The 112,516-nt window shown below is 54.7% G+C and carries 117 protein-coding genes, 2 pseudogenes and 1 other annotated feature; of the genes and pseudogenes, 100 read left to right on the top strand and 19 right to left on the bottom strand.

Translation table 11 applies throughout. From position 1 onward, the window contains the following. From KIB08_RS03640 to KIB08_RS03625, 4 genes are all read left to right on the top strand, one after another. The coding region (locus KIB08_RS03640) for a YadA C-terminal domain-containing protein (RefSeq protein ID WP_303989750.1) at window positions 1-650 on the top strand (650 nt) is incomplete at its 5' end. 282 nt (window positions 651-932) lie between these two features. Next, window positions 933-2,123, top strand: coding sequence for an MFS transporter (locus KIB08_RS03635; protein WP_303989747.1), 1,191 nt, complete (start codon window positions 933-935; stop codon window positions 2,121-2,123). A 42-nt stretch (window positions 2,124-2,165) separates the two neighbouring features. Further along, window positions 2,166-2,621: a DIP1984 family protein gene (locus KIB08_RS03630; RefSeq protein ID WP_303989745.1), complete on the top strand. Its 456-nt coding sequence runs from the start codon at window positions 2,166-2,168 to the stop codon at window positions 2,619-2,621. Between the two features lie 92 nt (window positions 2,622-2,713). Next, complete coding sequence (locus KIB08_RS03625; RefSeq protein ID WP_303989742.1) at window positions 2,714-2,866, top strand: hypothetical protein; 153 nt, start codon at window positions 2,714-2,716, stop codon at window positions 2,864-2,866. A gap of 33 nt (window positions 2,867-2,899) precedes the next feature. Here the strand turns inward: KIB08_RS03625 and KIB08_RS03620 are convergent, their stop codons facing one another. Both KIB08_RS03620 and KIB08_RS03615 read right to left on the bottom strand, forming a co-directional pair. Continuing rightward, window positions 2,900-3,247, bottom strand: a complete 348-nt coding sequence (locus tag KIB08_RS03620; protein WP_303989740.1) for a hypothetical protein — start codon at window positions 3,245-3,247, stop codon at window positions 2,900-2,902. Window position 3,248: 1 nt separating this feature from the next. After that, entirely contained in the window at window positions 3,249-4,151 is a 903-nt protein-coding gene (locus tag KIB08_RS03615; RefSeq protein WP_303989738.1) for a LysR family transcriptional regulator, read from the bottom strand. 187 nt (window positions 4,152-4,338) lie between these two features. On the opposite strand from KIB08_RS03615, the gene nifJ reads away from it, so the two are divergent. Next, window positions 4,339-8,007: a pyruvate:ferredoxin (flavodoxin) oxidoreductase gene (nifJ, locus tag KIB08_RS03610; RefSeq protein WP_303989735.1), complete on the top strand. Its 3,669-nt coding sequence runs from the start codon at window positions 4,339-4,341 to the stop codon at window positions 8,005-8,007. Window positions 8,008-8,106: 99 nt separating this feature from the next. Next, window positions 8,107-9,210, top strand: a complete 1,104-nt coding sequence (locus KIB08_RS03605) for a glycosyltransferase family 9 protein (RefSeq protein ID WP_303989733.1) — start codon at window positions 8,107-8,109, stop codon at window positions 9,208-9,210. Window positions 9,211-9,232: 22 nt separating this feature from the next. On the opposite strand, the gene KIB08_RS03600 is transcribed toward KIB08_RS03605, so the two are convergent. Next, window positions 9,233-10,405, bottom strand: a complete 1,173-nt coding sequence (locus tag KIB08_RS03600) for a glycosyltransferase family 9 protein (RefSeq protein ID WP_303989730.1) — start codon at window positions 10,403-10,405, stop codon at window positions 9,233-9,235. Window positions 10,406-10,488: 83 nt separating this feature from the next. Continuing rightward, a pseudogene (locus KIB08_RS03595) lies at window positions 10,489-11,773 on the bottom strand (DEAD/DEAH box helicase). Between the two features lie 223 nt (window positions 11,774-11,996). Here KIB08_RS03595 and KIB08_RS03590 point away from each other — a divergent pair. The 10 genes from KIB08_RS03590 (at window position 11,997) to glmM (ending at window position 20,646) form a co-directional block, all read left to right on the top strand. Beyond that, the gene (locus tag KIB08_RS03590) at window positions 11,997-12,854 is read left to right on the top strand and encodes a hypothetical protein (RefSeq protein WP_303989729.1); all 858 of its coding nucleotides are present in this window, start codon (window positions 11,997-11,999) and stop codon (window positions 12,852-12,854) included. 143 nt (window positions 12,855-12,997) lie between these two features. Continuing rightward, window positions 12,998-14,827: a glutamine--fructose-6-phosphate transaminase (isomerizing) gene (glmS, locus tag KIB08_RS03585; protein WP_303989727.1), complete on the top strand. Its 1,830-nt coding sequence runs from the start codon at window positions 12,998-13,000 to the stop codon at window positions 14,825-14,827. Between the two features lie 23 nt (window positions 14,828-14,850). Continuing rightward, window positions 14,851-15,834: a tryptophan--tRNA ligase gene (trpS, locus tag KIB08_RS03580; protein ID WP_303989724.1), complete on the top strand. Its 984-nt coding sequence runs from the start codon at window positions 14,851-14,853 to the stop codon at window positions 15,832-15,834. Between the two features lie 211 nt (window positions 15,835-16,045). Beyond that, entirely contained in the window at window positions 16,046-16,570 is a 525-nt protein-coding gene (locus tag KIB08_RS03575; RefSeq protein ID WP_303989721.1) for an N-acetylmuramoyl-L-alanine amidase family protein, read from the top strand. A 50-nt stretch (window positions 16,571-16,620) separates the two neighbouring features. Next, window positions 16,621-16,845, top strand: a complete 225-nt coding sequence (locus KIB08_RS03570) for a DUF1659 domain-containing protein (RefSeq protein WP_303989719.1) — start codon at window positions 16,621-16,623, stop codon at window positions 16,843-16,845. Between the two features lie 20 nt (window positions 16,846-16,865). After that, the gene (locus KIB08_RS03565) at window positions 16,866-17,072 is read left to right on the top strand and encodes a DUF2922 domain-containing protein (protein ID WP_303989715.1); all 207 of its coding nucleotides are present in this window, start codon (window positions 16,866-16,868) and stop codon (window positions 17,070-17,072) included. Between the two features lie 95 nt (window positions 17,073-17,167). Further along, window positions 17,168-17,461, top strand: a complete 294-nt coding sequence (locus tag KIB08_RS03560) for a GIY-YIG nuclease family protein (protein WP_303989713.1) — start codon at window positions 17,168-17,170, stop codon at window positions 17,459-17,461. Between the two features lie 58 nt (window positions 17,462-17,519). Further along, window positions 17,520-18,344 carry a diadenylate cyclase CdaA gene (gene cdaA, locus KIB08_RS03555; protein ID WP_303989710.1) on the top strand — a complete coding sequence of 275 codons (825 nt, stop codon included), beginning with the start codon at window positions 17,520-17,522 and terminating at the stop codon, window positions 18,342-18,344. Continuing rightward, window positions 18,341-19,261, top strand: coding sequence for a CdaR family protein (locus KIB08_RS03550; RefSeq protein ID WP_303989707.1), 921 nt, complete (start codon window positions 18,341-18,343; stop codon window positions 19,259-19,261). Before cdaA ends, KIB08_RS03550 begins: the two co-directional genes overlap by 4 nt. Window positions 19,262-19,284: 23 nt before the next feature. Continuing rightward, window positions 19,285-20,646, top strand: coding sequence for a phosphoglucosamine mutase (gene glmM / locus KIB08_RS03545; protein ID WP_303989705.1), 1,362 nt, complete (start codon window positions 19,285-19,287; stop codon window positions 20,644-20,646). 49 nt (window positions 20,647-20,695) lie between these two features. Here the strand turns inward: glmM and KIB08_RS03540 are convergent, their stop codons facing one another. After that, window positions 20,696-22,054 carry a PFL family protein gene (locus KIB08_RS03540; RefSeq protein WP_303989701.1) on the bottom strand — a complete coding sequence of 453 codons (1,359 nt, stop codon included), beginning with the start codon at window positions 22,052-22,054 and terminating at the stop codon, window positions 20,696-20,698. Between the two features lie 8 nt (window positions 22,055-22,062). Next, entirely contained in the window at window positions 22,063-22,335 is a 273-nt protein-coding gene (locus KIB08_RS03535; protein ID WP_303989698.1) for an ACT domain-containing protein, read from the bottom strand. 141 nt (window positions 22,336-22,476) lie between these two features. On the opposite strand from KIB08_RS03535, the gene KIB08_RS03530 reads away from it, so the two are divergent. From KIB08_RS03530 to KIB08_RS03520, 3 genes are read left to right on the top strand one after another with little or no spacing between them, the layout of a single operon-like run. Further along, window positions 22,477-23,238, top strand: a complete 762-nt coding sequence (locus tag KIB08_RS03530) for an exodeoxyribonuclease III (RefSeq protein ID WP_303989695.1) — start codon at window positions 22,477-22,479, stop codon at window positions 23,236-23,238. A gap of 17 nt (window positions 23,239-23,255) precedes the next feature. Further along, window positions 23,256-24,869: an ArnT family glycosyltransferase gene (locus KIB08_RS03525; RefSeq protein WP_303989693.1), complete on the top strand. Its 1,614-nt coding sequence runs from the start codon at window positions 23,256-23,258 to the stop codon at window positions 24,867-24,869. Continuing rightward, complete coding sequence (locus KIB08_RS03520) at window positions 24,869-25,558, top strand: uracil-DNA glycosylase (protein WP_303989690.1); 690 nt, start codon at window positions 24,869-24,871, stop codon at window positions 25,556-25,558. Before KIB08_RS03525 ends, KIB08_RS03520 begins: the two co-directional genes overlap by 1 nt. Window positions 25,559-25,567: 9 nt before the next feature. On the opposite strand, the gene larE is transcribed toward KIB08_RS03520, so the two are convergent. Together larE and KIB08_RS03510 are read right to left on the bottom strand one after the other, a co-directional pair. Continuing rightward, the gene (gene larE / locus KIB08_RS03515) at window positions 25,568-26,395 is read right to left on the bottom strand and encodes an ATP-dependent sacrificial sulfur transferase LarE (RefSeq protein ID WP_303989687.1); all 828 of its coding nucleotides are present in this window, start codon (window positions 26,393-26,395) and stop codon (window positions 25,568-25,570) included. Continuing rightward, window positions 26,370-27,524, bottom strand: coding sequence for a RuBisCO large subunit C-terminal-like domain-containing protein (locus KIB08_RS03510; protein WP_303989684.1), 1,155 nt, complete (start codon window positions 27,522-27,524; stop codon window positions 26,370-26,372). Before KIB08_RS03510 ends, larE begins: the two co-directional genes overlap by 26 nt. 104 nt (window positions 27,525-27,628) lie before the next feature. Here KIB08_RS03510 and tpx point away from each other — a divergent pair, with 104 nt between their 5' ends. From tpx to KIB08_RS03470, 8 genes are all read left to right on the top strand, one after another. Next, window positions 27,629-28,135, top strand: a complete 507-nt coding sequence (gene tpx, locus KIB08_RS03505) for a thiol peroxidase (protein ID WP_303989682.1) — start codon at window positions 27,629-27,631, stop codon at window positions 28,133-28,135. Between the two features lie 116 nt (window positions 28,136-28,251). Continuing rightward, window positions 28,252-29,418: a pyridoxal phosphate-dependent aminotransferase gene (locus tag KIB08_RS03500; protein WP_303989679.1), complete on the top strand. Its 1,167-nt coding sequence runs from the start codon at window positions 28,252-28,254 to the stop codon at window positions 29,416-29,418. Between the two features lie 111 nt (window positions 29,419-29,529). Next, window positions 29,530-30,534, top strand: a complete 1,005-nt coding sequence (locus tag KIB08_RS03495; RefSeq protein WP_303989675.1) for an MBL fold metallo-hydrolase — start codon at window positions 29,530-29,532, stop codon at window positions 30,532-30,534. After that, a complete protein-coding gene (locus KIB08_RS03490; RefSeq protein ID WP_303989672.1) occupies window positions 30,489-31,586 on the top strand; it encodes a S1C family serine protease in 1,098 nt (365 codons plus the stop codon). The genes KIB08_RS03495 and KIB08_RS03490 overlap by 46 nt, the downstream gene beginning before the upstream one ends. Continuing rightward, complete coding sequence (locus KIB08_RS03485; RefSeq protein ID WP_303989669.1) at window positions 31,586-32,065, top strand: 23S rRNA (pseudouridine(1915)-N(3))-methyltransferase RlmH; 480 nt, start codon at window positions 31,586-31,588, stop codon at window positions 32,063-32,065. The genes KIB08_RS03490 and KIB08_RS03485 overlap by 1 nt, the downstream gene beginning before the upstream one ends. An 11-nt stretch (window positions 32,066-32,076) precedes the next feature. Continuing rightward, window positions 32,077-33,318: a hypothetical protein gene (locus KIB08_RS03480; RefSeq protein WP_303989668.1), complete on the top strand. Its 1,242-nt coding sequence runs from the start codon at window positions 32,077-32,079 to the stop codon at window positions 33,316-33,318. 12 nt (window positions 33,319-33,330) lie between these two features. Beyond that, the gene (locus KIB08_RS03475) at window positions 33,331-34,212 is read left to right on the top strand and encodes a site-2 protease family protein (RefSeq protein ID WP_303989665.1); all 882 of its coding nucleotides are present in this window, start codon (window positions 33,331-33,333) and stop codon (window positions 34,210-34,212) included. A gap of 51 nt (window positions 34,213-34,263) precedes the next feature. Next, window positions 34,264-34,731 carry a CBS domain-containing protein gene (locus KIB08_RS03470; RefSeq protein WP_303989662.1) on the top strand — a complete coding sequence of 156 codons (468 nt, stop codon included), beginning with the start codon at window positions 34,264-34,266 and terminating at the stop codon, window positions 34,729-34,731. A gap of 73 nt (window positions 34,732-34,804) precedes the next feature. Here the strand turns inward: KIB08_RS03470 and KIB08_RS03465 are convergent, their stop codons facing one another. Continuing rightward, on the bottom strand, window positions 34,805-35,518 hold the full coding sequence (locus KIB08_RS03465; protein WP_303989660.1) for a DJ-1 family glyoxalase III: 714 nt from the start codon (window positions 35,516-35,518) through the stop codon (window positions 34,805-34,807). Window positions 35,519-35,639: 121 nt separating this feature from the next. Between KIB08_RS03465 and KIB08_RS03460 the strand changes: the two genes are divergently transcribed. The 10 genes from KIB08_RS03460 (at window position 35,640) to KIB08_RS03415 (ending at window position 42,576) form a co-directional block, all read left to right on the top strand. After that, on the top strand, window positions 35,640-36,245 hold the full coding sequence (locus tag KIB08_RS03460; protein ID WP_303989657.1) for a cyclodeaminase/cyclohydrolase family protein: 606 nt from the start codon (window positions 35,640-35,642) through the stop codon (window positions 36,243-36,245). 91 nt (window positions 36,246-36,336) lie between these two features. After that, window positions 36,337-36,783 (top strand): OmpH family outer membrane protein, encoded by a 447-nt coding sequence (locus KIB08_RS03455; protein ID WP_303989654.1) that lies wholly within the window; start codon window positions 36,337-36,339, stop codon window positions 36,781-36,783. A 228-nt stretch (window positions 36,784-37,011) separates the two neighbouring features. After that, window positions 37,012-37,845 (top strand): pur operon repressor, encoded by an 834-nt coding sequence (purR, locus tag KIB08_RS03450; RefSeq protein ID WP_303989651.1) that lies wholly within the window; start codon window positions 37,012-37,014, stop codon window positions 37,843-37,845. Continuing rightward, window positions 37,838-39,208: a bifunctional UDP-N-acetylglucosamine diphosphorylase/glucosamine-1-phosphate N-acetyltransferase GlmU gene (gene glmU, locus KIB08_RS03445; RefSeq protein ID WP_303989648.1), complete on the top strand. Its 1,371-nt coding sequence runs from the start codon at window positions 37,838-37,840 to the stop codon at window positions 39,206-39,208. Before purR ends, glmU begins: the two co-directional genes overlap by 8 nt. 13 nt (window positions 39,209-39,221) lie before the next feature. Then, window positions 39,222-40,175: a ribose-phosphate diphosphokinase gene (locus KIB08_RS03440; protein WP_303989644.1), complete on the top strand. Its 954-nt coding sequence runs from the start codon at window positions 39,222-39,224 to the stop codon at window positions 40,173-40,175. A gap of 9 nt (window positions 40,176-40,184) precedes the next feature. Next, a complete protein-coding gene (gene pth, locus KIB08_RS03435) occupies window positions 40,185-40,760 on the top strand; it encodes an aminoacyl-tRNA hydrolase (protein WP_303989641.1) in 576 nt (191 codons plus the stop codon). A gap of 84 nt (window positions 40,761-40,844) precedes the next feature. Continuing rightward, window positions 40,845-41,042 carry a hypothetical protein gene (locus tag KIB08_RS03430; protein ID WP_075939527.1) on the top strand — a complete coding sequence of 66 codons (198 nt, stop codon included), beginning with the start codon at window positions 40,845-40,847 and terminating at the stop codon, window positions 41,040-41,042. 57 nt (window positions 41,043-41,099) lie between these two features. Continuing rightward, window positions 41,100-41,564 (top strand): NUDIX hydrolase, encoded by a 465-nt coding sequence (locus tag KIB08_RS03425; protein WP_303989635.1) that lies wholly within the window; start codon window positions 41,100-41,102, stop codon window positions 41,562-41,564. Beyond that, window positions 41,561-41,902, top strand: a complete 342-nt coding sequence (locus KIB08_RS03420; protein ID WP_303989632.1) for an arsenate reductase family protein — start codon at window positions 41,561-41,563, stop codon at window positions 41,900-41,902. The genes KIB08_RS03425 and KIB08_RS03420 overlap by 4 nt, the downstream gene beginning before the upstream one ends. Then, window positions 41,899-42,576, top strand: coding sequence for a dTMP kinase (locus tag KIB08_RS03415; protein ID WP_303989630.1), 678 nt, complete (start codon window positions 41,899-41,901; stop codon window positions 42,574-42,576). The genes KIB08_RS03420 and KIB08_RS03415 overlap by 4 nt, the downstream gene beginning before the upstream one ends. A 43-nt stretch (window positions 42,577-42,619) precedes the next feature. Here the strand turns inward: KIB08_RS03415 and KIB08_RS03410 are convergent, their stop codons facing one another. Continuing rightward, window positions 42,620-43,612, bottom strand: coding sequence for a YitT family protein (locus tag KIB08_RS03410; protein WP_303989626.1), 993 nt, complete (start codon window positions 43,610-43,612; stop codon window positions 42,620-42,622). 188 nt (window positions 43,613-43,800) lie between these two features. Here KIB08_RS03410 and ispE point away from each other — a divergent pair, with 188 nt between their 5' ends. The 6 genes from ispE to KIB08_RS03380 all read left to right on the top strand — a co-directional run bounded on the left by ispE (window position 43,801) and on the right by KIB08_RS03380 (window position 48,034). Continuing rightward, window positions 43,801-44,655, top strand: coding sequence for a 4-(cytidine 5'-diphospho)-2-C-methyl-D-erythritol kinase (ispE, locus tag KIB08_RS03405; RefSeq protein WP_303989624.1), 855 nt, complete (start codon window positions 43,801-43,803; stop codon window positions 44,653-44,655). Continuing rightward, window positions 44,652-45,386: a GntR family transcriptional regulator gene (locus KIB08_RS03400; RefSeq protein ID WP_303989621.1), complete on the top strand. Its 735-nt coding sequence runs from the start codon at window positions 44,652-44,654 to the stop codon at window positions 45,384-45,386. The genes ispE and KIB08_RS03400 overlap by 4 nt, the downstream gene beginning before the upstream one ends. Beyond that, a complete protein-coding gene (locus KIB08_RS03395; protein ID WP_303989619.1) occupies window positions 45,383-45,880 on the top strand; it encodes an 8-oxo-dGTP diphosphatase in 498 nt (165 codons plus the stop codon). The genes KIB08_RS03400 and KIB08_RS03395 overlap by 4 nt, the downstream gene beginning before the upstream one ends. After that, the gene (locus tag KIB08_RS03390; protein WP_303989616.1) at window positions 45,864-46,661 is read left to right on the top strand and encodes an A/G-specific adenine glycosylase; all 798 of its coding nucleotides are present in this window, start codon (window positions 45,864-45,866) and stop codon (window positions 46,659-46,661) included. The genes KIB08_RS03395 and KIB08_RS03390 overlap by 17 nt, the downstream gene beginning before the upstream one ends. After that, window positions 46,613-46,894: an NUDIX domain-containing protein gene (locus tag KIB08_RS03385; RefSeq protein ID WP_303989613.1), complete on the top strand. Its 282-nt coding sequence runs from the start codon at window positions 46,613-46,615 to the stop codon at window positions 46,892-46,894. Before KIB08_RS03390 ends, KIB08_RS03385 begins: the two co-directional genes overlap by 49 nt. A gap of 99 nt (window positions 46,895-46,993) precedes the next feature. Next, window positions 46,994-48,034 (top strand): metallophosphoesterase, encoded by a 1,041-nt coding sequence (locus KIB08_RS03380; protein ID WP_303989611.1) that lies wholly within the window; start codon window positions 46,994-46,996, stop codon window positions 48,032-48,034. Between the two features lie 33 nt (window positions 48,035-48,067). Here the strand turns inward: KIB08_RS03380 and KIB08_RS03375 are convergent, their stop codons facing one another. Next, on the bottom strand, window positions 48,068-48,457 hold the full coding sequence (locus KIB08_RS03375) for a thioesterase family protein (RefSeq protein ID WP_303989609.1): 390 nt from the start codon (window positions 48,455-48,457) through the stop codon (window positions 48,068-48,070). A gap of 179 nt (window positions 48,458-48,636) precedes the next feature. On the opposite strand from KIB08_RS03375, the gene thrC reads away from it, so the two are divergent. Beyond that, window positions 48,637-50,142 carry a threonine synthase gene (gene thrC, locus KIB08_RS03370; protein WP_303989606.1) on the top strand — a complete coding sequence of 502 codons (1,506 nt, stop codon included), beginning with the start codon at window positions 48,637-48,639 and terminating at the stop codon, window positions 50,140-50,142. Continuing rightward, window positions 50,132-50,890: a TVP38/TMEM64 family protein gene (locus tag KIB08_RS03365; protein ID WP_303989604.1), complete on the top strand. Its 759-nt coding sequence runs from the start codon at window positions 50,132-50,134 to the stop codon at window positions 50,888-50,890. The genes thrC and KIB08_RS03365 overlap by 11 nt, the downstream gene beginning before the upstream one ends. A gap of 46 nt (window positions 50,891-50,936) precedes the next feature. Here KIB08_RS03365 and KIB08_RS03360 read toward each other — a convergent pair whose 3' ends face one another. Then, window positions 50,937-51,914 (bottom strand): diaminopimelate dehydrogenase, encoded by a 978-nt coding sequence (locus tag KIB08_RS03360; RefSeq protein WP_303989601.1) that lies wholly within the window; start codon window positions 51,912-51,914, stop codon window positions 50,937-50,939. Between the two features lie 130 nt (window positions 51,915-52,044). Between KIB08_RS03360 and KIB08_RS03355 the strand changes: the two genes are divergently transcribed. Beyond that, window positions 52,045-53,736 (top strand): ATP-dependent nuclease, encoded by a 1,692-nt coding sequence (locus KIB08_RS03355; protein ID WP_303989598.1) that lies wholly within the window; start codon window positions 52,045-52,047, stop codon window positions 53,734-53,736. Between the two features lie 43 nt (window positions 53,737-53,779). On the opposite strand, the gene KIB08_RS03350 is transcribed toward KIB08_RS03355, so the two are convergent. Then, window positions 53,780-54,673 carry a fumarylacetoacetate hydrolase family protein gene (locus KIB08_RS03350; RefSeq protein ID WP_303989596.1) on the bottom strand — a complete coding sequence of 298 codons (894 nt, stop codon included), beginning with the start codon at window positions 54,671-54,673 and terminating at the stop codon, window positions 53,780-53,782. A 123-nt stretch (window positions 54,674-54,796) separates the two neighbouring features. On the opposite strand from KIB08_RS03350, the gene KIB08_RS03345 reads away from it, so the two are divergent. The 11 genes from KIB08_RS03345 to surE all read left to right on the top strand — a co-directional run bounded on the left by KIB08_RS03345 (window position 54,797) and on the right by surE (window position 64,215). Beyond that, entirely contained in the window at window positions 54,797-56,497 is a 1,701-nt protein-coding gene (locus KIB08_RS03345; protein WP_303989593.1) for a glutamine--tRNA ligase/YqeY domain fusion protein, read from the top strand. A gap of 13 nt (window positions 56,498-56,510) precedes the next feature. Further along, entirely contained in the window at window positions 56,511-57,275 is a 765-nt protein-coding gene (locus tag KIB08_RS03340) for a hypothetical protein (protein WP_303989591.1), read from the top strand. Between the two features lie 83 nt (window positions 57,276-57,358). After that, the gene (locus KIB08_RS03335) at window positions 57,359-57,787 is read left to right on the top strand and encodes a flavodoxin (RefSeq protein WP_303989589.1); all 429 of its coding nucleotides are present in this window, start codon (window positions 57,359-57,361) and stop codon (window positions 57,785-57,787) included. A gap of 46 nt (window positions 57,788-57,833) precedes the next feature. Beyond that, window positions 57,834-58,259 (top strand): flavodoxin, encoded by a 426-nt coding sequence (locus KIB08_RS03330; protein WP_303989587.1) that lies wholly within the window; start codon window positions 57,834-57,836, stop codon window positions 58,257-58,259. A gap of 169 nt (window positions 58,260-58,428) precedes the next feature. Beyond that, a complete protein-coding gene (locus KIB08_RS03325) occupies window positions 58,429-58,617 on the top strand; it encodes a 2-hydroxymuconate tautomerase (RefSeq protein WP_303989584.1) in 189 nt (62 codons plus the stop codon). A gap of 17 nt (window positions 58,618-58,634) precedes the next feature. Continuing rightward, window positions 58,635-60,092, top strand: a complete 1,458-nt coding sequence (gene guaB, locus KIB08_RS03320; protein WP_303989581.1) for an IMP dehydrogenase — start codon at window positions 58,635-58,637, stop codon at window positions 60,090-60,092. A 10-nt stretch (window positions 60,093-60,102) separates the two neighbouring features. Continuing rightward, complete coding sequence (locus KIB08_RS03315; RefSeq protein WP_303989578.1) at window positions 60,103-60,843, top strand: WecB/TagA/CpsF family glycosyltransferase; 741 nt, start codon at window positions 60,103-60,105, stop codon at window positions 60,841-60,843. Continuing rightward, complete coding sequence (locus tag KIB08_RS03310; RefSeq protein ID WP_303989755.1) at window positions 60,843-61,487, top strand: phosphatidylserine decarboxylase family protein; 645 nt, start codon at window positions 60,843-60,845, stop codon at window positions 61,485-61,487. The genes KIB08_RS03315 and KIB08_RS03310 overlap by 1 nt, the downstream gene beginning before the upstream one ends. Continuing rightward, complete coding sequence (pssA, locus tag KIB08_RS03305; RefSeq protein WP_303989575.1) at window positions 61,480-62,172, top strand: CDP-diacylglycerol--serine O-phosphatidyltransferase; 693 nt, start codon at window positions 61,480-61,482, stop codon at window positions 62,170-62,172. The genes KIB08_RS03310 and pssA overlap by 8 nt, the downstream gene beginning before the upstream one ends. A gap of 1 nt (window position 62,173) precedes the next feature. Beyond that, the gene (locus KIB08_RS03300) at window positions 62,174-63,436 is read left to right on the top strand and encodes a glycosyltransferase family 2 protein (protein WP_303989572.1); all 1,263 of its coding nucleotides are present in this window, start codon (window positions 62,174-62,176) and stop codon (window positions 63,434-63,436) included. Next, window positions 63,436-64,215 (top strand): 5'/3'-nucleotidase SurE, encoded by a 780-nt coding sequence (surE, locus tag KIB08_RS03295; protein ID WP_303989569.1) that lies wholly within the window; start codon window positions 63,436-63,438, stop codon window positions 64,213-64,215. The genes KIB08_RS03300 and surE overlap by 1 nt, the downstream gene beginning before the upstream one ends. 36 nt (window positions 64,216-64,251) lie before the next feature. On the opposite strand, the gene KIB08_RS03290 is transcribed toward surE, so the two are convergent. Further along, window positions 64,252-65,388, bottom strand: a complete 1,137-nt coding sequence (locus KIB08_RS03290) for an amidohydrolase (RefSeq protein WP_303989566.1) — start codon at window positions 65,386-65,388, stop codon at window positions 64,252-64,254. Between the two features lie 200 nt (window positions 65,389-65,588). Here KIB08_RS03290 and KIB08_RS03285 point away from each other — a divergent pair, with 200 nt between their 5' ends. Continuing rightward, window positions 65,589-66,320 carry a nucleoside recognition domain-containing protein gene (locus KIB08_RS03285; protein ID WP_303989563.1) on the top strand — a complete coding sequence of 244 codons (732 nt, stop codon included), beginning with the start codon at window positions 65,589-65,591 and terminating at the stop codon, window positions 66,318-66,320. Further along, window positions 66,313-66,780, top strand: coding sequence for a YjiG family protein (locus KIB08_RS03280; protein WP_303989560.1), 468 nt, complete (start codon window positions 66,313-66,315; stop codon window positions 66,778-66,780). Before KIB08_RS03285 ends, KIB08_RS03280 begins: the two co-directional genes overlap by 8 nt. 44 nt (window positions 66,781-66,824) lie before the next feature. Here the strand turns inward: KIB08_RS03280 and KIB08_RS03275 are convergent, their stop codons facing one another. From KIB08_RS03275 to KIB08_RS03265, 3 genes are read right to left on the bottom strand one after another with little or no spacing between them, the layout of a single operon-like run. Continuing rightward, entirely contained in the window at window positions 66,825-67,544 is a 720-nt protein-coding gene (locus KIB08_RS03275) for a cysteine hydrolase family protein (RefSeq protein ID WP_303989557.1), read from the bottom strand. A 42-nt stretch (window positions 67,545-67,586) separates the two neighbouring features. Continuing rightward, entirely contained in the window at window positions 67,587-68,408 is an 822-nt protein-coding gene (locus KIB08_RS03270; RefSeq protein WP_303989555.1) for an alpha/beta fold hydrolase, read from the bottom strand. A 15-nt stretch (window positions 68,409-68,423) separates the two neighbouring features. After that, entirely contained in the window at window positions 68,424-69,476 is a 1,053-nt protein-coding gene (locus KIB08_RS03265) for an ABC transporter substrate-binding protein (RefSeq protein ID WP_303989552.1), read from the bottom strand. A gap of 513 nt (window positions 69,477-69,989) precedes the next feature. Here KIB08_RS03265 and KIB08_RS03260 point away from each other — a divergent pair. The 14 genes from KIB08_RS03260 to rsmA all read left to right on the top strand — a co-directional run bounded on the left by KIB08_RS03260 (window position 69,990) and on the right by rsmA (window position 86,710). Next, window positions 69,990-71,540, top strand: coding sequence for an S-layer homology domain-containing protein (locus KIB08_RS03260; protein WP_303989550.1), 1,551 nt, complete (start codon window positions 69,990-69,992; stop codon window positions 71,538-71,540). A gap of 171 nt (window positions 71,541-71,711) precedes the next feature. Next, window positions 71,712-72,536: a Cof-type HAD-IIB family hydrolase gene (locus tag KIB08_RS03255; protein WP_303989547.1), complete on the top strand. Its 825-nt coding sequence runs from the start codon at window positions 71,712-71,714 to the stop codon at window positions 72,534-72,536. Next, window positions 72,526-73,428: an RNase adapter RapZ gene (gene rapZ / locus KIB08_RS03250; RefSeq protein ID WP_303989544.1), complete on the top strand. Its 903-nt coding sequence runs from the start codon at window positions 72,526-72,528 to the stop codon at window positions 73,426-73,428. Before KIB08_RS03255 ends, rapZ begins: the two co-directional genes overlap by 11 nt. Window positions 73,429-73,431: 3 nt before the next feature. Then, window positions 73,432-74,772 carry a gluconeogenesis factor YvcK family protein gene (locus KIB08_RS03245; protein ID WP_303989541.1) on the top strand — a complete coding sequence of 447 codons (1,341 nt, stop codon included), beginning with the start codon at window positions 73,432-73,434 and terminating at the stop codon, window positions 74,770-74,772. 20 nt (window positions 74,773-74,792) lie between these two features. After that, window positions 74,793-75,737, top strand: coding sequence for a DNA-binding protein WhiA (gene whiA, locus KIB08_RS03240; protein WP_303989538.1), 945 nt, complete (start codon window positions 74,793-74,795; stop codon window positions 75,735-75,737). After that, entirely contained in the window at window positions 75,734-76,852 is a 1,119-nt protein-coding gene (locus KIB08_RS03235; protein ID WP_303989537.1) for a hypothetical protein, read from the top strand. Before whiA ends, KIB08_RS03235 begins: the two co-directional genes overlap by 4 nt. A 172-nt stretch (window positions 76,853-77,024) precedes the next feature. After that, window positions 77,025-77,984: an aspartate carbamoyltransferase catalytic subunit gene (locus tag KIB08_RS03230; protein ID WP_303989535.1), complete on the top strand. Its 960-nt coding sequence runs from the start codon at window positions 77,025-77,027 to the stop codon at window positions 77,982-77,984. Beyond that, window positions 77,968-79,257 carry a dihydroorotase gene (locus KIB08_RS03225; protein ID WP_303989752.1) on the top strand — a complete coding sequence of 430 codons (1,290 nt, stop codon included), beginning with the start codon at window positions 77,968-77,970 and terminating at the stop codon, window positions 79,255-79,257. The genes KIB08_RS03230 and KIB08_RS03225 overlap by 17 nt, the downstream gene beginning before the upstream one ends. Further along, window positions 79,254-80,318: a glutamine-hydrolyzing carbamoyl-phosphate synthase small subunit gene (gene carA / locus KIB08_RS03220; RefSeq protein WP_303989532.1), complete on the top strand. Its 1,065-nt coding sequence runs from the start codon at window positions 79,254-79,256 to the stop codon at window positions 80,316-80,318. The genes KIB08_RS03225 and carA overlap by 4 nt, the downstream gene beginning before the upstream one ends. Beyond that, window positions 80,315-83,533, top strand: coding sequence for a carbamoyl-phosphate synthase large subunit (carB, locus tag KIB08_RS03215; protein WP_303989530.1), 3,219 nt, complete (start codon window positions 80,315-80,317; stop codon window positions 83,531-83,533). Before carA ends, carB begins: the two co-directional genes overlap by 4 nt. Continuing rightward, entirely contained in the window at window positions 83,520-84,278 is a 759-nt protein-coding gene (locus KIB08_RS03210) for a dihydroorotate dehydrogenase electron transfer subunit (protein ID WP_303989528.1), read from the top strand. The genes carB and KIB08_RS03210 overlap by 14 nt, the downstream gene beginning before the upstream one ends. Beyond that, entirely contained in the window at window positions 84,275-85,201 is a 927-nt protein-coding gene (locus KIB08_RS03205; protein ID WP_303989525.1) for a dihydroorotate dehydrogenase, read from the top strand. Before KIB08_RS03210 ends, KIB08_RS03205 begins: the two co-directional genes overlap by 4 nt. A 113-nt stretch (window positions 85,202-85,314) precedes the next feature. Then, window positions 85,315-85,863 carry a ribonuclease M5 gene (gene rnmV / locus KIB08_RS03200; protein WP_303989522.1) on the top strand — a complete coding sequence of 183 codons (549 nt, stop codon included), beginning with the start codon at window positions 85,315-85,317 and terminating at the stop codon, window positions 85,861-85,863. After that, window positions 85,853-86,710, top strand: a complete 858-nt coding sequence (gene rsmA, locus KIB08_RS03195) for a 16S rRNA (adenine(1518)-N(6)/adenine(1519)-N(6))-dimethyltransferase RsmA (protein ID WP_303989519.1) — start codon at window positions 85,853-85,855, stop codon at window positions 86,708-86,710. Before rnmV ends, rsmA begins: the two co-directional genes overlap by 11 nt. Here the strand turns inward: rsmA and KIB08_RS03190 are convergent. Continuing rightward, entirely contained in the window at window positions 86,686-87,255 is a 570-nt protein-coding gene (locus tag KIB08_RS03190) for an SGNH/GDSL hydrolase family protein (RefSeq protein ID WP_273259587.1), read from the bottom strand. The genes rsmA and KIB08_RS03190 overlap by 25 nt on opposite strands. Window positions 87,256-87,559: 304 nt before the next feature. On the opposite strand from KIB08_RS03190, the gene fsa reads away from it, so the two are divergent. The 12 genes and pseudogenes from fsa to KIB08_RS03130 all read left to right on the top strand — a co-directional run bounded on the left by fsa (window position 87,560) and on the right by KIB08_RS03130 (window position 100,443). Further along, entirely contained in the window at window positions 87,560-88,213 is a 654-nt protein-coding gene (gene fsa / locus KIB08_RS03185) for a fructose-6-phosphate aldolase (protein ID WP_303989514.1), read from the top strand. A gap of 12 nt (window positions 88,214-88,225) precedes the next feature. After that, window positions 88,226-89,188 (top strand): class II fructose-bisphosphatase, encoded by a 963-nt coding sequence (glpX, locus tag KIB08_RS03180; protein WP_303989510.1) that lies wholly within the window; start codon window positions 88,226-88,228, stop codon window positions 89,186-89,188. A 142-nt stretch (window positions 89,189-89,330) separates the two neighbouring features. Then, window positions 89,331-89,903 (top strand): HD domain-containing protein, encoded by a 573-nt coding sequence (locus KIB08_RS03175; protein ID WP_303989507.1) that lies wholly within the window; start codon window positions 89,331-89,333, stop codon window positions 89,901-89,903. Between the two features lie 384 nt (window positions 89,904-90,287). Beyond that, window positions 90,288-91,364 (top strand): annotated as a pseudogene (gene serC / locus KIB08_RS03170) (3-phosphoserine/phosphohydroxythreonine transaminase). Between the two features lie 74 nt (window positions 91,365-91,438). Beyond that, window positions 91,439-92,074 (top strand): alpha-ribazole phosphatase, encoded by a 636-nt coding sequence (cobC, locus tag KIB08_RS03165; RefSeq protein WP_303989505.1) that lies wholly within the window; start codon window positions 91,439-91,441, stop codon window positions 92,072-92,074. Window positions 92,075-92,132: 58 nt separating this feature from the next. Further along, window positions 92,133-93,422 carry a serine--tRNA ligase gene (gene serS, locus KIB08_RS03160; protein WP_303989502.1) on the top strand — a complete coding sequence of 430 codons (1,290 nt, stop codon included), beginning with the start codon at window positions 92,133-92,135 and terminating at the stop codon, window positions 93,420-93,422. Between the two features lie 138 nt (window positions 93,423-93,560). Further along, window positions 93,561-95,003, top strand: coding sequence for a trigger factor (tig, locus tag KIB08_RS03155; protein ID WP_303989500.1), 1,443 nt, complete (start codon window positions 93,561-93,563; stop codon window positions 95,001-95,003). A 41-nt stretch (window positions 95,004-95,044) separates the two neighbouring features. Then, the gene (gene clpP / locus KIB08_RS03150) at window positions 95,045-95,653 is read left to right on the top strand and encodes an ATP-dependent Clp endopeptidase proteolytic subunit ClpP (RefSeq protein WP_303989497.1); all 609 of its coding nucleotides are present in this window, start codon (window positions 95,045-95,047) and stop codon (window positions 95,651-95,653) included. A 9-nt stretch (window positions 95,654-95,662) separates the two neighbouring features. Then, window positions 95,663-96,904, top strand: coding sequence for an ATP-dependent Clp protease ATP-binding subunit ClpX (gene clpX, locus KIB08_RS03145; RefSeq protein WP_303989494.1), 1,242 nt, complete (start codon window positions 95,663-95,665; stop codon window positions 96,902-96,904). Window positions 96,905-96,960: 56 nt separating this feature from the next. Beyond that, entirely contained in the window at window positions 96,961-99,312 is a 2,352-nt protein-coding gene (lon, locus tag KIB08_RS03140; protein ID WP_303989492.1) for an endopeptidase La, read from the top strand. 2 nt (window positions 99,313-99,314) lie between these two features. After that, window positions 99,315-99,977, top strand: coding sequence for a ribosome biogenesis GTP-binding protein YihA/YsxC (yihA, locus tag KIB08_RS03135; RefSeq protein WP_303989489.1), 663 nt, complete (start codon window positions 99,315-99,317; stop codon window positions 99,975-99,977). Next, window positions 99,970-100,443 (top strand): hypothetical protein, encoded by a 474-nt coding sequence (locus KIB08_RS03130; RefSeq protein WP_303989486.1) that lies wholly within the window; start codon window positions 99,970-99,972, stop codon window positions 100,441-100,443. Before yihA ends, KIB08_RS03130 begins: the two co-directional genes overlap by 8 nt. A gap of 47 nt (window positions 100,444-100,490) precedes the next feature. On the opposite strand, the gene KIB08_RS03125 is transcribed toward KIB08_RS03130, so the two are convergent. Continuing rightward, window positions 100,491-101,426: a hypothetical protein gene (locus KIB08_RS03125; protein WP_159822946.1), complete on the bottom strand. Its 936-nt coding sequence runs from the start codon at window positions 101,424-101,426 to the stop codon at window positions 100,491-100,493. A gap of 169 nt (window positions 101,427-101,595) precedes the next feature. Between KIB08_RS03125 and KIB08_RS03120 the strand changes: the two genes are divergently transcribed. The 15 genes from KIB08_RS03120 to KIB08_RS03050 form a co-directional block, all read left to right on the top strand. Continuing rightward, a complete protein-coding gene (locus KIB08_RS03120; RefSeq protein ID WP_303989480.1) occupies window positions 101,596-102,105 on the top strand; it encodes a flavodoxin family protein in 510 nt (169 codons plus the stop codon). A 45-nt stretch (window positions 102,106-102,150) separates the two neighbouring features. After that, window positions 102,151-103,131, top strand: a complete 981-nt coding sequence (locus KIB08_RS03115; RefSeq protein ID WP_303989478.1) for an ABC transporter substrate-binding protein — start codon at window positions 102,151-102,153, stop codon at window positions 103,129-103,131. Window positions 103,132-103,254: 123 nt separating this feature from the next. Beyond that, on the top strand, window positions 103,255-104,742 hold the full coding sequence (locus KIB08_RS03110; protein ID WP_303989475.1) for a DUF1538 domain-containing protein: 1,488 nt from the start codon (window positions 103,255-103,257) through the stop codon (window positions 104,740-104,742). Then, window positions 104,712-105,398, top strand: coding sequence for a P-II family nitrogen regulator (locus KIB08_RS03105; protein WP_303989473.1), 687 nt, complete (start codon window positions 104,712-104,714; stop codon window positions 105,396-105,398). The genes KIB08_RS03110 and KIB08_RS03105 overlap by 31 nt, the downstream gene beginning before the upstream one ends. A gap of 51 nt (window positions 105,399-105,449) precedes the next feature. After that, window positions 105,450-105,519: a sequence feature (ribosomal protein L21 leader region), on the top strand. Between the two features lie 11 nt (window positions 105,520-105,530). After that, window positions 105,531-105,845: a 50S ribosomal protein L21 gene (gene rplU, locus KIB08_RS03100; RefSeq protein ID WP_303989470.1), complete on the top strand. Its 315-nt coding sequence runs from the start codon at window positions 105,531-105,533 to the stop codon at window positions 105,843-105,845. A gap of 3 nt (window positions 105,846-105,848) precedes the next feature. Continuing rightward, on the top strand, window positions 105,849-106,166 hold the full coding sequence (locus KIB08_RS03095; RefSeq protein ID WP_303989468.1) for a ribosomal-processing cysteine protease Prp: 318 nt from the start codon (window positions 105,849-105,851) through the stop codon (window positions 106,164-106,166). Between the two features lie 4 nt (window positions 106,167-106,170). Then, window positions 106,171-106,455 carry a 50S ribosomal protein L27 gene (gene rpmA, locus KIB08_RS03090; RefSeq protein WP_024048627.1) on the top strand — a complete coding sequence of 95 codons (285 nt, stop codon included), beginning with the start codon at window positions 106,171-106,173 and terminating at the stop codon, window positions 106,453-106,455. A gap of 166 nt (window positions 106,456-106,621) precedes the next feature. Then, window positions 106,622-108,055 carry a sodium/proline symporter PutP gene (gene putP / locus KIB08_RS03085; RefSeq protein ID WP_438362034.1) on the top strand — a complete coding sequence of 478 codons (1,434 nt, stop codon included), beginning with the start codon at window positions 106,622-106,624 and terminating at the stop codon, window positions 108,053-108,055. A gap of 52 nt (window positions 108,056-108,107) precedes the next feature. Next, entirely contained in the window at window positions 108,108-108,512 is a 405-nt protein-coding gene (locus KIB08_RS03080; RefSeq protein ID WP_303989459.1) for a C-GCAxxG-C-C family (seleno)protein, read from the top strand. Further along, on the top strand, window positions 108,479-108,667 hold the full coding sequence (locus KIB08_RS03075) for a hypothetical protein (protein ID WP_303989457.1): 189 nt from the start codon (window positions 108,479-108,481) through the stop codon (window positions 108,665-108,667). The genes KIB08_RS03080 and KIB08_RS03075 overlap by 34 nt, the downstream gene beginning before the upstream one ends. A 251-nt stretch (window positions 108,668-108,918) precedes the next feature. Then, window positions 108,919-109,167, top strand: coding sequence for a L7Ae/L30e/S12e/Gadd45 family ribosomal protein (locus tag KIB08_RS03070; RefSeq protein WP_303989455.1), 249 nt, complete (start codon window positions 108,919-108,921; stop codon window positions 109,165-109,167). An 85-nt stretch (window positions 109,168-109,252) separates the two neighbouring features. Beyond that, window positions 109,253-109,627 carry a 30S ribosomal protein S12 gene (gene rpsL / locus KIB08_RS03065; protein ID WP_303989453.1) on the top strand — a complete coding sequence of 125 codons (375 nt, stop codon included), beginning with the start codon at window positions 109,253-109,255 and terminating at the stop codon, window positions 109,625-109,627. Between the two features lie 37 nt (window positions 109,628-109,664). Continuing rightward, complete coding sequence (gene rpsG / locus KIB08_RS03060; protein ID WP_303989450.1) at window positions 109,665-110,135, top strand: 30S ribosomal protein S7; 471 nt, start codon at window positions 109,665-109,667, stop codon at window positions 110,133-110,135. A gap of 18 nt (window positions 110,136-110,153) precedes the next feature. Beyond that, window positions 110,154-112,238 carry an elongation factor G gene (fusA, locus tag KIB08_RS03055; protein WP_303989447.1) on the top strand — a complete coding sequence of 695 codons (2,085 nt, stop codon included), beginning with the start codon at window positions 110,154-110,156 and terminating at the stop codon, window positions 112,236-112,238. A gap of 26 nt (window positions 112,239-112,264) precedes the next feature. After that, window positions 112,265-112,516 (top strand): GTP-binding protein (locus KIB08_RS03050; RefSeq protein WP_303989444.1); only part of this gene is annotated, 252 nt, incomplete at its 3' end.

The raw sequence follows: 112,516 nt of genomic DNA, 5'->3' as shown, positions 1-112,516 counted from the left end.
GAATAGATAAGTTGGTTACAGATTCCGCAGTGGCTGAAGACGGAGCATATGTCAAGAAAGACAAGAAGGTCGGTGAAAATCTGACCGCCTTGGACAAGGAAATAGATAAGTTGGGTACAGATTCCGCAGTGGCTGAAGACGGAGCATATGTCAAGAAAGATAAGAAAGTCGGTGAAAATCTGACCGCTTTGGACAAACAGGTTCAAGCCAATGCAGGGGAAATCGGTGCCTTAACCAACGGCATGGGAGAATTGGACAGCCGCGTAAATAAAGTAGGCGCAGGTTCGGCTGCTCTTGCCGCACTCCATCCGCTTGATTTCGATCCGGATAATAAGTGGAACTTTGCGGCCGGTTACGGTCACTACAAAGGAGCCGATGCCGTGGCTATCGGCGCATTCTATCGTCCGGATGAAAACAAAATGTTCAGCATCGGCGGTTCGTTCGGCGGTGGAGAAGACATGATCAATGCCGGTGTTTCCATCAAAGTCGGTGAGGGAAACTCTCCTTATGCGGGCGTTTCCAAAGCGCAACTGGCACAGTGTATCAGCCAGCAGGATGAAATCATCCAACGGCAGGATGCAGAATTAGCAGCACAGAAAGCACAGATTCGTGAAATTCTGGAACAGTTGGCAGCTATGAAAAAAGCATAAATGAAGGAATAAAAAACCACCCGTGAGGGTGGTTTTTTTATGGATATTTGCTCCTGTGTTTTTTTATGCAATAGAACCAAAGGAATACGCAGAAAGGTAATGCCTTCCATTTGGCGAGGGTGCGGCGGCGCGAGTTTTGAGGGCGTGTGCATTTGATAGTATGGAGCTTGTATTTTATAGCGAAAAAAGCGGCCACGCCGCTTTTTTTGTGCGCGAAGCTTCTGCGCTTGACATTCGCGCGCGAAAAACGTATAAAAAAGTAAAACTGAAGCAGGTGAGAAGATGAAAGAGAGATATGTGTGGTTGATTTCCGCCGGCTACGCGTTTACGGATTTGAGTCAGGGCGCGCTGCCGGCGTTGTTGCCGTTTTTGATTGTCGCGCATGATTTGAGCTACGCGGCGGCGGCCGGACTGGTGTTCGCGGCGAATTTTTTGTCGTCGATTTTGCAGCCGCTGTTCGGTTGGGTGTCGGATAAATATTCATGGCACTGGATGATGCCCGCGGGCGTGTTGCTTTCCGGCGGCGCGATGGCGCTGATCGGCGTGTTGGATTCGTATTGGTGGATCTTTTTCGCGGTGGCGTTGAGCGGCGTGGGCGTGTCGGCGTTTCACCCGGAAGCGGCGCGCTTGGCGAATTACGCGGCGGGCGAACGGAAAGGCCGCGGGATCAGTATTTTTTCGGTCGGCGGTAATGTCGGTTTCGCGCTCGGCCCGGTGATCGCAACGACCTCGGTATTAACCTTCGGTTTGCCGGGCACGTTGGTGATGGCGGTGTTGGGCGTTTTGATGTCGTTGGGCTTGTGGCGCGAGCAAGGGACGTTTCGCATGCTGGCGGCGTTGCCGGCGCATCGCGGCGCGGAGCAGGAGGAAGTGCACGACGATTGGCCTTCCTTCGGCAAGTTGACGCTGGGCATTTTCGCGCGCGCCGTGATGTTTTTCGGTTTGAATACGTTTTTGCCTTTGTACTTTTTGCATGTGTTAGGCGAATCGGAGGCGCTGAGCTCGGCGACGCTGACGATTTTCTTCGCCGCGGGCGCGGTGGCGACATTGGTCGGCGGGCAAATGGGCGATCGCTACGGTCATTTGAAAGTCATTCGCTGGGGATTTTTAGGTTTTGTGCCGATTTTATTTATCTTTTTGCAAATCACTTCGACGCCGCTCGCGCTGGCGATGCTGGTGCCGGTCGCGTTCTTTCTCTTCGCACCGTACAGTCTGATGGTGCTTTTGGGGCAGAAATATTTGCCGCGGCAGATCGGTTTCGCGGCGGGCGTGACGCTCGGTTTGGGCACGACGATCGGCGGTATTATCGTGCCGCTTTTGGGGATGCTGGCGGATCGTTACGGGATTATGCCGGCGCTGTACGTGATCGCGGCGGTCGGCGTCATGGCGGCGCTGATCGTGCGTTGGTTGCCGGATCCCGCAGCGCGGCAGCGAATATTGCGCGCGCGCAAAAGTGACGCGACGACGCGGTGAATGGTATAATAAGAAAAAGACGTTACGAAGGAAGGAGCTATTATGAAACTTGCCGAAGCGCTGATTACGCGCAAGGAAATGTATCGCAAATTGAGTTTGCTCGCGGAGCGGATTCAAAAAAATATTATTGTTCAGGAAGGTGACGAACCGGTCGAAGATCCGAACGGATTGATGCCGGAGTTGGAGCGGCTTTCGCAAGAGGTTACCGAGTTGGTGCAAAGGATCAACGCGACCAACGCGTCGACGCGTTTGGAAAACGGCATGACGATCGCACAGGCGTTGGCGAAGCGCGATGAACTGATTCGCTTGGCGGGATTTTTCCGCTCGTTCGCCGATACGGGCCGCGAAGGTCAGGTGGAACGCTATTCCAAATCGGAAATCAAACGCGTGTGCACGATTGATGTCGCCGCGACGGAACATAAGGCGGACACGCTCGCGAAAGAAGCCAGAGAATTGGATATGGCGATCCAAGCGCTGAACTGGCAAGTCGAGTTATAATTTTTTCGGTAATTGTCGAAAGGCGAGTTCAACCCCCTAAGCAGCCGGAACCCGCCGGTTATTTCAAAGTGACGGGACTTCATGATGCTTACATGAGTAAAGTAACAACTTACGTTGACTACCGACGAACTGATTTCGACAATGGGTGGGAACGGGGTGACCGCCGCGCGACGCGCGGCGGTCTTTTATTATGCGCGAAAAGCATCGCCCGCACCGCGCCTGCCGGCCGCGCGGAACATTTATAATTTCGCCCACGAAAAAAGCTCCCTTGCGGGAGCTTATTTTATTTGTTCATCAATATCCCAACGGTTGGTGGTGGTCCGCCAATCGAGATCCGCCTGATCGACTTGCAGTTGATACACTTTGCCATCCAGCGTGCGCAAGTGTTCGGTGTGATCGTTGACGATGAATTCCAAATTGGTCAGGCGCGCGGGCGTGGAGCCCGGTCCTGTCTGCGACAGCTCATTGACGCGCGCGGTGAGCGCTTCGATGCGTTCGTTTTGGATGCTCACGATGTAGCCGAGCACCAGCGCCAACAGCACGAGCCAAGTGACGGGTCGGCGCAGCCACGGGCTTACTTGGTGTCGCCAAAGCTGCAGGCGATGACGGAATGAGTACGTAGTCATTTTATTTCAGAGACGATTTAACGGCGATCTTTTGAATGTGATCCTGCGCGAATTCGAGCCACAATTTCGCGGCGTGCGAGAGGTAGTGGCCTTTGCGCCAGATGACGTAAAGACGATGAATGATCGGCCGACCGGCGAGCACGTGTACGGAAACGTTGGGATTATTATGCGGGCAGAGACGTTTCGGCAAAAGCGCGATGCCCAAGCCGGTGCTGACGGTCTGAATCATGAGCTCGCGCTGACTGGTTTCAAATACGATTTTCGGGATAAAGTCCGCGGCTTTGCACTTCGCGATGATTTCGTCATGCAAGTTGAAGTCGTCGCGATAGAGAACGAAACCGTCGCCGGCGAGATCGGCGAGCGGGATCTCATTCGCGTCCGCGAGCGGATGATCTTTCGGCAACAGCACGCATACCGGATCTTCCAAAAGAAAGAAGGACTCGTAATCTTTTTTCGGTTCAGTGCAAATAATGCCGAGGTCGGTCAATCCTTCCTGCACGGCGATTTCCACTTTTTTGGAGCCGTATTCGTAAAGCTCGATATCGATTTGCGGGTACATGCGTTTGAACGCGCCCAAAAGATGCGCGAATACCTGCGCGTCAGTAATCGGCGGCAAGCCGATATGAATGGAGCCCTGCTCGAGCTTAAATTCGTTTTCAAAGTCGTTTTTCAAATGTTCGAAAATAAAGACGCTGCGTTTGGCATGGTTCAAAAAAATCGCTCCGGCGTCCGTCAACTCGACCGCTTTGGCGTTGCGCAAAAAGAGCACGACGCCGAGCTCTTCTTCCAGCGCTTTGATGGTGCGGCTGATGGCCGATTGCGAAATATGCAGATGCCGCGCGGCTTTGCTGAAGCTTTTCCGATGCGCGACTTCCGTAAAATATTTTAAGTGATGAAAATCCATGCTTGCCTCCTGCGGTTGTTGGTTTGGGTAGAATCGTCTATAATTCAGTCAACAATGGGATCGGAACAAAACGCGCCATGTTCCAAATCGCAAAATTAACTATATGTATGCGTTTTACTCATATTATGACTTAATCTTACACTGTTTCTTACCTGTTTGCAAGATGAGCGGAAAACAGAAGGGTGGCATGGACATGAACTGGAAAACAATGGACGGCAACACGGCGGCGGCGCACGTTTCGTATTACTTTACGGAAGTCGCGGGGATTTACCCGATCACGCCGAGTTCGCCGATGGCGGAGCTGGTCGATGATTGGGCGGCGAACGGGCGGAAAAATATGTTCGGTCGGCCGGTGAAAGTGGTCGAGATGCAGTCGGAAGGCGGCGCGGCGGGCATGGTGCACGGCTCTTTGCAGGCGGGCGCGCTGACGACGACATACACGGCTTCGCAGGGCCTTTTGCTGATGATTCCGAATCTGTATAAAATGGCGGGCGAATTGTTGCCGGCCGTACTGCACGTGGCGGCGCGGTCGCTCGCGGCGCACAGTTTGAGTATTTTCGGCGATCATCAGGACGTGATGGCGGCGCGGGCGACCGGTTGCGCGATGCTTTGCGAAGAGGGCGTGCAGGAAGTCATGGACCTGTCGGCGGTCGCGCATTTATCCGCGCTGGAGGGCAGTCTGCCGTTCATCAATTTCTTTGACGGTTTCCGCACCAGTCATGAAATCCAAAAAATTCAAGTGCTCGATGAGGAAGTGCTGGCGGGCCTGGTCAATCAGGAAGCACTCGCCGCGTTTCGGGCGCGGGCGTTGAGCCCGGATCGACCGGTGACGCGCGGCACGGCGCAAAATCCGGATATTTACTTCCAAAATCGCGAAGCGTCCAACCGCTACTACCAGGCGATTCCGGAAATCGTCGAGAAATACATGGGCAAGATCAATGAAATCACGGGCCGTGATTATCAACTTTTCAATTACTACGGCGCGCCCGACGCGGAACGTGTCGTGATCGGCATGGGCTCGGTCTGCGATGTCGCTAAAGAGGCGGCGGATATGCTCAATGCGCGCGGCGAAAAAGTGGGCGTGGTCACGGTGCATCTCTACCGTCCGTTTTCGATCAAGCATTTACTGGCGGCGATTCCCGCGTCAGTCAAAAAAATCGCGGTGCTGGATCGCACCAAAGAGCCGGGCGCGTTCGGTGAGCCGCTGTTTTTGGACGTGGCGGCGGCGGTCGCGCACGCGGGTCGCGCGATCCGCGTAGTCGGCGGTCGGTACGGCTTGAGCTCCAAAGACGTACTGCCGGAAGATATTCTGGCGGCGTACCGCAATTTGACGAAAGACGAACCGAAACACGGTTTCACGCTCGGCATCATCGATGACGTGACGGAACTTTCGCTCGCGCGCGTCGCGGTCGAACAGGCGCGGGAAACGGAGCATATCGCCTGCAAATTCTGGGGCTTCGGCTCGGACGGCACGGTCGGCGCGAACAAGAGCGCGATCAAAATCATCGGCGACAACACGGACATGTTCGCACAAGCGTATTTCGCGTACGATTCCAAAAAATCCGGCGGCGTGACGATTTCCCATTTACGTTTCGGCAACACGCCCTTGCGTAAACCGTACCTCATTCGCAACGCGTCGTTTATCGCCTGTCACCGGCAGGCGTATGTCTATGAATACGATTTACTGCGCGGTTTGAAAGAGGGAGGCACCTTCCTTTTGAACTGCACCTGGACGCCGGAAGAAATCGAGGCGAAACTGCCGGCGCTCTTGAAACGCAAACTCGCCAAGCAACACGCGAAATTTTATATCATGGACGCGGCGACGATCGCGCGCGAGATCGGTTTGGGCGGCCGCATCAACATGCTGATGCAGGCGGCGTTCTTCGCGCTGACGAAAGTCATTCCGGTGGAGGACGCGGTCCGTCATCTGAAAGATTCCGTCGTCAAAAGTTACGGTCACAAAGGCGACGATATCGTCGCGATGAACTTTGAAGCGATTGACCGCGGCGTCGCCGCGTCGATCGAAATTCCCGTGCCCGACGCATGGCGGCACGCCGTGGAGGACACGCCCGCGCAAGCCGCCGCGAAACAACAGCGGCCGCGCTTTATCTGCGAGGTTTGCGACGTGATGAATCGTCAGGCAGGCGATGACTTGCCGGTGTCGACCTTCATTGATCGCGCCGACGGCACGTTCCCGGTCGGCACGAGCCAATACGAAAAACGCGCGACCGCCACGATGGTGCCGGAGTGGATTCCGGAACGTTGCATCCAATGCAACCAGTGCGCGTTCGTTTGTCCGCACGCGACGATTCGTCCGATTTTAACCACCGAAGAAGAGGCGGAAGCGGCTCCGGAAGGCTTCATCGTGCGCGACGCGGTCGGCGCCAACGGCATGAAGTTCCGCATCGTCATCTCGCAGGAAGACTGCTACGGTTGCGGCAACTGCGTCGACGTCTGCCCCGCCAAGGGCAAAGCGCTCGTCATGAAACCGATCGAAGAAGAAATCGACAAACAACCCTTGTGGGATTACGCGATGAGCCTGCCGCAAAAACCGAATCCGATGAAAAAGGAAACGGTCAAAGGCAGTCAGTTCGAGCCGACGTATTTTGAATTTTCCGGTGCCTGCTCGGGTTGCGGCGAAACACCGTACATTAAACTCGTCACGCAACTCTTCGGGGATCGCATGCTGATCGCGAACGCCACCGGCTGTTCCAGCATTTACGGCGCCAGCGCGCCGTCGATGCCGTACACGACGAACCAAGACGGCAACGGTCCGGCGTGGGCGAACTCGCTCTTTGAGGACAACGCGGAATTCGGTCTCGGCATGTTCGCCGGCAACGACACCATCCGTGAACGTCTGCGCACGATCGTGGATGATTTCTGTCCGGCGATCAACGATCCGGAACTGTGCGCAGCGCTCGAAGACTGGAGCGCCCATTACATGGAAAGCGAAGGCACGCGCGAACGGGCCGACCGCGTCATCGCGCTCTTGGACGCGCGGGACGACGCCAACCCCTATGTGCAAAAATTGCGCTCGTATCGCGACTTTTTCCTCAAACGTTCGCAATGGATTTTCGGCGGCGACGGCTGGGCCTATGACATCGGCTTCGGCGGTTTGGATCACGTGCTCGCGTCGGGCAATGACGTGAATGTGCTCGTGCTCGATACGGAAGTCTACTCCAACACCGGCGGTCAGTCGTCGAAAGCGACGCCGACGGCGGCCATCGCCAAATTCTCCGCGGGCGGCAAAACATCGCGGAAAAAAGATCTCGGCATGATGGCGATGAGCTACGGTTACATTTACGTGGCGCAAATCGCGATGGGCGCGAACCGCAATCAAGCGTTGAAAGCGATCGCGGAGGCGGAAGCCTACCCCGGACCGTCATTGATCATCGCGTACTCGCCCTGTATCGCGCACGGCTTGAAAGCCGGCATGGGCATGACGCAGGAAGAATCGCGGCGCGCGGTCGCGTGCGGCTACTGGTGCAACTACCGTTTCGACCCGAGCCGGATCAAAAAGGGATTGAACCCGATGCAGATCGATTCGCGCGAACCGACCGAAAGCTTCCGCGACTTCCTGATGGGCGAAGTGCGTTTCTCGGCGCTGGAAAAACTTTTCCCGGAAAAAGCGCAGGAACTCTTCGCGAAAACCGAACTCGACGCGCGGATTCGTCGGCGCAGTTATTTGCGCTTGAAAGAATCTTGGGCGACCAACCTCGAAGAGGAAAAAGAGAAACTCGCGGACGCCGTGCAGCAGACGCACAAGCCGACGGATGAAATTCAATACGAGGTGGAAAAAAACATTTCCGCTAAAGAACGCGCGGAAAAAGTCAAAGCCGCCATGGAACAAATCTGATGTACAACAAAAAAGACCGCCGCGGCGGTCTTTTTTGGCGCGTTAATCCACATGGTATAATAAGTAAAATCAAGAAATCAGAGGACTTGGGACAACATTATGGATCAGACAGGCATTCAAAATAAAATTAAAAACGCGCGTCAGGCGCTCGTTCTTTTGCCGATGGCGTTGGGTGATTTTACCTATTGGCAGTTGGTTTTGCGCGCGTTCGCCGAACAGTATCCGCAGTTGCAGATGGACTTGATGCCGGACGAGTATTTTATTAATACGCGTTTTCATAGGGGGGCCGGCGCGCTCGTCAATCCGATCATCTGCGATTGGGCGGCGCAAACGGACATTTTCCATGATGTATACGCGGATCTCTATACGGGAGATTCGGAGGCGGCGTTGGCGCGGGCGAAAAAAGTCGGTTATGACGTCGTCTTCGTCATGTCGAGCCGCGGCCGCTTGCTCGTCGCGGAGGCGGCGCGCGCGTTATTCCCACAAGCGGCGATTGTCTCATGGTCGTTGCGCGAACGCTGGTTTAAGTTCGGCGCGGATCGGCGACGGTTTGAAAAAGCCGTCGATTTTATCGTGCCGGAAAATCCGCAACGATTCAAAAAAATTATTCAAAATTACAATTACTTTTTCCAAACGGCGGCGCGGATGCCGACGTACGATTGGGCGGAGCGGGCGGCGCTGACCGTGCCGGCGGAAGCGCTGGAACGCGCGCGACGTTGGCGCGAGGAACGAGGCATCGCGGAAACGGCGCCGCTTTACTTCATTAACCCGTTCGCGAAAAACAAAAAACGCACGTGGCCGTTGCCGAAAGTGGCGGCGCTGATCCGCGCGCTCAGCGAGCGACCGGAATTTCAACAGGCGGTCTTTCTGATCAACGGTTTACCGAGCGATCAGGACGCCATTGCGGCGATGATTCGCGACGAGCAGTTGCCTCGCGCTTACGGCTTCACGGCGGACCAAGGTTTTTGGGATTTGCCGGCGATGCTTGCGCACAGTCATCTGATCATTTCCGTGGAAACGGCGATCATGCATATCGCGTCATTATTGCACCGCCCGCAAATTATTCTGATGCGGTTGAAAAATCCGGAATGGGTACCGGTCAATGAAAAGGAACTCCGCATTATTTGGAATCGCAAACGGCGTCACCATATCAAAGACATCGAAGTCGCGGAAGTAATCGAAAAAATTATAAATGAGCAATAAAAAATCCCCGTACGGGGATTTTTTATTGCGGCCGGGTGACTTCCGCCGCGGCTTGGTTCAGCAAGGCGGCGAGCTCTTTGCGTTTGGTCGCGTTGAAAGTCGTATACAGCATTTTCGGCGTAAACTTGCCGTGCTTTCTGCGTTCCTGTCGCTTGTAGAGACTGTAGCGCCAGCGCCGTAAGGTGCGCATGATGACACTTCCGGAACGAATATATTCTTTCGCTTCGTTCATGACAAAATGGTAATGCGGTTGCTTGAGCGATCCCCAACGTTGCCAGCAGTGGTTGGGTTCGCAGCCGAAAACGCCGACGACGGGCGTGCCTTGCGTCCACGCCAAATGGAAAGTGCCGGTGGACGGTCCGAGGAAAAGGTCGCAACGCTGAATGACGGCGGCCGCATGGAAAATCGAGCGATGGTTGGCGAAAATCGTCACCGGTTTTTGCAGACGGTCATTGATCGCTTGGCAAAAAGCGTATTCATCAAAGGGCAAATGCGTATCCACTAAAATATCACGCGGCGCCTGCTTCGGACGATAGCAACCGAGCAAAATCGTCCAGTCGGGATGGGCGTCTTGAAAGTCCTGCAACACCTCCGCCCATGCTTCGATCGGTAAGGTCATGCCGGAACCGCCCATGGCGGGACTGACGAAAAGAACGGGCGAGGTAACGGCTTCACGCGCCCAAAATTCCGCTGCCGTCGCTTTTTCCTCCGCCGTCAGCGGAATGGTGAAGTCGTCCGTGCGCGCGTTATGGTAACGCTCCGCATCGACATGCTCCAAGATCTCCAACGTGTATTCCGCTTCATGTTGCATTTTGTCTAAGTTATTATAATGAAAGCGATTTTGGACAAAGCCTTGCGGATATACGTCTTGGTTGTGCTGCGAGTTGCGCTGAATTCCCATCTTGTACGGGATGTCAAGTTCCAGAATAAGCTCGGACGCCGGACGAAAATCGTGGAGCGAAATCAACATGTCGTAATGGCGTTCGTTTAATAATTTTACAAGCTCGTCATGCGAATACTCATCGGCGCAAAGAATCTCATCGACCGAGTGAATACGTTCGATAATCGGGCGAGTGTACGTGTTGGCAAGCGCCGTGATTTCCGCGTCGGGATACATGCGCCGGAGGGTGCGAAACGACGGCACGGTCATCAAGGTATCGCCGATTTTATCCATGCGGATGGCAAGAATTTTCATATATGCTCCTTACGATATAAAGAAAATATTATGTTTACAGTATTATACCACGCAAAAAAGACCGTCGAGTGACGGTCTTTTTGTTATCGAGAGGAACGTTTGCCGCGCGACGCGCCGCGTTTGCGTTCGTTTTTCGGCGCGGCTTTACGGCGTTGGCGAAGGTTGCCGCCGGCATGTTGCTGCTTGTGTTCTTTGTCCTTGGTCGGTTTGTATTGACCGGGCAGGACTACTTTGCGACGAGCGGCGCGCGGTTTCTTGACCTTGACGTTGCCGTCGTGATCGTATTTGACCAGCGGCTGCTCGATGCGCGCTTCAATGCGACGCAGTTTGCCGATGTCGCGCGAGGTGACGTAGCTGACGGCCATGCCGGTGGCGCCGGCGCGACCGGTGCGGCCGATGCGATGAATGTAGTAGTCGGTATCGCCGGGGATATCGTAGTTGAATACATGGGTGACGCCTTCCACGTCAATGCCGCGCGCGGCGATATCGGACGCGACGAGGTAGGCGATGCGGCCTTTGGCGAATTCGCGCAGAATACGGTTGCGCGCGCTTTGGGGCAGGTTGCCGTGCAATTCTTCGACGGATAAATGCGCCGCCAAGAGTTCGCGCGTCAGTTCCGCGGCGCGATCTTTCGTGTTGCAAAAGATCACGGCTAAAAACGGATTCATTTCACGCAAATGACGGATCAGAAGATCCGTTTTTTCTTCTTCTTTGACCATGTAGACACGCTGTTCAATCGTGTCCAAGACGAGGCGTCCCGCGCCGGCGGCGAGTTGTGCCGGTTTTTGCATGGCGGTTTTGGCGAGGTTGCGAATTTCTTTCGGCAAGGTGGCGGAAAAGAGCAGCAGTTGCCGCGAGCGCGCCGATGGTGCGAACGTCTTGCAGAAAGCCCATGGCGAGCATCTGATCGGCTTCGTCCAAAACGATTTGCCGGACCGAAATCAAGGTCAGGGCGTCACGGCGGTAATGGTCGAGAATACGTCCGGGCGTGCCGATGACGAGTTGCGGACGGCGTTTGAGTTTGGCGAGTTGGTTTTCGAGCGTTTGGCCGCCGGTGATGGAGACCATGTCGACGCCGACCGCGTCGGCGAGCGGCCGCGCGACGGCGGCGATTTGCCGCGCAAGTTCGCGCGTCGGGGTGATGATCAGCGCCTGTTCCTTGGCTTCGTCCGGTCGAATGCGTTGCAAAATGGGCAACAAAAAGGCGAGCGTTTTGCCCGTGCCGGTACGGCTTTGGGCGAGTATGTCGAGACCTTTGAATACGGTCGGGATCGCTTGCACTTGAATTTCCGTCGGGGTCGTGATGCCGCGCTTGGTCAATACGTCGGCGAGTTCGGGTGTCACTCCCAAACCGGTAAATGTGGGCATAATTTTCTCCTTCTAAGTCGTCGGGGACGACAATACCATTTCATAACGATGAATTTACTTTTATTATAGCATGCGGCGCCGCCGTTTCGCCCGCGCGTTCGCGGTCGTTCGGCGAAAACGAGAGCGCTTGACAGCGTACGGGAGAAACGTTCTCAGAGAGGTATCATTTTCTTGTCATTGTTTATTAGAAACAAGATAGTATAATGCACGCAAAGGAGTTATGATGAAACGCAACTGGCTGATCCGTACAACTTGGTTCTGGCTGTTGGCGAGTGTTCCCTCGCTGGCGGTATATCTTTGGGATCCCCAAGCGACGGGGTACTTCTTTTTGGTGTTCGCGTTTTGCGGCTGGTTCGGTCCGCTCGCTATTGATCTGGTCGGACGACCGGCGGAGCGTTTGCGGCACGCGGCCGTTTACACGTTGTGGTGGATTTGCCAAATGGCTTTTGTAGCGGGCGCGATGATGGCGGCGGAGGAAATCATCATTGATGTCGCAAGCGTCGCGGAAACGCTCGGCAAAGCGGGGCTTCTCGCGCTGCTGCAGTTCGCGTTGGTGCTGGTGGCGGAAGTGCTGACGCAGTTGGTGCTGGCGGGCTATCAAAAGTTGCGCGGCTTCGCGCGTGATTACGCCGCCTGCGCTTTTTTCCTTGCCTGGATTCCCAATCTGTTGCCGCCGGCGTATTTCGGCGGGTTTGAAATGTTCCATTACTACCGCGCGGCGGAGCCGTATACGATGACCGTGTTGCTCGGTTTTTTGGCGCTCATCGCCTGGATGCGCATGGGCGAGATTCTGCTGGCGGCGTTCGTTTTTCCGGCGGTCTTTTTCGTCGGCCAAGCGGGGGAACGGACACGGCGCGCGTTGCTGGCGATGGTCGGCACAGTCGTCTACCTGGGTTTGCGTTGGCTGGCCGATTACTGGCTGCTGGTGCAATCATCGGAAATGATTCCGTGGGATACCGTTTTCTACGGGTATGCGGCGACCGCGGTTGTCGATTTTATCATCGTCGCCATGGCGGTCGCGATCGTGCGTTGCGTGCTTTATTACCAAACCAAAGAGACGGGGGATTATCGCTCCGCCTGAAACATTTCACCGACTCGGCTTCGCGCGCGCGAAGCCCTTTTTATTTGCCCTTGTAAGTTTTTTAGTATACAATACATAGATGAATATTTGTCCCCCGCGGCGGGGATTATATAATAGATTAGGATACAGAAGGAGGCACATTTATGTGCGGTATTGTCGGCTATGTGGGATTTCAGGATGCGGCGTCGTTTTTAATTGACGGTTTGCGTAAATTGGAATACCGCGGCTATGATTCGGCGGGGATCGCCTGCTATGAAAACGGGAAGATTGAGATTCGCAAAAAAGTAGGCGGCATCGCCAACTTGGAGTCCTACCTCGAATCGCATCCCGTTCACGGGCAGATCGGTATCGGCCATACGCGCTGGGCGACGCACGGACGTCCGTCGGATGTCAACGCGCATCCGCACGGCGATGCGGAAAATCGTTTTGTCGTCGTGCACAACGGCATTATTGAAAATTTCATGGAATTGAAACGCGACCTCATCGCCAAAGGGCATGTCTTCGTTTCCGAAACGGATACGGAAGTCATCGCGCATTTGCTGGCGGATTTACATGACGGCGATTTTTTGTCGACCGTGCAAAAAATGTTGGACGTGGTTGACGGCTCCTATTCGTTGGCGGTGATGGACCGCGACGAACCGGACAAGCTGATCTGCACCAAAAAGGATAATCCGCTGATCGTCGGGCTCGGCGACGGCGAAAATTTCATCGCGTCGGATATTCCCGCGATCATCAATGCGACGCGCGATATTTACATCTTAAATGACGGCGAAATCGCTACCGTGACGGCGGACAGCGTGCGCGTGATCGATCGGGAAGGGCGTCCGATCGATAAAAAAGTGCACCATGTGGACTGGTCGGCGGAAGCGGCGGAAAAAGGCGGCTACGAACATTTCATGTTGAAAGAAATCAACGAGCAGCCTAAAGCGATCCGCGACACCATGGCGATGCATATTCATAAAGAAGATCAGTCGGTGTATTTTGATGAACTCGGCTGGACGAAAGACGACCTGCAACAGGTCAATAAGATTTTAATTACGGCCTGCGGCACCGCGTACCACGCGGGACTCGTAGCGAAATATTATATCGAACAGATCGCCCGCATTCCGGTCGAAGTGGATATCGCGTCGGAATACCGGTATCGCGATCCGTTGACGGATGAAAACACGTTCTGCATCGTGATCAGCCAATCGGGCGAAACGAGCGATACGCTGGCGGCGCTGAAAGAAGCGAAACGCCGCGGCGCGAAGAGTCTCGCCGTGACCAATACGGTAGGTTCGTCGATCGCGCGCGAAGCGGACGCGGTGGTGTATACGGTCGCCGGTCCGGAAATTTCGGTCGCGTCCACCAAAGCGTACACGACGCAGCTGGTGGCGTTGCTGTTGCTCGCGGTGTATTTCGGACGGATCAACGAAAATCTGTCCCGCGAGGAAGAAAAAGCGATTGTTTCCGCGCTCATCGACGCGCCGGAAAAATGCCACGAAATTTTTGAAAATACGGAAATGATCAAGACGTTCGCCAAACATTACGGTTTCGCGGAAGACGTGTTCTTCATCGGCCGTTCGATCGACTACGCGGTCGCGATGGAAGGCGCGCTCAAGCTCAAAGAGATCTCCTACATTCACGCGGAGGCCTATGCCGGCGGCGAACTCAAGCACGGCACGTTGGCGCTGGTCGTGCAGGGCACGCCGATCATCGCGATCGTGACGCAGGATCATGTACGGGAAAAAATGTTCAGCAATATCCAGGAGGTCAGCGCGCGCGAAGCCATCGTGATCGGCATCGGTTATGACGACGACGCCGAACTCGATCATTTCGTGAAACACGCGATTCGCATTCCGCGCACGCATCGTTTCATCGCGCCGATTTTATCCGTGATACCGTTGCAGTTGTTGGCGTACTACGCGGCCATTACGCGCGGCACGAATGTCGATAAACCGCGCAACCTCGCGAAATCCGTTACCGTCGAATAAGGCAAGCGACAGAAAGGAACGTTATGGATACTATTTTTTCGGGCATTCAGCCCAGCGGTAATCTTACGCTCGGGAACTATCTCGGCGCGTTGAAAAATTTTATTCCTTTTCAGGACACGCATGAATGCTACTATTGCGTTGTCAATCAGCACGCGATCACGGCGCCGCAGGACCCTAAACTGCTGCACGAGCGCACCAACCAGTTGGCGGCCTTGTACCTGGCGGCGGGGATTGATCCCCATAAAGCGACGCTGTTCGTTCAGTCGGAAGTGCCGGAACACGCGCTTTTGGGCTGGATGATGATTACCTTGGCCTATGTCGGCGAGATGGAACGCATGACGCAGTATAAAGACAAGGCGAAAAAACAGGGCGAATCCATTCCGTTCGGTTTGATGGCGTATCCCGCGCTCATGGTGGCGGATATTTTGCTGTACCAGGCGAAACTCGTGCCGGTCGGCGAAGATCAGCGCCAGCACATGGAACTCACGCGCACGATGGCGGAACGCTTTAATCAACGCTACGGCGAAGTGTTCACCATACCGGAAATGTTTACGCCGAAAGGCGGCGCACGCGTCATGAGCTTGCAGGAACCGACGTCGAAAATGAGCAAATCGGACGCCAATCAGACGGCGACGATCTATCTTTTGGACGATGACGACGCGATCGCGCGCAAAATCAAACGGGCGCAGACGGACAGTGAAAACTCGATCCGTTACGATCGGGAAAATAAACCGGGCGTGTCCAATTTGCTTTCCATTCACGCGGCAATTTCGGGTAAATCCTTTGCTGAACTCGAAACGCATTACGCGGGTCAAGGCTACGGCACGTTGAAAAAAGACGTGGCGGACCTCGTCGTCGGCGAGTTGCGGCCGTTGCGCGAACGCTATGAAGAGCTTTCGGGCAGTCCCGAACTCGACGCGATTTTGACGGCGGGCGCGGAAAAAGCGCATGCCAAAGCGCGGGAAACCTACGAAAAAGCCATTCAGGCGATGGGTCTCTATCGCTGATGACTATGAAAAAAAGACGCTGCGGCGTCTTTTTTTGTGCGCGAAAAAATTTCACATCGGGCGTTGCGTTTTCGCGTTGGCCGCAATGTAGTAGGTGAGCGCGGGAGAAAGGAGGTCCGATGACAAGACAGGAATGGTATCGCTGGTTGATCTGGTTATTGAGTGAAATTTTACGTCGTTTGTATGCCGAAGCGCATACGGAAAGCGAGTCATGAGTTTTTGGTGGTTGAACCCGGGGCATGCCTTGCACGGCGTGCCCGATCCGGGGGCCGTCGCCGCTGACGGCACGCGGGAAGCCGACGTCGTGGCGGTAGTCGCGGCGGCGATCGCGGCGGGTTTACGCGCGCGGGGAGAACAAGTCACCGTGCGGCAGGATGACGATCTTGCCGCAGTGATTGCGGCCGCCAACGCGGCGGGGGCGAATCGTTTTCTCTCCCTTCACGCCAATGCCGCCGCGACGCCGGAGGCGCACGGCGCGGAAGTTTTTATCCACCCGCAGGCCGCCGCGCCGACGCGATTTTGGGCGGAGCGCATAGTTCGCCGCGGCAGTGAGCGCGGTCGTTATTTTCGCCATGACGATACGCTGTACCGCACCGCCGATTTCGCGGTGTTGCGTGAAACGGTCATGCCCGCGGTGTTGGTGGAAACCGGTTTTCTGACGAACGATGTCGAGCGCGTCTGGTTGAAAACCGACGCGGCCGCCTGGTGGACGGACGTTATTTTGGCAAGTTATTGAGCAATCCTCCCGCGCGTTATTTCTTATTTTTTTAAAACGAGGTGAAACGAATGGCATTACAAAAGGAAACGGTAGCACGGCGCCTGGCCCTGCGCGTGCAGTACACGGATGATAAGGGCGCGGAAAAATTTCGCAACTTGTCCTTCGCGCATGTCGCGCAGGACGCTACGGACGAACATATTTACGCCGCCGGCAAAGCGCTGGCGGGATTGCAAGCCAAGCCGCTCGATCGTGTCGCTAAAATCGAAACGATCGTTTACACGGACGGCGAATAAGGTAACGAAGGAGGACATTCATGAAGACATTGCAAATGATTTTCACGGCGGGAAGTACGACCGGAACGCTCAGTCTGCGTGAGCCGAAAGACGGCTTGACGCTGGCCGCGGTACAGGCGGTCGCGCAAAAAATCGCGGCCGACGGCGTATTCGCCGACGCGAACGGAAAGTATTCGGAATTTGTGAAAGCGCAAATGATCGAACGCACGGTGACCGAACTCGCGTAACGGCCGCATCCAAAGGACATGCTTACGGGCATGTCCTTTTTTCTATACATTTAAATAGGCATTTGATATGATACAGTACGAAAAGGAGTGACAACGTGACGGAATATCAGACCTACATCGTTCGCTGCGCCGACGGCACATTGTATACGGGCATCGCGCGCGACGTCACCAAGCGCCTTGCCGTGCATAACGCGGGCGACGGCGCGAAGTATACCCGCGCCCGCCGACCGGTCGTTTTGGTGTGGCAAAGCGATGTGACGGATGAACGCACCGCGCGGCGCACGGAATGGTACATTAAGCGATTATCCCGCCGCGAAAAAGACGCGCTGATCGACGGAAATGCGCGCGTGCGGGCGAAAATTGACGCGTGGTTGGCGGCGCGCCCGTAAGCGGAAGCGGACCGGTCGCGTGGTATAATAGAAAGAAAATATAAGAACGGAGTGAACCATGTTACTACAGTTACAAGCGCTGCTTTCCACGATGCGGATCCTCGATATCGTCGATATCCTCGTGGTAGCGGTGATCCTTTACCAGTTGTACTATTTGATCCGCGATACCCGCGCCGTTTCCCTCTTAAAAGGGTTGGTGGTGCTCGGCGCGTTTACGATCATCAGCAACTGGATGGATCTGCACGTCGTGAATTGGTTGTTGGAAAAGTCGATGACGGTACTCATCGTCGCGTTGCCGATCGTGTTCCAGCCGGAATTGCGCAAAGCGCTCGAACGGCTCGGCCGCGGTCGCTTCATCAGCCGTTCCTCCATCGTCGATGATGAAGAACGGATGCGCGTGATCGATGAAGTGGTGCTCGCCTGCGAACGGATGAGCGAAAAGAAAATCGGCGCGCTGATCGCCTTCGAACGGGCGGTGCGTCTGGCGGAATACGGCGACACGGGCATCTACTTGGACGCGGTCGTGAGCGAAGAGTTGTTGGGCAATATTTTTATTCCCAATACGCCTTTGCATGACGGCGCCATTTTAATTCGGGAAAATCGCGTGGTCGCGGCGGGGTGCCTGCTGCCGCTGACGCAGGATCAAAATTTATCGAGCGCGCTCGGCACGCGGCATCGCGCCGGCATCGGCCTGACGGAGCAGGGCGACGCGCTGGTCGTGATCGTCAGTGAAGAAACGGGAGCGATTTCCTACGCGTACGGCGGTCATATTTATCGCCATTTGGACGGCGACAATCTGCGCAACATGTTGCGCAACTACCTCCTCAAAGGAAACGATAACCGATTGCGTTTGGGCGAATTCTTTAACTGGAGGAAATCATGAGAAAATGGCTGGGCGGCAACTGGACGGCGAAGCTTATCTGCTTTTTCGTGGCGGTGTTTCTCTGGGTGTTTATCATGAACGACCAGAACCCGCTTGTCGAAAGCAGCTATGAACTGCCGGTCGAAGTGACGCATTTGGACGATTCATTGGTGGCGCTGGACGCGCCGCAGAGCGTGCATGTCAAATTGCGCATGCAAAGAAACACAATGTTGCAGCTGCGCGAATCCGATATGAAAGCCGTGCTGGACATGATCCAAGCGGATGTCGGGAAAAATGAAAATATGACCTTGCAACTGGTACTGCCGCCGGGCGCGGAAGTGATCGAGCAAAAACCGTTGCGTTTCACGGTCAATGTGGATGAAGTGGCCTCGCGGACTATTCCGGTGACGGCGAAGGTAACCGACGATCCGGCCGGCGATCACGGCGGCGCGGTGACGGCGATCACCCCGAATGTAGTGACGATCACCGGTCCGTCGAGCCGGGTGTCCCAAGTGAAAACCGCGCAGACGGAGATTCACACCGCGGGACGCAAAACCGATTTCGATATCGTGGCGGCGGTCACGCTGTATGACGCGGAGGGCAATAAAGTGAACGGCGTCACCTTCGCGCCGGAAAATGTGCTCGTCAAAATAAAAATCAATCCGCTGCGGGTCGAGAAAACCTTGCCTTTAGCGGTACAGACAAGCGGCTCGCCGGCGTACGGTTGGCGGGTGGACGCGATTGAAATCATGCCGCGGGAAGTGACGCTCGCGGGTGAAAAATCGCAGTTGGACGCGCTTTCCGCCTGGCAGTTGCCGGCGGTTTCGGTGAGCGGCGAGGCCGGAGAGGTCATTCGGCAGGTGGAAATTCCCGTGCCGAGCAACGGCGCGGCGACACCGGAAACGGCAACGGTACGAATCGTATTAAAAGCGGAATAAAGGGAAAACAGTAGGAGGATTTTATGGCACGATTGTTTGGCACGGACGGTGTGCGCGGCGTTGTCAATGACACATTGACACCGGAACTCGCGTTTCATTTGGGACGCGCGGCGGCGGTGTTTTTCGTACAGGGCGATGACACGGCGGCGCGCCCGCGTTTTCTGATCGGTTTCGATACCCGCATCTCGGGCACGATGCTCGCCGCGGCGTTGGCGGCGGGCGTTTGCTCGGCGGGCGGCGACGTCGATATTGTCGGCGTGATTCCGACACCGGGGGTCGCGTACCTGACGCGCACCGGCGATTACACGGCGGGCGTGGTGATTTCCGCTTCGCACAACCCGTATCCCGATAACGGCATCAAGTTTTTTGACCGGTTCGGCTTTAAGTTGCCGGACGCGGCGGAAGCTGAAATTGAAGCTATGCTGCGCGGCGACGCGCTTGATGAAAGCGCGCGACCGACGGCGGACGCGGTCGGCCGCATTCAGCTGATTCCGGAGGCGGTGCAACGCTATACGGACTATATCGCGGCTACGGCGCCCTGCCGTTTGGACGGCTTGAAAATCGTCGTCGACGCGGCGCACGGCGCGGCTTCCGATGTGACGCCGGCCGTCTTGTGTGAACTCGGCGCAGAAGTCATCACCATCGCGTCCGAACCGAACGGTACTAATATCAACGCGGGCGTCGGCTCGACGCATCCGGAACGTTTGCGCGAACGGGTGCTCGCCGAAGGAGCGAACGCGGGCGTCGCGAATGACGGCGATTCGGATCGTTGCCTTTTGATCGATGAAACCGGCGCGGTGCTGGACGGCGACCATATATTACTTTTAGCGGCGCAGCAGCTGAAATCGCAAAATAAGCTGAAAAATGACACGGTCGTCGCGACGGTCATGAGCAATATCGGTTTCAAAAAAGCGCTCGAAAAGATGGGTTTAAAGGCCGTTTTCACATCGGTCGGAGACCGGTACGTGCTGGAAGAAATGCGCGCTCATGATTATGTGCTCGGCGGCGAACAGTCGGGCCATGTCATTTTCCTCGACTACAATACGACCGGCGACGGCGTACTGACGGCGGTGCAGACCTTGGCGATCATGAAGCAGAGCGGCCGCAAACTTTCGGAATTGGCGCAACTGATGACCACGTATCCGCAAATTTTACGCAATGTGCGCGTGTATGATAAAGAGTCGTGGCGGGAGAATCCGTTCATCATGGCGGCGATCGGCGCGGCGGAAGAAGAACTCGGCGAAAACGGCCGCGTTTTGGTGCGGGCGTCCGGTACCGAACCGTTGCTGCGCGTGATGGCGGAAGGACCGGATCACGATCAACTCGAACGCATCGTAACGGATATCTGCGCGACCGTTCAGCGTGAAATCGGCGTGGAAGAATAATTTTTACAATAAAAAAGAAGCCCGCGGGCTTCTTTTTTTGATGCGTGATTTAATTCGTGAGACTGCGCACCGGCGCGGGAATACGGCCGCCGCGAGCGATGAACTCCGACGCGTCGAAACGATTGACAGCAATGACGGGCGCGTATCCTAACAGGCCGCCGAATTCGACCAGGTCGCCGACTTTTTTGCCGGGCACCGGAATCAAACGGGTGGCGGTGGTTTTGTTATTGATCATGCCGATCGCCGCTTCATCCGCCAAAATCGCGGCGAGCGTCGCGGCCGAGGTGTCGCCGGGGACGGCGATCATATCAAGACCGACCGAGCAGACGCAGGTCATCGCTTCCAATTTTTCCAGCGTCAAGGAGCCGCGTTCGACCGCTTCGATCATGCCGAGGTCTTCGCTGACGGGAATGAACGCGCCGGAGAGGCCTCCGACACGACTGGCGGCCATCATGCCGCCTTTTTTCACGGCGTCGTTTAAGAGCGCGAGCGCGGCCGTCGTGCCCGGCGCGCCACAGCTTTCGAGACCCATTTCTTCCAAGATTTTGGCGACGCTGTCACCGATTTCACTGGTCGGCGCAAGCGACAGATCGATGATGCCGAACGGCGCGCGCAAACGCTCCGCCGCTACCTGCGCGACGAGCTGACCGACGCGAGTGACCATGAACGCCGTTTCTTTGATCGTTTCCGCGACGACATCAAACGATTCGCCGCGCACTTCTTCAAGCGCCCGTTTGACAACGCCCGGACCGGAGACGCCGACGTGAACGGCGAGATCGCCTTGCGTTACGCCGTGGAACGCGCCCGCCATGAACGGATTGTCTTCGACCGGATTGCAGAACGCGACGAGTTTGGCGCAACCTAAAGCGCCATTGTCGGCGGTCAAAGCGGCCGTTTTTTTGATGATTTCGCCGATTTGTCGAACGGCATCCATATTAATGCCCGATTTCGTCGAGCCGATGCCGATGGAGGAGCAGACGCGATCGGTGGTCGCCAGCGCTTCCGGAACGGAATCGAGTAAAATTTGATCGCCGCGCGTGATGCCGTTTTGCACCAGCGCGGAAAAGCCGCCGATAAAATCGATGCCGCACGTTTTCGCGGCACGGTCCAAGGCCTGCGCGACCGGCACATAACCGGTCAGGTCGCTCGCCTCCGCGATGAGCGAAATCGGTGTGACGGCGACGCGCTTGTTGATGATCGGCACGCCGTATTCACGGGAAATCGCCTCCGCGGTCGGCACGAGATTTTCCGCGACGCGACAAATGTGATCGTAGATTTTTTGGCACATTGTTTCGCCGTTACGGTCGATGCAGCCGCGCAGGGAAACGCCGAGCGTGACGGTGCGCACGTCCAGACGATTTTCCTCAAACATGCGGCGAGTGGCTAAAATATCTTCAATATCCAGCATAGAACCTCCTACACGCGGTGCATTTTATAAAACACATCGGCGAGTTGCGCGCGAATATCCAGCCCCATATTTTCACCGAGATCCGCGAACTGTTTTTGTAAGGTTTGCATATCCAGTTCCGCATCCGTCATGTCGCCCATCAGCACCATGTTGAAGAAACCGTCTAAAATAGTTTGATTGATCGACAACACATTGATCTTTTGTTCGGCGAGCACTTTGGTGACTGCCGCGATGATGCCGACGCGATCCACGCCGAGCACCGTTATCACTACCCGTTTCATCACAGTCCTCCTCATAAATTTTTGTTTATTATAGCACAGTGCGAGAGGTATCTGAGCGATGATATGTAAAATAAACGGTTTGTGTTTTGACAAACGCGCGGTGAGTTTCATACAATGGAACGGACAGTAAAGGAGGATTTCATGCATTACGTATCTTGGAATGTAAACGGTTTACGCGCGGCTGTGCGTAAAGGTTTTATGGAACGATTCGATGAATTCGCCGCGGACGCGGTTTGTCTGCAGGAAACGAAAATGCAGGCGCACCAAATGGAGTTGGATTTGCCGGGCTACTATCAGTTTTGGAACAGCGCCGTCAAAAAAGGTTACAGCGGCACCGCCATTTTCACGAAACATGAACCGCTACATGTATCGTACGGGATCGCGATCGAAGAGCATGATCAGGAGGGGCGCGTGATTACGCTCGAATATCCGGATCATTACCTCGTCACCTGCTATACGCCGAACAGTCAGCGGGAGCTCGCGCGGCTCGACTACCGCATGACGTGGGAAGATGCGTTCCGCGCGTATTTGTTGGAGTTGAATGAGGAGAAGCCGGTCGTGTTGTGCGGCGATTTGAATGTGGCGCATAAGGAAATCGACTTGAAAAATCCGAAGACGAATCGTCGCAACGCCGGTTTCACCGATGAAGAACGCGATATGATGACGAAGTTGCTGGATGCCGGTTTTACCGATTCGTTCCGTTACCTGTATCCGGACGCGGTGGACGCGTACACGTGGTGGAGTTATTTCGCGAAATCGCGCGAACGCAATGTCGGGTGGAGAATTGATTATTTCCTGGTGTCGGATCGTCTGGCGCCGAAGATTCAGGAAGCGCGGATTTATCCCGAAGTCATGGGCAGCGACCACTGCCCGGTGGATATCGTGTTGGATTTGGGTCGTTGAGCGGAGCGCTGACTTTGATGAATGGATCATTATGGCGCAAGTACGGCGGCCTGTTTCTGCTGGCGCTGATCACGTTGTGCGCGTTTAATTGGAATTTGCCGGTGACGGATCCGGTGGAGTCCAACTACGCTCTGACGGCGAAAGAAATGGTGTTGGCGGGGAATTGGATATCGCCGCAGATTTACGGTCATTACTGGTTTGATAAACCGATTTTCGCGTATTGGCTGCTGGAAATTTCCTACGCGCTGTTCGGGTTCGGCGATTTCGCGTCGCGTTTGCCCGGCGCGGTCATGGGGGCGGCGACGGTCGTGATGACGGGCGTTTTGGGTGAATGTTTTTGGCGACGCAAAGACGCGTACTGGTACAGCGGTTTATTTTTGCTGACGACATTTGCGTTTTGGGTGCTCAGTCGCGGCGTGGTCACGGATCCGGCGCTGCTTTTGTGGACGGCGGTGACGATGTACGGCGCGTATCGCGGCTTGACGGAAGATTCGCGTCGCTGCATGACGCTCGCGTACGCGGGCGCGGGTTTGGCCGTACTCACCAAAGGGCCGGTGGGGCTTGTGCTGCCGGGTTTGATTTTATTGGTTTGGCTCGCCGTGACGCCCGACGCGCGCCGCTGGAAACGCCTGTTTGATCCGGCGGGTATCGCTGTGTTTTTCCTCGTATCGGCGCCCTGGTACGTCACGATGTACATGGTGCACGGCGCGGATTTTATTGAGGGCTTCCTGGGTCTGCACAATATTACGCGGGCCACGGTTTCCGAACATCCCGAGGATAATCACTGGTATTATTACTTGCTGATTTTACCGCTTTCGGCGCTGCCGTGGACGCCGTTGGCGTTGCGGGAGATCGTGCGCAGGCGTTGGGATACGTCGGCGGCGTATCGTTTCTGCGCGGTTTGGACTGCGGTCACGTTATTCTTTTACACGGCGATGGCGACCAAGTACATTACGTATACGTACATCGCGATTTTGCCGCTGGTGCTGCTCGCCGTACGCGCCTGGTTGCGCGCAGTCGACAGCGGCCGCAACACGTACGACGCGTGGCTCACGGTGCCCGCGTTTTTCATGGTGGCCTTGTATCTCGGCGCAACGGCTTACTCGCAGCGCTCGCTGATCGGCTTGGCCGCCGTGCTTTTGATTTTCTTCGCGTACACGTTGTGGCGCAGTCGTCGCAACGGTTCTCGCGCAGGTCTTTTCGCGCGGGTCGCGTGGATGCTGGTGATCGCCTCTCTTTTGTTGACGGCGGAAGGATTGCCGTCGGTGCTGCGTGATCGGAGCACGGAAGAACTCGCGTCGGCGTGGGCCGCGGAGCCGGGCGTTCACTACTGCTACCGCTCGTACACGACCTCGTTCCCGTTTTATGCGGGGATCGTGCCGATCCTTGCCGATCGCGACGAAGAGAGAAATGCGGTATGGGCGGGTAAGTACACGATGCCGCAAGTGACGGAGGAAGAGTTGGTGACGGCGCTGGAGCGCGGTGAGGAAATGACGCTGTTGGTGCCGCGTTCGCAGCGCAAGCACTTCGCGAAAGAATCGTATGCGCACCTCGTACGGTTGAAAGAAAGTTTTCATTCCGGTGATATTTACATGAATACGGCTTCGTTACGAAGTCCGACGGAGGGATAATGAAGAGCGATATGGAAGCGCTGATTGAAGATTTGCGCGCGTATACGAGTGACGATGTCGCGAATCCCTGGCGCGAACAGGACGAGACGGAACTCGATTTGCCGGGGGCGGCGGCGCTACGGCGCGACTACCTGCGTCGCTACCTGGCGGTGCGGCCCGCGCCGCGCGTGTTGCTGCTGGCGGAGGCGGCGGGATATCAGGGTTGCCGCTTTTCCGGGATCGCGCTGACCTGCGAACGCATGCTTTTGGGACATCACAAACGCGTCGGTCCGCAGGATATTTTTCTGACGCCAGAGACGGTTGAACGCACGTCGCGCGTGACGGACGAAATGCCGAACACGCGCGCCCGACTCGGCTATAACGAACCGACGGATACCATGGTGTGGCAGGCGGCATTGGACGCGGGACTGCGACCGGAATCGTTCTTACTTTGGAATATTTTTCCGTTTCATCCGCATCCGGCGACGAATCCGCTCGCCAATCGCACGCCGCAGGAAGCGGAACTCGCCGCGGGACTGACGTTCGCGCGACGAATCATCGACATGTATCGGCCGCCGCTGATTTTCGCGATCGGGCGCAAAGCGCAACAGATGCTCGCGCAGGGCGGCATTCCAAGCGTCGCGTTACGCCATCCGGCAAACGGCGGCGCGACCGAATTTCGGCGCGGCTTTCAGCAAGCCATCCAATAAAAAAACACCTCAGCGAGGTGTTTTTTTATTGTCTTCATGATCGTAGCGGCCGCTTCGGTAACCGTCAGGGGCGAATTGCACAGCCTCGATGCCGCATTGACGAACGCATTGTAATAATTTTTGTTTGCGCTTCGCGGAGATACGCGCTAGTCGTTTGGCATCCGCTTCAATCGTCGCGGCGTGACCGTCATAGCGCAGCCGCAGCGGTTCGCCCAACACGGCGCGCAAAAGAGTTTCCGCCACCGCGACTTTGCTCAATATGTGCGCGTCGAGTTCGGTTTCGTACGGAAAGCGGGTGGCGAGACAGGGCGCGGCCGGTTTATCCCAAATGGACAGACCGAGATGACGGGCGACGTCGCGGATGTCCGCTTTCATAAAGTTCGCGTCGAGGTAAGGCGAAGTCACGGGCAGTTCCCGCAGCGCCCGCAAGCCCGGCCGGTATTGGCCGAGATCGTCGATATTGCTGCCTTCCCAGACCGCCCGGTAACCGTGCGTGCGCGCGTATTCCAGCAGAGCGGCAAAGCGACGATACTTGCAATGATAGCAGCGATCCGGCGCGTTGTGCGCGACGGCCTCACAGTCGAGATCCGGCGTCGGCCATTCCATGTGGCGGATGCCGTGGCCGGCGGCAAAGCGGCGGGCCGCGATGCGTTCCGCCGGCGGGAGCAGCGGACTCACGCAGGTGACGGCGAGCAAATGGTCGCCGAGCATCTGCTGACCGAGATACGCGAGCAACGAAGAATCGATGCCGCCCGAATAGGCGAGCACGACGCGTTCGTCGGCTTTTAACAGTCGGCGCAGCCGCGTCAGTTTAGCGAGCGTTTCCGGCGTGAGCATAGATCGTTTCGACTCCTGCCAAAAAGCGGCGCGTGTTCTGTTCGATATCGGGACTTTCACGGAATAGCGCTCCGCCGACGAGGTACATAATATCGTCACCGTAGATTTGCGGCAATTCGGCGATCGCGTCGAGCGTCATGCCGCCGCCGATGGCGGGCAATAGCGGGCGGCAATTTCCCCACGCGCAGAGCGCGCCGTCACGGCTCGCCAGACACGCGTCATTGTGCACTCCGAAACGACCGCCGGCGCCCACGACGATGACGCTGTCGGCGCCGGCCAAGCGCGGAAACAAACCGTTATAGACAAAGGGGGAAACCACCGGTCGCGGACCGCGCACCATCGGGCCGCTCCAGGACGGGTGGCAGACAATGGGCAAAGTGAAATCGGGATAATTCGCGAGTTCGTGTACGCTGCCCCAACCGGTCAAGGCCGGCGCTACCATGATGCCGTTCGCGCCGAGCTCCTGCGCGCACAGCGCGCGCTCGATCAATTCCGCGCCGGCGCTTGTGATATTCGGCAAGTACGCCGTGTGGTGACCGGCTTGCGCGTTGGCGTTCGTGATCGCGTCGACGCACGCCGTCACGCGTTCCCGAAAAGGAGAAAATTTCTGATTATGCAGGCTGTGGTCGTCTTTCACCACCGCCGCGCCCGCGCGGGCGAAGGCGCTCGCCATGGCGGCGAATTCGCGGCTGCTGTGACCGATGGGTTTGAGCACCGCCATCACCAACGGTCCGTCGGGTGCTTGCCAATAGTCGCGCAAACCGTTAAGACCGTAGCGCGGACCGGGATATTCGGCGGCGAGCTCTGGACTCAATGTGAAGTCCAATAAACGCGTCTTGATTTTCAACGAAGAATTTCCGTACAGCATATTCAAAAGCTGCAAAATTTCACCCTGCACCGCTTCGGCGGGATAGCTGACGGTCACTTTCCACTCCGTTTCATGAAGCGGTTCGATGGCTTCGATGCGGCCGGTCATTTCGTCGGCGTACCAGGTGCCTTCCACCAATTCGTAGGGATATTCAATCGTCTGTTCGACGGCGAGATTGTGAGCAAGTTGCTCCGCTTCGGCGCGATCGTTCGCGGTGACGGCGTACGCGGCCTGCCAGCGGGGAAGAGATAAATGCGTCATAAAGACCTCCTTTATTGCCACTATCTTATCACGGATGAAGGGGCGCGCGTGATATAATATAAGTGTACCGATTTATTTACATGTTATTTGAGGAGGGAAATAGTATGGAAAAACGCACTACCAAATGGGATGGCCAGGTATTGGCTCTCGCCGGAAACGAAATTAAAGTCGGTGATACCGCTCCGGACGCGACACTGGTCGCGCGGGATTTGTCGGCCAAAAAACTGTCGGACTGGAACGGCCAAATCAAAGTTCTCTTGGCGATGCCGTCGATGGATACGCCGGTTTGCCAAAGCCAGGTTCGTCAGTTCAACAAAGACGCGGTATCGTTTGCCGATGATGTTGTTGTCATCGCGTTGAGCACGGACTTGCCGTTTGCGCAGGAACGTTTCTGCGCGGCGGAAGGATTGGATCGCGTCGTCACGCTTTCCGACCACAAAACGGCGGAATTCGGTGAGAAATACGGTTACCTCGTTCCGGATCTGCGTCTGCTCTCGCGCGGCGTAGTGATCGTCGATCGCGACAATGTCGTACGGTACATCGAATACGTGCCGGAAGCCAGCGATCAGGTTGACTTCGCAAGCGCCTTGGAAGCATTGAAAAAACTGTAAAAATAGAACCACGAAAAGTAAAAAGTCGCACCTCGCGGTGCGGCTTTTTTATGGATTGAAACATGCGCGCGTCTTTGCTATGATGAAGTGAGATTACATCTTTAAAGGAGGATCACATGGACTGGAAAACAAAAATGGTGCCGCGGGTCATTTCGATACCGCCGTCGGGCATTCGCAAATTTTTTGATTTGGCGAGCGCCATGGATAATGTGATTTCACTCGGCGTGGGAGAACCTGATTTCAACGCGCCGGATAAAGTCATTAAAGCCTGCATAGCAAGTCTGGAAAAAGGGGAAACGTCGTACACGGGCAATGCCGGTATTTTGCCTTTGCGTGAAGAAATCGCCAAACTGTTCGCCGAACATTACGGCGTCGAATACGATTCCAAGACGGAGATCACGGTGACGATCGGCGTTTCGGAAGCGATCGACATGACTTTGCGCGCGCTGTTGAATCCGGGAGATGAAGTGCTGATCCCCGATCCGGCCTATGTGGCGTATCCGGCTTGCGTGACGTTGGCGGGCGGTACGCCGGTACTCGTGCCGACGCGGCAGGAAGACGGTTTCCGTCTGACGGCGCAAGCGCTGGAAAAATATATTACCCCGAAAACAAAAGTATTGCTGATCGGTTTCCCGAACAACCCGACGGGCACGATCATGGATCGCGAATCGCTTATGGAGATCGCCGAAGTGGCGAAACGGCACGACCTCGTCGTTATTTCCGATGAAATTTACGCGGAACTGACCTATGAAGGCACGCACACCTGCATCGCGTCGCTACCGGGCATGCGGGAACGCACCGTCGTTTTCAACGGCTTTTCCAAAGCCTACGCGATGACCGGCATGCGTATCGGTTACGCCTGCGCGCCGCGCGAACTCACGGAAACGATGTTCAAGATCCACCAGTACGCGATTATGTGCGCGCCGACGACCAGTCAAAAAGGAGCGCTCGCCGCTCTGCGCGAATGCGACGAAGATGTCGCCGCGATGAAAGCGGAATACGACCGTCGTCGCCTGTTCGTATACGACGAACTGACGAAAATGGGTCTGCCCTGTGTGAAGCCGCAAGGTGCCTTCTACATCTTCCCGGATATTCGCAGCAGGGGACTTACGGATAATGAATTCGCCGAAGGTTTACTCGCCGCCGAACGTATCGCCGTCGTGCCGGGTTCGGCATTCGGCGAACAGGGGAAAGGCCACGTGCGCATTTCCTACGCGGCGAGCATGGAAAATCTCGCCGAAGCCATGAAACGCATCGCGCGTTTTATCGCCTCGAAAAAATAAAGCAATGACCTTCAGACAGCGGACACAATGTCCGCTGTTTTTGGTTGGCAAAAGGTTCGCGCCGCCGCGCATATGCTATAATAAAAATTAATGTAAGAACGGGGGAAAACATTGCCGAAAACGCAGTTCAACACACTGGAAGATTTAGCGCGCGAGATTGCGAACGGGCGCGGTCAATATAGCGAAAAGAATACGGGTAAGAGCGCCGCGCAGGACACGCCGCGCATCGCGCCGAAGGAAACCGTGGCGGCGATGGAACGGCCGGAACTCGAAATGATCACGCTGGCCTCTTCGAGCAAGGGGAATGCCACGTTAGTGCGCACGCCGCGGACGCAGGTGCTGGTCGATTGCGGCATCAGCGCGCGCCGTATCACGCAGGCGCTGGCGGAATTGCATGTCGATCCGGAGCAACTGGCCGGCGTTTTGCTTACGCATGAACACAGCGATCACGTGAAAGGTTTGGCCGCCTTTTTGAAACGCTATTCGTTGCCGGTGTATACGACACGCGCGACGTTTCAGGCGCTCGGCGAGACCGCGGTGACGTACGCGCGCCGCTTTGTGGAAGTAACGCGGCCGTTTACCCTCGGCGATTTGGATGTGGAACGGTTCGCGATCAGTCATGACGCGGCGGATCCGGGCGGATTCACCTTCGCCGCGACGCGCGTGAAAGCCGCGGTGTGCACCGACTTGGGTTTTGTGTCGTCCGATGTGGAAGCGGCGTTGCAAGAAGCTACGCTGCTGGTGCTTGAAGCTAACCACGATCCCGTCATGTTGCGCGAAGGACCGTACAGCGCGTTTTTGAAAGCGCGCATTTTGGGCGCGCGCGGCCATTTGGCGAACGGCGAAACCGGCCGATTGCTGGCGCGTCTGTATCGGGGTCGGCGAATGGATGTCATTTTAGCGCACCGAAGTGAAACGAATAATACTTGCGCGGCGGTTGCCGCGGCGATGGAAACGATGCTCAACGTCACCGGCATTAAAGAGGAGGCGGCGGGCATTCACTGGCAGCACGGCGCCGTTTTGGGAAATGTGCGCTGCGCGTCGAAAACTGTTACGAACGAGGAGAAAGAATGCGAAACAATCGTAAATACATCATTATTATCGCCGTCCTGCTGATCATTATCGGAGTACTGCTGGGCGTCTTTTTGGGGCGCCACTGGTGGGCGCCGCAAGGTGACGGCAACGACTTTGAGTCTTTGAATACGCCGAAAGAAGAACGGATTTTATCCAATGTCCGCAATACTTCGATCGTGCAGGCCGTCAAACAGGTGGGACCCGCGGTAGTAGGCATCAGCACGAAAGTGTATGACCGCGATATGTTTAATCGGCGCGTGCTGGTTGGCGAAAGCGTCGGCAGCGGCGTCATCTTCGATAAGCGGGGATACATCGTCACCAACTACCATGTGGTGGGGACAAGTGATGACGTGAATGTCATGTTGGCGACAAACGAAACGATTACCGGCAAAGTGATCGGCCGCGATGAAGCCACCGATCTCGCCGTCATTAAAATCGAACATGAAGAGTTGCCGGTGGCGGAACTCGGCGACTCGAGTTCATTGGTCGTCGGCGAACCGGCGATCGCGATCGGCAATCCGTTGGGGCTGGAATTGCGCGGCACGGTGACGGTCGGCGTTATTTCCGCGTTGAACCGCACGATCAATCCGCTGGAACAGCATTATCCGTTAATTCAGACGGACGCGGCGATCAACCAGGGCAACAGCGGCGGGGCGCTGGTCAATGCCGAGGGCAAGGTAGTCGGCATCAACAGCGCCAAAATCGCGAATAACGGCGTGGAAGGTTTGGGTTTTGCCATTCCGATCAACGCGGCGCGGCCGATCTTAAAAGAATTGATTGCGCATGGCGAAATCCGTCGCGCGTACATAGGCGTATGGGCGGTCGATCAAGCCATTGCGGCTCGTTACGGTTACGAGTGGCCGGCGGGCGAAACCGGTGTCCTCGTCGTGAAAAAAGATCCGCGCGGACCGCTCGGCATGACCGATGTAGGATCGGGCGATTTTCTGACGGCGGTGAACGGTCAGGCGATCGCGAGCCTTCAAGACTTGCGCCAGCAAATTGACGCGCAGGCGCCGGGGCAGAAAATTACGCTCGGGTATCGCCATGACGGCAGGGAACGAACCGCCGAAGTGACGTTGCAGGAGGCGCGCTGATGCGCTATCGTCTGCTTTGCGTCGGCAAATTGAAACAGGATTTTCTCAAAGAGGCTTGCGCGGAGTACATCAAAAGGTTGCGTCCGTACGGCGAACTGACATGTATCGAGGTACCGGAAGCCAAGACGACGACGCGACCGAGCGAAAAAGAACGCGAAGCGCAGTTGGAAGAAGAAGGAAACGCGCTGCTGCAGCATATTCGTCCGCAGGATTACCTGATCGTGCTCGATTTGCACGGTAAGGAACTGTCGTCGACGGATTTCGCGGCGAAGCTCGCGAGCCTCGCGGTCGACGGCGTCGGCGAAGTCACGCTGGCGATCGGCGGCGCGTACGGACTCGGCGAGAACGTGCGCAAGCGGGCGCAGTTTCGCTGGGCGCTTTCGCCTTTGACATTTACGCATCAAATGACGCGGTACCTGGTATTGGAACAACTTTACCGAGCCGCTAAAATTAATCATCGGGAACCCTATCATTGGTAAGAGGTGACGGCATGGCAAACGAGCAGGATCAAAACAAGCAGGGAAAAGATTGGGCGCAAATCATCGACAAGAGTCGCAAGGACAATGCCAATATCATGTCGATGTTTCCCACCGCGCCTCATCAGCAGGCGACATTTACGGAACGTTTTCGCGCGCAGACGGCGGCCAGCGGCGAAGAACTGCTGACGATGCAAAATCAGTTGCAGGAGATGCGCGATGAATGGCTCGCCGCGCGCGCGCAGGCGTTGGCGGCGCAACCGGTTGTCACAACGCCGGTGGTTATGCGCGCGGCGCGAACACGCACGCATCGTCACGGTCATCTCACGCGACGGGCTTTCGCGGCGACGCCTCATTACTATGCGAAAACGGCGGACGGAGCGCGCGAAGTCAATTTGGCGTACCATTATATGACGGCGCGGCGCGCGAGTACGCAGGCGGCGCTCAGCGATTTTCGCGAATTGTTGACCAACACGCATCAACTTTTGGGCGGCATCGACGGTTTGACGGAAGTCATTGACGGTCTGCTGGCGGGCGGACTTACGCAAAATCAGCACCTTTTATATGAAGAGGAATTGAAAAGTCTCGCGCGTCGGGTGAACGACCTGTATCAGCAGATCAACAGCGCGGCGTTCCACCTGAACGGCATGTTTAATAAAGAAAAAGAGATCGCCGTCAACCTGCATACGCATTCCGAAGCGTCGGCGGATATTTTGCGACACCATCAGGCGGTGCTCTGGGCGTATCGCAAATATCTCGAATACCGGTCGAACGCGGCGCATACGTTGCAGACGGCGATGGAATCGTTGCAGATTTTCCTGCAGGCGATTCGCAAAGAAGTCATGCGCCGCAAGGTGGAAAGTTTGCACCGGGATATGCAGGATATTACCGCGCAACGACGGGAAATGATGGCGCGTCAGGCGGAGGAAGCGGCCGCGAAAGCGGAACTCGGCGAAGAATATATACCGGAAGAATTGCCGGAACTGCCGCCGGTGCAAGCGCTGGCGGCTGCCGATCAGGCGGCGTCGGCAGAGGAAATGGCGCGCCGCGCGGAACAAATTCGCGCCGATCGTGAAGCGGCTCGCGTCGCCGCGGAGAAAGCGGAACTGCGCGCCGAAGAGGCCGCTGCGAAAGCGCGGGAAGAATCCGAATTCGGCGATGATGAAGAAGGATCGCGCTCGATCGTGCCGTTGATTATTTTAATTCTTATTTTGGTCGGCGTCGGCGTCTACTACTTTTTGAAAATCAGAGGGTGATGGTGCCCGTTTATGACAGGTTACAATGAACCGCGCCGTGATCGTGACGACGGTCCGATCGCGGACGGCGAATATCGAGTGATCGAAGATCGCGCATGGTCCTCGGAGCGGCCTCCGCAAGAACCGCCGCGCCAACACTCCGGCAACGGCTTTCAGAAATCGGCCGGTCTGGGGTTGGGGGCGATGCTGCTGCTCTTGCTGAGCAAAGGCAAGAGCCTTTTGTTCGCGCTTAAATATACGAAATTTTTGGGCACGGCCGTTTCCATGTTCGTCATGATTTGGTCGTACGCGGTGTTTTACGGTTGGCAGTACGCGGCGGGTATCGTGCTGATGATCGCCATCCATGAGTTCGGGCATTACATCACGGCGAAAGCGGTCGGCATGCCGGTCTCGGCGCCGGTGTTCATCCCGTTCGTGGGCGCGTTGATCACCATGAAAGTGCCGCCGAAAGACGCGTGGCAGGAAGCGATCGTCGCGCTGGGCGGTCCGTTCTTCGGACTCGTGGCGGGACTGTGCGCGCTGTACTGGGGCATCGTTAACCATTCCGGACTGGTGCAGGCGATCGCCTACTTCAGCTTTTTTATTACGCTCTTTAATATGATTCCGGTGTCACCGCTTGACGGCGGTCGCATCGTCACCGCCCTTTCCCCGTGGGTATGGGTGGTCGGTTTGATCGTAATGGCCGTCGCCGCCTGGTATACATTCAGTCCGTTGATGATTCTGATTTTGTTTTTCGGTATCTATCGGGCGCGGCAGACTTGGTCACAGCGGCACGATCCGCGGCAGCAGCGGTACTTCACCGTCAGCGCGCCGAAACGTTGGCTGATCGGTATCGCTTACGGTCTGATCACGGCGTTGTCCGGCGTGGGCGTGTATCTTTTCACCGGCGCATAAAAGGAAATTTGCGAACGAAAGAGAACATATAAGTAAGAGGAGGTAACGACTATGAAAGCAACTGAAATCATGAGTAAATATGTCCTGACCTGTAGCAAAGATACGACGATTCACGAGTTGATCCGGTTATTTGTCCGCAATAAGGTAACGGCGATTCCCGTTGTCGGCGATGATGACGAGTTGCTCGGGATTGTTTCCGAAGGGGATCTCCTGTACAAAAAAGTGCGTCCGCACGTGCCGCGCTATGTCAATGTCTTGGGCGCCAGCCTTTACTACAGCGGCTACGGACAATATGAAGAAACCTTTCAAAAATTGTTGGCGACGCGCGCCGAAGAAATCATGACGAAAGAAGTCGAGTACGTCGAGCCGGATGCCGATTCCAATACCGTTGCGGATATGATGGTCGAGGACCATTTGAAAAATGTGCCGGTCGTGAAAGATAAACGTCTGGTCGGCATGATTTCACGCGCGGATATTTTAGAGTTAATCGCGCGGGAAAATGATTTGCCGATCGTCTGAAGGCAACAAAAAAGCAGCTCAGCGGAGCTGCTTTTTTATTGTTTTTATGACATTGTGAGTGGGCGCGCGCCGATCAGTGATGATGATGACCGCAGCAGCCGCCTCCTTTTTTGTCACCGTGATGGCCGCAACCGCAGCTTTCTGCGTGTTCATGATGACCGCAACCGCAGCTTTCGCCGCCTTCCGTCGTACCGCACGCGCATTTGCCTTGCGCCATGCCGACGAGGGCTTCTTGGACGCGCGGCAACAAAATCTGTCCCGCGACATCATTTTTCGCGTCTTCGCCTTTGATGATTTCAATTAATTTCAACGCGAAGAAGGGCGCGGTCAAAGGCCCGCGGCTCGTCAGCACGTTTTGATCGAAAAAGACGATTTCTTCATGCGCTTTTTTGAAGCCGACAGCTTCTTCCATACCCGGGTAGCACACGCCTTCGATGTCTTTGGCAATGCCCGCGGCGTGTAAAACGATGGGGCTGGCGCAAATGCTCGCAACCAGTTTGCCCGCGTCATGAAACGCTTTGATCGCCTTGGTGACGCGTGGATCGGCGGCCAGCGTTTCCGAGCCGGTCATGCCGCCCGGCGTAATGATGCCGGCGTAATCGTCCAGATGGATTTCATCCCATTTTTTATCCGCCCTGATCATGATATCGTGATCGCCGAGGGTTTCCAACGTGTCCATTGTCGAAATCGTATCGACCTCGATGCCGGCGCGGCGCAAATACGTTACCACCAGTAACGCTTCCGTTTCTTCGTAACCTTTGCTCAATAGAACCATGTATTTGTTCATTGTGTCGCTCCTTTCCGAATCTACCGTAACAAACTGTATAATAATTATATCAGACACATGCGTATGCTTGCCAACGGGCAGGGGGCATGGCATACTGAAAACAAAACGTAAAGGAGTCGTTATGAATCAACCCACGCAAATGACACTGGCGGAATTCACCGCCGCGTTAGCGAGCGCCGCGCCGACACCGGGTGGAGGCGGCGCCAGCGCGCTCGTTGGAGCGCAGGCCGTCGCGTTGGCGCAAATGGTCGCGGAACTGACGCTGAAAAATGAACGCTATGCCGACGCGCATGAGGATATGCAAGCGGTGCGGGACGAGGCGGAACGTTTACGCGCCGAGGTTTTGAGCTATATTCAAAAAGACGCGGACGCGTTCGGAGCGCTCGTGGTCGCGTGGCGTTTACCCAAAGACGATCCTTCCCGCGCGGCGCGAAATGAAGCGGCGACGCGCGCGGCGGCGGAAGTACCGTTGGCCTTGGCCGAGGCGTGCGCGCGGATTTTTCCGCTGGCGGCGCAAGTTTTGGCGAAAGGCGTGGCGAGCGCGCGCTCGGACGGGGAACTGGCCGTTTTGTTTGCCGCCGCCGCGATACGCGGAGCGCTCTACAATGTGCGCATCAACATTAAAAACATGCCCGAAAATGAGTATACAAAACTTCTAATAACGCGCCAAAAAACGCTGGCAACGCAAGCAGAGCAGGCGGAACGGGAGTTGCTCGGAGGCGTGTAGCCGCGCGGCCGACTTGGCAAGCAGAGCGAATTCGTGTAAAATGTACATAGTTTCTAGGTAGTGACTATGCAGTAACTAAGGAGGAAACCCTATGTTTAAAACAAGTATGATGACGGCCGTATTGGCGGCCGGTACGGTATTGAGCGCGTGCGCTGCGGGCACCGGCGTGTTGAATGTCGACATGGCGTTGCAGGCCAGCCCGAAATATCAGCCGATGGTGCAACAGATGCAGAAAGTGGAACAGCAGTACGCGCCGCAGCTGAGCGCTATGGAAGCGGACCTCAAACAAATGAAAACGCAGCAGGAACAGCAGCAGGCGATGCAAGGCAAATACAAAGCCTTGATTCAGTCCTACATGCAGGATCGTGAAAAAGCGACCGCCGCGTTGCAAAAAGATTTGAACAAAGCGACGCAGGAAGTATTGCGCGATCAGAAACTGGATGTCATCCTCGCGCAACCGGTTCAGATTGCCGCTAAAGCGAAAGACGAAAAAATCGTTGACGTAACTCCGGAAGTGGCAGCGAAATTAAAGAAATAAGCAGATTCATTAAACCGGCCTTCGGGCCGGTTTTTTGCGTCCGCAAATCAGAAATTTTCGCTGTTACGCGCCGCGGATCGGTAACGTTCGCCCTTCTCAATGAGCGAAATTAAGCGAACGTTCGTAATTGTGCGAATACTTTGCGAAAAAAATATAAATTCATTCTACTTTTTGATGAAAATTAGTGATGAGTATGCTATTCTATACTTACAGAAGAGAGGTGATCTCATGCCAAAACTTCGACGTGTCGAACGTATGGCGGCGCTGACTAAAATGTTGGCGGACCGTCCGCATGAGCTGATCCCTTTGTCTTTTTTTTGCGATTATTTCGGCATTGCCAAATCGACATTGAGCGAAGATCTGCTGTCGGTACGCCGCGCTTTTGACGCGTATCGGCTGGGATCGCTGGAGACCGTTTTCGGCGCGGCCGGCGGGGTGCGTTACATCCCGTATCGGAAGGGGCGCGCCGCCAATCAGGTATTGGAAACCATGGCGGCGAAACTCGAAAGCGGCGATCGGATTATCGCGGGCGGATTTTTGTACATGTCGGATATTTTGTACGACTGGCAATGGATGTCGGCAGTGGGGGAAATTTTCATGACCCGCTTTGCCGCCACGCATCCGGACTGCATTATGACAGTGGAGACAAAAGGGATCCTGCCGGCCATGATGGTGGCGCGGGCATTTAACAAACCGCTGGTCATCGCGCGGCGCGACAGCCGCGTGACGGAAGGATCGGCAATCAGCATTAACTACGTTTCGGGTTCCACCAAACGAATTCAGACGATGTCGCTTACCAAGCGGGCGCTCGCGCCGAATCAACGGGTGTTGATCATCGATGATTTCATGAAGGCCGGCGGCACCGCGAAAGGTATGAAAGAGCTTGTCTACGAATCGGGTTCACAGACGGTCGGGGTCGGCGTATTGGTCGCCACCGCGGAGCCGCGGGAGAAAATGACCGGCGACTATATGCCTTTACTGGTGCTGGAAGGCGTCGATGAAGTGGAACGGCATGTCAGAATTCGCCCTCAGTTGGAACCGGAGGAGGAAATGAATGAGTAAACTTGTGGCGACGGTTTTGGCCGCAGGCAAAGGCACGCGCATGAAATCGCGGCAACCGAAAGTGTTGCACGAAGTCGGCGGCGTACCGATGGTGTCCCATGTATTGCGGAGCGCGAAGGCGGCGGGAGCAGACGACGCGGTAGTAATTGTCGGTTTCGGCGGCGACCGGGTTGCCGAGCGTCTCGGTTCGGCGTATCATTACGTTGAGCAAGCCGAACAGTTGGGAACGGGCCATGCTCTCATGCTCGCGCAAGCGGCGTTACAAGACGCGGAAACGGTGCTCGTCATCTGCGGTGATACACCGCTTTTGCGCGCCGAAACGTTGCGGGAGCTGATCGCGACGCATGCCAGACAGCAGGCGGCGGCGACGATTTTGACGACGACGTTCGCCGATCCGACGGGGTACGGCCGGATTATTCGCGATGCGGCGCAGAACGTGCTCAAAATTGTCGAAGAAAAGGACGCGTCGCCGGAAGAGAAAAAAGTCGCGGAAGTCAATACCGGCACGTACTGCTTTGACGCCCGCAAGCTGTGGCCGCAGTTGCAGCGGATTACCAATGACAACGCGCAAGGCGAATACTATTTGACCGATGTCATTGATTTTCTGGTCAGCGCCGGCGAAATAGTGACGGCGGCGACCTGCGCGGACAGCGATGAAACGCTCGGCGTGAATTCACGCGCGCAATTGGCGCAGGCGGAAGCGATTTTGCGGCAGCGCAAAAACGCGGAACTGATGGCGCAGGGCGTGACGCTGATCGATCCGGCGCGCACCTATGTGGATGCAGACGTTCGTGTCGGCCAAGATACGATTCTCGAGCCGGGAACGATTTTGCGCCGCGGCACGGTTGTCGGCAGCGGTTGCCATATCGGTCCGGATACGGAACTCGATCGCACGACGGTCGGCGACGACTCGCACTTGCATCGCACGTACGCGCATGAAGCGAGCGTCGGCAGCGGTTGCGAGATCGGCCCGTATGTTCATTTGCGGCCGCATACGCGGATCGCGGATCATGTCAAAGTCGGCAACTTCGTCGAAGTGAAAAACAGCACCGTCGGCGAAGGCACCAAATTGCCGCATCTGAGTTATCTCGGCGACAGCGATATCGGCGGCGGGGTCAACATCGGCTGCGGTACCATTACCGTGAATTACGACGGTCACAAGAAGTATCGCACGACGATTAAAGACGGAGCGTTCGTCGGCTGCAACAGCAATCTGGTAGCGCCGGTTGTCATCGGCCGCGACGCGTATATCGGCGCGGGTTCGACGATTACCAAGGACGTTCCGGAAAAGGCGCTCGCCGTAGCGCGCGCTCGGCAATTTGTCAAAGAAGATTGGGTAAAGAAAGCGGAAGAAACAAAATAAAGGAGATCACACCATGTCAGTCGAAACAGGAAAACAACTGAAGTTATTCACCGGAACGGCACATCCGGAATTGGCCCAGGAGGTCGCGGACTATATCGGCATTCCGGTCGGCAAAGCATTCTGCGGTCGGTTCAATAACGGTGAAATCCAGGTCATGATTGATGAAAGCGTGCGGGGGACGGATGTCTTCCTGATTCAACCGACGGGTACGCCCGCCAATGATAACCTGATGGAACTGTTCATCATGGCGGACGCGTTACGACGCGCCTCGGCTCGTCACATCACCGCGGTCGTTCCCTACTACGGTTATGCGCGCCAGGATCGCAAAACGCGCGGCCGTGAACCGATCACCGCGAAACTCGTGGCGGATCTCATGCAGCGTTCCGGCATTACCCGTCTTGTCACGATTGATCTGCACGCGGGTCAAATTCAGGGATTCTTCGATATTCCTGTGGACCACTTGAAGGCCGCTTCGATTTTAGCGAAACACATCCGTAAACAGGACATTCCTGATTTGATGATTGTTTCGCCCGACTTAGGCGGCGTCACTCGCGCCCGCGACTTGGCGGACCGCGTCGGCGCGCCGATTGCGATCATTGAAAAACGGCGTCCGCGTCCGGGCGTGGCCGAAGTCATGAACCTGATCGGTTCCGTCGAAGGCAAAAACTGTATTATCGTCGATGATATCGTCGATACCGCGGGATCCTTGGTGGAAGGCGCGAAAGCATTGCAGCGTTTCGGCGCGAAATCCGTACGCGCGGCCTGTACGCATCCGGTACTGACCGATCCGGCGACGGAGCGTCTGGCGGCGTCGAATATTAAAGAACTTATGATTACGAATACGATTCCGGTTGCGGCGGAAAAACAACTGCCGAATATCACGCAACTTTCGGTCGCGCCGCTCTTGGGCGAAGCGATCATGCGGATTTTCCACAATGTTTCCGTCAGCAAACTGTTTGATAAATAGAGGTTTGTTTTGCAGTTGATTGTAGGCTTGGGAAATCCCGGCAGCAAGTACGCCGGTACGCGTCATAACGCCGGTTTCATGGCGGTCGCGGCGATTGCTGAAAAATACGGCGTGACGCGTTGGAAAGAGGAGCATCAGGCGCATACCGCGACGATTAACGTCGACGGTGAAAAGGTGATGCTGGTCATGCCGCAAACGTTTATGAATTTGAGCGGCGACGCGGTCGGCCCGCTCATGCGCTATTACAAGCTTTCACCGGCAGATGTAGTTGTGATTTATGATGATATGGATTTGCCCGTCGGTCAGTTGCGACTGCGGGTCAAAGGGTCCGCCGGCGGACACAATGGCATGAAATCGGTGATTGCGCATTTGGGCACCGATCAATTTCCGCATGTTCGCATCGGTATCGGTCGGCCGCAACCCGGCTGGACCGTCATTGATCATGTGCTGGCGCGTCCGCAGGAAGATGACGCGGCGGCGCTGGCGGAAGGGGTTCAACAGGCGGCTGAGGCGGCAGTCGGCATCTGCACGCTCGGCATGGATCTGGCGATGAATCGTTTCAACCCGCTCAAACGCGCGCGCTGAATTGACAACTGTTCTTATTTTGGGTTATACTATCTCCACTACATAAAGGAACATATGTAGCGAAAGCATGAAGGAGGTAGGAACATGAGCAAGATTAATACCCTGACAAGTCAGTTGGCGGTACTCGGTTACACCGGGTTTGAAATCAGCGAGCTCATTCGGTCCGTCACTCATGGTCGAACGTTACATCAATTGAATCGCGCGGCGTTGCGTCGCGTGGCGAATGTACTCGAACAATATGTGCGACTGGGAACCGATTATGTCGCTAACTATAGCAAGTAACAGGTAACCTGAAACGTCTATGCCGAACGGCATGGACGTTTTTTTACAAGGAGAATCATGCAGCGAAAACAGCCTCGCCAACGGACGATGGGCATGTCCGTTAAGGCGATCATTTGGCACCGCGGACGAATTTTAATTTTACAAAAAAAGGATCGTCCCGGCCGTCATCCATGGGAATTTCCCGGCGGCGGATTGGAGTTCGGCGAAGATTTCGCGGCGGCGTTACGGCGGGAAGTCAAAGAGGAAACCGGTCTTACCGTGCATATTTTAGGACCGGTCGGCCTGTGGAATTTTCGTCGGCATCCTGTGCGGCCGTTGACCGGAGTCATGTTTATTTGCCGTTCCGATACGGAGAAGGTGACTCTTTCCTTTGAACATTTGGCGTACCGTTGGGTGCTTCCGGAAGAGCTCGCCGAGTATCCTTTGCACGCGTCGTTGCGCAAGGCGCTCGCGCAAATTCGACCGGCGCAATTGGCGCAGGCGGCGAAACTGGCGCAGGAACTGGTGGGAGAAAACAAATGATTCAAATTATCGGTACGAAAAAGAATCGCGCCACGCAACACGCGCTACGCTTTTTTAAGGAACGGCGCATCGCGTTTCAATGGCGGGATCTGACGGAAAAAGGACTCAGCCGCAGCGAGCTGGAAAATATTCGCAGTCGCCTGAAAACCTTGCCGCTGGATCGGGAAGGGAAAGCCTTTCGCGCCGCGGTGCGTCCGGGCGAGAGTTTTGATCCGCTGGCACTCGCGTTGCGAGAACCGCTGGTTTTGGAGCTTCCCATTGTCCGCACGAAAACGCAGGCCGCGAGCGGCATGGCTCCCGAGCGTTGGCAGGAAATGGCGCGGGAGGAAGCGAAATGAAAGGACGTTTGATTGTTTTCGAAGGCGCTGACGGCAGCGGGAAAGCCACGCAGGCGACGCTGTTAAAAGAAGCGCTGGCGGCGCGCGGCGAGCAGGTCAAAAGCGTCACCTTTCCGAACTATGAGAGTCCGGCGGCGGGGCCGGTGCGCATGTACCTGGCCGGTGCATTCGGCGCGCATCCGGATGATGTGAGCCCGTACGCGGCCTCCACCTTGTACGCGGTCGACCGTTACGCGTCGTATAAAAGCGACTGGGGCGCGTTTTATGAAGCGGGTGGCACGGTAGTCGCCGATCGTTACGTGACGTCCAACATGGTGCATCAGATGACCAAGTTGCGCAGCACGAAAGAAAAACGCGAATTTTTGCAATGGCTGGACGCGTTTGAATACGGCACGCTTGCATTGCCGCGTCCCGACCTCGTCATTTTGCTCGATATTCCGCGTGACGTTTCCGAGAAGTTATTGGCGGCGCGCGCGCAAAATAAAGATCAGGACGCGCAAGCGACCGACATCCACGAAGCGGATCGTGAATATTTGGCGCGCTGCTATGCCGCCTACGATCTTTTGGCGCCGCATTACGGCTGGGTGCGGATCCGCTGCACGGACGGCGACCGTCTGTTGACGGTGGAAGAAATACACGCCAAGGTACTGGCGTACGTGACGGGAAAACGTTAAATGAGCAATAAAAAAGAATCCCGAGCGGGATTCTTTTTTATTTTTATTCTTTCGATATCGCTTGCTCCGACTCTTTGTCGTTGTCCGCTTGCGGTGCGATCTGCACCCGATGTTTTTCGGTGGGGAACAGCGTTTTCTTGCGGATCAGTCGACCGAATTCATCATGGTAGTACTGCGCTTCCTGCGGAATGATAGGCGTTTTCGGCGAGGTAAAGCCGCGCCCCATGACATCCGCCGTCGGCGTAATGAACATGAACGCGTGCGGATCGATCTCGTCAAGCAACTTTTTGATTTTCGCGATCTGCGTCAAATTGATGACGACAAAGATGACTTTGCGCATTCCTTTGGTAAACGCGCCTTCGCCGTAGAGAATCGTTACGCCGCGGCCGACTTCGCGAATGATCGCGTCGGCGATTTCATCGGCGTGCTCGGAAACAATATAGGCGGTTTTGCGTTGGTTCAAACCGATGACCACTTTATTGGTGACGAGCGATTGCGTGTACATGCCCGCCAGCGTCAGGACCGCGAGCTCCAGGTTGAAGATGATCGCGCCCGCCGCCATAATGCAGGCGTTAAGGGCGAAGATAACGCTGCCCATTTCCAGCGAATATTTTTTCTTCACAATGGCCGCGACGACATCCAGTCCGCCGGAGTTGCCGTCGTAGCGATACATCAGACCCGAGCCGACGCCGATCAGGACGCCGCCGAAGACCGCGGACAACACGGACTCATGAATGTACATCGTTCGCGCGAGCGGCGCGAGCAGATCGACGGCGACCGACATCATGACCGTCCCGTAGATCGTAATGGTAGTAAAGCGTTTGCCGAGATACAACACCGACAGAATAATCATCGGGATATTGATGACCAAGTTCGCGATACCGAAGGAAATGCCGGTCAGGTAGTAAATGGTGACCGCCACGCCGGTGATCCCGCCCGAAAGTAAATTGTGCGGAATATAAAACATATTTAAACCGACCGCGTAAATAAAGCAGCCGACAGCGACCATCAAAAGCGTGTGTAGAAATGAGCGCATAAAGCCCCTTTCAGCGCGTTCTCATTGTAAGCGCCGCTAAATTCGAGTATACTGAATAGGAAACGGATGTATCGAAAAAATACCATTTACTTACCGGCAACTCCCTTTTCGGACGGCGCCGGAAACACCTATATCTTATAGATCATCTTATACGATTCGATTGATTTTTGCTAGAGGCAGGTGACTGTATGCAGGAAGAATTGGCACCCGCGAAAATTAATTTGGCGCTTGCCATTACCGGCCGGCGCGTGGACGGCTACCACAATATTGATACCGTGATGCATTCCATCACGTTAAGCGATTCCGTTTTTTTCAGTCCGGCCGATGAACTGATTTTTCGTTGCAATGATTTATCGTTACCCTTGGGCGCCGGCAATTTGGCATGGGAAGCGGCGCAGCTGGTGCGCCGTTATGTCGGCCAACGGCGAGGCGTGGCGATTCAACTCAATAAACGGATTCCGGCGGGCAGCGGTCTCGGCGGCGGTTCCAGCGACGCGGCCGCCGTGTTGCGCGGTCTGAACCGATTTTGGCAACTCGGTTTGACGGACGCGGAACTGTTATGGCTGGCGGGGCAACTCGGGAGTGACGTGCCGTTTTGCGTTTTCGGCGGTTGCGCCCGCGGCAGAGAAAAAGGCGATGTGCTGACGCCGTTGCCGGAGTTGCCCGAAACGAACCTGGTCATTGTCATGCCGCCGCTCAGCGTGGCAAGCGCGCAGGCGTACGCGCGTTACGATACGACGCCGTTCGCGGGAACAGTCGATGTGACTGGCGTGGTCGCGGCATTGGGACAACGGCCAGAGATGGTATGGCGACGTTTGGGCAATGATTTTTTGGCGCTGCTTGCGCCGACGGAACCGAAGTTACAGGAGCTTTCAAAATTTTTGCGCGATCTGCGCTACCCGTATTCACTGACAGGCTCCGGCGCGGCCTTTTTCGTGGTGGTGCCGACGGCTCGCGAAGCGTATTTCGTGATGCGGCAAATCGAACGGGAACAGCGCGGTTGGCGCAGTTATCAAGTTAAAACGAGGGGCGGTTATCGATGAAAAAACGAACGCATGAACGGTTGGCGCCGATCCACTTGGACGCGTATCGCCCGTTGCGTGAACTCGTCGCGGAAACATTGCGCACAGCCATTCAAAACGGTACTTTACAACCCGGTGAGCGCCTGATGGAATTACAGCTGGCGGATGAACTCGGCGTTTCGCGCACGCCGATTCGCGAAGCGGTGCGCGAACTGGAAGCGGAAGGTTTTGTGGTGATGATTCCGCGGCGCGGCACCTATGTCGCGGACATTTCGCTGAAAGATATTTCCCAAGTGTTTGAAATCCGCACGGCGCTCGAAGAACTCGCAGCCGGTTTGGCGGCGGAACGCATCACGGAGGAAGAACTCGAAGAGCTCGAACGCCTGCTCGTGGAAATCGGCGATTACATCGAGAACGGGGAAATTGACCGTATTATCGAGACGGATATTAAATTTCATCAAATTCTGTATACGGCCAGCCGCAATAATCGCCTGATCGAAATCATCAATAACTTACGGGAAATGTTGACGCGTTTCCGCTCCGTATCGCTGCATTATCCGGGGCGGTTGCAGGATACATGGCAGGAGCATCGCGATTTGGTCGAAGCCATCGCCGAACACAACGCGACGCGCGCCCGCAAAATCGCGGTACGGCATATGGAAAATTCGGAGCAAACCTTGCTGAAAGGCATCGCGGAAGATAAATCGGTGGCCGCGTTTCTTTCGCAGCATGCCGGAGGCCGTAAGCGATGAAACCGACAACGTTGGTGTTTGTACGGCGCGATGACGGGGCCGTTCTTTTAGGCAAAAAACGCCGCGGTTTCGGCGTCGACAAATGGAACGGTTTCGGCGGTAAAGTGCGCTCGGGAGAAAGTCTGCGCCAAGCGGCGGCGCGTGAACTGCAGGAAGAATCGGGGCTCATTGTCCACCCGGAACATCTCGTATTGACGGGGCATTTGCTATTTCGTTTTGAAGACCATCCGGAACTCAATCATCCGGCGACGATTTATATCGCGGAGCTTTACGAAGGGATGCCAAAACCGACGGAAGAAATGGAGCCGGAGTGGTTTTATCCGAACGCCGTGCCTTATGAAGAGATGTGGTCGGGAGACCATCTCTGGCTACCGCAGCTTTTCGCGGGGCATGCGATTAAAGGCATGATTTTATTCGCCGAGGATCAGGAAGAAATCATCGCGTTTGAATTGCGCGAAGTCGAGCGGGAGAGTTTACGTGACGACCTGGGTTGAAAAACTGCTGGACTGGTTCAAAGTCAACGGTCGGGAGCTTCCCTGGCGGGAAGAGCGAACGCCGTACCGCACTTGGGTATCGGAAATTATGTTGCAGCAGACGCGCGTGGAGGCGGTGCGAGCCTACTACACGAACTGGCTGGAGAAATTTCCGACGCCGGAGACGGTGGCGCAGGCTTCTACGGAAGACGTTCTGCATGCTTGGCAAGGGCTCGGCTATTACCGGCGCGCTCGTCTTTTGCAGCAGGCGATGCAGGAAGTCCAAGCGCGATACGACGGCGAAATTCCGTCCGGGCGTGACGAACTGCTGGCGTTGCCCGGCGTCGGTCCGTACGTGATGGGAGCGATCCGCTCGCTCGCTTTTAACAAACCGGAACCGGCGGTTGACGGCAATGTCCTGCGCGTATTCGCCCGACTGTACGGCATCACGGATAATATTTTGGACGCGCCCGTGCATCGTGAAGTGACGAAACTTGTCGCGGAAGCATTGCCCGCGGATCGGCCGCAGGCATTTAACGAAGCGTTGATGGATTTCGGCGCGCTGGTCTGTATTCCGCGAGCGCCGCGGTGCGGTCAGTGCCCTTTGCGCGAGGAGTGCGTGGCCTATCAGACTGGGCAGACGGACACCTTGCCCGTACGTCGAAAAAAACGCAGCAACAAAAATGGTATGCCGCCGTCGCCGTGGTCGCTCGCGACGGTGCGTTTTTATTGGAACGGCGACCGGAAGAAGGCATGCTCGCCGGCATGTGGCAGTTTCCGCAACAGTTGGCGCGGACATTGACGGCCGCGAAAGAGGAACTGTTCGCGCAGTATCCGCCGCAGTCCAAGCAATGGTTTTGGCGGCATAAGCATGTGTTTTCGCATCGTATTTGGGAATTACGCGCGTACCGCGCGACGCCGCCGTCAACGTTAGCGGGGGATTTTCGCTGGGTGCGGCCGGACGAATTTGTAACGCTTCCTATGGCGGGGCCGCATGCCAAGTTGGCGACATATATTTTAGATCGGGATCGGTAATTAAAAATGGCTCGAGCAAACTTTATTTTACTGGCTTTATTGACAATTTCTTTTATCGTGTCTTTTATAAATTCCGCGTGTCTGGCGGCTCTGTGGAGGATGAATCGGTACACGCTTTTCGGCAGCTTTCTAAGCATCTCGTGGCTGGCAGCCGCCTACTACTTTTTTTACGCGGATTTATATTTGACCACCTTCGCCGGCGCGCTCGGTCGTTTTCTGGCATTGCTCAGCGTCTCCTGGCTGATCTGGCAGATCGCCGCGGCGGTGCCGCTGCTCATTGTGCGTATCATTTCATTACTCGGCGGAAAAAGGGGACTTTGGGCGACGCTTAGTGCGTTCATTATGATCGGCGCTGTCGTTATGATCGGCGCGGGTCTTTACGGTAGCGAACATTTGGACTATGAAACGAAAGAATTGCGCTACACGAGTTTGCCGTATCAATTTGATGGGACTAAAATCGCGCTCATTACCGATTTGCACATCGGGCCGTACTACCATGTCAGTGATCTGGCGGAGATCTTGGAACAGGCGGAACGAGATGAAGTGGATTACATCGTTTTAGGCGGCGACTTGATTGATGACGTGCGGGAACTTCCGGCCTTGCAGGAACTGTTGAAAGAAAAAGCGCCGAATTTCCGACTCGGCATCGATTACGTGTGGGGCAATCACGAATACTTCCGCGACCAGCCGCTGATCGCGGACTACCTTGCGCAATCCGATATTCGCGTCTTGAAAAATGAACACGCCACGCTTTCCCGCGACGGCGCTACCATCTACGTGGCCGGCGTGGATTTTCCGTTCGGTCGCGGCGAGAACTTGAAAGCGCAAGCCAAAGAATATACGGATCAGGCCATGGCGGGTATTCCGGAACATGCTTTTGTGATCTTGCTGGCGCACCACCCGCAATTTTTGGAAGAAGGTTTGACGCGTCATGTTGAGCTGACGCTGGCAGGGCATACGCACGGCATGCAATTCGGTCTCGCCGGGCAGACATTTCCGCTGATGTATCCCTACAATCGCGGCCTGTTTACGCGCGGCGCAAGCGTCGGTTACGTCAGTCGCGGCGCGGGCGGATGGATGCCGCTGCGTGTATTTTGCGATCGTGAAGTGACGTATTTCACACTGAAACGCGGACGCTAAAAAAGATCCTCCACGGAGGATCTTTTTTGTTGCTTACTTGCGCGATCGTGCATCGGCGTTGGCTAAAAAACAAGACGTATTCACCAGGACGCGCGTGTGCGTGCCCGCAGCGACGACGCCGATCTCGTCACGCACCGTCACGGTAAATTCGTACTGCCGTCCGGTGTGCGACGTGATTTCCGCGCAGGCGGTCAGCGTCATTCCGACAACGCTGGGCGCGGTATGCGTGAGAGAAATGCGCGTGCCGACCGTGGTTTCGTCATCATTCAGGTGCGGCGCCAGCGCGGCGACGGCGGCCGCCTCCATCGCGGCGGCGATGACGGGCGTCGCGCACACGTCGACGGTGCCGCTGCCGACGGCCGCGGCCGTATCCGTGGCGGCAATGACGCAAGTAAAGCTTCCCTTGGTACCGATCATGGACATGGTATCCCTCCTCTGTGTATTATATTGTACCGAAACGCGGTTTTTTTGTCAGGGGCGCCGCGCTTGACGCATCTGCGCATATGGTATAATAGGTACTAAATTATGCATATAAATCGCGGCTATAAGGCCGAGTTATGCCGTTTGGGCATGTTGGGCGTAAGCCAAAGGAGATGAATACCATGAAGTTTGTCAGTACGCGCGGGCGCGCTCCGTCCGTTACCGCCGCGGAAGCTCTTGTTTCGGGTCTGGCACCGGATGGGGGACTGTACGTTCCGGAATATTTACCGGCGCCGCGTGAGGACTGGGAAGCAACGGCGGATCTGACATACGCGGAACTCGCCGCCGAAGTGTTGGCGTTGTTTTTTACCGACTGGGACAAAGAAGAACTGTTGACTTTATGCCGCAAGGCATACAACGGAACATTCAATATGCCGGGGATTATTCGCGTGCGCAAAGTCGGTGAAAAACGTTACTTCACGGAACTGTTCCATGGCCGGACGCTGGCGTTCAAAGACATGGCGTTGTCCTTATTTCCTCATTTACTGCAGGCCGCCAAGGAAAAACTCGGACGTACGGAAACGACCTTGATCCTGACCGCGACCAGCGGCGACACGGGCAAAGCCGCGTTGGCCGGATTCCAAGACGTGCCGGGAACGGAAATCGTGGTGTTTTATCCGGAACACGGCGTCAGCCCCGTGCAAAAATGGCAGATGCAGACCCAAGCGGGAGAAAACGTGCACGTGTACGGCGTCGAAGGTAATTTTGACGACGCGCAGACATTCGTCAAAGCGGCGTTTGAAGATCCGGACCTGCGCGCCTACGCCAAGGACCACGGCGTGGCGTTTTCCAGCGCCAATTCGATCAATATCGGACGTTTATTGCCGCAGATCGTGTACTATATCCGCACCTACGCGGAACTCGTCAAAGCGGGCGAGATCAAAAAAGGCGAAGCGTTTGACGTGTGCGTGCCGACCGGCAACTTCGGCAATATTTTGGCGGGTTACCTCGCGAAACGATTGGGCGTGCCGATCGCGAAACTGATTTGCGCATCGAACGAAAATCATGTCTTGACCGACTTTTTCCGTACGGGCACTTACGATCGCCGTCGCGAATTTCACGCGACGCATTCGCCCTCGATGGACATTTTGATTTCGTCGAACTTGGAACGTTTTATTTACTACTTGCTGGACGGCGATGCGCGCGCGACGGAGAAATACCTCGAAGAACTCCGCGCAAACGGTAGCTTTACATTGCCGCAAGATGTCATGGCGAAGGCGGATGATTTCCTCTGCGGCTGGGTGGACGATGAAGAGACGGTTCGCCTCATGGGCCGCATGCACAAAGAACACGGCTACCTGATGGACCCGCACACGGCAGTGGCGGTCGGCGTGAGCGATCAGTTGCAAGAGGAACGCGACGGGCGACTGTTGGTCATTATTTCCACGGCGCATCCGTATAAATTCCCCGACACCGTCGCGCAAGCGTTGAAACTCGACACCAAAGACGCGACCGATGATTTCGATCGCATGTGGCAAATCGCCAATATTTCCAGCTTGCCGCTACCGATTCAGTTTTTCCATCTACGCAAAAAACAACCGCGCTTTCATGAGAGCGTGGAGAAAGAAGACTTACAGAACGTTGTGCGCGAGACGATCGCCGCAATGACGGAGCATAATGAAAATTAACAGGCAACATACGCAGTGGAGCGAAGCGGAAGAGCGCCGTCTCAAATGGGGACTGGTCGTATTTCTGCTCGCGATCCTGAGTGGGATCCATCTTCTGGATCCGACATTTTACGGCACGATCTGGCACCTTTCCATGGTCGGCGACTTTCACGGCACGGTGGAATACCTGCGCGGCTTCGGCGTATGGGCGATGGCCGTCAGCTTTTTCATCGATGTCATCATCAATATTGTCGGCTTTTTGCCCTCCATTTTTCTGTCGGCCGCCAACGGACTTATTTTCGGCATTTGGCTCGGCATTCTGATTTCCTGGGCCGGTGAAACGGTGGGCGTGCTGATCTCGTTTTGGCTGATGCGCACGATTTTTCGCGACATGGCGAAACGCGTCATCGAGCACAATAAAATGCTCACCAAACTGGACTCGTACTCGACCATGTGGGCGATGCTGATCGCTCGCGCCGTGCCGTACTCGCCGAACGGACTGGTGACGGCGCTCGGCGCGCTTTCCCGTATCAGCTATCGCGATTACCTGATCGGCACGGCCTTGGGCAAGCTGCCTTCCGTCGCGATTGAAGTCGTCGTCGGACACGACGTCGTTCTCGCCTCGGAAAATCAGACGCGCCTCATGGTGATGATCGCCGGCATCACAATCGTCTACGGCGGACTGTGGTGGTGGAAACGCAAAAAAGATCAGCGGGACGCCGCGCGCCAAGCGCAAGAAGAAGGCGAGCGGAACGACGCGGAAAAATAAACGCAATAAAAAAGAGAACCGAGCGGTTCTCTTTTTTGTTTGCGTATTACAGCAGGTGGCGAATTTCTTCCGGAGTTTTCGCGAGCAGGTAGGCCGGCGGCACATCGAAGATGGTGATGCAGCCGGTTTTGCCTTCCGCGGCCATGCGCATCAGCGCGCGCGTGTAGGCGACGATGACGCTGGAGGTGAAGTTCGGATTGCTCGCCAGGCGCAGGTTGTATTCCATGACTTGCGCTTCCTGCGGCTGTGTTTCGCCGACGCGCAGAACGAAGCCGCCGTGCGGCATCGCGGCGTGGTCGCGATCGAGTTCTTCCTGCGAAATGAAATGAATTTCCGTTTCATAGCCTTCAAAATAATTTTTGAGGTGGCGGATTTCGTTTTCGACCCGCGCCTGGTCCGCGCCGTCTTCCAAAACGACGTAGCATTCGCGCAAATGCGATTCTTGCGCCGTGAAGTCGCTCATTTCACCGTTGCGCGCGCGTTCGAGGTATTCTTCCTTGGGAACGGTGTATTGTTTGGCATCGGCGACGCCCGCAATGCGGCGGATCGCGTTGGAGTGACCCTGGCTGATGCCGCGGCCCCAGAAGGTGTAGTTTTTACCATGCGGTAAAGCGGCTTCGCCCAAAAGACGCATCAGCGAGAAGAGACCAGGATCCCAACCCATGGAGATGAGCGCTACCTTGCCCGCCGCTTTGGCGACGCGATCCATACCGGTGAAATGTTCTTCAATCTTGGCGTGCGTGTCGAAGCTGTCGATGACGTGGAAGTAGCGGCCGATTTCCAGCCCCTGTTCCATGAGATCATTGGCGGAGCCGCCGCAGAGGATCATCACATCGATTTTGTCTTGAAACGAGGGGATCTGATCCATGGTGAAGACCGGCGTGCCGCTTGCCGAAGTGATGCCGGAACGGCGGGAAAAAATGGCGACGAGTTCCATGTCGTCGGCCGACTGCAACGCGATTTCCGCACCGCGCGCGATATTGCCGTAGCCGACGATGCCGACGCGAATAGTGGTTGTTGTCATAATGATTCAATCCTTTCCTATGAAAGCATGATGTACATGTAAAGTTGTAGTTTTAATTATAACAAATTTTCAAAATGGAGGTGTCATTTCTTTTTGGCTATTTATGCATGCGGATAGGGAATACGCTATAATGCAATTGACAGTTGGGGAGGTGACGGATTTGCATATCGTCAGTATGGAAATTGAAAATTACCGTACCTTTCGCCACGTGCGGATGGTTTTTGACAGCACGCAAAATTATTTGGTCGGCTCGCATAATATCGGCAAGACCAATTTTTTGAAAATACTTGAAACTTTGCACGAGAAAAAAGGTTTTGACGCGGACGATTTTCGCGATAAAGATAAACCGATCCGCGTGTTTATCGCTTTGCAGATGGAGCATCGGCGCCAGCTGGTGATCAACGGGAAACCGCTTGACGACGCGGACGGAGTGTTGCGGTTGCAGGTGTCGCAGGAGCCCGAGGCAGAAACGTTCACCATGAGCAATCTCGAACATCATGAGGTGCTTCCCGAAGACTGGAAGCAATCCGTGCGCTATCTGACGCACTTGCCGACGGGCATGCAGCGCAACGAACTCAGTGAAGAGGCGCGCGCCGATCTGCGTGATATTTTAGGTCAATTCATCGCCGAAGAGGGCGAGCGTCTGCGTTCGATTCTGCACGATATGGCGAAACATTCCGGCGCGGATGTCGCGGCGATTGATCGTCTGTCCGATTCGCTGGATACCTGGGTGGATTATCTGACGGAGTCCGACGGTTCGGAACGCGACACGGACGATACGTTCCGCATGCTGATGCTGACGGGCTTTCAGATGTTGCGCGAATTGATGATGCTCAATGATGACCCGCGGGAACCGTTTCGGGATTATTTGATTGTCGATGACAAAGGCCGCAAGTATCTGCCGCTCATTATCGGTATCGACGAGCCGGAAATTCATCAGCACCCGTATCGCCAGCGCACGTTGATTGAATTTTACCGCGGCATTTTGGCGAATGAAAGTCCGCTGATGTGTGAACTCTTTCAGCGTTTTCTCGGCATTGACGGACTGGAAGGACAGCTGTTCATCGTCACCAACTCGACGGATTGCCTGATTGACGATTACCGCTATATTTTACGTTTGTACCGTGATAAGACGGGGGAAGTTCGCGCGGCCAACGGCGCGGAATTCAGCTTCGAGCCGGGGGTGGAAAAACACCTGATCATGCATTTCCCCGAAGTGAAAGAAGCGTTATTCGCCCGTTCGGTGTTGATCGTGGAAGGGGAGACGGAGTACGGCGCGTTCGCCGGTTTCGCCAAAACGCTCGGTTACCATTTTGACTTTCTCGGTGTCTGTCTGGTCAACGCGCGCGGCGAAAGCTCGATTGTCAAGATCGCGCAGCTTTTCGAGCGCTTTCATCTCGGCACGGTGTCGCTCTATGACAGAGACGTCAAGATGAAGACGCCGCGCGGTGAAAATATTTTCTTTACGGATGAAATTTGTTTGGAGTTGGATATCGTCGAGCATATCTCACGGAAAAATAAATGGGACGTGTTGTACCAGGTGGTGCACGAATTGGCGGAAGGCGACGATTTCGTGTACAAGGACATGGTTAAGCGCGCCGTGAGTAAATGGAAACCGGATCCGAAACGCATGTTCCAGTCGCGCAAGCTGAAAAGCATCGGGGGACGCGATGAAGAGGGCCGACGGTTTTACTATTTCGCGTGGTTTTACAGCAATAAAGGGGTGTTGGTCGGTCGCTTGCTGGCGCAATATCTGGATGAAGATTTGATCCCGCCCGCGTTTCGATATCCGATCGAACGAGCGGCGGAGTTGGCCAAATAAAGGCAATAAAAAAGCGGCGTGAGCCGCTTTTTTTCGTGGGAAATTATTGTACCGTATTTTGCAGCGTGCCGATCCCGTCAATGGTGATTTCGATCGTGTCGCCCGATTGTAAATAGCGCGGCGGCGTGAAGCCTTTACCGACACCGGCGGGCGTGCCCGTTAAAAGAATATCGCCCGGGAGCAGGGTGACGCTCTGCGAAAGATCAGCGATCAGCTGCGCGACGGAAAAGAGCATTTCATCCGTTGTCGCCGCTTGGCGCAATTCGCCGTTGACTTTCGTGGTCAGGTGGAACGGCTCGTCCGGCGTGCCGACCAAAATCGCGGGACCGAGCGGACAGCTGCCGTCAAGACTTTTACCCAAGAACCATTGGCCGCGTTCGCTTTGCAAATCGCGCGCGGTGACGTCGCAGGCGATCGTGTAGCCGAACACGTGATCGAGCGCTTGCGCGCTGTCGACCTGTTGCGTTGTCTGACCGATGATGACGGCCAGTTCGCCTTCGTAATCCAGCGCCTTTGTTACGTCGGCATGACGCGGCAGGGGCGCTAAATGCGGCAACACGGTCGTCGTCGCTTTCGTAAAATACACGGGTGCTGACGGAAGCGGCGTGTCCTGTCCGGAAAATTCGCTGACGTGCGCGGCGTAATTTTGGCCGACGCAAAACAGATTGCGGATCGGCAGAAGCGGCACGTCCCAAGTCACCTCGTCAAAGGCGAGCGGCGTCAGCGCGAGCGCTTCATTTTCCTCCTTTTGCGTGAGCGCGCTTTGTAAAATCACGAGACCTTCGGGACCGTTCGCCACCAATTCGGCGACGGTCGCGGGGAGCGGTATGAATAATGCTTCTTCCAACTCGGCGGCGCGCAAGATGTGGGCGCCGTCAGCGGTCACGATGCCCCATTCGGGCAAACCGCGGTAGGAAAAGCTCACAATTCGTAACATAGTATCATCCTTTCTGTACGCTGATTATACCACGGCGCAGATCGGCAAAGAGTGTGGTAAAATAAAAGATACATATAAGAACGTAAGAACGGCAGACGGAGTGTTTGTCGGCAGGAGGAGATTATGACGGAGACGAAGACGCCGGAAGTGGCCAGCAGCAATTTTATTGAAGCGGAGATCAATGCGGATATCGCGAAAAATGTGTATACCGATAATCGGGTACATACGCGCTTTCCGCCGGAACCGAACGGGTATTTGCATATCGGTCACGCGAAAAGCATTTGCTTGAATTTCGGTCTGGGAGAAAAGTATCAGGGTAAAACCAACTTGCGCTTTGACGATACGAATCCGACCAAAGAAGATGTGGAGTACGTCGAATCGATCGAAGAAGACGTGCATTGGCTCGGTTTCCGGTGGGACGGTGAGGTGCGTTTCGCCTCGGATTATTTCCCGCAAATGTACGAATACGCCGTGCAGCTGATCCGCGAAGGCAAAGCGTACGTGGATGATCTTTCGGGCGATGAAATCCGCGAGTACCGCGGCGATTTCAATACGCCGGGCAAGGAAAGTCCGTACCGTAACCGTTCGATCGAAGAAAGCTTGCGTTTATTTGAGGAAATGAAAGAGGGGCGCTACGCCGACGGCGAAAAAGTATTGCGCGCCAAGATCGACATGGCGTCGCCGAACCTCGTGATGCGGGACCCCGTGCTGTACCGGATTTTGCACGTGACGCATCATCGCACCGGCGATACCTGGTGCATCTATCCGATGTACGATTTCGCGCATCCGGTATCGGACGCGATCGAACGGATCACGCATTCGGTCTGCACGCTGGAATTTGAAGCGCATCGTCCGCTCTATAACTGGGTCTTGGAAAGCTGGCCGGATCCGGAGCATCCGCGGCAGATTGAATTCGCCCGACTGAATGTTACTACGATGATTACCAGCAAACGCAAACTGCGTCGGCTGGTGGAAGAACACATCGTCAGCGGCTGGGACGATCCGCGCATGCCGACGATCTCGGGGATCCGCCGCCGCGGCTACACGCCGGAAGCGTTGCGGGATTTCTGCGAGCGCATCGGGGTCGCGAAAAACGACAGCATGGTGGATATCAGTCTGCTCGAATTCTGCATTCGCGAAGATTTGAAAAATAAAGCGCCGCGTCTGATGACGGTGCTCGATCCGCTTAAAATTACGCTCGTCAACTATCCGGAAGGGCAAACCGAAGAACTGCCGATCGCCAATAACCAGGACGCGCCGGACATGGGCGAACGCATGGTGCCGTTTTCGCGTGAATTGTATATCGAACGGGCCGACTTTATGGAAGAACCGGTGAAAAAATTCTTCCGTCTGGCGCCGGGTCGTGAAGTGCGTTTGCGCAACGCCTACATTATTCGCTGTGAGGAAGTCGTCAAAGATGAGAACGGCGAAATCATTGAATTGAAGTGCACCTATGATCCTGATTCCAAGAGCGGTTCGCCCGGCAGCAACCGCAAGGTGAAAGGCGTCGTGCATTGGGTGGAAAGGCATACGGCGGTACCTGTCGAAGCCCGCTTGTATGACTATCTCTTCGCGCAAGACGATACCGATGACGGCCGCGACTTCGTCGAAAAAGCCAATCCGGATTCGTTGGTCGTGAAACAGGCGGTCGCGGAGCCCGCGATTTTGGACTATCCCGTGGGAGCGCGTTTCCAATTCATGCGCCAGGGATATTTTGTCATTGATCCGGATACGACCGAAGAGCATCTCGTCGTGAATCGCATTGTCGGTTTGCGCGACACCTGGGCGAAATTGCAAAAACAAAAAGAAAAGCAGGCCAAGTAAGAAGGGAGACGTCATGAAACAATTATGGATCGCCGCCGCGCTTGCCGTACTCGTTTCGGGATATACGGCCATGGCCGCGGACGCGGTCGTGCCGTCGCTGGGGAAATGGACGCTTCCCGCAGACACGACGCAGGTGGCGGGAGAAGTATCGGTGCGCGGGTCGCATGATGCGACGAAAATCTCCGCTTTTTACAAGGATAAAGGATTTAAAAACGGCCATTACTACCTGCTGGTACGACAGAATCGGGCCGCTTTCGCGTACGCGTCACTCGCCGTGATTCCGCAGGAACGCGCGGTGACGTCGCGGTATGATCGGACGCATCCGGCTTACCGCCCGGTACAGAAAGAGCAAAGCGCGCATTACCAAGTTCCCGAGCAAAGGGATCGCTTGGCGAATACGCGCAATTTGGTCGTGTATCGTCGCGACGCGAAACCGTCGGATCGGAACGCTTCCGACGCGCAACGGGATCGCTTGCAACGAAACTCCATGACGCAACAAATGACGCTTGATGAAGCGGCGGCGTACTGGAACCGCGAAGTCATTCCCGCGATTCCCGACCGCGCGGAAACTGTCGAGTTCATGCCGACCAAAGGAAATCGAGTTTACACGGCGACGTGGACGACAAGTCGTATGGAAAAAGGTATTCTTTACCGCGAAATCACCCATGCCGAACTTTTTAAGAAAAACGGTCAGGTGTATGCGGTCTTAATCAGCGCCGACGACCGTCAAAAAGAATGGCTTGCCCGATTGACGCAGGCGCTTGGCGCGTGGCATTGATTCCGATTGACAAGGACAGGCACTGTCGTTATGATAGGCGTAGTAAAGCAGATAAATATACGGCATCTTAAAGGAGGCATATTATGGCTAATATAGCAATTGTGTATTGGACGGGATCAGGCAACACCGAAGCGATGGCGAATGCGATCGACGAAGGCGCCAAAGCGGCGGGCGCGGAAACGCAACTTTCTTTCGTGACCGACGTTACCGCGGACGATATTGCCGCATTTGATTATATTGCGCTCGGCTGTCCGGCCATGGGTTCGGAACAGCTCGAAGAATACGATTTTGAACCGTTTTATGAAGAACTCGCCGGACATCTCGCCGGCAAAAAAGTAGCGCTTTTCGGTTCGTATGCATGGAACGACGGTCAGTGGATGGACGACTGGGCCGGTCGTGTTGCCGAAACCGGCGCGGATATTGTCGCGGATCCGGTTAAAGCGTACGCGTATCCCGATGATGAAGCGCTCGAAGCCTGCCGCCAACTCGGTGAAGCGTTAGCAAACGCCTAAACGAACGCCACGTTTACGTGGCGTTTTTCTATCTGAGGAGGAGCCTATGAAAGTAGCTGTTATTTATTGGACGAACACAGGTAACACGGAGCAGATGGCGGAAGAGATCGCGCTCGGCGCACGGGATGCCGGCGCCGACATTACCCTGACGACGTATGCCGATACTACGCCGGAAGAAGCATTGCAGGCCGATCGGCTGATTTTGGGCTGCCCCGCCATGGGCATCGAAGAATTGGAAGACGGGGAAGTGGTACCGTTCATGCAGGAACTGTATCCGAAACTCGCCGGTAAACATGTCGCTGTTTTCGGTTCGTGCGGCTGGTCGCATGGAGAATGGCTGACCAAGTGGGTGCAGGAACTCAGTGATGCCGGCGCGGAGCTTGTGGCGCCGCCGCTACACTGCCAAGGCACGCCGGATGATGAGGGATTGGCCTCCTGTCGCAAGTTGGGACAAGACATCGCTCAAAAATAAAACTGAAAAAGTCGCCGCCGGCGACTTTTTTAGATAGCCGATGTCGCCAACGGACAAATACCGTAAAATTGTCCACTCGGGATGGGCAGAAAATGTGAGTAAAGTGCTCTCGGTATGCTATAATAGATAAAATATAGGAGAAAACAAATTAACGATACGGAGGAATCTTATGCCTGTCATTCATGTGCATTTGCTCGCCGGGCGCAAAGTGGAGCAAAAACGCGCCTTTGTGAAAAAAGTAACGGATGCGGCGGTTGCCGAATTGGGCTGTCCGGCCCAAAATGTTAAAATTGTTTTCCATACACTGACGAAAGAAGATCTCGCCGAGGGCGGCGTTTTACGCGCCGACCGCGACTGATGGAGAGGGAGCGTGCGATGATGGACGAAAAATTTCAAAAAGAAGGTCTGACTTTTGACGACGTGCTGCTGATACCGGGGGCATCGGATGTACTGCCGCGCGATGTCAAAGTGGACACATGGCTGACCAAAGAGATTCATTTGAATATTCCGATTATGAGCGCGGGCATGGATACCGTCACCGAATCGGGCATGGCGATTGCGATGGCGCGTGAAGGCGGCATCGGCGTCATTCATAAAAATATGACGATTGATGAACAGGCGCGGGAAGTGGACAAAGTCAAACGTTCCGAACACGGCATCATTGTCGATCCGATTTACCTCGGACCGGACAACCTGCTGCAGGACGCGGAAGACCTGATGGCGCGCTACCGTATTTCGGGCGTGCCGGTTACCGTGGACGGCAAGCTCGTCGGCATTATCACGAACCGCGACATGCGTTTTGAAACCGACATGTCGAAAAAAATCGGCGAAGTGATGACGAAAGAAGGTCTGGTCACCGCGCCGGAAGGAACGTCATTGGAAGATGCGAAACGTCTGTTATGGCAGCACCGCATCGAAAAATTGCCGCTGGTAGACGGTGCCGGCAATCTGCGCGGACTGATCACGATTAAAGATATCGAAAAAACGAAAAAATATCCGAATTCTGCGAAAGACGGCAACGGTCGTCTGCTGGCGGCGGCCGCTATCGGTGTCGGCAAAGATATGCTGGAACGTGCGGAAGCATTGGTGCGCGCCAATGTGGATGTGCTCATTGTCGATACGGCGCACGGTCACTCCGCGGGCGTTATTCGCGCGGTCAAAAACTTGCGCGAAGCATTCCCGCACACCAATCTGATCGCGGGCAACGTAGCGACCGGCGAGGCGACTGAAGCATTGATCGAAGCTGGCGCGGATGCGGTTAAAGTCGGTATTGGACCGGGTTCGATTTGCACGACCCGTGTCATCGCCGGTATCGGTGTACCGCAGATTACAGCGGTTTATGACTGCAGTCGGGTGGCAGCGCGTTACCATGTGCCGGTCATCGCCGACGGCGGCATCAAATACTCGGGCGACATGGCTAAAGCCTTAGCGGCCGGAGCCAGCGTCGTCATGCTCGGCAACCTTTTGGCGGGCACGCAGGAAAGCCCGGGCGAAACGGTAATTTACCAGGGCCGTTCGTACAAAGTGTACCGCGGCATGGGCTCGCTCGGCGCGATGAAAGCAGGCAGCAAAGATCGCTACTTCCAGGAAAACATGGACAAATTGGTGCCGGAAGGTATCGAAGGCCGCGTACCGTACAAAGGCACGGTGGCGGATTCAATTTACCAGATGGTCGGCGGTCTGCGCGCCAGCATGGGTTACTGCGGCGCGAAAGATCTGGAAGCCATGCGTTCGGAAACCAAGTTTGTGCGCATTACCAATGCGGGACTGATTGAAAGTCATCCGCATGATATAAATATCACCAAAGAAGCGCCGAACTACAGTATGAATTAAGGTGCCTGCCATGCAGTGGGAACGGCATTCGATTCTGGGCGTTGCCATTGACGCCCTCACACTCGAAACCGCTGTCGCGCAGGTGGACACTTGGCTCGCGCAAAAGGAAACGAAATTCATCGCCACCGCGAATGCGGAAATGGTCATGCGCGCGTATAAAGATCCCGCGTTCGGTCAGGTATTGGCCGCGGCGGATATGGTGCTTGCGGACGGGGCGGGAATTGTTTGGGCCGGTGAACAGCTCCATAAGCATTTTCCGGCGCGCGTAGCGGGGATTGACTTTATGACCGCGCTCGTGGAACGCGCGGCGCAAACGGGGACCAAGATGTATTTCTTCGGCGGCGCGCCCGACGTCGCCGCCGAAGCGGCGCAGCGGCTGGAAAGCCGTTTCGGCACGCTGCCGATCGTCGGCGTGCGGGACGGCTATTTTGCCGCGTCGGAAAATGACACGATTGCCGCGGACATACGGGAAAGCGGCGCGCAGCTTTTATTCGCGGGCCTCGGCGTTCCGAAACAGGAGTATTGGCTGACGCGGATGCGGCCGCAATTGCCGGGTATTGTATCGCTCGGTGTGGGCGGTTCTTTTGATGTGCTTTCCGGTCGATTAAAACGAGCGCCGCTTTTCTGGCAAAAAAATCGCTTGGAATGGTTGTATCGTTTGGCTCTTCAACCGTCCCGGTTACGGCGGATGGGAGCGTTGCCGCAATTTATGTGGCAGGTGAAACGTTCCGCCAACCGAAGGGGGAAATAATATTGTCACAGATCACGATCGTGAAAGAAGGCTATCCCTTTATCGGGGGAGCTCTTTTCGTCGCGCTCCTGACAGGGTTACTGATATCATGGCACTGGGCCTTGTTACCGTTTCTATTTGCGCTTTTTTTCACCTTCTTCTTTCGTTCGCCCCGGCGAAATGTGCCGCGTGACCCCGACGTGCTTGTGTCACCGGCGGACGGCACCGTGATGCGGGTCGAAGAAGTAGAGGAAGAGTTGTTTTTGGGTGCGCCCTGTTATAAAGTTACGATTTTTTTATCCGTATTTGATGTGCATGTCAATCGCAGTCCGATGGCGGGCGATATTAAGTTTCGTCAATACACCTGCGGCGGTTTTCGCCCCGCGTTTCAAAAAAGTGTAGGTTATGAAAACGAACGCCACACGATCGGTCTTGAAAACGAACGAATTTCGATTGTCGTTACGCAGATTGCGGGCCTTTTAGCGCGCCGGATCGTATCCTGGAAAAAACTGGGCGATCGGTTGGGTAAAGGCGAGTTATACGGAATGATCAAGTTCGGTTCGTGCACGGAAGTGTTTATGCCGAAAAATGTGGCTGTTTGCGTAAAAAAAGGGGATCGTGTGCGCGGCGGCGAAACTGTTATCGGGAGAATAGTAGATGCGTAAAGAATGGATACCGAATCTTTTTACGGCTTTGAATATTGCCATGGGGACACTGTCGTTGATGTTTACCGTGCAGGGGAATTTCAACGCGGCTGGCTGGGCGATTTTGCTCGCGGCAGTGGCGGACGGTTTGGACGGGCGGGTAGCTCGTGCGTTCGGCGTAGCCGGAGATTTCGGTAAAGAGTTGGACTCATTATGTGATGTGGTATCGTTCGGTGTGGCGCCGGCCGTTTTGCTCTATACTTGGCAAATGGCGCTCATGCCGTTCGGTTTGGGAGCGATTGCCGCTGTGCTTTTAGCGGTCTGTGGCGCGATGCGCTTAGCTCGTTTCAATATTAATACGGATGTGGTGCACGGCTTTTTCATGGGGATGCCGATCCCGACAACGGGATGTTTGGCCGCGACCTATGTGCTGTCGGATGCGCCGTTGCCGGTGTATCTTACCTGGGTGCTGACGCTGGTATTGGCATGGGTGATGGTCAGCGAAATGCATTACCCGGATTTCAAGGGTAAAGCCGCCGATCCGGTGCAGAAAAAAGCGCTGGCGGTCGTGGTCGTCATCGGGCTGCTCTTGCTATTCGATGAACCGTCACGTTGGGCGTTTGTATTCTTTTTCATGTATTTCTTGTTCGGCATTTTAAATACGATTTGGAATCGGTTGGATCGATCCGGCGGAAGGAGAGCGTAGAATGACCTATTACATGGATATCATTATGATACCCATCCAGATCATCGTGGCGCTGTTCACGGTGTACTACACGGTCCTGGCCATTTCGGGCATGTTCCGCAAAAAAGAAGCCAAGATCCTGACGCCGAAAAATCGTTTCGCCATTATCGTCGCCGCGCATAATGAAGAGCAGGTTTTGGGCGCGCTGATTGATAATCTTTTCATGCTGAAATATCCGCGTGAACTTTACGATGTTTATGTCGTCGCGGATAACTGCACCGACGGTACCGCGCAACTCGCTCGAGATCACGGCGCCATCGTCTATGAACGGTTCAATACGGAGCAGGTCGGCAAAGGCTATGCGATGGACTGGCTGTTTCATAAGGTTTATGAAACGGGGATTGAATACGACGCTTTTTGCGTGTTCGACGCGGATAACCTCGTCCATCTGGATTTTCTGACGGAAATGAACAGCCGCTTGGAGAAAGGCGAACAGGTTATTCAAGGTTACCTGAGCGCGAAAAACCCGTCGGATACATGGGTGTCCGCGACGTTCGCGATGGCGTTTTGGATCGTCAATCATTTGTGGCATCTGGGCAAGTATAATATCGGTCTTTCCACCGCGCTCGGCGGCACGGGCATGTGCATCTCGAGTCATGTGCTGCGAACCTACGGCTGGGGCTGCAACTGTTTGACGGAAGATATGGAATTCTCCATGAAAGTTCTGTACGAAGGCAATATTCGCACGACATGGGCCGACGACGCCATTGTTTACGATGAAAAACCGCTCCGCTTCATGCAGTCCTGGAACCAGCGCAAACGCTGGGCGCAGGGACACTTCGACTGCGCCGGACGGTATATTCCTAAATTGTTCAAACGCGGTTTTGCGACCGGTAATATTCGCATGCTTGACGGTATTTTACAATTGTCGCAGCCGCATTTTATGCTGCTTTCGACCTTTTATTTATTGATGACTTATGTAAACGATTCTGTTCCGTTCTTTACCAACGTACTGTATAATGATCGCGTTATGCCGGTGGAATTTTGGACGACCATCGGTATGTTGCAATTTATTTTGCCGATTATCGTATTGTGGCGGATCAGCGTTCCCAAGAAAGTTTGGTTGTACGTTCCTCTGTATCCGATCTTTATTTATTCCTGGGTGCCGATTACCTTCCTGGGATTCCTGAACCGACATAAAAAAGAGTGGAGTCATACCGAACATACGCGGCAAATTTCGTTTGATGAAGTGCCGTTGCATCTGGACAGTAAAGGACCGAATTAATGCATATTTTCATGTCAAATGACGATGGGATTGAAGCGCGCGGCTTGCGTATGCTGGCGCGAAACCTGGTGGATCTCGGTGAAATTACGTTGATCGCGCCGCATCAAGAGTGCAGTTCGAGTTCTTCGGCGCTGACTTTGCGTGAGCGTTTGTATCTCAAGGAAGAGCATACGGGCGAACCGCGTTTCAAAGCGTTTTCTTTTACCGGACGGCCGGCCGATTGCGCGAAATTCGGCATCTCGTATTGGTTACAGGACACGCCGCCGGATTTAGTGGTGTCCGGCATCAATAACGGCTACAACGTCGGCAGCGATGTGACATATTCCGGAACGGTGGCAGTCGCGATTGAAGGGCATTACGAAAAAATTCCGTCGCTCGCGGTTTCGGGGCAGACATTTGATGAAGAATTTTTGGAACGGGCAGTACCTTTTGTTCGCGACTTTATTCAAAAAGTTTTCGTGGAAGGCAAATATCCGGGATTGCTGAATTTAAATATTCCCAATATTCCCGAAATCGACTGGCACCATGTCAAAGTTTGTCGTCAGGGCCTGCAGTTTTATGAAAATGCGATCACGTCAGCGGTGGATGAAAACGGTCAGATTTACTACCGCGTCAAAGGACGCGCGTTGCCGGATTCGGATCAGGAAGACGATGTCTACTTTTTGCATCGCGGCTGGATTACGGTGACGCCGCTGACCTGGTATCAGGGCGCGGATCAGGAGATCGGCGCGGTGGAGGATCTGCTGCACGCGATTGCGCAGCAAGAAGTGAAGCAATAAAAAAGACGAGCTCAGCTCGTCTTTTTTGTTGCGGTGTTAGCGGTTGTGTTCGCCGTTATATTTTGAATTTTCGCCGAGCACTTTGGATACGGCCGTTTTCAAAATGGTTTTGCCGTACGTGAGGGCCTCGGTATTGAAATGCATATCCGGCTGATGCAACCCGGGTTTGAGATCGGCGCCCAGACCGTAGAAGCCGACATGCAAATTCGGCTTGGCGATGACGTAGTGGCAGAAATCTTCGCCGCCCGGCGTGGTTTGCGCCGGCAACGTGTTTTCGCGGCCGAGGACTTCGGCAATACTTTCTTCCAACAGTTCGCACATGTCGTCGTTGTACACGGCGGCCGGTAAATCGATCAATGTTTTGCAGGTGCAGGTGCAGGAAAAAGCGGCGACGGCGTTTTCCACGGCGATTTTGATTTTTTCATTGAGTTCCGCCATGGTATCGTTATCACCGGCGCGCATATCAAAAGCGAGCAATACTTTGTCTGGGATCGCGTTTGTCGCGCCGGAATCACAGAGGCAGCGGGTGGCTTTGACGCTGAACGAACGTTCCGGATTCGGTTGGATTCCCGTGGCGGCGAGGATCGCCAGCGCCGCCGCATGCAAAGCGTTGTGACCTAAATGCGGTCGAGCGCCGTGCGCGCGTTGCCCTTTGATTTCGAATTCCACGGTGTGGCTTGCCGAGTAGTAGAGGGCGGCGATCGCCTGTCCTAATTTTGCCTCCTGAATCGGACGAACATGCTGCCCGATCAGGTAATCGACGTCATCCAACACGCCGCTGTCGACGATCGTGTACGCGCCCTGACCGATTTCTTCCGCCGGCTGGAAAATCATTTTCAGCTTACCGCGTTTGACGATTCCTTCTTGAATGATTTCTTCGCCGGCCGTCAGCGCCATCGCCGTGTGGGCGTCGTGACCGCAGCTGTGAATCGCGACATGCTTGCCGTCGACGATATGTCCGAGCGCATCCATATCCGCGCGCACGGCCATCGTCGGGCCGGGTTTGCCGCTGTCAAAAATGCCGACGACACCGGTGTGACCGCCCAGGCCTTCCGTGACATCAAAGCCGGCTTCCCGCAGTGTTTTGGCTACGAATTCGGATGTTTTATGCTCCTCCAACCCGAGCTCCGGGATGGTATGTAAATATTCTCTGAAATCCTGTTCTCTTGCCATATTATTCCCTCCTTTAGTACCACCAGTATAACACAATCGCTTACGTCGAACGGGCAAATTTTAATTTTTGACTAAAATATGTTGGTAAAGCAAATGATAAATGTTATAATGGACGTAATATTTTTTTAGGAATATTGTATTCCGACCGACGCGTGCCTTGGCATCGCGCGGCTTTTTTAACAGGAAGGAAGGGGATGCAGATGGCAGAAGAAAAGCGGAAAACTGACGCGCCGCAAGGCCAACCTGTCGAATCGACAGCAAAATCGGACCGACGGCAGGAAGCGGAACGTCTGCTTGGCGGTAAAGTCGGTATCGGCGCTTACATCGCGTTGATTGCGGCCATCATTTTTTTCTCTGGCATTTTGATGAAAGTCGACGGTATGAAATGGTTGAGCGCGTTTGACTATACGACCTTGATCGGTAAGTACGGTACGATGAAAGTACCGGAAAAAGCGACTTGGCTCGGTATGGGCGGTTTTTCCGCGCGGCAAGGCTTTTTATTCGCGCTTTCGTTGGCGCCGTCCGTAATGCTTGCATTGGGCGTGATCGAAGTGCTTGCGCAATACGGCGCGATTCGCGCGGCGCATAAGTTGATGACGCCGCTGTTGAAACCGATTTTAGGCTTACCGGGATTGACGGGGCTGGCGCTGATTACGGACTTGCAGAGTACGGATGCCGGCGCGGCGCAGACGAAGGAATTATTTGATGAAGGCTTGATCAATGATAAGGAACACACGATTATGACCGCCTGGCAGTACAGCGGCGCGGGCATGATCAGTAATTACTTCGCGACCGGATCGGCGGTATTTGCGGCATTGACCGTGCCGGTTATTTTGCCGCTGGGAATTATTTTCGTCATGAAGTTTGTCGGCGGCGCATTTGTCCGCTTTATGTTAAATACGGTTTACGGAAAGGATTTTGCCGATGAATAACATGAATACGCAAAGTAAAAATCCTTTTGACGTATTCGTCATCGGGGCTCGCAAAGGTTGGAACATCGCGGTCAACAACATGATCCCGAACGTCTTGATGGCGTTTGCGATCGCGCACATTTTGGATCTTCTGGGCGTGCTCGATTTCATGAGCGCGATTTTCGGACCGGTCATGGGGATCTTCGGCTTGCCGGGACAGGCTGTCATGGCGCTTTTGACGGCGTGGCTTTCCATTTCCGCCGGCGTCGGCATGGCGGTATCGCTCGCGGGGCAGGGCCTTTTGAGCGGCACGCATTTGACGATTTTATTGCCGGCGATGGTTCTGATGGGATCGCAGCTGCAGTATATGGGTCGACTGCTCGCGGTCGCCGATGTCAAAAAGAAATACTGGCCGCTGTTGATGCTGACCAGTATCATGAATGCCGTAATTGCCATGTTCATCATGCGCATACTGGCGTAACGACAAATAAAAAAGCACACCGAAAGGTGTGCTTTTTTATTGCGTTATTTGGCGTGTTTTTCCCGCGCTTCGTCAAGCAGAGCGATCGTTTGATCGGTCGAGAGTACCTGGCAATAAATCAGATTCATGATTTTCAGTTCCGCGTCGTGAAGTTCCTGCGTCGCAGCCGCGCACGCATCTTCTACGCAAATGACTTGGAAGCTGTCGTCCGCTAAGCCGCGCACCGTTCCGGCGACGCATTGGTCGGTGACGATGCCGCCGACGACCACCGTTTTAATGCCCATATTGCGTAAAATACGGCAAATATTCGTGCCGGTCGTCACGCTGTCGGTCGTTTTGTTGAAAACGAGCTCATTGTCTTGCGGGGTGAGTTCTTCCACCATCGCGGCTTCCGTCGAATCCGCGTGAATGAAGATGCCGTTCCAGCCGTCCGACTTCTGGACGGTTTCCCGATCTTCGCCGTCGGTCAACAGGCAGGCGATTCGCCCGAATGTGACGCGCAATTCATGGTCGCGGAAATAATCGAGCAGGCGTCGCGCGTTGGGGATCGTCGTCGTTTTCAAACGGTCGCGGAAATACTTCCAGCGATCCCATGTGCCTTCTTTTTTCAATTCCAGCGCTTCGCCCATTTCGTCATGGGCGAATTCGTTTTGCAGATCGACGAGCAGCAAGGCCGTCGTTTTCGGATCCAGATTGAGCTCCGGATAGGTTTCGACGTCCTGGTAGTAAAACGAACGGTACTTCGGATCCACTTGAATTTTCATGAAAGACCTCCTTAAATAATATGCACTTCTTTATTACCAATATTACTTCCCAAAGGAAATGACAGCCTGATTGAATTTTTCCGGCTGTTCAAAGAAAAAGAAATGACCGGCATCGGTAAATTCTTTATAATCGCCGCGCGGCAACAAGGTCGTGATGTGCTGACCCTGCGTGACGCCGGCGGGGAAGACGTGATTGTCCGAACTCATGACAAGTGTCGGTACGCTGACGGTTGGCAAGACCGCGGAAAAGTCATTCGTCAAATAATCGTTGTAAATCGCGACCGCGCTCCATGGAGCGGCGGCGCGCATGTCTTCGAGGGCGAACGCCACATCGGCGGGCGGCTCTCCGTGCCAACATTTACGGAAAAACGCTTCGGTAAAACCGTCGCGATCGTTGAGGTATTGGTTGACCTGCGCATTCCATTGATCCGCGTTGAAACCTTTCAGCGCATGACTGTTCCAACGCTCGGGACTGTAGGGGAACGGCGTCATATCGATCAGCAGTACGCCCGTGACGCGGCCTTCCGTACCGAATTGGTCCCAGTAGGAAAGCACGGTCGGTCCGCCGAGCGACCAGCCGCCTAAAATGACGTCTTGCAAACTGAAATTTAAAATAATTTCGTGAATGTCAGCCGCATATTGACGGATCGTGTGCCCCGCCAATGTTTTCTGGGAGCGACCGTGACCCCGCAGGTCCCAGGTGATGACCTGAAAGTGGCGATTGAGTTCGTCACGATTTTTTTGCCAGCAGCGACCGGAACAGAGCCAGCCGTGACACAACATCAGCGGTCGGCCTTGGCCGGAAATCTCCACGTAGAGTGACGTGCCGTCTTTGGTCTTGAAATACAGCGATCCGTTTTTCATCCTCCACCTCCGAAATTACTTTAAACTGTCATATGCGGCCTGCCAGCTTTGTGTTCGAATACAGGCTTCGGCCGCGAGGTCATGTTCCATAAAACCGTTGGACCGATACCAGGCAATTTGCTTAGCGATATCATCGGTTGCAAGTTTACCGTCGCGATCGATGTAGGGAAGACTGCGACTGACATCGGCGGCCGGCGTTTGCGTATACCGGCTGATGATTTCGACCACTTCGCGAAAACGCGCGTCCGTTTCCAGACGTTTGGCCGGCGTCATCACCGGTGCGTCGGCGAACACCGCATCATAGTAGTCTCTGCAGGCGCGGATATACGCTCGCATAAAACGCTTCCCGGCGTCATTGTTTTGGGCAAAACGCGGCGCGTAAAAAACGGCTGAGGTCTGATAGGTCAAGCGTTCTCCCACCGGCGTCAGCAATTTTACCTGACCGCTTTCCAACAGCTGGGAGGCAAAGGGCTCATTGACAATCGCGCCGTCAATTTGTCCCGATGTCAGCGCCGCTAAAACGGCACTGACTTTGCCGAGATTCGCATAATTTACCGCGGCGCGATCCAAGCCTGCCTGCTCCAGCAAATGACCTGCCATATACTGGTAAGTGGAACCCGCCTGCGTATTTCCCAGCGTTTTTCCCGCCAGATCTTTCACCTCGTGCACGCCCGCCGCATACGCTTGCGCCGTCACGACAAGAAAGCTGCCGGAGTGTTCGGGAACTTCCCGACCTTTATCGGCGACAAGATAGGGAACCTGCCCGGCCGCCGCCAAATTGTAAAGACCCGCCGTCAAACCGGTAGCGCCCACGTCAATGGCGTTCGATGCCGTCGCGACAGCGATCGGTTGCGCCGCGTCAAACCAGACCGGTTCCGGCGCAATGCCCTCCTCCACGAAATATCCTTTTTCGATGCCGATGAAAAGCGGCGCGGAACTGGCCAGCCGCAACATCCCCACTTTGACGGGGATTGGCGCCGCGGAAGGGGACGCGGACTCTTGGCCGCAACCCGCCAGCATCAATACTCCCAAACAAAGCGCCAGCAGGCGCCACAGGATTTCTTTCATAATACCCCCTTACTTTATGTTTATTATACCATTCTTGACTCGTCAGTGCGTGTGAAAAGCATATTTACTATAAGCGCAGGCCAAATACGATTCGTTTGGTCGTAAAACGATATTGATATTATCGCGAAAGTATCATAAACAGGCAGTCAGCGTGCGCGTTTTTCGGTCCGCGAATCGACTACAAAAAATGTATAAATAAAATCTGCCAAGCAAAAATATTATCTCTGCATCGCGTCCGCACCAAATATCGTATTCTGCTCAAAATTGATTCAACACCAAAGACGAGTATTCGAAAGCTTTACAGAATACCGTCAGTCATGCGGCCGGGAGATTTCAGAAGAAGTTTCTTATACAGTAAGCAGTATGCATTTCTGCGGAGCATCAAAAATAAATTTAAGTCTTGACGTATCATGATGCTTTCTCTATAATTAACGGGAAAGATTTATAAAAATGTAAAATGTTGTTAGACTTTATTGCACCTAATTGAGAATGAAGAGTAGAGGAGTTTATTTTATGAAATTAAAATCCGCAACATTATTGCTCGTGTTGGCGGGGATGGTAAGCGCGCAGGCCGCGCAACCGTTCGGTGATGTAACGCCGCAGGATTGGGCGTATCAAGCGGTGCAGCAGCTGGCTGCCGAAGGGATCATCGAAGGATATCCCGATCAGACGTTCCGAGGAGAAAAGGCGATTACCCGTTACGAAATGGCGCAACTGGTCGCCCGCGCAATGGTCAAAAAAGACCGGATGAATGCTGAACAGCAGCAACAGCTGCAACAACTCGAAGCGGAATTCGCGAATGAACTCAGCAGTCTCGGAGTTCGTGTCAGCGCGCTGGAAAAGCGCGTCGGCAATGTGAAAGTCAGCGGCGCGGTTCGTTTGTCCTATCAGACCGGCGATTCGGATATTCGTGACGGTTACGGCAGCGGTGATGACCGCGTTGAAGCAAAAGCCGATATTAAATTAGCTGCCAGCGTCAGCCCGCGAACCACGGTAACCACGGTTTTGGAATCGACGCACGCTCTTAACGGCGAACCGTACACGGACGCGGGGTATGCCGGATTTAAAGACTACAATAACTATGATAATCTGGAAGTCAAATATCTTTTTGCGCAGCATCATTTCGATAAAGGCTCGCTTGTTTTCGGTAAATACCGCGCGGACTTGGGCGTAACCGGTATTTTCTACAATGATGCGTTCAGCGGTGTCGGCCTGACTTTGGGCAACCCGACAAAGGGCAGTCATGTTAAAATTTCCTACGGGCACGTGCAGAGTCTGGACATGCCGTTCGTTCACCCGATGCTCGTCGCTTACGGGATTCAGAGCCGCGAGGATCATTCGGCGTTTACACCGGAATCGTTATTCGTCGAATATGCCTATCACCAGCAGCGTAAAGTCGATTTTACCGCTTGGCATTTACAACCGAGCAGCAAAACCGGCGAAGTCGTTAAAGTGTACGGCGTGGGGCTTTCCGTTTGGCCGCATCCGTTCGTCAACATCCACGGCGATTACATTTTGAACAACGCGAAAGACATAGTCAATAACGAAAAACCGAAAATCTGGACCGCCGGCGCGTCTTTCGGTATCGCGCACCCGGCGTATCCGCACTCCTTCCAGGTCGGTCTGGATTACTTCTCCAGCGATGCCGGTTCGTACTTCGGCGGCAACAAATTGGAAGTACTGCGTCCGTACCTGAGCGGCATGCAGAAACAGGATGCTCACTTCCTGCAAGGTGACTCATGGAAACCGGCGGGCAACCCGATCTATGATGGCGCGCAGGCGCAAGTCAAACAGCAGTTGGAATCGATTTACGGTAACCAATCGACCGCGTCTTACTTCGCCGACATGATGGCGGAATGGACATTCGATCCGAAAAATGCGCCGAAATATTTCCGTCAGAACTATACTCAAAAACACGGCGGCGCGGAAGGCTGGATGGCCAGTCTCAAATATGTACCGGTGAAAAACGTGTACATGGAAGCGTTCTACGTTTTCGATGCGAAAAATAAAGCGGGCGCAAAACTCGATGATACGTTCCGCATCCAGGCGACCTATCTCTTCTAACAGAACAAAAAGCGGCTTCGGCCGCTTTTTTGTTGCGTGCGCGATGCTACTGATTTTTGTCAAAATGTCGGTTGTAAAAGAGAATGCAAAAGCGCGTTAAAAGACTGTCAAGTAAGGGAAACGGAAGATGGAACACGCCGCTCCGTGTTATAATACACTCGAGGTGATGAAGTGAATCCAAATATTCGTATGTTGGCGATCGACATGGACGGCACGCTGTTACATGACGACACGACGATTTCGCCATACACACATGACATATTGACGCAGGCACTGGCGGCCGGCGTGCGGGTAGTCGTGGCGACAGGGCGCATGTTTTGCTCGGCGCGACAACTGGCGACCGAACTCGGACTGGGAGATGTGCCTCTGGTCACGTATTCGGGCGGACTGATCGCCAAGTGCATTTCCGGTGAAATTTTATATCACACACCGATCCCGCTGGCCACCGCGCGCGAAATCGTGGCGACGGCGCGCGAGTTGGACGCGTTTGTGCATGCGTACGTGCATGATGAATTGTGGGTGCGCTTTCGCGACCGACGCGTCGATGAGTATGAGAAACACAGCCGCATCGAAGCGAAAGTTATCGGTGCTGAAATGGATGCGCTATCGGCTGCGCCGACGAAACTTTTGATCAACGAACCCGATCCGCAAAAAATCGCGCGCATAGCCAAGGTATTGCGGGAAAAATTTACCGGTCGGGTGCACTTTGTACAGTCGTCGCCGATGTTCTTTGAAATGGTGGCGCCTCACGTCAGCAAAGGGGTCGCCGTCGAGCAGTTGGGACTTCGGTACGGTATCGGCATGGGGCAGACGATGGGATTCGGCAACGCGCAAAATGATTTTGATCTGCTGCGCGCGGTCGGCTGGCCGGTGGCGGTCGCCAACGCCGTGCCGGAACTCAAAGCGTTAGCGGGGTATATTGCGCCGAGCAACAATGAAGACGGCGTCGCGAAAACAGTCGCGAAATATGTATTGGAGGCAACTGATGGCCGGTGATTTTCAGCTGATTATTATGACGGGCATGTCCGGCGCGGGAAAATCGCGCGCCCTCCAAATTTTAGAGGACATGGGTTACTTTTGCGTGGATAATTTGCCGCCGGTACTGATTCCGAAATTCGCGGAAATCTGTCGCGAAGGCGGTCCGAAAGTCCAGCACGCGGCGTTGGTCGTCGATATTCGCGGCGGTGAATTTTTCGCGTCGCTCGTGGACGCGCTGCAACAATTGGCGGCGGGCGGTTACCATTACCGGCTGCTCTTTTTAGACGCGACGGATAATGTGCTGGTGCGCCGCTATAAGGAAACCCGTCGGGCGCATCCGCTGGCGCCGCGCGATCGCATTTTGCAGGGTTTGCAAAAAGAGCGGGCGCTTTTGCGCGGCATTAAGGAGCAAGCGAACTCGGTGATTGATACGAGCGAACTTTCTCTGCAGGGATTAAAGGGTCTGTTGCAGCAGCAGTTTAAAAACTACAGCACGGCGGAAGGCTTCAACATTACGGTAGTATCGTTCGGATTTAAGTTCGGAACGCCGCTGGATTTGGATATGATGTTGGATGTGCGTTTCCTGCCGAATCCTTTTTACTTGGAAGAATTGAAGCACTCGTCGGGACGGGTGCCGGCGGTGAGCGAGTATATCGGCAAGTGGGATGTCACCAAGGAATTCATGCAAAAGCTTACGGAATTGGTCGATTTTCTCACGCCGCACTATGAGCAGGAAGGTAAACAACAGTGGATTATCGGCGTCGGCTGTACCGGCGGCCTGCATCGTTCCGTTTGGGTAGCCGAAGCGCTTTTCCGTCACTTTAAAGAAGCGGGTTACAGCGTGTCGACGGAGCACCGCGATTTATTTAAAAATGACGTGCACGAGGATTACGCGCCGGCAAAGGAGTAGCTTATGTGGTATTCGGCATGGCGCTGGCTCTATCCGGGGCTGCGCATCAAACGTTGGGTCCTGCTCTTTTCGGTAGGACTTTTGCTCTTGGTCTTAGGTCTGACAACAATTATTAACTACCAGGTTTTCGGCGTACTGGAAGAATTTTTGTTCCGCGTTCTTTACGAGACGACGGGACGTTACAATTACACATTGCTCGCCGGCGTCGGGGCGATCCTGGTCATCGTCGGCGCGCTGGTCATGATTTTCTCGTTCCAGCGTTTGATGCAGCGTATTTTGCAGAGTATCGCGCCGGAAGGATCCGGCAAGGTCAGTCAGATGATGTGGGAGCGCGCGCGGCGGGATCGTGGTCCGGCGATCGTCTCCATTGGCGGCGGTACCGGCCTTTCCAAACTGCTGCGCGGTTTGAAAACGAAAACCTCGCATTTGACAGCGATCGTGACTGTCGCCGACGACGGCGGTTCATCAGGACGTTTGCGCGAGGAAATGGATATTATCGCGCCGGGCGATTTGCGTAACTGCCTGGTGGCCATGGCTGACAAAGAAAGTCAGATGGAATATATTTTCCAACACCGTTTCGGCGGCACAGGGGAATTGGCCGGACACAGTTTGGGGAATCTTTTCCTGGCGGCATTAATGGAAGAATATAAGGATCCCGTTTTGGCGCTCGAAGCGGCGAGCGAAATTTTAAATGTACGCGGGGAAGTGGTACCGGCGACGACCGAGCCGGTGCGTTTGCGCGCGGAGATGACCGACGGCGTCTGTGTGCTCGGCGAATCCGAAATTCCGGAATACGGCGGGCGCATTCAGCGGTTGCATATCTTACCGGATATGCCGCAGGCGGTGACGGCGGCCTTGGCGGCGATCGAAGCGGCCGATGTCATCACGCTTGGTCCGGGGAGCTTGTACACGAGTGTTTTACCGAATCTTTTGGTGCCGGAAATTGCGACCGCCTTACGACGCAGCGATGCCACCAAAATTTATATCTGCAACGCGATGACCCAACCCGGTGAAACAGACGGCTATACGGTAGCGGACCATTTGCGGGCGTTGATCGATCATATCGGGCCGGGAGTGGCGGATTACGTCTTGGTGAACGATTACGCGCCGGCCGGCGAAGTGCTCGAACGTTACGCGGCTATGGGTTCCTATCCCGTGGTCTGCGATACCGAAGCGGTGCATGCGCTGGGCGTCAAAGTCGTGCGCGCGAAACTGATCGCGGACGGTATGACGGTAAGCCATGCGCCGGACCTGGTCGCCGATGCGATTGTGAACATGGTGCACGCGGTGCAGTCGGATCTTCATCCGCAATTATTGGATTACTATTTCGATCGCAGTTTATAAGCGTCAGAAAGGAGGCGGCGATGTCCTTTGCCGAACAAGTAAAAGACGAATTGGCGCGGGTGGTACCGACGGAAGTCGATGCCCGTCGCGCGGAACTCACCGCCTTATTGCGCATGGGAGGTTCGCTCGTCATGGGGAACGGCGGCGCGGGCATTCGGTTTGTGACGCATCATAATCCGACGGCGCGCAAAATGCTGACCTATGTCAAAGCAACGGGCGGTATCGTGCCGCAGGTGATGGTGCGGCGCGGCAACAAATTACGCAAGAAAAATGTCTATACATTGACGATTTTACCCGGACCGGTCGGCCAGCGTTTCCTGGAAGAATTGGGATTGCTGCCCGTGACCGAGATCCGTGACGATGAAATGTTTCGCGGTCGGGAAGTTCGGCGCGCCTACTTGGCCGGCGCTTTTTTGGGCGGCGGTTCGGTCAATCGTCCGCAAGGCGATTACCATTTGGAGTTCGTCACGGAGTCCGTCGCTTTCGCGAAAACCTTGGTGCGCATGCTGAAAACGTTTCGTTTGCAAGGGCGCATCGTCGAACGCAAAGACGATTACATCGTTTATCTCAAAACGGGAGAAAGCGTGGCGCGGTTGTTGCAGATTATGGGCGCGGATCAGGCGTTACTGGAATTTGAAAATGTCCGCGTGCTGAAAGATATGCGGAATCAGGTCAACCGCGTGGTCAATTGCGAGACGGCCAATTTGCAAAAAACGGTAGACGCCGCGGTACGGCAACTGCGTGACATCGAACTGATCCGCAGTATGCAGCCGTTGCACACCTTGCCGCCGCGTTTGAAAGAAGCGGCGGAACTTCGTTTGGCGCATCCCGATGTACCGCTTCGGGAGCTGGCGGGCTATACGGATAAAAAAATGACAAAATCAGGATTGTATCACCGATTCAGAAAATTGTCGGATCTTGCAGACGCCTTGCGGGCCCAAGGTCAGGACAGGGGGAAATCATGAAGCAAACCTGGAAGAATTGGCTCAATATCGTCGGCGGGATGCTGGTCGCGTCGTTCGTCAACGGTCAGGTAGAAGCGTACCCGGATGCGGAATTGTCCGCCTGGCAGGCGCCGTATGAAGGGGAAGAGCAGACGGCGACACGCAGGGATAACAGTGAGACTTTAGTATTTTCCGACAGTCCGGAGTATGTCAAGGGGGAAGGTCTGCTTTGCCAAGGGACGATTGACGGCCATGGACGGCTGTACTTTTACCATGTCAACGGATCGCCGCGACCGATGCAATTGGTGGTGTATGCGCTTTCCGAAACCACCGGCGCGGTGGTCGGCGTGACGAGGGAAGTAGTCGGCACGCCGGACAGCTTTTATACCCGCCACGGTCGGGAAGTATCGCGCAAAGAACTTTTCGCACCGGCAGCGCAGCGCGTATTGCGACTGACGGAAGGGCGGCCCGAACTGTTGCTCCAAGAAGAGCGGATTGTCGTGCAGCCGGGCGAATTGATTTCAGGCATTTTGGACTTGGAAACGTCAGCTCCCGTAAAGGTGCGAGTCGCCATGCTCGGCACTTCGCGCACCGCCTTGCACCGCTTGGCGTACTTATCGCCCTTAGAACACGATGCGTCGCATGACCGCGGCACATTCCCCGCTACGGCGCGCGAAGTCAAGCCGGCACCGTATCGTCCGGATCGTGACGGCATGCGTGTCATTCATTTGGCCGACGGTACCCGCGATCCCTACCTCATCGGACGCGATGAAATCACCGGACGCGAAGTGACCTTACGCGGCAATTACGGCATGACGTATACCATTAAAATTCCTCTGATCGGATTGGGGCCGGTGGATCTCTTTTTCAATCCGCAGGGAGGCGGTTATGCCGGCGATATGGCGATCGAAGCCAACGGTCGTTGGCGGCCGATATCGCTCGCGGGCCATTACCAAAAGCGCGCTATCGGTACCGATACGGTGCGGGATGCGATTCATCTCGGAACGTTTCCTACCGAAACCACGGTGACTGTCACCTGGACGCCGGCGGGGGCATCTTTTCTGCCTGTACGGATATGGCTGGTACCGCACGCCATGGGCGCTTCCCAAGCCGCCCGCGAGCAGGAAGACGATTGACAAAAGAACCGGCAATGAGTACAATAATACAGAAAACATTACCGCTTGCGAGCGGTGGTGAGAGCATCTTTTAAACTGGTCCCGTGAGGCTAGTAAGGGTGGTCGTAGCTGTGTTTGCTATGCAACCTCTTTGTCCCGGGACAAAGAGGTTTTTTTATGAGGAGGCAACAGCATGGTCGACTGGCAAGGTCGTTCGCTGATTGATTTGGCGTCATTTACGGCGGCGGAAATCGAAGCGATTTTGACGCAAGCACTGGCGATGAAAAAATTCATTGCGAGCGGCGCAAAAAAAACGGATTTATTACGGGGCAAAGCGATTGTCAATGTGTTTTCCGAAAATTCGACACGCACGCGCAGTTCGTTTGAGCTCGCGGGGAAATACCTCGGAGCGGATGTCATTAATATCAATAAAAGCACCAGTTCAATGACTAAGGGCGAAAGCCTCCGCGATACGTTGTTGACGGTGGCGGCGTTGGCGGCGGACGCGATCGTCATGCGTCATGAAGCGTCGGGCGCCGCGGCCTACGCGGTGGAAATCGGTAAACGTTTCCCGCATTTTCCGGTCGTCATCAATGCCGGTGACGGTTTGCACGCGCATCCGTCGCAGGGACTTTTGGATCTCTTCACCGTGCGAGAACAGAAAGGCAAGATTAAAGGACTTAAATATGTTATCGTCGGCGATATTCTGCACTCGCGCGTCGCGCGCAGCGATCTAGCCGGCTTTATCAAACTCGGAGCCGAAGTGCATATGGTCGGCCCGCGTACGTTGGTGCCGCGCGAATTCGCCGAGCTCGGCGCGATCCTGCATACGGACTTGAAAGAAGCGCTGCGGGATGCCGATGCGATTCAGATTTTGCGCTTGCAAAACGAACGCGCGGCGGCGGGTTTTATTCCGAATAATCGCGAATATGCGCGGACCTACGGGATCTCGAGCGCGCTGCTGCAAGAGGTGGCGCCGGACGCGATGATCATGCATCCGGGCCCGATTAATCGCGGCGTGGAAATTTCGCATGAATTGGCGTATGCGCAAAACGCCTTTTTACAGACGCAGGTCAAAAACGGCGTATGCGTACGGATGGCTATTTTAAATGAAGTATTGAATGGGGGTAACGGCATTGAAGCGCTTGCTTAAGAACGGCACGATTATTAATCCCGCCGCAGGTCAAAAGGCGGTCGGCGATGTGCTTTTTGAAGACGGTAAGATCCTCAGTGTCGGCGAAACCATTACGGCGACTGACGGCGTCGAAGTGATTGACGTAACCGATTGCTACGTCACGCCGGGTTTGATCGATATGCACGTGCATTTGCGCGAACCGGGGCAGGAAGCGAAAGAATCCATGACAACTGGTACGCAGGCGGCGGCGGCCGGCGGGTTCACGCGCGTCGCCACTATGGCCAATACCACGCCCGTCATTGATGACCTCGTCACTTTTAACGGTGTCAAAGAACGCGCTCGCGCGGAAGGACGCGTGAAAGTGGACATCATCGGCGCGGTTTCCCAAAATTTGGAAGGACGCGTTTTAAGCGACATGGGCGATCTGGCGCTCGCCGGCGCCGTGGCGTTTTCGGACGACGGTCACTATGTGGAAAGCGCGGACTTCATGCGCCGCGCGATGGAATATGCCGATACCTACGGCAAAATGATCATCGACCATGCGGAAGATTGGACGATGGCGGCGCAGGGCTTTATGCATGAAGGCAAAGTCTCGACGGCGCTGGGTGTTGTCGGACGACCGCGCGCGGCGGAAGACATCGCCGTTGCTCGCGACATTTTGCTTGCCGAAATGACGGGCGCGCATATTCATATCGCGCACGTGAGCTCCGCGCATGCCGTGGAACTTATTCGGGCGGCGAAACAACGCGGTGTCCGCGTTACTTGTGAAGTGACGGCGCATCATTTGGCGCTGACCGATGCCGAAATTAAAAATTATGACGCGGCGTTTAAAGTGGCGCCGCCGTTACGCGAAGAAGACGATCGTCAGGCGTTGCTGGCAGCGCTGGCGGACGGCACGATCGATGCGATTGTGACGGACCATTCGCCGCATGCCGATGAAGAAAAAGACGTACCGTTCTGCTGCGCGCCGAACGGCATGAGCGGCTTGGAAACATCGCTCGCCGCCGTCATTACGTACGCGCTTACCCCCGGTCACATCGACTGGGAGCGGCTGGTCGACGCGATGTCCGTGCAGCCGGCGCGACTTTTGCAGCGGGAAGCGGGCGTGCTGAAAGCGGGCGCGCCGGCGGACATTACCGTCATCGCGCCGCAGAGCCGATGGACGGTGGAACCGGAAAAATTATATACGAAATCGCTGTTTTCTCCGTTCGCGGGCAAGACCCTGACCGGTCGCGCCGTGCAGACGTGGGTGGACGGTGAACAGGTAATGCGGGAAGGAGCTGTACGATGAAAGAGGGATATCTGTACTTGGCGGACGGCCGGAAATTTCCGGGTTACCTTGTCGGCGGACACAGTAAAGCGGCGGAAGTCGTTTTTAATACGGCGATGACAGGCTATGAAGAGTCTTATACGGATCCTTCCTATACCGACCAGATTTTAACGTTGACCTACCCTCTGATCGGTAACTACGGTGTCAATCACCACATTTGGCAGGGCGAAAGACCGTCGATTTCGGGCGCTATCGTCTCGGAATTGACGCGTTTTCCGAGTAACTGGGAAAGCGAAGATTCGCTGGGCCGATTTTTCAAGGCGAATCAGATTCCGGTGCTGATCGGCGCGGATACCCGTGCGATCACTCGCGCGATTCGTAAAGAAGGCACACCGATCGGGGTGCTTGCGACAGCCGCGGAAGAAAATTATGTGAAAGAAGCGCTTGCGCATCCTTTGCCGCAGGATCAGATCGCGCGCGTGACAACGCCGGTTGCTTATAAAATGGGCGAAGGCCGGTTGCGTGTTACCGTCATCGACTGCGGTATTAAACGGCGCATGCTGGATCATCTCGTGGCGGCCGATTGCCACCTGACGGTCGTACCGGCGCAGACCAAAGCGGCGCAGATTCTTGCGACCCGACCGGACGGCGTTTTCATCAGCAACGGTCCGGGGAACCCCGCGGATGTGCCCGATACGATCCAAACTTTGCGTGAGCTTGTCGGTAAAGTGCCGATGTTCGGTATTTGCATGGGCCATCAGTTGCTCGCGCAAGCGTTGGGCGCGGTCACGTTTAAATTGCCCTTCGGTCATCGCGGCGCGAACCACCCGGTGATCGATCTTGCCACGAAAAAAATCACGATGACGGCGCAAAACCACGGTTACGCCGTCAGTGAAGAAAGTTTTCCGGCGGAGCTCGTGGTTACGCACCGTTCGTTGAATGACGGTACGATCGAAGGCTTCCGTCACCGCACGCTGCCGATTCAGGGCATTCAGTACCATCCCGAAGCGGCTCCGGGACCGACGGACAACGAATACTTATTTACGGATTGGATGAAAAGCCTGAAAGGAGAACGCGCATGAGTAAAGAAATCAAGAAGGTTCTCGTGATCGGCTCCGGCCCGATCGTTATCGGTCAGGCCGCGGAATTCGACTATGCCGGTACGCAGGCTTGCCTGTCGTTAAAAGAAGAGGGCTGTGAAGTCGTTCTGATCAACAGCAACCCGGCGACGATCATGACGGATACGGATATCGCCGATCGCGTGTACATCGAACCGCTGACGCTCGATTTTGTCACATCGGTCATCGCGCAGGAACGTCCGGACGGGATTTTGGCGACGTTGGGCGGCCAAACGGGTTTGAATCTCGCGATGGAACTTTTCGACAAGGGCATCTTAGAAAAATACGACGTGGAACTTTTGGGCACGCGCATGGACGCGATCCGACAGGCGGAAGACCGCGAATTATTTAAAGAAGCGATGCAGCAAATCGGTCAGCCTGTGCCGGAAAGCCGCACCTGCAACACGTTAAACGAAGCGTTGACCTTTGCGGAAACGATCGGCTACCCGCTGATCATTCGTCCGGCGTTTACGTTGGGCGGCACCGGCGGCGGCGTCGTGCACAACGAAACGGAAATGCGCGAAATCGGTCAGCGCGGTTTGGTGCTGAGTCCGATTCACCAAATTTTGGTGGAACGCTCGGTCGCCGGCTGGAAAGAACTGGAATATGAAGTCATGCGCGACAGCGATGACAACTGCATCATTATTTGTAATATGGAAAATATCGATCCGGTCGGGGTCCACACCGGCGACAGCATCGTCATTGCGCCGAGCCAGACGCTGACCGATAAGCAGCATCATATGTTGCGCACGGCGTCGCTCGATATTATTCGATATTTGGAAATCGAAGGCGGCTGCAACGTGCAGTACGCGCTCGATCCGCATTCGAATCAGTACTATGTTATCGAAGTCAATCCGCGCATGAGCCGCTCGTCCGCGCTCGCATCCAAAGCGACCGGCTATCCGATTGCGAAAGTGGCGGCGAAAGTGGCGCTCGGCAAATCGCTCGGTGAAATCGAAAACGCCGTTACCGGCAAAACGAAAGCGGCGTTTGAACCGACGCTCGACTACATCGTCATTAAAATTCCGCGCTGGCCGTTTGAAAAATTCAATCTGGCGGATCGCGAACTCGGTACGCAGATGAAAGCGACCGGCGAAGTCATGGCATTGGCGACGAATGTCCCCGCCGGCTTGCAGAAAGCGGTGAGATCGCTCGAAACCGGCACGGATTCGCTCTATTTGCCGAAGTTGGAACACTTGTCCCACTACGATATCAAAATGCTTTTACGGCGCGTGGACGATGAACGGCTTTTCGTCATTGCCGAAGCGTTGCGGCGCGGTTTTGACGTGCAGGAAATCCACCACACGACGAAGATCGACCCGTTCTTTATCACGCAGATCCAGCGCATCGTCAACTGCGAACGCAAGCTGATGAACGAAGGCTTGACGCAGGACCATGTGGAATTGGCGAAGTACCTCGGCTTTTCGGATCGCCGCATCGCGCAGCTGACGCATGTGGAAGAAAGCGAAGTAGCCGCGTTGCGCAAACAGAAACATATTACCGCCTCGTATCGCATGGTCGATACCTGCGCGGCGGAATTCGATGCCGCATCGCCGTACTACTACTCGGCGTACGGTGTGGCTGATGAAGTCGCTCCGCAGAAAAACAGCGTTATGGTTCTCGGTTCGGGCCCTATCCGCATCGGTCAGGGCGTGGAATTCGACTACTGCTCCGTGCAGGCGATTCGCGCGTTGAAACGGTACGGTTATCGTTCCATCATGGTCAACAATAACCCGGAAACGGTTTCCACCGACTTTGATATGTCCGACGCGCTGTATTTTGAACCGCTGGTGCCGGAGGACGTTTGCCAGATTATTGAAAAAGAACAGCCGCAAGGCGTTATTACTCAGTTTGGCGGGCAGACCGCGATTAATTTGGCGGGGAAACTCGCGGCGCACAACGCACCTTTGTTGGGGACCGATGTTGACGGCGTAGATCTGGCGGAAGACCGCAAACGTTTCGACGCATTGCTCGAATCGCTCCACATCGAACGTCCGCGCGGTTGTATGGTGACATCGCTTGCGGAAGCGCACGAAGCCACCAAAAAATTGAAATATCCGCTGATCGTACGGCCGAGTTATGTGCTCGGCGGACGCGCGATGCAGATCGTTTACCAACCGCGCGAACTCGATACCTACCTGCGGGAAGCCGTAGTCGCATCGTCCGAGCATCCGGTTTTGATTGATGAATACCTCGTCGGCCGCGAACTCGAAGTCGATGCGCTGTGCGACGGTGAAAACGTCTTCATTCCGGGCATCATGGAACAGATCGAACGCGCGGGCGTTCACTCGGGCGACAGCATCGCCGTATTCCCGCCGCAACATATTGATCAGGCCAAAATCGATGAAGTGGTCGAACATACGGAACGCATTGCGCGCGCGTTGGACATTCGCGGCATTGTCAATATCCAATACATCATTGCCGGCGGGAAATTGTACGTTATCGAAGTTAATCCGCGTTCGAGTCGCACGGTGCCCTTAATGAGTAAAGTGACGGGTTACAATCTGATCGCGCTCGCGACCGGTATTTGCGTCGGCAAGACCTTACCTGAACTCGGCATCACGCCGGGGCTGGCACCGACGCCCGATTATGTAGCGGCTAAAGCGCCGGTGTTCTCGTTCGCTAAACTCGGTCTGGTGGAAATCGCGCTCGGACCGGAAATGAAATCGACCGGCGAAGTCATGGGAATCGGCAAAACGTATTCCGACGCGTTGTATCGCGCGATCGTCGGCGCGTACATGGGCATTCCCGACGGCGGCAATGTGCTGATTACGGTCAGTGACCGCGATAAAGAGGAAACCGCGCAACTCGCTGCGGAGTTTGTCGAACACGGGTACCACATCATGGCGACGCACGGCACGGGCAGCTACTTGGAAGAAAAAGGTATCCCCGTACAAATCGTCAATAAAATGCATGAAGGCGGCGACGTTACTTGCGCGACATTATTGCGCGACGGTTCCGTTGACATGGTGGTCAATACAATCACGTACGGCAAACGTCCGGAACGCGAAGGTTTCCGCCTGCGTCGCATGGCCGTCGAACTCGGTATTCCCTGCGTGACCTCGCTCGACACGATGCGCGAAGTAGTGCGCGTGTTGCGCGAACGGAAAAATAATGATTTGCCGAGCGTCAAAGCCATTCAGGACTACCAAAAGGAGCGGCGTCATGAACGCGCTTGAAGTCGGACCGATTCGGACGAATGAACGCGTTTCTGCCGATATGTATCGGCTGGTGGCGGAACTGCCGCGTTTGGCGCAAACGACACGGCCGGGTCAGTTTTTACACGTGCGCACGGCACGCGGCTGGGATCCGTTGCTGCGGCGTCCGTTTTCACCGTCGCGTGTTGATCGCGAAAACGGATTGGTCGAAATGGTCTATCGCGTTGTCGGCCGCGGCACGGAGCTGATGACGCGGATGCGCGCGGGCGATGAAATCGATGTGCTCGGTCCGCGCGGCACGACATTTACGCTGGACGGAAAAATGTTAATGGTCGGCGGCGGGGTGGGGATCGCTCCGATTCTTTTCGCCGCGCAACAGGCGGCGGGAACCGCTACCGTCATCATCGGCGGTCGCAGTCGGGAAGAACTGTTTTGGCAGGACTATTTTCCCGACACGATCCACGATTTGTTACTGACTACGGACGACGGTTCGGTCGGCCATCACGGCTATGCGGTGGATCTTGTGCCGGCGTTGCTTGCATCCGGCGAGTTTGATCGGGTACTTTGCTGCGGGCCGACTATTTTGATGAGTAAAGTCGCCGCCGCGGCGTATGCGGCCGGTGTGCCCTGCGAAGTTTCGTTCGAACGGCGGATGGGTTGCGGCACCGGCGGCTGCTACGCCTGCGTGTGCGATCGTAAGGACGGAACGCATGCGAAAGTATGTCAGGAAGGTCCTGTTTTTGACAGCCGGGAGGTGATCCTGTGAGCGCGAATATAGCCGTTAATTTTTGCGGGGTCACGATGGCGACGCCGATTATCGCCGCCTCGGGGACGTTCGGATTCGGACTCGAATACGCGCCCTATCTTGACTTGGATCAGGTCGGCGCCGTATCGGTCAAGGGACTGACACGGGAACCGCGGCGGGGCAATGCGGGGGTGCGGATTGCCGAAACGCCGGCGGGGATTCTCAATTGCATCGGTTTGGAAAATCCCGGCGTAGAAGCGTTTTGCACGGATATTTTGCCGCAGATTCACGCCGCGTCATCCATTCGCGTGATGGCGAATATTTCCGGCAATACGGTGGCGGATTACGCGTACATGGCGGAACGTCTGAATGATGAGCCGGTCGATTTTTTGGAAGTGAATATTTCCTGCCCGAATGTGAAAAAAGGCGGGATGAGTTTCGGTGTCGATCCGCACGCGGCGGCGGAAGTGACGCGCGCGGTCAAAGATCACACGCGGCTTCCCGTCGTCGTGAAATTGAGTCCGAACGTGACGGATATCCGCGTCATCGCGAGCGCCGTGGAAGAAGCGGGCGCGGATGCGGTATCGCTGGTCAATACTTTTATGGGTCTGGCGATTGATGCGAAAACGCGGCGGCCGCTGCTGGGCAATGTCACCGGCGGACTTTCCGGCCCGTGCGTTAAGCCGATGGCCTTGCGTTTGGTCTGGGAAGTCGCGCAAACGGTCCATATTCCGATTTGCGGTTTGGGCGGTATTATGACCGGGCTGGACGCTATCGAATTCATGATGGTCGGCGCGGACTGCGTCTCCGTCGGCACGGCGACGATGCGCGATCCGGCCGCCTGCGTAAAAATCGCGGGCGAAATGGCTGCATGGTGCGATGCGGAAGGTGTCAAAGATATTTCGGAAATCGTCGGCACGTTGCGTATTCCGGGTGAAAGCTGAAAAATCCCGTCGACTGACGGGATTTTTTTGTGGAAAGGATATGGCGTGGTAAAAAGTCGCGATACGTGGCCAGACGCATTTAATTTTTTCGCGCGCTATGCTACACTTTTATTATGAAAATCAAAGAAGTCATTATTGTCGAAGGAAAATCGGATATTGGCCGTGTGCGCCGGGCGGTGGATGCGGAAATCATTCCGACATACGGATTTGGCCTGAGTCCGGAAACGCTTTCGGATATTGAAGCGGCGTACCGGCGGTGCGGTATTATTATTCTCACCGATCCGGACGGCGCGGGGGAGCGTATTCGTCGCTATTTGACGCAGCGTTTTCCGGAGGCCAAGCATGCGTTTGTGCCGAAAGAGGACGCGATTGCGAACGATGACTTGGGCATCGAACAGGCGAGCCCCGAGGCTATTCGCAGCGCTCTTCGCAACGTGCGCAGCGTCGCGCCGACGAACGAGGCGCATTTTACGGTAGCGGATTTGTGGGAGGCGGGCGCGGTGGGCACGCATGATGCGGCCGCACTTCGGGCGCGGCTCGGCGCGCGACTCGGCATCGGTTACGCGAATGCCAAACGTTTTTTGGCGCGTCTGAATCATTACGGCGTCACTCGTGAAGAATGGGCGCAAGCTCTTCGGGAGGAGCAGACCGATGGAATATGAACTCGCACGCAAAGGAACGGTTCGTCGCCTGACCGAGCATTTCGGTTTACGCATGCAAAAAAAATGGGGACAGAATTTTCTGATTCATCCCGAGGTTGTTGAAGACATTGTCGACGCGGCGGAACTCGGACCCGATGACCGTGTTTTGGAGATCGGTCCCGGCATCGGCACGCTGACGCAGGGATTAGCGCGCACGGGAGCGCAGGTCACGGCGGTGGAATTGGATCCGAAGCTGCCGGAAATTTTGGCGGAAACGCTCGCGGCGTATCCGAATGTGCGAATTGTCCCGGGAGATATTTTGAAAACGGACGTGCGCGCGCTGATGGGGGATGAACCTTTTACCGTCGCGGCCAACTTGCCGTACTATATTACGACGCCGATTCTGATGTACCTTTTGGAGCAGAAGTTGCCGCTGGTGCGTCTGGTCTTGATGATGCAGCGCGAAGTGGCGGAACGTTTGGCGGCAAGCCCCGGTACGAAAGCGTACGGCGCAATCACGCTCGCGGTGCAGTACTACACGGAAGCGCACGTGCTTTTCGATGTCGAACCGGAATCGTTTTGGCCGGCGCCGAATGTCGTCTCAAGCGTCGTGGAGTTTATTCCGCGCAAGCAACCGCCGGTGGCCGTGCGGGATGAAAAATTGCTTTTCCGTCTGGTGAAAATCGCTTTTGCGCAACGCCGTAAAACGTTTCGTAATAATATAAAAGCCGCCGGCTATGAGTCAGCGACGGCGGATGCGTTGTTGGCGCGGGCGGAGATCGACGGCGGTCGACGCGGCGAAACATTCAGTTTGGAAGAATTCGCGCGCCTGGCCAACGTGCTTTACGAGTTGGAAGAAGCAAAATAACTTTGCGCGTGCTTCGCCATTTTGGCGTAGCCGTAGATATTCGGATGGACTCCGTCATCGTATTCGTTAGGGGCGAGAAGATGGCGGAAATCGAGCGTCGCCTGCGGAAATGCGCGTACAAGCGCGTCACCGTATTCTTGAAACGCGGCGACCGCGTAAGGAAAGGCGGGCGCGCTTTGCCAGCCGGTGTAGATCGCCTCTTTTGTGATCTCCGGCGGAATGCCGATGACGATGGGCAATGCGGCATGAGCGGATGCGAAGGCGGTAATTTTTCGGACGAGCGGTCGGATATTCAGCGGCTGCTCGTTTTCTGCGTCTTGCATGATATCGTTGCTCCCCGTCATTAAAAACAACAGATCATACGCGACGGGTTCGCGCAACGTTCGTTCTGCGCGTTGCAGCACCTGATCCAGTCCCGCGCCGCACATGCCCAAGTTGGTAACCTGCAGGTCCGGTAACGCCGCGGCCAATTTGGTCAGCCAGCGGGAAGGCATCGGCACGTCAAAGCCGTAGGTTAAGCTGTCGCCTGCTGCGAGTAAATGCATAGTTTCACCTCGCGTTCATTGTAGCGGGCATGAATCTCGGTTTCAAGTCGGCGGCTCGTTTTATTTCGTGCTACAATGAGGATAACAAACCGACCTTACGGTCAAGGAGGCGATTTCTATGCGGATAATCTTATTTCTGATCGGCATGGCATTCTTGATGCCGGTAATTTTCATTACGGTTTTGACGGTTTTCTTTTGGAAATATCTGGCGGGCCGAAAAAAATGCTCGCAAGAGGGCTGTGACAAAGCATAATGATGTCGTTTGTGTTACAATAAATATCGATTGTGATGAAGGGTGAACGGAATGAAATTTTTTATTGATACGGCGATTGTGGATGAAATTCGCGCGGCGCATCGCCTGGGAGTGGTGGCCGGCGTAACGACGAATCCGTCGCTGATGGCAAAAGCGGGTCAGGACCCCAAAGAAGTCATTCAGGAAATAGCTTCTTTCGTGGACGGTCCGATCAGCGCGGAAGTATTGGCGGAAGACGCGGACGGCATGGTGCGCGAAGGTCGCGAATGGGCGAAAGTGGCGCCGCAAGTAACGGTCAAGGTGCCGCTTACCGCGGAAGGTTTGGCGGCCACGCGCGTGCTGGCTGACGAAGGCGTCAAAGTCAATGTCACGTTGATTTTTAATGCGAGCCAGGCACTTTTGGCGGCGCGTGCCGGCGCTGCATTTGTCAGTCCCTTCATCGGACGTTTGGATGATATCGGCGCGAACGGGTCTGAACTTGTGCGCACAATTGCGACGATTTTCAAAGAACATCATATTGCAACGGAAATTATCGCAGCGAGCATCCGACGCCCGCTCGATATTACCGAAGCCGCTCTGGCGGGAGCGCACATCGCGACGGTCCCGTATAAAGTGCTTCTGGCGGCGCTCGAACACCCGCTGACGAAAACGGGGATCGCGCGTTTTGCGGAAGACTGGCGGCAAGTGACACAAAAGACAAAGTAGGAGGCGCAAGTCATGGACAGGATTTTGACATTGGAATTTGTACGGGTGACCGAGGCGGCGGCGATCAAATGCGGACGCCTGGTCGGTCGCGGCGATAAGATCGGCGCCGATCAACTCGCTGTTGACGGTATGCGCAGCGAATTTGAAAAAGTGCACATCGACGGTGAAGTCGTGATCGGTGAAGGAGAAATGGACGAAGCGCCGATGCTTTACATCGGTGAAAAGGTAGGCCTCGGCGGTGACGCGGTGGATATCGCGGTCGATCCGCTCGAAGGGACCAACCTGGTCGCCAAAGGACAAAACGGCGCCATTGCGGTACTTGCGATTGCTCCGCGCGGTTGCCTTTTGCACGCTCCGGATATGTACATGGAAAAAATCGCGGTCGGACCGCGCGCGGCCGGACGCATTGATATCAACGCGCCGGTCAAAGAAAATCTGCGCCGGGTTGCGGAAGCGATGGAACGCTCGGTCGATGACTTGAGCGTCGTCATCTTGGATCGGGAACGGCATGCCGATATCATTCGTGATTGCCGTGAAGCGGGCGCGCGAATCCGTTTGATCACGGACGGCGATGTCACGCCGGCGATCGAAGTCGGCATTGAAGGTTCGGGTGTGCATATGCTCATCGGTACCGGCGGCGCGCCGGAAGGCGTCTTGGCCGCGGCCGCTTTGAAATGTCTCGGCGGCGACATGCAGGGACGTTTGGTGCCGCACAGCGATGAAGAAGTACGTCGCGCCAAGGAAATGGGCGTCGCGGATATTCATCAGGTGTTTACTATCGACGACCTTGTGAAAGGTGACGACTGCATTTTCTCCGCCACCGCGATTACGCCGGGCAATATTTTGCGCGGCATTCGTTACTTCGGCGGCGGCGCGCGCACACAGACCGTCGTGATGCGCTACAAGACGGGCACCGTTCGTTTTGTCGATACCATTCACAAATTCGGCAACCGCGGCATGAGCATTAAACTGTAAAAGCAGTCGGTAAATCATAAGTAGTATCCGGGTTTCATAGGAATATAAAAAGGAGCGGCGGGAGTCGCTCCTTTTTCGTATCCGTTTTGTGTTTGCCGAAAATGCGTGGTATAGTGATGAAAAACAGAAGGGGAGTGTTGCAATGAAACCGACACGGGGACAGGCGAAACAACTTTTACTGGAATACACGGACTCCCAGGCGCTCATTCGTCACGCGCTGCAAGTGGAAACGGCGATGTTGCATTTCGCCGATTATTTCGGTGCGGAGGATCGGGAACAATGGGGCGTGATCGGTCTTTGCCATGATTTGGATTATGATCGCTATCCGGATCAGCACTGCACGGTGACGAAGCAAATTCTGGAAAAAGAAGGTTGGGACGAAACCTACATTCGCGCCATTATGTCGCACGGTTACGGCATGGTGACGGATGTCAAACCGGAAACGACGCTGGAAAAAACGCTCTATGCGGTGGATGAACTCACGGGCGTTATCAATGCCGCCTGTCTGTTGCGGCCGAGCAAATCGGTATTGGATCTGACGGTGAAATCGCTCACGAAAAAATTTAAGGATAAACATTTCGCCGCCGGTTGCAATCGTGATGTGATCACACAGGGTTGTGAAATGCTCGGTATGGAGCGCCAGGAATTTTTTGCGGAAACGATCAAAGGTTTACAGGAACGCGCGGAAATCGTCGGCCTGAAAGGAAACATATAAGTCGAAAAAGCGGTGTACACCGCTTTTTTTGTGCGCGCGCAATGGCGCGTGTTGACATTCCCGAGACTTTGTGATACGCTTTGGCTAATTAAAAAAAGCAATGCCACGAAGGAGAATATCCGTAACCGAAGGCGCAGAGAGCAGGCGGTGGTGCAAGCCTGTCCGTACGTTACGAGGTTCCGCTCCGGAGCAACAGGTGAAGAGCCTAGCGGGCACGCCCGATACAGCGTAACAAAGTTGGCCGTAGGCAATTTGGGTGGCACCGCGAGATCTCTCGTCCCAGTGAGGATGGGAGCTTTTTTATTGCAGCAAATATTCGCCACATTCCGCTCGTTATTCACGACATGGTGCGCGCTATGAGGGGTGTGAGCGGGGAAGATTTATATGACAGAACGCGTATTTAATTTTCATGCCGGACCGGGCGCGCTGCCGGCAGAAGTACTTCAACAGGCCGCCGCGGAAATGATGAACTACCGTGACACCGGCATGGGCGTTATGGAGCTTTCGCATCGCAGCGACGCGTATCAGCGCTTACATCAGGACGCGCGGCAGCGATTGCGTAAATTGCTCGAGATACCCGCGACGCACGATGTTCTTTTTCTGCAGGGAGGAGCCAGTCATTAATTCGTGATGATTCCGGCGAATTTCGCCAAAGGCGGTCGGCTCGGCTATGCCGATACCGGCATCTGGGCCAAGAATGCGATGCAGCAGGCGAGTTTGTACGGCGCGACTTACAAAGTGACGGATGCGAGCGCGGGCGGGTACCGCGCGATTCCCATGGATTTCCATGTGAAAGAAGACACATCCTACGTGCATATTACGTCGAATAATACGATTTACGGTACGGCGTACCGGGACTTTCCGAAGCTCGACGTGCCGCTCGTCGCCGATATGAGTTCGGATTTGCTGTCGCGGTCGCTTGATGTCGGACAGTTTGGCTTGATTTACGCGGGCGCGCAAAAAAATATTGGGATCGCCGGCGTGACGATCGTCATTATTGATCGCGACTGGATGGCCAAGGGCAATGAACGCTTGCCGAAAATTTTACAATACCGCACGCATGCCGAGGCGGACTCGATTTTCAATACGCCGCCGACGTACGCGATATATGTTTTGGGACTCGCGTTGCAATGGGTCGAAGCGCAGGGCGGTGTGGCGGAAATGGACCGCCGCGCGCAGGCGAAGTCCGAGCGGATCTACGAAGTGCTCGACCGTTATCCCGAAGTTCATCGGCCGCACGCCGAACGCGCGTGCCGATCGCGGATGAACGCAGTGTTTGCATTGTGTGATGAAGCCAAGACGGAAGGTTTTGTACGGGCAGCGGCCGAAGCTGGCTTTGTCGGCATCCAAGGGCATCGTCGCGTCGGCGGGTTGCGCATCTCGCTCTACAATGCCGTACCCAGGGAAGGGGTCGAAAAACTGGCCGACTGGCTGGACGATTATGCGCAACGGCACCGGTAACGAAACGTATATTTCATGCGCAACGGTGCGGCCGATGAGCGCCGGAACGGCAAAAAGAGACGGGAGGGATGCCGATGTTACGATTGTTGTTAGCGCGGCACGGCGAGACGAAATGGAATCTTGAAGGACGCTACCAGGGGCAGGTCGATACCGAACTTTCCGCTCGCGGACATACGCAGGGCCAAAAGCTTGGCGAGAGCTTACGCGCGGTGCCGATCGACGAGGTATTGGCGAGTCCGTTACGCCGCGCGCGGGAGACGGCGGAGTATTGCGCGAAGTGGCACGGACTTCCCGTCGTTGCCGACGCGGACTTGGCGGAGATCGCTCACGGCGCCTGGGAAGGGAAATTGGTGGCGGAAGTCGCGCACGCCGACGGTGATCGTCTCACCGCCTGGCGCACAAAGCCGCAGACGGTGACGATGCCGCAAGGCGAATCGCTGCATGATGTCGCGCGGCGTGTCGAGCGCGCGTTGGCGCGCTACCGTACGCAGTATGACGGTAAAACGCTGCTGGTGGTGGCGCATGACGCGGTGAACAAGGTGGCGCTTTGCCGGATTCTTGGGCTCGATCTCAGCCATTTTTGGCAGATTCAACAGGATAACGGTTGTGTCAATGTGCTGACTTACGACGGCGGCTGGCGAGTGCTCGCGGTCAATGTCAATACGCACCTCGGCTATTTGTACAGCCAAACGGAGCAAAAAAGCCTTTAATACCGTCTTTACAAAGACGTGAGATAAAGTTTATTTAAAAATAAAAAGGAGCGATATTATGCTGGATATCAAATGGATTCGTGAAAATGCCGATCGCGTACGGGAAAATTTGAAAAATCGTCATCATGACGCCGATGTGGATGAAATTATCCGCTTGGACGAAGAACGCCGCACGCTGCTCGCGGAAGTGGAGCAATGGAAAGCCGATCGCAACGCGGCGAGTAAGGAAATTGCCAAATGCAAAAAAGAGGGCGGCGACGCATCCGAGATCATCGCCCGCATGAAAAAAGTCAGCGATGCGATCACGGGCCATGATCAACGGTTGCGTGGCGTGGAGGAAAAACTCCATCAACAGATGCTTGAAATTCCGAATATTTGCGATGCCAGCGTACCGGTGGGCGAAGATGAAAACGATAATGTCGAAGTGCGTCGCTACGGTACACCGCGCGAATTCGGCTTTGAAGTGAAAGCCCATTGGGATATCGGCGCAGGTCTGGGTATTTTGGATCCGGAAACGGCCGCGAAAGTTACGGGTACGCGCTTCCACTACTACCTCGGCGCGGGCGCGCAACTGGAACGCGCGGTGTACAATTTCATGCTGGATATGCACACGCAGGAATTCGGTTTTACCGAAGTCATTCCGCCGTACATCATCAATGAAGACAGCATGGTCGGCACCGGTCAGTTGCCGAAGTTCGCGGAAGACATGTTCAAGTTGGAAGGTTTGCCGTACTACCTGACACCGACGGCGGAAGTGCCGCTGACGAATTTCCATCGCGATGAAATTATCAACGGCGAAGTTTTACCGCAGCGGCTCTGCGCTCTTACGCCGTGCTTCCGCGCGGAAGCGGGATCGGCGGGACGCGATACGCGCGGCCTGATTCGCCAGCACCAGTTCCACAAGGTGGAAATGGTCAAATTCGCCAAGCCGGAAGAATCCTACGAGGAACTTGAATCCATGACGCTCGAAGCGGAACAGATCTTGCGCCGCCTGGCGTTGCCGTATCGCGTCATCACCCTTTGCACCGGTGATATCGGCTTCTCCGCCGCGAAGACATATGACATCGAAGTGTGGATGCCCGCCCAGGAAACCTATCGTGAAATTTCTTCCTGCTCGAACTGCGAAGCGTTCCAGGCGCGTCGTGCCAATATCAAATTCCGTCGCAGCGCCAAAGATAAACCTGAGTACGTACATACTTTGAACGGTTCGGGTCTTGCCGTCGGGCGCACGGTCGCGGCGATTTTGGAAAATAATCAGCAGCAGGACGGCTCGGTCATCGTACCGAAAGCCCTGCGTCCGTACATGCACGGTTTGGAAGTGATCACGCCGGTTAAGCCGCTGCACTAATCTTACTGTCGCATCTCTTACTGACAACCGCCCCGCTCGAGGGGCGGTTGTCATTTTGACGGTGATATGGTAATATTTATTTTATGAGTATATGAAAATGAGATTGCTATGACTGCATTTAAAGGAGGACATATTTAGATGAAAGTAGAAGTTAAACCGGTAGATCAGCACCAGGTATCTTTGTTGATTGAAGTACCGGCGGATGCTGTGAACCAAGGTATCCAATCGGCAGTACAACGTATCAGCAACCAGGTAACCATCCCGGGTTTCCGCAAAGGTAAAACGCCGCGCAAAATTTTGGAAGCGCATTTCGGTAAAGACGCGATCATGGCGGAAGCCAGCGATCTGATCGTCAATAAATACTACGACGAAGCGTTGCGCGAACAGAATTTGGTGCCGGTTACCCGCGCCGATATCGACGTGGAACAGTTTGAAGAAGGCAAGGACATGAAATTCAAAGCCACCTTCATCAAAAAACCGGAAGTCAAATTGGGCGACTACAAAGGATTGAACGTCGAACATAAACATCAGAAAGTCACCGATAAAATGGTCGACGAACAGCTGGAAGCCATTGCCAAACAGCACGCTAAACTGACCGTCGCCGAAGGCGCGGAGTTGGCGAACGGCGATTTGGCGATGATCGACTTCAAAGGCTCGATCGACGGTAAACCGTTTGACGGCGGCGAAGGCAAATCCTATCCGCTCGAAATCGGTTCCGGCAGCTTTATTCCGGGTTTTGAAGAGCAACTGATCGGCCACAAAGCGGGCGATGAAGTAACGGTCAAAGTACAGTTCCCGAAAGAATATTTCGTGCAGGAACTCGCCGGCAAAGATGCGGAATTTGCGGTCAACGTGTTGGACGTAAAACGCCGCGAAATGCCGGAGCTGAACGATGAATTTGCGAAAACCGCGAGCTCGTTCGAAACGCTTGCTGAATTGAAAGCAATGGTTCGTCAACAGATGCAGGAGCACATTGACAACCATGACCGCGAAGAGTTCCAGAACAAGCTGATCAAAACGGCGGTAGACAACGCGGAAACGGATATTCCGAATGCGATGGTGGAAAGCCGCATCGATCAGATGATCGAAGAGCTCAAACTGAATTTGGAAAGCCGCAACATGAAATTTGAAGACTACTTGGAACAGTCGAAAAATTCGCTGGAAAAATTGCGTGAAAACTATCGCGAAGCGGCTCTTACCAATGTCAAAACGGACTTGGTACTGGAAGCTGTTTGCCAAGCGGAAGATATTCATGTAACGCCGGAAGATATGAACATGGAAGTGTACCAGATGGCGCAGAACTTCGGCGCCGACCCGAAAGACGTCTGGGGCATTATCCAAAAAGAAGGACGCATTTCGATGCTCGCGGGTACCGTAGCGCGTCGTAAAGCGGCGGCCTTCATCATCAACAACGCGAAACATGATCATGATCATGAGGAAGTAGCGGAAAAAGAAGAAAAAGCGAAACCGTCTGACGCCGAAGCGGCGAAAGAGGAAAAACCGGCGAAAAAAGCAGCGGCAAAAAAAGTTGCTAAAGATGCAGACAACGAAGAAAAGGACGCTGAAAAAGCGGAAAAATAAGACCGTCGTTTTCTTCCGTAAAGAATAACGAGGTGGATTCATTGAATTATGTACCGATTGTGGTAGAGCAAACGGCGCGGGGCGAACGTTCCTATGACATTTACTCCCGTCTGCTCAAAGACCGCATTGTCTTTTTAGGGGGTCCGATTGACGACAATGTCGCCAACATCGTGATCGCTCAACTGTTATTTTTGGAAGCGGAAAGTCCGGATAAAGACATTCACATCTATGTGAACAGTCCCGGCGGCGTCGTTACCGCAGGTCTTGCGATTTACGACACCATGCAATACATCAAGCCCGACGTCTCGACGATTTGCGTCGGTTCGGCGGCCAGTATGGGCGCCGTTCTCTTGGCGTCCGGCGCGACCGGCAAACGCTACGCGTTGCCGCATTCGCGCGTGATGATTCATCAGCCGCTCGGTGGCGTGCAGGGACAGGCGACGGAGATTGAGATCCATGCCCGCGAAATCCTGCGCATGCGCGAAGAACTGAACAATATTTTGGCACGCCACACGGGGCGTACGCTCGATGAAATCAATAATGATACCGAACGTGACCATTTCCTTTCGGCGGAAGAAGCGTTGAAATACGGTCTGGTTGACGAAGTTCTCGATCGTCCGTTGCCCCCGCCGGGTGCCGCGACAAAATAAGGAGGACATGTGCGCAATACTACTGCTACACCACCGGTCTGCAGTTTTTGCGGCCGGTCCAACGATGAAGTCAAAAAATTAATCGCCGGTCCCGGGGTCTATATCTGCGATGAATGTATCGGCGTGTGCGAACACATTTTGCAAGAAGAATTGCGCGCCGAACACAAAGCGGGCGCGGCGGAACTGGTAGTGCCTTTGCCGCGTGAAATCAAAGACCAACTGGACCAATACGTTATCGGTCAGGAGGACGCCAAGAAAAGCTTGGCGGTCGCCGTGTACAACCATTACAAACGGTTGCAGAGCGATATCGATTCCGATGACGTTGAATTGCAAAAATCCAATATCATGCTGATCGGTCCGACCGGCAGCGGTAAAACGCTGCTCGCGCAAACGCTGGCGCGGTTTCTGAATGTGCCGTTCGCGATTGCCGACGCGACCAGTCTGACGCAGGCAGGCTATGTCGGCGACGACGTGGAAAATATTTTGCTGCGACTGATTCAGGCGGCGGATTACGATATCGAACGCGCGCAGCGCGGGATTATCTATATCGACGAGATCGATAAAATCGCGAAACGCACGGAAAATACATCGATCACGCGCGATGTTTCCGGGGAAGGCGTGCAGCAGGCGCTGCTCAAGATTTTGGAGGGCACTGTCGCAAGTGTTCCTCCGCAGGGCGGGCGCAAGCACCCCAACCAGGAAATGATCATGATCGATACGACGAATATTCTCTTCATTTGCGGCGGCGCGTTTGACGGGATCGACCGTTACATTTCGCGACGTATGGCGAAAAAGACGATCGGTTTCGGCGCGGATATCGTCCGCAAAGAGGAAAAAAATGTGGCGGAAATCCTGACGCATGTGCAGCCGGAAGACCTGCTGAATTTCGGTTTAATTCCCGAGTTCATCGGTCGTTTGCCCGTGCTTGTCACGCTCGATCCGTTGGATAAAAAAGCCTTGCTCAGAATTTTGACGGAGCCGAAGAATGCGCTTGTCAAGCAATACCGTAAATTGCTGGAAATGGACGGCGTGGATCTGACGTTTACGCCGGACGCGCTTTCCGCCATTGCCGACGAAGCGCTCGCGCGCAACACCGGCGCGCGCGGTTTGCGAGCCATCATTGAGAAAGTGATGCGCAACGTGATGTTTGAGGTGCCGACGCTGAAGAACGTGAAGCAGGCGACGGTGACAAAAGAAACCATTCAGGACGGAGCGGAGCCGGAACTGGTATATCGCTCGCAGGTTGAGTAAAAACGGGTTCCTCCGGGAACCCGTTTGTTTTGTAAATCATCAGATAAGGAGGGAATATGGCGCAAAAGGAAATCGAGGGCAGCATGAAATTTCCGCTGTTGCCTTTACGTGACGTCACGCTTTTCCCCCAGATGGTGACCGGTATCGAAGTCGGTCGACTGCAATCGGTAGCCGCCGTGCGCGAGGCGATGCAGGGCGACGGCTATGCGGTCTGCGTGATGCAGCGTCACGCGGATACGGATAACCCGGGCATTGACGACTTGTATACGATCGGTACCATCGGTAAAATAAAACAAATCTTGCAGCTGCCGGACGGCGTGCTGCGTGTACTTTTGGAAGGGGTTACGCGAGTTCACTTGCTAGATATCGAAGCGACGGGTGCGTGGCAAACGGCGGAAGTGATCGACTGCGTGCTTGAAGAAAGCGATTCACCTCTGTTGGAAACTTATCGCCGCGATGTGGTTAAGCGGTTCGGCGAGTGGTTGGAGCACGCCCAAATCACGATGGAAAACGATGCGCTTGCGCAATTTGAAGCATTGACGGACCCGGGTGAAGTGGCTGACTTCGTCACGATGTACTTGCCGCTTGCACCGGCCGTACGGCAGCGTATTCTCGCGGAACTTTCCGTAGAGCGTAGGCTGGTGGCCGTACGCAAATTTCTCTTGGCGGAGCAGGAAATCGCCGCGCTGGAGAAAAAGCTGAACGCGGAAGTTCGCCAAGGCATGGATAAAAATCAGCGCGAATACTATTTGCGTGAAAAATTGCGCGTTATTCGTGACGAGCTCGGCGATCACATGGAGATTGACGAGGAAGTTGACGAGTACCGTAAAAAGTTGGCGGCGATCGAGCTGCCCGCCGCGTCCGCGGAAAAAATTGAAAAAGAAATCAAACGTCTGGAAAAAACGCCGCCTTTGACACCGGATGCGGCCGTTTTGCGCAACTATCTGGACTGGATCTTTGACTTGCCGTGGAACACGGAAAGCACGTTCGCGACCGATCTGAAAGAAGCGCAGGCGGTACTGGACGCGGACCATTTCGGTTTGACGAAAATCAAAGAGCGGATCTTGGAACATTTGGCGGTGCGGCAGTTGACGCAATCGCAAAAAGGACCGATTCTTTGCTTTGTCGGGCCGCCGGGCACCGGTAAAACCAGTTTGGCGCAATCGATTGCGCGTGCGCTCGGCGCGGAATTTACCCGTGTTTCGCTCGGCGGCGTGCACGACGAATCGGAAATCCGCGGCCATCGCCGTACGTATATCGGCGCGTTACCCGGACGACTGATTCAGGGTATTGCGCGCGCGAAGACGAAAAATCCGGTATTTTTGCTGGATGAAATTGACAAGCTCGGTAACGATTTTCGCGGTGATCCCGCCTCGGCTTTACTGGAGGCGCTCGACCCGCAGCAAAACGGCACGTTCAGCGATCATTTCATCGAATTGCCGTTCGATTTTTCCAATGTCTTTTTCATTACCACGGCCAACACGACCAATTCGATTCCGGAGCCGCTGTTGGATCGTATGGAAGTCATTACGCTTTCGGGTTATACCGAAGAAGAAAAAGTGGAAATCGCCAAACGTTACCTTTTGCCGCGGCAAATCAAGGAAAACGGTCTGGCGAAAAGCGACGTGCGCCTCAGTCAGGCGGTGCTGCGCCGCTTGATTCGCGATTACACGCGCGAAGCGGGCGTACGTCACCTGGAACAGGTGATCGGCAGCGTTTGCCGAAAATTGGCGAAACGTAAAGTGATGCGGGAAGAAGCGCTCACTGTCACCGTCAAAAATCTCGAAACCTTGTTGGGACCGGCGCGGTACCTGACTCCGCCGCAAGATCGTCGCGACGAAGTGGGACGCGTGACGGGACTCGCCTGGACGCAGGTCGGCGGGGAAGTTTTGAACACGGAAGTGACGGCGTTTAGCGGGTCTGGTAAAATGATCTTGACAGGCCAGCTCGGCGACGTGATGAAAGAATCCGCGCAGGCGGCGTACACCTATGTGCGCAGTCGGGCGGAAGAGTTGCATCTGGCAGCTGATTTTTATCGCACGATCGATATTCACATCCATTTACCCGAAGGCGCGATCCCGAAAGACGGACCGTCGGCGGGCATCACGATGGCGACCGCTATCGCCTCGGCCGTGACGAAATGTCCGGTACGAGCCGATACCGCGATGACGGGTGAAATCACCTTGCGTGGACAGGTGCTTGCCGTCGGCGGCATCAAAGAAAAGGTGCTGGCGGCGCATCGGGCCGGTATTCGCCGGATTCTTTTACCGAAAGAAAACCGCCGCGATCTGGCGGATATTCCGCAGAGCGTGCGTGACGATTTGGTTTTCCATTTCGTTTCCCATATGGATGAAGTGCTGCAGCAGGCTATGTCTGAACCGGTAAAACAGAAACGGGGTGAGGCGTAACGATGGCAGAGGAATCATTTCGTATTGTAGAATCATCCTACTTGTTATCCGCGGTGAAATTATCGCAATGCAAGAAAGATGATTTGAAAGAGATCGCCTTTATCGGCCGATCCAATGTCGGAAAATCATCACTCATTAACTCGTTGTGCAATCACCGGGGACTGGCGATGGTCAGTCGCGAACCCGGTAAAACGCGCACAATTAATTATTTTTCCATTCGCTCGAAACAAGCTGTCGACGGCGCGGGCGATGCAGGCGAAAGCGAACAGAATTGGTACCTGGTAGACTTGCCGGGGTACGGATTTGCGAAGACCGGTCACGAGAATCGTGATGCGTGGTCGGGTTTTATTGCCGATTATGCGGCGAACTCGCGACACTTGGCATTGATGTGTCTGTTGATCGATTTGCGGCATCCCCAGTTGCCGATTGATAAAAAAGCGTACCAGTGGCTGCGCGGCTTGGGTATGCCCCTGCAAGTCATCGGCACGAAAGCCGATAAACTCGGGCAAAGCGATCGCCAGAAAAATATTCGGACGATCGCGCATGAATATCCGGGTGACTATCCGCCGCTGATGTATTCATCGAAAAATCATCTGAATCGTCAGGCTTTATTGCAAGTGATTCAGGGGTTTGTGGTCGATCCGCAGGAGGCGTCGCATGCATAAAAAAGTCGCCGCGCTGTTGCTCGGCATCGGTATCGGCATGATGCCGTGGGCAACGTTTGCGTATAATCACTACGCGCCGAACTCGTTTGATGAAGTGGAACGCTACACCGAAGGGTATCAGGCGGCGGCGACGTTGATTGAAGCGGGAGCCGCTCCCGGTTACGACGCGACGTTGCTCGAACGTCCGCATTTGACGCGCTTTGAGTTGGCGCGCGCCGTGGCGGCGATGCTGCGCGAAGGTTATTTGACTCCGGCGCAGCGGGAAGCATTGGCGCCGACGCAAAAAGAATACGCGCGCGAACTCAATGCGTTAGGCGTCGGGACCGAGTCCAAACCGCGCGGTAACATTGAAATCAGCGGCGATTTACGTTTGCGCCACACCGAAGGAACGGAGTTCGGCAATGATGCGCGGGTGCGCATTGGCGCCGTCTATACGACGAACTCAAAAGTAACAACGGCTGAATAACGGATTTTCGGACAATAAAAAAACGGCTCGGATGAGCCGTTTTTTGTTTACCAAAGTTTCCATGAAGTCGGAACGTACAGCAAATCGGTAATGCCGTGCGGCGCCGGTTGCACCAGGAAGAGACACAACACAGCGAGAACGACAAGACCGAGCGCAATCGGGTTGGCTTCGCCGCGTTCGCTGACCTGATAGTAGCCGAAGAGCCGAATGGCGATCGTCGCCGCCAGCGCCGTGATCAAACCGGAAAGGCTGATGATGCCGTAGACGATATTGGCCGCGACAAAAGTGAGAAACACGACCGGAACAGTGACTATCGCCAAGTAGCGGGCAAGTGTCGAGACGCGTTGACGTTTGAGATCGCGCAGCCAATCGCTCCATTCGAGACCGCAGAAACCGAGCAGGAACCAGGCCGCATAAATCACCGCATCCCAAGTGGTCTGCAAGCGTTTACGATTTTTGCCGAGCCAGAAAATGAGACCCGTGGCGATCAGGATCAGGACCCCGCAAATCAAGTAATAGTACGGCGCGGGAATCACGGACAGCGCCAACAGACCGAGCAGCGCCGGAATGAAACCGCAGACGGAATATTTTACGAGCGTCATGCGTGTCGGGCGCTGATCAATCGGTAACTCCAGATAGAGCATCGCCAGGACCTCCATCAGGAAGAAACCGACGAAGGACGCGATCGCGTAAAACGGATTGGCGACGAGCGTGAAAGCGACAAACAGCACCGGAATTAAAATTCGCCAGCCCTTAAAAATTCGTAACGTTTTGAAGCTTAAGCGTTCTCCCTGCGTATGAATAGTCAACTGCATAAACGCGAGGAAGGTCAGCATCATGCCGATCGTTTGCATCGGCGTAGCGCCTAAATACAGAAAACAGCAAAGCACCAAAGCCGACAGGTTGGCGCCGGTGAAACGCGCGAGTAACGCGCAAAAAAAGCCGATGTTCAAATACGGCAACGTGGCGAACAAGAAATCCATAATTAACTCCTTTAATCTCTATTAATATTCTTTAAGTATAACGGAGTGGCTGTCGACTTTCAAGTAATGAATGACAAATCAACGCATGGAATTAATTATTTGCAGGAGCGCGCATTCTTGCTACAATAAAGGCAGAGCATTTACTGACAGAGATCCTGGAGGGGATAGTATGGCGCAAACAATTATGGTGACCTATGCGTCGCAAACAGGCAATACCAAACAGGTAGCGGAAGCCATTGCGGATGAATTGGGCGTTTCGGCCGTACCGATGGAAGCTGCGGATCCGTCCCAAGCGGAGTGCATCGCGGTAGGATTTTGGGTGCACGCCGGTAAGCCTTGTGAAGAAGCAACACGCTTTCTGGAAAGTCTTGCAGGGAAAAAAGTGTTTTTGTTCGGCACGATGGGAGCGAAACCATCGGAAGAGCATGCGATTCTGAGCGCGCGGGCGGCGCGTGACATGATCGCGGAACGCAACTTGCTCTTGGGACAATTCATCTGCCAGGGTAAATTGGCGGATACGATTCAAAAAGAAGTGACCACGTTGGTTCGCTTTCCGTACGGTGAGCCCGTGACATTGACGCGAGACATGATGGCGGACTCGGCGTCGCATCCGGATGCGGCGGATTTTGAGGCGGCTCGTCAAGAGGCCCGCAAGGCATTTGCCAAAGTACGCCGGTAAGTTCCGCTTGTCGCCGCGACAAGGACTCTGTAAAGCGAGGCCATAATGAATCAAAAACGGAAACGAAAATGGATGATCGTCGTCGGCGTGATCGTTGTGCTGGCCGCGGCCGTATTGTTGTTGCGCGGATTCGGTGAGAAAACGCCGAAGACGGTGAAAACGACGCAGCAGCTGACATATACGGACAGTTTGGAACGGGAAGTGACTTTTAACGCGCCTACGCAGCGCGTGATTGCGCTGGATAATATCGAAGCCAAAATTGTGGACGCGTTAGGCGTGACGCCGTTGGCGGTTACGACGCATGCGAGTTTACCGCAACGCTTGGCGGAGAAGTGGAAGGCGTTGCCGCAATTAAGCGCGCAACCGAATCCGGCGGAAATCGCCGCTCTCTCGCCGGATATCGTTGTCGGTCCGGCCGCGCATGTGTCGCCGGAGTGGATCGCTTCTCTCACGGAAGATAATGTGCCCGTGCTTTTTTGGAAAACGGAATCGTTGGCGGATATTGAAAATCGGATTTATTTCTGGGGCGCTGTTTTGGGAAGAGAACCGGCCGCGGAAAAAATTGTCCACAATATGGAAACGAGCATTGAAAAAACACGTAATGCATTCGCATCGGTGCCTCCGAAACATGTGTTGATTATTGATGTGAATGACAACGGTGTAGGCGCCTGTGACAGTCATACGCTGATCGGAAACTTGGCGCAGCTGATTCCGATGGTCAACCTGGCCGATGAATTAGCGGATGTGCCGCGTGACAGGGAAGGCTTGATCCCGATCGAAAACGTGATAAAGGCCAACCTGCAACCGCAAGCCGTGATCGTTCTGCGCGAACAGGATGCGGCATCGCCGGGAGCCGCGGCTTGGGAAGAGTTGGAATCGTCCGCTTATTGGCAAACATTGCCGGCGCTGGCATCCGGCAATGTAACGATGTTTACCGATGACGAGATCTCCGCTACGGTAAGCGTGCGGGCGGCGGACGCTGTCGCACTGCTTGCGAAAACTTTATACGGACCGCGCGATTCGTAACGAACACGCTGATCAAAGAGAGGCGATCGCCTCTCTTTTTTTGTATCGTCGTTTCGTGAAGGTAACGCAAACCACTGTGTTATAATAACTTTATCTGAAATCAGAAAAGTTTGGGGGGAGTCAATGGGAATATTCGGTGAAAAGTTAAAAGAAGTGAGTCAGTCAGTGTTGCCGATTGTAATATTGATTTTTTTGCTCCATGTTTTTTTGGCGCCGCTGTCGTTTGATATTTTGCTGCGTTGCGTGGTAGGTACGGCGCTGATTATCTTGGGATTGACCGTGTTTCACGTCGGCGTGGAAATCGGCGTCAGTCCGATCGGGATGCATTTAGGTCATGCCGTAACGAAGTACGGCAAAATGATTATGGTCGTCATGAGCGGTCTTGTCCTCGGCTTTGCCATATCGATGGCGGAGCCGGATCTGCGAATTTACGGACAGCAGGTAGAATTATTTACATCGGGGGACATGACGGAAAAGATGCTGGTGTACGCGGTGTCGGCGGGAATTGCCGTTACGCTGGCATTCGGATTATGGAGGATCGTCCGCTCCCTGGCGCTGAAACATGTGTTTTTCCTGTTTTACGCAATGATTGGTCTGCTTTGCCTTTTGGTGCCGCGTGAATTTATTGCGCTTTCGTTTGACGCCTCCGGCACCACGACAGGGGCAATGACGGTACCTTTTTTCCTAGCATTGGCCGCCGGCGTTTCCGGTTTTAAGTCGTCGGACTCGGTGGCCGCCGAAGAAGACAGCTTCGGCTTGGTCGGGATCGCCTCCGCGGGCGCGATCCTGGGCGTGCTGCTGATGGCGGTTGTCACCGCGCAGCAACCGCTCGGGGCGAGTGTGACAGTGCCGGATCAGGCGGCGTTGGAACCGTTTTGGCAAAGTCTCGCTTATTTGGTTCCGCATATGTTTTGGGAAGTCTTTTTAAGTATTTTACCGGTTACACTGCTTTTTTACTTAGCGCATTTTTTTATAGAAAAAGTGCAGGGCGCGGAATTTTTCCGAATTAACGCGGGTGTCGTCTATACCTACCTCGGTCTCGTGATTTTTATGACCGGCGTCAATTTCGGTTTTAACCGAGCGGGCTATGAGTTGGGGATGGAGATCGCCCGACTGGAAGGATCGGTTGTTTTGGTGCTCGTCGGTTTGGTCATCGGTCTCGTTGTTATTTTGGCGGAACCGGCCGTGTTTCCGCTCGTCAACCAGATCGAGGATATCACCAGCGGCTATGTACCGCGCAAGTTGGTCTTAATCGCGTTATCACTCGCGGTTGGCAGCGCGGTGGCATTCTCGATGCTGCGCATTGTGTTGCCGGGGCTGGAATTGTGGCATATGCTGCTGCCCGGATATTTGATCGCGATTGCGTTATCGTACTTCGTGCCGAACCTCTTTGTCGGCATGGCGTTTGATTCGGGCGGTGTCGCGTCCGGCCCGATGGCGGCTACATTCGTATTGAGTTTTGCCAGCGGCGCGGCGCGACACTTTCCGGGCGCGGATGTGTTTTTGGACGGATTCGGTGTCGTGGCGTTGATTGCGATGATGCCGATAGTCGCCTTGCAACTTCTGGGCATGGTCTTTCAATGGAAACAGAAACGGGGGAACGAGGCATGAGGGAAAGCTGCTATTGGATAATGGTCTTTGTGTTGAATCACGGCGAGGGCGCGGATCTGAGCGCGGCGTTTCATCATGAACACGTCAGCGGCGTCACCGTGATGCCGGCCAAAGGCACGATCTCGAACTCCTTTTTAGCCAAACTGGGAGTACGGGAAATTCGCAAAGACTTGGTATTCGCCATTGAAGAACGCAAGCGGGCGCGTGTGCTTTTGCCGCAAATGGTTGAACGTTTCAAACTGGGGAAGAAAAATCGCGGGATCGCCTACGCGCTTCCTATTACCGGTATCTACGGATCGCATACGCTGAACGAATGCAAAATCGAAAAGAAGGAAGGGGAAGACATTATGTGGCAGGTCATTTATACGGTCGTTGAGAAAGGGTTAGCCAACACCGTCGTTGAAGCGGCAGGATCCGCCGGGGCGCGCGGCGGCACGATTCTGCGCGGTCGCGGTTCGGCGTCGCGCAATACCACGATGATTTTCGACTTCCCGATTGAACCGGAAAAAGAAGTCGTCATGGTTTTAGCGCCGCAAGAGAAAGTGCAAAATATTGTCGATGCTATTTCCAACAAATTACACATCGATGAGCCGGGGCATGGAATTATTTTTGTACAGGATGTGGCGGCCGCTTACGGCCTGGTCGAGCAAAAATAAAACTTGACTTGCCGGTATCGATTCTATATAATTGAAAAGTCGTAGTGTGTGACTATGACACAACCGCTCGAAGAGGTTTTCAAAGCGAACGCTACCATATTCGGCGAGTCTGGTTATAGAGGAGGTGCAACTATGTACGCAATTATTCAAACCGGTGGTAAACAGTACCGTGTCGAAGAAGGCAAAGTTATTACGGTCGAAAAGCTCGCGCAGGCAGCGGATGAAGCGATCGAATTTGCCGACGTGTTGTCCGTGGTAGACGGTGACAACATCCAGTTTGGCGCTCCTTTCGTTAAAGGGGCCACGGTCAAAGGCAAAGTGCTTACACAGGGGCGCGGTAAAAAGATCCGTGTCTTCAAGTACAAATCGAAATCGAATTATCGTCGTCGCCAAGGTCACCGTCAGCCTTTCACCAAAGTCCTGATAGAATCGATCGCTTTGGCGTAAGCCATGATCCTGGTAGAGACACAGGTAACGGACGGGGTATATACGGGTTTTTCCGTCAGCGGACATGCGGATTATGCCGAACACGGCTCCGACATTGTCTGCGCGGCGGTTTCCGCCGTGACATTAACAACGGCCGGCGGTCTTAAAAATGTGGCGAAATTTCGCGGACATTATGAGACGCAGTCGGGGATGCTCACGGTTCAACTTGCGGATGCGCCGGATGCCCGTTCCCAATTACTGATTGAAACTATGCTGAACGGATTGCGCCAAATTCAGGCGCAGTATCCCGAACGGCTCACCATTGCAGAAAGACGGAGGTGAAACCATGTTTACATTTGATTTACAGTTATTTGCTCATAAAAAAGGACAAAGTAGTACGCGTAACGGTCGTGATTCCCAAAGCAAACGCCTCGGTGTCAAAGTTCACGACGGTCAGATGACTAAAGCCGGTGCGATTATTGTTCGTCAACGCGGCACGAAGTTCCATCCGGGTACCAATGTGGGTATCGGCAAAGATGACACGTTGTTTGCGAAAACGCCCGGCGTGGTCTCCTTTGAACGTCTGGGACGCCACCATCGTCAGGTCGTAGTTCGTCCGGTCGAAGCGTAACAGAAATAAAACGCCCGTATGGGCGTTTTTTTATTACGAAAAAGAGTGAAAAATTTCGCTTCTGCGGCGCATTGTGGTAAAATGAAAAAATATTAGGGTAAAGGAAGTGGAGTCATTGGCAACGAACTGGCATGTCATCGGCGCCTTCGCCATTTATTTGGGCGTGATGGTCTATATCGGCGTGTATTATTATCGCCGTTCAAACGAGCTGAGTGATTATATTTTAGGTGGGCGGAGCTTGGGTCCGTGGATCACCAGCATGAGTGCGGAAGCATCCGATATGAGCGGTTGGATGCTGATGGGACTGCCGGGACTTGCGTATTTGTCGGGGCTGCCCGCGATGTGGACTGCCGTCGGTCTGGCGCTCGGCACATGGGCGAACTGGGTGTTTATTTCCAAGCGCTTGCGTAACTACACCGAGATTGCCAATGACAGCTTGACGATTCCCGATTTCTTGAATAATCGCTTTCATGATCACAGCAACATGCTGAACCTGGTTTCGGCGATTTTTACCTTTATTTTCTTTTTAATTTATACGTCGTCCGGTTTTGTCGCCGGCGGCAAATTGTTTGAAACGGTGTTCGGACTGCCGTATGTCTGGTCGTTGCTGATTACCGCGGGAGTGGTTATTTCCTATACATTTCTGGGCGGCTTCATGGCGGTCAGCTGGACCGATTTCATTCAAGGAATCATGATGTTCTTTGCCATTCTCATGGTGCCGATGGCAGGGATGTTTGCACTGGGGGGCTTCGAAGAGACCATGGCTCGTTTGCAGGCGACGGTGCCCGGGCATTTTGCTCTTTTTGATCCGGCCATCGGTACGGGCGCGACGATTATCATGTTGATTTCATCGCTGGGCTGGGGACTCGGATACTTCGGCCAACCGCACATTCTGGTGCGTTTTATGGCGATTCAGAATGCGGATGAATTGCATAAAGCCACTCGCATTGCCATGACTTGGGTCATTATTTCGCTCGCGGCGGCAGTCGCGGTCGGTTTTGTCGGTCGCGTTTACTGGCCGACGTTCTTGGAAGGCGCGGACGCGGAGCGGATTTTCCTGCTGATGAGCAGCTCGTTGTTTACTCCCTTCGTCGGCGGTTTTATTTTGTCGGCAGTCTTGGCGGCGATCATGAGCACATCCTCGGCGCAGCTTTTAGTGACGTCGGCGACGATCTCGAAAGACTTTTATAAAAATTTCGTGCATCGCGGCGCCGGTGAGCGTGAATTGGTCTATGTCAGTCGATTGACGGTACTGTTGGTGGCGGCCTGCGCGATTTTGCTCGCGCTCAATCCGAACAGCTACATTTTGAACATCGTTGCCTATGCCTGGGCGGGCTTCGGTTCCGTTTTCGGACCGGTTGTGGTGTTGGCGCTTTTTTGGCGGAGGATGACGCGCAACGGCGCGTTGGCCGGCATGCTTGTCGGCGGTATTACCGTACTCGTGTGGAAACAATTTGAGTGGTTCGGTTTATATGAAATCGTTCCGGGTTTCTTATTCGCGTCGCTGGCCATCATCGCGGTGAGCTTGTTGGATGCGCCGCCGCATAAAGGAATCACGGATGATTTTGATGAAGCCAATCGTCGCCATATTCTCGGCTGAGTGTTTTTTTCGTCGCATTCTCTTATACTGTAAGTAAAGGGGAGGGGAGTGTATGGAAACGATCGATTGGAGCAAATTGACGCCGGAAGAACGTGTCGAGCAGTATGCTATTGAAAATTATAAGCACGGCTTAAACTGTGCAGAATGCGTGCTCTCCGCGTTGCAGCGCGAGGGAGCGCTGGACATTCTCAAAGAAGCGGTCGGTATGGGAGTCGGTTTCGGTGCCGGCATCGGCCTTTCGGGACTAACTTGCGGGGCGTTATCGGCTGTCGTCTTGGCGAACGGACTGCGGTACGGTCGGAAGGATCCGTATACCGTTCCGGAAGAGGAGCGAGGCAAGGAGGGCGCCGGTAAATATTACCGACGTTACCATGCGATCGTGCGTGATTTTGTCGCGGAAAACGATCGCATGGTGCATGGGAATTGCGGGAGCGTCGCATTCATTGCCTGCAACTGATCGGACGCGCGGCGCGACTCGCCTATCGGTACTTGCAGATACCGCAAGAGGAGGCCTTTGAACTGCCGTACGAAGGCAAGACGATGAAACAGTTTGACGGCGCGAAACCGGAAACATTGCCATATCCCACGCCGCATTTGGTCATCAGAAAATAAATAATGAAATTCTAATCTTGGCAAAGAAATGTCGTTTTGGCAATAAAAAAGGACACAGGGCATTGTCTCTGTGTCCTTTTTTGAGAGGGGTGGTTAAACACCCGGTAACGTGTGATAGATAAATGCGATAAACAGGAGCTTTATGAATAAAAATTATTGACATGTTTGATTCGCAATGATATACTATTTGAGTGTCTGTAATGATATAAGTTTTATTACTTGCGCACTAAACGACGGAAAGGATGAGACCGATGGACTTGAAAGAATTGGCCCAACAGCCTTTTGTTGTCGGGGCGAAGGAAGTCGGCCGCGCGGTTCGTGACGGCCGCGCCAAAGAAGTATGGCTGGCCCACGACGCACAAGAGCGGATTACCCAACCCTTGCTGCTTTTGTGTCAGGAACAGGGCGTGTCGGTGGTCGCGACGTACAGCCGTGCCGAGCTTGGTGAGGCGTGCAAGTTGCCGGTCAAGGCGGCGGCGGTCGCAATCCTTTGCAGCTAGTCTGATTTTGGTAATATTTTTTGCCGTCATCTGACGGTGGGAAATCAATTATAAATATTCATGATTGAGGAAGGAGGGAATTCTAATGCCGACAATTAACCAGTTGGTTCGCAAAGGTCGTGGGACTTTGCAGGAAAAATCCAAAACTCCGGCGCTGAAAAACAGCCCGCAGAAACGTGGTGTTTGCACTCGTGTGTACACTGCTACGCCGAAGAAACCGAACTCCGCGTTGCGTAAGGTGGCGCGTGTACGTTTGACGAACGGCATCGAAGTATCGGCTTACATCCCGGGGATCGGTCACAACTTGCAGGAACACAGCGTTGTCTTGATCCGCGGCGGTCGTGTCAAGGACTTGCCGGGTGTTCGTTATCATATTGTTCGCGGTGCTCTGGACACAGCAGGTGTACAGGGGCGCATGCAATCGCGCTCGAAATATGGCGCTAAATCCGCGCAGAAATAATACGATAACAAATACCATTATATAAGGAGGAACTGACATGCCGAGAAAAGGCCCCGTACCGAAACGTGACGTTCTGCCGGATCCCGTGTATGGATCGAAGGTAGTTACGCGTTTCATCAATAAAGTAATGCTGGATGGCAAAAAAGGCATTGCGGAAGGTATCGTCTACGATGCTTTCGATATTATTCGCTCGAAAACGGGCAAAGACCCGTTGGAAGTTTTTGAACAGGCGTTGGAAAATGTTATGCCTGTCTTGGAAGTACGTGCTCGCCGCGTCGGCGGTGCGAACTACCAGGTGCCGGTTGAAGTCCGTTCGGATCGCCGTTTAACCTTAGGCATCCGCTGGATGGTCGGCTATGCTCGCCAGCGCAGCGAACGCACCATGCGGGAACGCGTTGCCGGTGAATTGATGGATGCGGCCAACAACACGGGCGCAGCCATTAAGAAGAAAGAAGAGACACATAAGATGGCGGAAGCAAACAAAGCGTTTGCCCACTATCGTTGGTAGTTATGAAAGGAATCTATCGTGGCTAGAGAATTTACATTACAAAATACTCGCAATATCGGCATCATGGCGCACATTGATGCCGGCAAGACCACGACCACGGAACGTATTCTGTTTTACACGGGACGCGTGCACAAAATCGGTGAAACACACGAAGGTGCCGCTACCATGGACTGGATGGACCAGGAACAGGAACGCGGGATTACGATCACGTCCGCGGCGACGACTTGCCACTGGAAAGGCAATCGTATCAATATTATCGACACGCCCGGTCACGTGGATTTTACGGTCGAAGTTGAGCGCTCTTTGCGCGTGCTCGACGGCGCGGTCGCGGTGTTTGACGCGAAAAGCGGTGTAGAACCGCAATCGGAAACGGTTTGGCGTCAGGCGGATCACTACGGTGTACCGCGTATCGCATTCATCAACAAGATGGATACGACGGGTGCGGATTTCTACGCAGCCGTTGAATCGATGAAAGAGCGCTTAGGCGCTAACGCTGTGCCGATCTCATTGCCGATCGGTGCGGAACAAGATTTTGAAGGCATCATCGATTTGATCAAGATGAAAGCTTACCATTATGAAGGCGATCACGGTATCGATATCGTTGAAGGCGAAATTCCGGCGGATATGTTGGATAAAGCCAAAGAATATCGCGCAAAGCTGATTGAAGCAGTAGCGGAAACCGATGACGATCTCATGATGAAATACTTGGAAGGCGAAGAACTCACTACCGAAGAAATTCAGGCGGGCATCCGTAAAGCGACGATTGCCACCACGATGAACCCGGTAGCCTGCGGTTCCGCTTACAAGAACAAAGGTGTTCAGGAATTATTGGATGCGATCATCGCGTACATGCCGGCTCCGACGGATGTACCGGCGATCAAAGGCGTCAACCCGGATACGGGAGAAGCGGACAGCCGTCCTTCGGACGATAACGCGCCGTTCTCGGCTTTGGCGTTTAAGATCATGACCGACCCCTATGTCGGTAAACTTTCATTCTTCCGCGTGTACTCCGGTACGCTCGAAGCGGGCTCCTACGTTTACAACGCGACGAAGGGCAAACGCGAACGTGTCGGCCGTGTCTTGATGATGCACGCTAACCACCGCAGTGAAATTGACAAAGTATACAGCGGCGATATTGCAGCGGCCATCGGTTTCAAAGATGTCACGACAGGCGATTCGCTCTGCGATGAAAAGAACCCGATCATTTTGGAAAAAATGGAATTTCCGGAACCGGTTATCTCCGTTGCGGTAGAACCGAAAACGAAAGCCGACCAGGAAAAAATGGGCATTGCACTGCAGAAACTGGCGGAAGAAGATCCGACGTTCAAAGTTCATACCGATGCCGAAAGCGGTCAAACGATCATTTCCGGCATGGGCGAACTTCACTTGGATGTGCTGGTTACCCGCATGTCGCGCGAATTTAAAGTCGAAAGCAACATCGGTAAACCGCAGGTTGCTTACCGTGAAACGATCCGCAAAGAAGTCGAATCGGAAGGTAAGTTCATACGTCAGTCCGGTGGTCGCGGTCAGTATGGCCACTGCTGGTTGAAACTCGAACCGATGGAGCCGGGATCCGGCTTCATCTTCGAAAACAAAATCGTCGGCGGTGTCATTCCGAAAGAATACATCGGACCGGTACAGGCCGGTGTGGAAGAAGCGATGCAGACCGGTGTTGTTGCGGGTTACCCGATGGTAGACATCAAAGTTACCGTTTTCGACGGTTCGTACCATGATGTCGACTCCTCGGAAATGGCCTTTAAGATTGCCGGTTCTATGGGCTTCAAAGCCGGCGCGCAAAAAGCGCAGCCGGTGCTCCTCGAACCGTACATGCGTGTCGACGTTGTCGTACCGGATGAATACATGGGCGACGTTATCGGCGACCTGAACTCCCGTCGCGGCAAAGTAGAAGGCATGGAACCGCGTCGCGGCGCGACGAACATTAAATCGTTCGTTCCGTTGTCCGAAATGTTCGGTTACGCGACCGACTTGCGTTCGAAGACGCAGGGCCGCGGTAACCACACCATGACGTTTGATCATTACGAAGAAGTGCCGAAAGCGGTCGCGGAAGAAATCGTCGCGCAGCGCAGCGGCAAAAAAGCATAATCATCACCTATTAGGAGGAAATTCAAATGGCAAAAGCACATTTTGAACGCAGCAAACCGCACGTTAATATTGGTACCATCGGTCACGTTGACCATGGTAAAACAACCCTGACCGCCGCGATCACGAAAGTTCTTTCGGAAAGCGGCAAAGCGGAATTCCAGGACTACAGCCAGATCGATAAAGCGCCGGAAGAACGCGAACGCGGTATTACCATCAACACCTCGCACGTAGAATACGAAACCGACAACCGTCACTACGCTCACGTAGACTGCCCGGGT

The organism is Negativicoccus succinicivorans, assembly GCF_018372215.1.
Lineage (GTDB): Bacteria > Bacillota > Negativicutes > Veillonellales > Negativicoccaceae > Negativicoccus.
This window is presented reverse-complemented; position numbering and strand designations above follow the sequence as displayed.

Coding starts and splice junctions, on each gene's coding strand:
- KIB08_RS03635 (WP_303989747.1), top strand. CDS start 933: ATGAAAGAGAGATATGTGTGGTTGATTTCCGCCGGCTACGCGTTTACG.
- KIB08_RS03630 (WP_303989745.1), top strand. CDS start 2,166: ATGAAACTTGCCGAAGCGCTGATTACGCGCAAGGAAATGTATCGCAAA.
- KIB08_RS03625 (WP_303989742.1), top strand. CDS start 2,714: ATGAGTAAAGTAACAACTTACGTTGACTACCGACGAACTGATTTCGAC.
- KIB08_RS03620 (WP_303989740.1), bottom strand. CDS start 3,247: ATGACTACGTACTCATTCCGTCATCGCCTGCAGCTTTGGCGACACCAA.
- KIB08_RS03615 (WP_303989738.1), bottom strand. CDS start 4,151: ATGGATTTTCATCACTTAAAATATTTTACGGAAGTCGCGCATCGGAAA.
- nifJ (WP_303989735.1), top strand. CDS start 4,339: ATGGACATGAACTGGAAAACAATGGACGGCAACACGGCGGCGGCGCAC.
- KIB08_RS03605 (WP_303989733.1), top strand. CDS start 8,107: ATGGATCAGACAGGCATTCAAAATAAAATTAAAAACGCGCGTCAGGCG.
- KIB08_RS03600 (WP_303989730.1), bottom strand. CDS start 10,405: ATGAAAATTCTTGCCATCCGCATGGATAAAATCGGCGATACCTTGATG.
- KIB08_RS03590 (WP_303989729.1), top strand. CDS start 11,997: ATGAAACGCAACTGGCTGATCCGTACAACTTGGTTCTGGCTGTTGGCG.
- glmS (WP_303989727.1), top strand. CDS start 12,998: ATGTGCGGTATTGTCGGCTATGTGGGATTTCAGGATGCGGCGTCGTTT.
- trpS (WP_303989724.1), top strand. CDS start 14,851: ATGGATACTATTTTTTCGGGCATTCAGCCCAGCGGTAATCTTACGCTC.
- KIB08_RS03575 (WP_303989721.1), top strand. CDS start 16,046: ATGAGTTTTTGGTGGTTGAACCCGGGGCATGCCTTGCACGGCGTGCCC.
- KIB08_RS03570 (WP_303989719.1), top strand. CDS start 16,621: ATGGCATTACAAAAGGAAACGGTAGCACGGCGCCTGGCCCTGCGCGTG.
- KIB08_RS03565 (WP_303989715.1), top strand. CDS start 16,866: ATGAAGACATTGCAAATGATTTTCACGGCGGGAAGTACGACCGGAACG.
- cdaA (WP_303989710.1), top strand. CDS start 17,520: ATGTTACTACAGTTACAAGCGCTGCTTTCCACGATGCGGATCCTCGAT.
- KIB08_RS03550 (WP_303989707.1), top strand. CDS start 18,341: ATGAGAAAATGGCTGGGCGGCAACTGGACGGCGAAGCTTATCTGCTTT.
- glmM (WP_303989705.1), top strand. CDS start 19,285: ATGGCACGATTGTTTGGCACGGACGGTGTGCGCGGCGTTGTCAATGAC.
- KIB08_RS03540 (WP_303989701.1), bottom strand. CDS start 22,054: ATGCTGGATATTGAAGATATTTTAGCCACTCGCCGCATGTTTGAGGAA.
- KIB08_RS03535 (WP_303989698.1), bottom strand. CDS start 22,335: ATGAAACGGGTAGTGATAACGGTGCTCGGCGTGGATCGCGTCGGCATC.
- KIB08_RS03530 (WP_303989695.1), top strand. CDS start 22,477: ATGCATTACGTATCTTGGAATGTAAACGGTTTACGCGCGGCTGTGCGT.
- KIB08_RS03525 (WP_303989693.1), top strand. CDS start 23,256: ATGAATGGATCATTATGGCGCAAGTACGGCGGCCTGTTTCTGCTGGCG.
- KIB08_RS03520 (WP_303989690.1), top strand. CDS start 24,869: ATGAAGAGCGATATGGAAGCGCTGATTGAAGATTTGCGCGCGTATACG.
- larE (WP_303989687.1), bottom strand. CDS start 26,395: ATGCTCACGCCGGAAACGCTCGCTAAACTGACGCGGCTGCGCCGACTG.
- KIB08_RS03510 (WP_303989684.1), bottom strand. CDS start 27,524: ATGACGCATTTATCTCTTCCCCGCTGGCAGGCCGCGTACGCCGTCACC.
- tpx (WP_303989682.1), top strand. CDS start 27,629: ATGGAAAAACGCACTACCAAATGGGATGGCCAGGTATTGGCTCTCGCC.
- KIB08_RS03500 (WP_303989679.1), top strand. CDS start 28,252: ATGGACTGGAAAACAAAAATGGTGCCGCGGGTCATTTCGATACCGCCG.
- KIB08_RS03490 (WP_303989672.1), top strand. CDS start 30,489: ATGCGAAACAATCGTAAATACATCATTATTATCGCCGTCCTGCTGATC.
- KIB08_RS03485 (WP_303989669.1), top strand. CDS start 31,586: ATGCGCTATCGTCTGCTTTGCGTCGGCAAATTGAAACAGGATTTTCTC.
- KIB08_RS03480 (WP_303989668.1), top strand. CDS start 32,077: ATGGCAAACGAGCAGGATCAAAACAAGCAGGGAAAAGATTGGGCGCAA.
- KIB08_RS03475 (WP_303989665.1), top strand. CDS start 33,331: ATGACAGGTTACAATGAACCGCGCCGTGATCGTGACGACGGTCCGATC.
- KIB08_RS03470 (WP_303989662.1), top strand. CDS start 34,264: ATGAAAGCAACTGAAATCATGAGTAAATATGTCCTGACCTGTAGCAAA.
- KIB08_RS03465 (WP_303989660.1), bottom strand. CDS start 35,518: ATGAACAAATACATGGTTCTATTGAGCAAAGGTTACGAAGAAACGGAA.
- KIB08_RS03460 (WP_303989657.1), top strand. CDS start 35,640: ATGAATCAACCCACGCAAATGACACTGGCGGAATTCACCGCCGCGTTA.
- KIB08_RS03455 (WP_303989654.1), top strand. CDS start 36,337: ATGTTTAAAACAAGTATGATGACGGCCGTATTGGCGGCCGGTACGGTA.
- purR (WP_303989651.1), top strand. CDS start 37,012: ATGCCAAAACTTCGACGTGTCGAACGTATGGCGGCGCTGACTAAAATG.
- glmU (WP_303989648.1), top strand. CDS start 37,838: ATGAGTAAACTTGTGGCGACGGTTTTGGCCGCAGGCAAAGGCACGCGC.
- KIB08_RS03440 (WP_303989644.1), top strand. CDS start 39,222: ATGTCAGTCGAAACAGGAAAACAACTGAAGTTATTCACCGGAACGGCA.
- KIB08_RS03430 (WP_075939527.1), top strand. CDS start 40,845: ATGAGCAAGATTAATACCCTGACAAGTCAGTTGGCGGTACTCGGTTAC.
- KIB08_RS03425 (WP_303989635.1), top strand. CDS start 41,100: ATGCAGCGAAAACAGCCTCGCCAACGGACGATGGGCATGTCCGTTAAG.
- KIB08_RS03420 (WP_303989632.1), top strand. CDS start 41,561: ATGATTCAAATTATCGGTACGAAAAAGAATCGCGCCACGCAACACGCG.
- KIB08_RS03415 (WP_303989630.1), top strand. CDS start 41,899: ATGAAAGGACGTTTGATTGTTTTCGAAGGCGCTGACGGCAGCGGGAAA.
- KIB08_RS03410 (WP_303989626.1), bottom strand. CDS start 43,612: ATGCGCTCATTTCTACACACGCTTTTGATGGTCGCTGTCGGCTGCTTT.
- ispE (WP_303989624.1), top strand. CDS start 43,801: ATGCAGGAAGAATTGGCACCCGCGAAAATTAATTTGGCGCTTGCCATT.
- KIB08_RS03400 (WP_303989621.1), top strand. CDS start 44,652: ATGAAAAAACGAACGCATGAACGGTTGGCGCCGATCCACTTGGACGCG.
- KIB08_RS03395 (WP_303989619.1), top strand. CDS start 45,383: ATGAAACCGACAACGTTGGTGTTTGTACGGCGCGATGACGGGGCCGTT.
- KIB08_RS03385 (WP_303989613.1), top strand. CDS start 46,613: ATGCTCGCCGGCATGTGGCAGTTTCCGCAACAGTTGGCGCGGACATTG.
- KIB08_RS03380 (WP_303989611.1), top strand. CDS start 46,994: ATGAATCGGTACACGCTTTTCGGCAGCTTTCTAAGCATCTCGTGGCTG.
- KIB08_RS03375 (WP_303989609.1), bottom strand. CDS start 48,457: ATGTCCATGATCGGTACCAAGGGAAGCTTTACTTGCGTCATTGCCGCC.
- thrC (WP_303989606.1), top strand. CDS start 48,637: ATGAAGTTTGTCAGTACGCGCGGGCGCGCTCCGTCCGTTACCGCCGCG.
- KIB08_RS03365 (WP_303989604.1), top strand. CDS start 50,132: ATGAAAATTAACAGGCAACATACGCAGTGGAGCGAAGCGGAAGAGCGC.
- KIB08_RS03360 (WP_303989601.1), bottom strand. CDS start 51,914: ATGACAACAACCACTATTCGCGTCGGCATCGTCGGCTACGGCAATATC.
- KIB08_RS03355 (WP_303989598.1), top strand. CDS start 52,045: ATGCAATTGACAGTTGGGGAGGTGACGGATTTGCATATCGTCAGTATG.
- KIB08_RS03350 (WP_303989596.1), bottom strand. CDS start 54,673: ATGTTACGAATTGTGAGCTTTTCCTACCGCGGTTTGCCCGAATGGGGC.
- KIB08_RS03345 (WP_303989593.1), top strand. CDS start 54,797: ATGACGGAGACGAAGACGCCGGAAGTGGCCAGCAGCAATTTTATTGAA.
- KIB08_RS03340 (WP_303989591.1), top strand. CDS start 56,511: ATGAAACAATTATGGATCGCCGCCGCGCTTGCCGTACTCGTTTCGGGA.
- KIB08_RS03335 (WP_303989589.1), top strand. CDS start 57,359: ATGGCTAATATAGCAATTGTGTATTGGACGGGATCAGGCAACACCGAA.
- KIB08_RS03330 (WP_303989587.1), top strand. CDS start 57,834: ATGAAAGTAGCTGTTATTTATTGGACGAACACAGGTAACACGGAGCAG.
- KIB08_RS03325 (WP_303989584.1), top strand. CDS start 58,429: ATGCCTGTCATTCATGTGCATTTGCTCGCCGGGCGCAAAGTGGAGCAA.
- guaB (WP_303989581.1), top strand. CDS start 58,635: ATGATGGACGAAAAATTTCAAAAAGAAGGTCTGACTTTTGACGACGTG.
- KIB08_RS03315 (WP_303989578.1), top strand. CDS start 60,103: ATGCAGTGGGAACGGCATTCGATTCTGGGCGTTGCCATTGACGCCCTC.
- pssA (WP_303989575.1), top strand. CDS start 61,480: ATGCGTAAAGAATGGATACCGAATCTTTTTACGGCTTTGAATATTGCC.
- KIB08_RS03300 (WP_303989572.1), top strand. CDS start 62,174: ATGACCTATTACATGGATATCATTATGATACCCATCCAGATCATCGTG.
- surE (WP_303989569.1), top strand. CDS start 63,436: ATGCATATTTTCATGTCAAATGACGATGGGATTGAAGCGCGCGGCTTG.
- KIB08_RS03290 (WP_303989566.1), bottom strand. CDS start 65,388: ATGGCAAGAGAACAGGATTTCAGAGAATATTTACATACCATCCCGGAG.
- KIB08_RS03285 (WP_303989563.1), top strand. CDS start 65,589: ATGGCAGAAGAAAAGCGGAAAACTGACGCGCCGCAAGGCCAACCTGTC.
- KIB08_RS03280 (WP_303989560.1), top strand. CDS start 66,313: ATGAATAACATGAATACGCAAAGTAAAAATCCTTTTGACGTATTCGTC.
- KIB08_RS03275 (WP_303989557.1), bottom strand. CDS start 67,544: ATGAAAATTCAAGTGGATCCGAAGTACCGTTCGTTTTACTACCAGGAC.
- KIB08_RS03270 (WP_303989555.1), bottom strand. CDS start 68,408: ATGAAAAACGGATCGCTGTATTTCAAGACCAAAGACGGCACGTCACTC.
- KIB08_RS03265 (WP_303989552.1), bottom strand. CDS start 69,476: ATGAAAGAAATCCTGTGGCGCCTGCTGGCGCTTTGTTTGGGAGTATTG.
- KIB08_RS03260 (WP_303989550.1), top strand. CDS start 69,990: ATGAAATTAAAATCCGCAACATTATTGCTCGTGTTGGCGGGGATGGTA.
- rapZ (WP_303989544.1), top strand. CDS start 72,526: ATGGCCGGTGATTTTCAGCTGATTATTATGACGGGCATGTCCGGCGCG.
- KIB08_RS03245 (WP_303989541.1), top strand. CDS start 73,432: ATGTGGTATTCGGCATGGCGCTGGCTCTATCCGGGGCTGCGCATCAAA.
- whiA (WP_303989538.1), top strand. CDS start 74,793: ATGTCCTTTGCCGAACAAGTAAAAGACGAATTGGCGCGGGTGGTACCG.
- KIB08_RS03235 (WP_303989537.1), top strand. CDS start 75,734: ATGAAGCAAACCTGGAAGAATTGGCTCAATATCGTCGGCGGGATGCTG.
- KIB08_RS03230 (WP_303989535.1), top strand. CDS start 77,025: ATGGTCGACTGGCAAGGTCGTTCGCTGATTGATTTGGCGTCATTTACG.
- carA (WP_303989532.1), top strand. CDS start 79,254: ATGAAAGAGGGATATCTGTACTTGGCGGACGGCCGGAAATTTCCGGGT.
- carB (WP_303989530.1), top strand. CDS start 80,315: ATGAGTAAAGAAATCAAGAAGGTTCTCGTGATCGGCTCCGGCCCGATC.
- KIB08_RS03210 (WP_303989528.1), top strand. CDS start 83,520: ATGAACGCGCTTGAAGTCGGACCGATTCGGACGAATGAACGCGTTTCT.
- rnmV (WP_303989522.1), top strand. CDS start 85,315: ATGAAAATCAAAGAAGTCATTATTGTCGAAGGAAAATCGGATATTGGC.
- rsmA (WP_303989519.1), top strand. CDS start 85,853: ATGGAATATGAACTCGCACGCAAAGGAACGGTTCGTCGCCTGACCGAG.
- KIB08_RS03190 (WP_273259587.1), bottom strand. CDS start 87,255: ATGCATTTACTCGCAGCAGGCGACAGCTTAACCTACGGCTTTGACGTG.
- fsa (WP_303989514.1), top strand. CDS start 87,560: ATGAAATTTTTTATTGATACGGCGATTGTGGATGAAATTCGCGCGGCG.
- glpX (WP_303989510.1), top strand. CDS start 88,226: ATGGACAGGATTTTGACATTGGAATTTGTACGGGTGACCGAGGCGGCG.
- KIB08_RS03175 (WP_303989507.1), top strand. CDS start 89,331: ATGAAACCGACACGGGGACAGGCGAAACAACTTTTACTGGAATACACG.
- cobC (WP_303989505.1), top strand. CDS start 91,439: ATGTTACGATTGTTGTTAGCGCGGCACGGCGAGACGAAATGGAATCTT.
- serS (WP_303989502.1), top strand. CDS start 92,133: ATGCTGGATATCAAATGGATTCGTGAAAATGCCGATCGCGTACGGGAA.
- tig (WP_303989500.1), top strand. CDS start 93,561: ATGAAAGTAGAAGTTAAACCGGTAGATCAGCACCAGGTATCTTTGTTG.
- lon (WP_303989492.1), top strand. CDS start 96,961: ATGGCGCAAAAGGAAATCGAGGGCAGCATGAAATTTCCGCTGTTGCCT.
- yihA (WP_303989489.1), top strand. CDS start 99,315: ATGGCAGAGGAATCATTTCGTATTGTAGAATCATCCTACTTGTTATCC.
- KIB08_RS03130 (WP_303989486.1), top strand. CDS start 99,970: ATGCATAAAAAAGTCGCCGCGCTGTTGCTCGGCATCGGTATCGGCATG.
- KIB08_RS03125 (WP_159822946.1), bottom strand. CDS start 101,426: ATGGATTTCTTGTTCGCCACGTTGCCGTATTTGAACATCGGCTTTTTT.
- KIB08_RS03120 (WP_303989480.1), top strand. CDS start 101,596: ATGGCGCAAACAATTATGGTGACCTATGCGTCGCAAACAGGCAATACC.
- KIB08_RS03115 (WP_303989478.1), top strand. CDS start 102,151: ATGAATCAAAAACGGAAACGAAAATGGATGATCGTCGTCGGCGTGATC.
- KIB08_RS03110 (WP_303989475.1), top strand. CDS start 103,255: ATGGGAATATTCGGTGAAAAGTTAAAAGAAGTGAGTCAGTCAGTGTTG.
- KIB08_RS03105 (WP_303989473.1), top strand. CDS start 104,712: ATGGAAACAGAAACGGGGGAACGAGGCATGAGGGAAAGCTGCTATTGG.
- rplU (WP_303989470.1), top strand. CDS start 105,531: ATGTACGCAATTATTCAAACCGGTGGTAAACAGTACCGTGTCGAAGAA.
- KIB08_RS03095 (WP_303989468.1), top strand. CDS start 105,849: ATGATCCTGGTAGAGACACAGGTAACGGACGGGGTATATACGGGTTTT.
- rpmA (WP_024048627.1), top strand. CDS start 106,171: ATGTTTACATTTGATTTACAGTTATTTGCTCATAAAAAAGGACAAAGT.
- putP (WP_438362034.1), top strand. CDS start 106,622: ATGGTCTATATCGGCGTGTATTATTATCGCCGTTCAAACGAGCTGAGT.
- KIB08_RS03080 (WP_303989459.1), top strand. CDS start 108,108: ATGGAAACGATCGATTGGAGCAAATTGACGCCGGAAGAACGTGTCGAG.
- KIB08_RS03070 (WP_303989455.1), top strand. CDS start 108,919: ATGGACTTGAAAGAATTGGCCCAACAGCCTTTTGTTGTCGGGGCGAAG.
- rpsL (WP_303989453.1), top strand. CDS start 109,253: ATGCCGACAATTAACCAGTTGGTTCGCAAAGGTCGTGGGACTTTGCAG.
- rpsG (WP_303989450.1), top strand. CDS start 109,665: ATGCCGAGAAAAGGCCCCGTACCGAAACGTGACGTTCTGCCGGATCCC.